The sequence below is a fragment of the Brevibacterium otitidis genome, assembly GCF_042429315.1.
In the GTDB taxonomy this organism is placed as follows: domain Bacteria; phylum Actinomycetota; class Actinomycetes; order Actinomycetales; family Brevibacteriaceae; genus Brevibacterium; species Brevibacterium otitidis.
This window is the reverse complement of record NZ_JBHMAU010000052.1, coordinates 1-87,315: the sequence shown is the minus strand read 5'-3', so window position 1 is coordinate 87,315 and position 87,315 is coordinate 1. Positions and strand designations below refer to the sequence as shown.

Below are 87,315 nucleotides of genomic sequence, written 5' to 3'. Positions count from 1 at the left end.
TTGTCAGCAGGCCGCGCGGGGCGGCGACCTGCGTGTTCTGCTCGAGGAACGTCACGACCGGGCAGGCAGACTCGCGGCAGATCCAGCGGTGCTTGCGCCATCGCAAGCAGGCAGGCCGTCCAGCGGATGGGGCGTCGACCAGGGTCACAGTGACGCGCCCGTGGCCGGTCGGGATGACACCGCATCCGGGGCAACCGGTCAGCGGGTCGCAGGCCTCGATGTCGAGGACGACGGCGGTGTGTGACCTCGGCGTGGATGAGATGGAAGTCAGGCAATCCGAGCAGGACGTCACACCTGGCACAGCGATCCAGAGCAACAGCGCAGGGACACATAGAATTAGGCATTGTCGAGGTCCTTGGAGTAAGCAGAGGTAAGAGTCCGCTCATCATCGAGGACCTCGACGTCTATCTCCAACACCCTTGCCCGATCGGCGTGCCCACACTCAACTCTGAAGAGCCCGTAAAACCGGGCGCGGTACGACCGTGAGTCGTACAGGGGCGGGGTTTCACCAACACGATCGTCCGGCGCATCCGCAGCGAAACGTAGCCGCGAATCACCCGGCAGAAACGATTCTGAATGGGGAATGGTTCCAGAAGCCGTTCTTGAGTACCACGTTGACCTCATTAAACGACTCATCCACACGAAAGAGCTCAGGCTCACACCCCAATACCGGACCGCGAGAGAAGTAGCGGATACCTGCACCAATTCGCAGGGCATGGACGTCAACAGAAACTACAGTCGGTTCAGTGAAACTTGCTGGAAACTGCCTGTCATTCACACACACTACCGGGGAGGCAAACATTCGGATGAACCACCCATTCATCCAGTGCGTCTTCACATACACACGTATTCGATTCACCCTCGCACCTCTTCCATATTAGACAGCGAGTTGGAGCTTCGCTCATCAAACCAATTCCAAAAGGCGATATCGTAGAGCTTCAATGTAGGTCCTGTTGCCGCCAGCACAGCGCCGATCATCACAAAAGCAAACGACCACAACCCAATCATGGCGATAAACATTCCATGGAGAAGGACAGCCAACCAGAACGCAGCCGGCCGCCACCGGGCGGAGCCGAGCAAGAGCAACGCTATCGCAACCTCGATAACTATAGCCCCCCACGTCATCAAAAGAGAAAACACAGGAATATTTACTAGCCAATCAAAGATTAGGCCGAACGGCCCCGATGTACCAAACATGGGATCCAACGTGATGAAATATACGGCAGTCCCATCCTTCCACTCGGGCACCGACGTCTTCGATATAGCAGCATTCAAATACACCCAGATTAGCTGAAAGCGCAGCAGGTGACTCGCAGCCCATGTCACCGGAAGCAACGGAGACCCACTGGAAGTTGTGGCATGCCAATGATTCAAACGACCATCAGACAACAGGACTACGGCGAGGATGACAACAACAATTTGAGACACTGCCTCGCCACCGTCAGGCAAACTAGTTGCAGGAGATATCGATAGCGTTACCCATGCATGGAGAATTCCCGTATACCTCGGAAAGAATCCACTCAATACGATAACCAAGCCTACTATCATCACCACAGAGGGAAATACTAGGCCCACTGAATCGTACATCATGCAATAGGCGCCTACTCTGCCCACTCCATTACAAGATGGACCAAAGGACCCGCCGTCCGTCGGCACAAAGAGTGCGTGCCAGTCTGTGAATAATAGGACAGACAACTGCCCGGAAGCGATCAGTGTTCGGGCTAGCGCGATCTTTCGAGAGCCGGCAGGAGTCGCAGATATCGCCCTGTCTGTATAAGAAAGTACTGACGTAATACTATTCAACACTTCACACTCAGCTTCACAACGTGCAGCGGTGTATGACTTTCAGGGGTAAGATCCCGGTAGGACCAAGCCGTTGGTGCCGCCTGGACCACTATCACCTCACCCCATAGAGTCTTTATTGGTGCCCGATTATCTACCTTGTGCACCTTCTTCTTATTTGACTCCATTGTTTTAATACATGTTTCGAGCTCGTCACCGGTCTCGCATTGATGCCAATCTTCATCCGTAAGGCGCAGGAGCATATTTGGCCCTTCAGGACCCTGGGCCCTCTGCGTACGACTGAGCCCAAAAAGATTGTCGCTACGCCCTTGAGGAGTAATCATAAGCGATTTTAGACTTGTCGAATCGTAGAAGAATAGATCTGGCTCGGAAGGCGGTTTGGTAAAGAACGCCCAACCCTGCGGAGCGAGATCAACACTGAGAGCGCGGAGCGGATTTACTTTACCACGGTCAGAAACAACATTGCTCGGCAGTGAGTAAAAGATTGACGCCAGGAACACTAGTGTTCCCACCATCAATACTCCCATACCTACGATCGCTCTTCCGTACATAATTCGAAGTTTCGCCTCATGCAGCCAAAGCACGCGTCAAATTCGCGATCAGCTCAGTTTTCACAAGTTCGCCATCCGCCGCGTCCGGAGCCATCAGGTAAGACACGGCAGACGGAACCACAGCGAGTGCGACGACTGCCATAGTTGCAACAGCAGCATTTGCATACACGGCTACATTCACGAAGGCCGCACCATAGGCGATTACACAGACCTTTGCACCTGCCCCACATCCGTCCTGAGCTTCAGCCGACAGAGCAGTCACACCGTACTCAGCCTCAAGCATTTCAAAATACGTATCAGTGAGAGTCACTAAGGCCTCTTCAACCTTCAGTGGATCACCCGAGGTCAGCGGATCGAGAACCTCTGACTTGAAATCTTTATGGTAGTCAAGGTACTTTCCGATGACCTCGTCGAGAAGCTCCTTGTTCGTCTCCGGTCGCTCTTCCGAGAAGTTCAATCGTTCGAGCAAATCTGGATTCTCCTCCGCCACGCGGCCCGTGCCATCGAAGAGCAACTGCAAAATCTCTTCATCCGTATATTGGCTTTGAAGACGGGACGTCGACGCTTCCTCCTCAAGAGATTTTTCGCTCGGCGCTGCTTCAGCAATGCTGGAGCCACCGGCTAGAAACGTCACCGCGAGCATTAACGATACGACCGACCTTGCCTGTGCCTTCATAACATTTCCTCTTCGATTTTTCATAATTGTGGTTCGGGCCGTGTGCAACTACGCCCTGCCTTCAACATTGACACATCCCAACCAGGTCCACCATTGGCCTTTCGTAGAGCTTCTACGACTTTCGTCTCCCCATGTCGAGTATGTCGATGACAGCCAGCTCAACGACCGCTCCCGAGGCGGTGGCTGGGCTCCAGCCACCGCCTCGGGAGCGGGTGCGCGGCACCGGCACAGGTGCCGGAGTCGATCAGGAGGGCCCGATCAGGTGGTCACGGCGCCGACCGAGGCCGACTGCACGAGCTTGGCGTACTTGCCGAGCACGCCGTGCAGGCGCGGATTCTCCGGCATCTGCCATTTCTCGCGGCGGCGGGCCATCTCGTCCTCGTCGACGTGGAGGTCGATGCTGCGGGCGGCGATGTCGACGGTGATCCTGTCGCCGTCTTCGACGAAGGCGATCGGCCCGCCGTCGACAGCCTCGGGCGCGACGTGGCCGATGCACAGGCCGGTCGAGCCGCCGGAGAACCGGCCGTCGGTGATGAGCAGAACGTCCTTGCCGATGCCAGCACCCTTGATCGCGCCGGTGATGGCGAGCATCTCGCGCATACCCGGCCCGCCTTTGGGGCCTTCGTAGCGGATGATGACGACGTCGCCCTTCTTCAGCTCGCCGTTCAGCACCGCGTCCATGGCCGGCTGTTCGCGGTCGAAGACGCGGGCGGTGCCTTCGAAGACGTCGGCGTCGAAGCCGGCGGACTTCACGACCGCCCGCTCTGGTGCCAGCGATCCTTTGAGCACGGTGAGCCCGCCGGTGGCGTGGATCGGGTTGTTCAGCGCGCGCAGGATCTTGCCGTCAGGATCCGGCGGGTTGATCTTCGCGAGGTTCTCGGCGACCGTCTTGCCGGTGACGGTCATGCAGTCACCGTAGAGCAGTCCGGCGTCGAGCAGGGCCTTCATGATGACCGGCACGCCGCCGATCTTGAACACGTCGTTCATGACGTATTCGCCGAAGGGCTTGACGTTGCCCAGGTGCGGGACCTTGTCGCCGATCCGGTTGAAGTCGTCGAGGCTCAGGTCGACCTTCGCCTCATGGGCGATGGCCATGAGGTGCAGTACGGCGTTGGTCGAACCGCCGAAGGCCATCGTGACGGCGATCGCGTTGAGCAGCGATTCGCGGGTGATGATGTCGCGGGTGGTGATGCCCTGCCGCAGCAGGTTGACCACCGCGGACCCGGATTCGCGGGCGAAGAGGGTGCGGTTGCGGTGGATGGCCGGCGGGGCGGCCGAGCCGGGCAGGGACATGCCCATCGCCTCGGCCGCGGAGGCCATCGTGTTGGCGGTGTACATGCCGCCGCAGGCACCCTCACCAGGGCAGACGGCGCGTTCGATGGCGTCGACATCGGCTTCGGTCATCTTCCCGGCACGGCAGGCTCCGACGGCTTCGAAGGCGTCGATGAGGGTGACTTCGCGTTCGGTGCCGTCGGACAGCTTCGCGGTGCCGGGCATGATCGAGCCGTTGTAGAGGAACACGCTCGACAGGCCCAGGCGGGCGGCGCCCATGAGCATGCCGGGGATCGACTTGTCGCAGCCGGCCAGCAGCACCGAGCCATCGAGGCGCTCGGCGGACATGACGGTCTCTACCGAGTCGGTGATGACCTCACGGGAGACGAGCGAGTAGTGCATGCCCTCATGGCCCATCGAGATGCCGTCGGAGACAGAGATGGTGCCGAACTCCAGCGGGTAGCCGCCGGCGTTGTGCACGCCTTCCTTGGCGAAGCCGGCGAGCTTCTCCAGCGTCAGGTTGCACGGGGTGATCTCGTTCCATGACGAGGCCACGCCGATCTGCGGCTTCGCCCAGTCGTCATCGCCCATGCCGACCGCCCGCAGCATGCCGCGGGCGGCGGCGCGCTCGAGGCCGTCGGTGACGTCGCGGGAGCGGGGCTTGATGTCAACGCCATCGGCGACGCCGCCGACGGTGCTGCCGGCTGCGCCGCCGGACTGCGGGTTCTCCACTGCTGATTCCTCGTTCACTGTGCTCATGAGGGCAGTGTAGGTCGCCGCCTCGATTCCGCCACCGGGCGCCCCACATGACGGACACACCGGCTGGAATCCTGCGGGAAACGGGCCCGAGGCGCCGGTCGCCGCAGGCTTTGGGCAAGACTTCCGTGCCCATTTGCCCAGGACACATCCGTGCCCGAGGCGGGGCCCGCCTCGGGCACGGAGCGTTAGCTAGGCAGACGCGCAGGTCAGCTCACGATGTTGAGCGGCTTCTGCCCGTCGTTGATGCGGCGGACCTGCTCGGTGAGCATCTGCACGATGCGCGGTTCGAAGGCGGTCGTGTCTCCGCCGATGTGCGGGGTCAGCAGCGTGTTCGGGGTGCCCCACAGCGGGTGGTTCTCCGGCAGCGGCTCCGGGTCGACGACGTCGAGGGCGGCCTGCAGGCGCCCGGAGCGCAGCTCCTCGACGAGCGCATCGGTGTCGACGACCGGGCCGCGGGCGACGTTGACGACAAGTGCGTTGTCCGGCAGCTGGGCGAGGAACTCCTTGTCGACCAGGTGGTGGGTGGCATCGGTCAGCGGGGTGATGAGGATGACGACCTCGGCGTGCGGCAGCAGCTTCGGCAGATCCTCCGGCCCGTGGACGGTGCCGCGGTCATCTTCGCGTGCGCGGGAGGCGACACGGGTGAGTTCGACGTCGAAGGGCTCCAGTCGGGCGGCGATCGCATCGCCGATCTCCCCGACGCCGACGACGAGCACCCGGCGGTCCTGCAGGGAGCGGCGCCGCCGGTGGTTCCAGTTGCGCGAGACCATATCGCGCGCAGCCGCGTCGATGCCGCGCAGCTTCGCGAGCACTAAGGCGACGGCGAGTTCGGCGGTGCCGCCGGTGTGCACGCCCGAGGCGGTGGCGACGGTGTATCCCTCGTCGAGAAGGTGGGCGACGGGGTCGTAGCCGGTGGTCTGCAGCAGCACTGTCTTGAGGTTCTCCAGCTGCGGGATCAGTTCGATCGTCGGGCCGAAGTCGGTGTAGGGCAGGATGAGGACGTCGACGTCGTCCGGGCTGGTCTTGTCGGACTTCTCCTCAGCGGAGTACACAACGAGGTCGACGTTGGCGCGCTGGTGGGCCGGGATCCGGGCGATGACCCGGTCGCGCAACTCGGAGTCGGGAAAGGCGATCGTGCGGATGCTCTGGGCGCTCATGGCGTCTTGCGTGCTCATACGCCCATTGTGTCATTCTTCCCCGCCCGGCTGACAGGGGTGCGCGGCTCAGCTGCGGAGCAGTTCGGCGAACGGCGTCACGGCGTTCGGGTCGAGTGCGTCGACCGGACCGCGGCGCACCGCCGGCGTGGCGACCTGCGCGGCGAACTGCGGCCGGTCACCGGCCTGCTGTCGGTCACCGGCGTGCTGCTGTGCCTCCGTCTCCCCGGGGGCGAGCTCGAGTTCCGGCAGACCGGGCCCGGCTGCTTCCTCCCCTGCTGCCATCTCCAGGGATTCCTCCCCTGCCGCCGCTGGGCGCAGCGCGCGCACGAGGTCTGCCAGTTCGGCTCCGGCTGCCGTGATCCGCTCGGCGAGGCCGCCGCGCTCTCCCATGCCCGAGGTGTCCGCACCCCAGTCGTCGGTGGCGGCGAAGACCGCGGTCGGGACGATGATCGCCTTGAGGTAGCTCAGCAGCGGACGCAGGCTCGTCTCCGCGGCCAGCGAATGCCGGGCGGTGCCGCCGGTCGAGCCGATGAGCACCGGGGCGCCGGCGAGCGCGGCATCGTCGATGAGCTGGAAGAACAGCGTCTGCAGCCCCACCGGATGGCTCTTGTAGATCGGGGCGACGGTGATGAGCGCATCGGCGCGCTGCACGGCGGCGAAGGCGTCGTCGAGGGCCGGCGAGGGCAGCCCGAAGACGGTCATCGTGACCATCTCCTTGGCCAGGGTGCGCAGATTGATCTCGGTGACCGTCACCTCGGGCGCGGTGGTCTCCAGCGCCGAGGCGGTGGCGGCGGCGAGCCGGGCGGCCAGCCGCGAGGTCGTCGAGTCCTCGCTCAGGCCGGTGGCGACAGTGACGATCTCAAACATCGGTGTCCTCCTCTGCGGTGGTGTTCTGCCGGCCGCCGGGCACCGGGTCCTTGCCGGCGCGGTGGCGTGCGACGAGCCAGTCGTGGGTCGGTGAGTCGGGCACATCGGCCGGGCGGGCGGCGTCCATCTCGCGGCGGATGACCGGGGCGACCTCGGTGCCGAGGATCTCGACCTGGCGCAGCGCGACGTCGTGGGGCAGGCCGGCGTGGTCGACGAGGAAGACCAGCCGCTGGAAGTCCCCGGCCCATTCGCGCATGCCGAGGTAGCGTTCGATGATCTGCTGCGGGGAGCCGACGGTCAGCGGCGTCTGGGCGGTGAAGTCTTCCAGGGACGGGCCGTGGCCGTAGACCGGGGCGTTGTCGAAGTACGGGCGGAAGAACTTCACGGCGTCCTGCGATTTCTCATCCATGAACACCTGTCCGCCGAGGCCCACGAAGGCCTGGTCGGCGCGGCCGTGGCCGTAGTGGGCGTAGCGCTGCCGGTAGAGGTTGACCATCCGGGCGGTGTGGCCGGGATTCCAGAAGATGTTGTTGTGGAAGAAGCCGTCGCCGTAGTAGGCGGCCTGTTCGGCGATCTCCGGGGACCGGATCGAGCCGTGCCACACGAACGGCGGCACGTCGTCGAGCGGGAACGGTGTGACGGTGTAGCCCTCCAGCGGGCTGCGGAACTTGCCCTGCCATGAGATGTTCTTCTCCCGCCACAGCCGGTGGAGCAGGTTGTAGTTCTCTACCGCCAGCTGGATGCCCTGCCGGATGTCCTTGCCGAACCACGGGTAGACCTGGCCGGTGTTGCCGCGGCCCATCATGAGACTCAGCCGCCCATCAGAGAGGTGCTGGGCCATCGCATAGTCCTCAGCCATGTTGACCGGGTCGTTGGTGGTGATGAGCGAGGTCGCCGTCGACAGCCGCAGCGTGGTCGTGCGCGCGGCGATGTGGGACAGCAGGACCGGCGGGGTGCCCGGCGCGACGAAGGGCGGATTGTGGTGCTCGCCGATCGCAAAGGTGTCGAGCCCGACCTGCTCGGCGGTGGTCGCCAGTTCGATCATGTTCATGATCCGCTGGTGTTCGCTCGGCGCCCGGCCGGTGTGCGGGTCGGGTGTGACGTCGCCGATCGAGAAGATGCCGATTTCCACGGTGCTCACCCGTCCCTAGTGGTTTAAATTTCAATTACAACCATCGTAACACCGTGCCCGAGGCGGATATTCCATGCTGCGGCACCCCGCCTCGCGCATGGTGCGGCATCCGCCTCGGCGGCCGGTTCAGGTCGGTGCGATCCGGCGCACGCGGGCGGCGACGGCGTGCGGCTGGTCGATCATGACGAAGTGGCCGGAGCCGGTGATGACGGAGAAGTCGATGTCGATCTCCTGTGAGATCGTGCGGGCTTCGGCCAGCACCGCGTCGATCCACGTCTGCTCGTCCCACAGCCCCAGCCGCCAGGTGCGCAGCCGCTCACCGGCACCGGGCGCCTGGCTCGGCCAGAAGGAGGCGGCAGGATAGACACCGGCCCGCAGGCCCGGGTGCAGCGGTGCGGTTGGGCGCAGTGCGGCGAGCGCATCGGCGAGGTGTTCGAAGTCGAGCAGTTCGCGCACGGTGGCTGCGAGCACGCTGTGGGCGCGGAACTCCGCTGCCGTGCCGGGGAAGCGGCGCCAGATCTCAGCGCGGCCGCGCACCCCGACCCACATCGCGAAGGACCCGAGGACATGCCAGGCGGCGATGATCGAACGTGACCGGATGACCGGGGCGAGCAGTGCCGAGCGCCGGGCGGAGCTGCGGCGCTGCTCGCTGCCGGCTTCGGACAGGGTCGAGCCGTCGAGCAGCACGATGGCGTCGACGACGTCCGGCGCCAGCCGGGCGGCGGCCTCGCACACGTAGGCGCCCATCGAATGGCCGATGAGGGTGAGCCCGGCGGGGGCGCCGGGAGGCTGGGTGCGCTGCGCCCATCGGGCGACGGCCAGGGCGCGCCGGGCTTCTTCGTGCAGTTCGGCACGGCGTGCGCGGAGGCGATCCTCCGGGGCGTAGCCGGGCCGGTCGTAGACGATGACACGGTGGTCGCTGGCGAGATCGGCAGCCAGCAGCAGCCAATCGGTCAGGGTCGAGGCGACACCGGAGACGCACACCACGAGCGGCCCGGCACCGACGTCGAGCAGCCGAGAGGGCCGGCCGAGGATCGGCACATGCCGCAGCTGCCGACGCCACGTCACGACAGGACTGCCGGTTCGGGCTGGCCGGCGGAAGCTGCACGGTCTGCATCAGCCGCACTGCGCCTGCGCTCGATCTGCAGTCGATGCTCTCCAGTATGCGGGGTGATGGTGAAGACGACGAGCCACAGGCTCACCATCGCCAGCGAGATCCGCTGGACGATGCCCAGGGCCAGCGGTTCGCCGGCGACGCCGTTGAAGGCGCTGAGTGCCAGGCTCAGCAGCACGCCTGCGGCCAGGCTCACGGCAATGGCGCGCCTGCGCCAGATGATGATCGAGGCGATGACGGCTGCGGCGATGCCGATGCCCACGAGGCTGCTGGTCACCGAATGCAGCTGGTGTGCCAGCCCGACGGTGCTGTTCTTCTCAGCCGCAGCGCATGCCACATCGAGGCTGGGGGTGCATTCCATCGGCAGCATCGCATCGCCGATCGTCGCCGCTCCGGCGAGCATGAGCCCACCGGACAGCGTCAGCCGCACCCACCTCGGGCCCGGTGCCGCGACGAGGACTGCGATGGCGACCATGAACTCCCCGGCGATCGCGTCCCCGGTGCGCATGAGGCCGGCCCCGGGCCGGCCGTCGGCGGCGTACTCGGAGACGAAGGCGGTGATGATGCTGAGCTCCGGGTCGATGCGCGGCAGGATCACCCAGGTCGAATACGCAATCGCGCACAGGACGGCGAGTGTGATCACCACGGAATGGGCAGGTGTCACCCGGTCTTGTGCGCTCATGGTCGTGAGTGTAGTCCGGCGTTCCTGTGAGCCGGCTCAGGCCATCGGGCGTGAGCCGGCCGACAGGTGACGTGCAGTCAGCCGTCGAGGTGACGGTCGGGCCTGCCGAGGTGACGGCCAGGGCTGCCCGTCAGATCCACAGGGCGGGGTCTTCGAGCTTCCACTCGTTGGCCTGCCGGCCGCTGCCGGGCTGGCGGATCGTGGCGGGGATGCCGACGGCTGTCGAGCCCTCCGGGACGTCCTTGACGACGACGGCGTTCGCCCCGACCGAGGAGCCGGAGCCGACGGTGACTGGGCCGATGATCTTCGCGCCCGCGCCGATCATGACGTTGTCGCCGATGGTCGGGTGCCGCTTGACCTGCTCCATCGTCGCCCCGCCGAGGGTGACCTGGTGATAGAGCATCACGTCGTCGCCGATCTCGGCGGTCTCGCCGATGACGACGCCGTTGGCGTGGTCGATGAAGAAGCGCCGGCCGATCGTGGCTCCGGGGTGGATCTCCACGCCGGTGAGCGTGCGCACCGCCTGGGACAGCAAACGCGCCGGGACCTTGCCGGCTTCGTGCTGCCACAGCTTGTGGATGCCGCGATGTGCCCAGATGGCGTGCAGACCCGGGTAGCTGATGAGCGTGACGAGGTCGTTGCGGGCAGCCGGGTCGCGGCGCTTGGCGGTGTCGAGATCCTCGCGCAGGGCCTGGCGGAATGCCGGCCGGGCGGCATAGGCGGCTCCGAGCGCGGCGGCCGAGGCGGCCGCCGCGCCGAGAGCGAGTCTTCGCAGTGCTGACATGTGCCGATCAGTCCATGTAGTCCGCGTAGAGCGGGGTCGACAGGTAGCGCTCACCGAAGCTGGGGATGATGACGACGATGCGCTTGCCGGCGAACTCCGGACGCGCGCCGAGCTTTTCCGCGGCAGCGACTGCAGCGCCGGAGGAGATGCCGACGAGGATGCCCTCCTCGCGGGCGACCTGGCGGGCCTTCTCCATCGCCTCGTCATCGCCGATGGCGAAGACCTCGTCGTAGATCTCGGTGTCGAGCACGGTGGGCACGAAGTTCGCGCCGATGCCCTGGATCTTGTGCGGTCCGGCGGTGCCTTCGCTCAGCAGCGGCGAAGCGGCCGGCTCGACGGCGGCGATCGTGACGTCCGGGTTGTGCTTGCGCAGCACCTCACCCACACCGGTGATAGTGCCGCCGGTGCCGATGCCGGCGACGAAGGCATCGACCTGACCATCGGTGTCGGCGAGGATCTCCTCGGCGGTGGTCTCGCGGTGGATCTGCGGATTGGCCGGATTGTCGAACTGGCGGGCCAGCACGGTGTTGTCCTGCTTGCCGATCTCCTCAGCCTTGGCGACCGCGCCCTTCATGCCCTCCTCCTTCGGGGTGAGGACGAGTTCGGCGCCGAAAGCGCGCAGCAGCGCGCGGCGTTCCTTCGACATCGATTCGGGCATCGTGAGGATGACCTTGTACCCGCGGGCTGCGCCGACCATGGCCAGCGCGATGCCGGTGTTGCCGCTGGTGCCTTCGACGATCGTGCCACCGGGGCGCAGCTCGCCGGACTTCTCAGCCGCATCGATCATCGCGACGCCGATGCGGTCCTTGACCGAGTTCGCCGGATTGTAGAACTCGAGCTTTCCAACGATTTCCGCGCCGCTGCGCTCGCTGGCCTTGTTGAGTCGTACGAGCGGTGTCCGTCCGACCAGCTCAGAAATATTGGAATAGATGTTCACGGGCGTGTCCTTTCGATTCGCACGTCTGGGCTGAGCCGTGGCTCGACTCAGCAGAGAGGGTTACGTCGACAGCGAAGAGCAGGACAGCTGCAAGCGCTGAGCTCTTCGCTCACACACCAGCCAATGGCTTCAGCTGCTGATTTGACTGCGGGAGGCAGTATCTACTGCTCTCAACCGCATGTGCCTCCAGCTTATTCCGGCGGGCTGTCAAGAGGTAATCGGGGCCGCGGCCCGGCAGCCGATCTGCCGGACATCGAACGCCCTGTCCTGAACAGCGGCTGGGGTCAGCCGATAGACTTCAGCCCATGACCATTCATCCCATCGTCGTCTACGGTGAGCCGGTGCTGCACCGGAAGGCAGAGAAAGTCGAAGCCTTCGACGCTGAGCTGGCCGAGCTCATCGAGGACATGTTCGAGACCCTGGCCGCGTCCAACGGTGTGGGCCTGGCGGCACCGCAGATCGGCGTCGGCAAGCAGATCTTCGTTTACGAAGCCGACGATGAGGTCGCAGGCGTGCGCCGCCGCGGTGTCTTCGTCAACCCGATCCTCGTCGCCTCGAAGATCCCGCAGGGTCGCCCGAGCATCGAAGACGAGTCTGAGGGCTGCCTGTCGGTGCCGGCGCTCGACTTCCCGCTCAAGCGCGCGAACAAAGTCACCGTCAACGGCGTCGACGGCACCGGCGCATCGGTCTCCTTGACGGTGGAGGGCTGGTTCGCCCGCATCATGCAGCACGAATTCGACCATCTCCAGGGCACGCTGTACGTCGACCGGCTCGATGCGAAGTGGTCGAAGAAGTGGAAGCGCGCGCAGCGTGAGTTCGGCTACAACGAACCGGGCCTGTCCTGGCTGCCCGGCACCGATGAGGACCCCTTCGGGCACTGAACTGAACCGGTTTCAGACCGGCACCGATTGATGCGCAGATCTGCAGCTGCGGTGAGCTGAGGCGAAGGAATGCCATGGTGCGCGTCGGTGCTCTCGACCCGGGCCTCGTTCCGCGAGAGAGTAGTGCTATGACGTCTCCTGACCTGCGCTGCAACATGGGCGAAACAGCTAGCCGAAGCTGCACAGCCGTGAAGTGCATGTCGTTGGCTCGAGGCGCATAGTGGAAACCGAAGCGCAGCTTCACATCCGGCGCGTCACGGCGAACTATCGCGCCGTCGTGGTTGTGGCATCTCTGGTGGACTTCGTGTTCGGCGCCACGTTCGTCTACCACATGACGGAGATCGGTGTGCAGCCGGCTGCGGTCGGTGCGCTTCTCGCGGTCGCAGGGATCGTGAGCTTTGCGCTCGAGATTCCAACGGGGATCATCGCCGACCGGATCGGCAACAAGCGCATCCTGGTCGTCGGGCTGACAATGTGGGCCGCAGGTCAGGCTCTCTTCGGCCTGTCGACGACCGTTCTCGCCGTTGCCGCCGGTCTTCTGCTCCTCAATGTCGCGCAGGCATTCTACTCAGGAGCCCCGGTGGCTTACACGGTCAACGCCCTCAACCGGATGGTTGCTGGTGAGCGAGTCGCCCGCGTATCCGCATCGGGAGTCTCGTGGAGATGGGTCGGCGCCGCGGCAGGCGGAGCAACGGTGTTCGTGCTTGGGGACCTTGTCGGGACGGGTCTTACTCTCACAATCTCTGGGGTGGCACTGCTGATCGCGGCAGGCTGGGTGGTGTTCGCATGGCCGCCGGAAACTCTCGACAGATCCGGCGGTCTGTCCGTGCATATCCGCTCAGCCTGGGCAGCGGGGTTTGCCTTCGTCGTTGCCCGCAGGTCCTGGACGCTCGTTGCGGCGCTGTGCGCTCTGGCTTTCGGCCAAGGCGTTCTGGTCTTGGTGTGGCAGCCGAAAACCCTCGAAGTCGGGGCGCTCTCGGCTTCGACACTCGGGCTCGTACTGGTTGTCCTCACCGCTGCGGCCGCTACAGGTTCGTATCTAGCCTCCCGCCTTGTGGATACAACAAAACACTGGGCACTCATCGCATCACTGGGTGTGATGGCTGCAGGTCTAGGCATCGCATCCGTGGATGCTGCCGTTTCGTTTGCTGGGCTGCTGCTGGCTGAGGTCGGACTCGGCGCATCTGGCGCGCTGCTGGCAGCAATGCAGCAGAAGATGTTCTCCGACGCACTGCGCAACACTCTGACCTCGACAGTTGCGGCCATCTTCACGGTTATAGTCGGCGCCGGCCAGTTAGTCGGTGGTGCTGTATGGGGGTCGCAGGGCTTGGCAGCTTCGCTTCTTGTGGGCGCTGGCGTGGTCGGAGTGATCGCGGGGGCTGTTGCCGCCAAGGAAGCTCTCGGGCTGGGCGCACCGCCTCGCCGCGAAGGCGAGCCGGACGCACATGAGGCCGGCTGACTGAGTGCGCACAGACGAACGGTGGTATCACAAGCCTGGCAGGCCGTGGCTGATCACGCGCTCCACTGCCGTGCGCACGATGGTGGACGGTCAGCAGCCGATTTGCGTTTCGTGTCGAATCGAGACATCTCGATTCCTCACGAAAAGCACGGCGTCGGGCCTGAATGTGTGCGTTTCGTGCAGAATCGACGCTCGTCGACTCGACACGAACAGCACAATTGCTGATCAGGACAGGTGGCGCTGCTCGCGGTTCTGACCGAGCTTCTCCCCTGCTCGGTTCAGGCCGAACTGCTCGTCGACCTGCTTCTGCGCACGGGCGATCTTCGAATCCAGCTCATCGAGATCGTCGAATCCCTCGGCGGTGACGGTGAGCTCGCGCAGCAGCTCGTTGATCGACTCGGCATGCGCCTCGGCTTCGATGTTGAGCTCCTGCAGCCGCCAGTCGGCGTTCTCGTCGTCAGCGGTACGCGAGATGACATCGAGCACCCGGCTGCCGATCTCCCGGGAGCGCTCGGTCTGGTCGAGCATGAGCAGCTGCTGGTCGAGCTTGCGCAGCCGCTCATAGTAGGCGTTGAGCGCCAGCACCCGGTCGACCATCGAGGAGAAGGCCCGCGTCAGGTGCCGCAGGTAGGTGGCCAGCTGCTTGTCCGTTGACAGGTCGGCCGGGGTGCCGCCGCCGGCGATGACATTGTTCTGCCGCATGTGCTCCAGCTCAGTGCGGAGCTCGACGAGTTCGACGAGCCGCCGTCCGATCGAGGCCACCGCATGGTCGAGGTCGACGCGGGAGACGTGGTCCTGCATGATCGGGTGGGTCCAGGCGCGCGTGCGGGCGATCTTCTGCGCTGTGGCGACGGTCAGGTGAAACAGCCGCTGCTCATCGGTGTCCTGGCCCTTCGTCAGTCCCGGCATCCAGCCCAGGCGCTCAGGAGTGATCCACTCGGCAGCACTGGCGGATTCCTTGGCGCTGCGGTCGAGCCGACGCGGGTCCTTGCGGTACTTCCAGCCGGTGTAGCCGGCACCGGCAGCCGAGATCATGCCGATGATGCCAGTGGTGATGACGCCGCCTTCAGGCACGGAGTCGAAGACGCTGATGAGCACAGTCGGCAGTGCGGCGATTCCCGTCGCGATCACGCCGGCCGTGGTGGCGGCTGCGAACTTCACCCGCGAGCCGATGAGGTTGCGTGACATCCCGGCGGTGACGAGCTGGGAGCCCGGCTCGGTGGCATCGACGCGGTAGCTGCGTGCGCGCCAGACCTTGCGGACGTCTTCGGAAACGGAATCAGGCACGAGGATCCGGTAGGTCGGCAGCGTTCCAGCACAGCTGCGCTCCCACAGGGACTTCCACGAGATCGTGGCCATCTGCACTCCTCCGGTGAGCAGGCGGGCGAGGTTGCCGTCAGTGTACGCCGCCGGCCTGAGGCTTCACTGAACGCAGACGGCTGCAGCACACATGCGCCCGCAGCGAACCGAAGTCCGCTGCGGGCGCATGAGCCGCATCAGCCTGAGGGCTGGGCGGGTCAGCTGTTGATCTTTGCCATGATCATCTCGCGGGCCTTGCCGGCATCGGCCTGACCGCGGGTGGCCTTCATGATCGGGCCCATGAGAGCGCCGATCGCCTGCATCTTGCCGCCCTTGATCTTCTCGACGACATCGGGGTTCGCAGCGATCGCCTCATCGACGGCGGCTTCGAGCGCGCCGTCGTCCTGGACGATCTCCAGTCCTTCGGCCTCCATCACCTCGGTCGGGCTGCCCTTGCCGTCGATGACACCGGCAAGGACCTTGCGAGCGAGCTTGTCATTGAGCTTGCCGGCCTTCACCAGGCCCGCCAGCTCGGCGACATGGGCCGGGGTGACGAGCGTCGTGACTTCGGCGTCCTCCTGCTTGGCCGTCCGGGCGATCTCACCGGTCCACCACTTGCGGGCGGCAGCCGGCTCAGCACCGGCAGCGACCGTCTGTTCGATGACGTCGAGCAGACCGGCGTTGATGACATCGCGCATCTCGAGTTCGGAGAAGCCCCACGCATCGAGCAGGCGGCGGCGCTTGGCCGCCGGCAGCTCCGGCAGGTCGGCGCGCAGCTGCTCGACCCACTCGCGGGCCGGCTCGACCGGCACGAGGTCCGGCTCCGGGAAGTAGCGGTAGTCATCCGAGTCGGACTTCACGCGGCCCGAGGACGTCTCGCCGGTCTCCTCATGGAAGTGGCGGGTCTCCTGCAGCACCTGGTCACCGGCTTCGAGCACAGTGGCCTGGCGGGCGATCTCGTAGCGGACGGCACGCTCGATCGAACGGAAGGAGTTGACGTTCTTCGTCTCCGTCCGGGTGCCCAGCGGCGCCTCGGGCGATTCGCGCAGCGAGACGTTGATATCGGCACGCACATTGCCCTGCTCCATCCGCGCCTCGGACACCCCGAGGGCGCGGAAGATGTCACGCAGGGTGCGCACATAGGCGGCTGCCACCTCGGGCGCGCGCTCCCCGGTTCCCGTGATGGGACGGGTGACGATCTCCACGAGCGGCACGCCGGCGCGGTTGTAGTCGACCAGCGAGTACTCCGCGCCGTGGATGCGGCCGGAACCGCCGACGTGGGTGTTCTTGCCGGCGTCCTCCTCCATGTGAGCGCGCTCGATGTCGACGGTGATGATCTCGCCGTCTTCGAGCTCGACCTCCAGCGAGCCGTCATAGGCGATCGGCTCATCGTACTGGGAGGTCTGGAAGTTCTTCGCCAGATCCGGATAGAAGTAGTTCTTCCGGGCGAACCGGCAGGACTCGGCGATATCGCAGCCGAGCGCCAGACCGATCTTGATCGCATACTCGACCGCAGTCTCGTTCACCACCGGCAGCGCGCCGGGCAGGCCGAGCGAGACCGGGGTGACGTTCTCGTTCGCGCCGACGCCAAAGCTGTTGGGCGCCGCATCGAACATCTTCGTCGCGGTGCCGAGCTCGACGTGCACCTCGATGCCGAGCACCGGGTCGTACTTCCTGATCGCGTCTTCGTACTTCATCTCACGTCCTCACAGTTCCGGCGCGGCGGCGAGCACGCCAGCCCCGCGAGTCTCGTTGACGGCAGCCTCGATGCCGGCGCCGACCTCATACAGGCGGGCGTCCTCACGGGCCGGGGCGAGCAGCTGGAAGCCCACCGGCAGACCGTCGGCCACACCGGCCGGCACGCTCATCCCCGGCACGCCGGCGAGATTGGCCGGGATGGTCGCGACATCGCCGAGGTACAGCGACATCGGATCCATCTCCTTGGCCGCACCGAGCGCGAAGGCCGTCGTCGGCGCAGTCGGCGAGACGAGCACATCGGCAGCGTCGAAGGCCCTGGCGAAGTCGCGCTGCACGAGCGTGCGGACCTTCTGCGCCGAACCGTAGTAGGCGTCGTAGTAGCCGGCCGAGAGCGCATAGGTGCCGAGGATGATGCGGCGCTTGACCTCCGCGCCGAATCCGGCGGCACGGGTGGCGGCCATAACGGTCTCTGCGGTGACCGGGCCCTCCTCGGGCTCGACCCGCAGACCGAAGCGCATGCCGTCGTAGCGGGCGAGGTTCGAAGACACCTCCGAGGGCATGATGAGGTAGTAGGCCTCAACAGCGTAGGCGAAGCTCGGGCAGTCGATGTCGACGATCTCAGCACCTGCGGCCTCGGCGATCGCGAGCGCCTCGTCGAAGGCGGCCTGCACGCCGGGCTCCACACCGTCACCGGTGAGCTGGCGGATGACGCCCAGCCGCTTACCGGCCAGGCTGCCGGAAGCAGCCCCGGCCTCGGCGGCGGCGAGGAAGCCGGGCGCCTGGTCGCGCAGGGACGTCGAGTCGTGCGGATCGTGGCCGGCGAGCACCTCGTGCAGGGCGGCGGCATCGGCGACGGTGCGGCCCATCGGGCCGACCTGGTCGAGGCTGGAGGCCATCGCGATGACCCCGTAGCGGGAGACCGAGCCGTAGGTCGGCTTGACGCCGACGGTGCCGGTGAAGGCGGCCGGCTGGCGCACGGAGCCGCCGGTGTCGGTGCCGACGGACAGGGGCGCCTGGTAGGCGGCCAGCGCTGCTGCGGCACCGCCGGAGGATCCGCCGGGGACCTTCGCGCTGTTCCACGGGTTGGCCGTCGGGCCGAAGGCGGAGTTCTCGGTGGTGGCACCCATGGCGAACTCGTCGAGGTTCGTCTTGCCCAGCAGCGGCATGCCCGCCTCCTGGGTGCGGCGGTAGACGGTGCCGGAGTACGGCGGCACCCAGCCTTCGAGCATCTTCGAGGCAGCGGTCGTCTGCACACCTTCGGTGACGATGAGGTCCTTGTGCGCCACCGGCACACCGGCGAGCGCGTGCAGCTGCTCACCGGCGGCCCGGCGCCGGTCGGCGTCGGCGGCGGTGGCCATGGCGGCATCGGCGGTGACGGTGATGAACGCGCCGATCTGCTCCTCGACGGCGCTGATTCGGTCGAGGTGGGCCTGGGTGACCTCCGCCGAGGTGTAATCGCCGGCCTGCATGCCGGCAGCGAGTTCGAGTGCGCTCAGGCGCGTGAGATCAGTGAGATCGGCCATGCTCACTCCTCCCCGAGGATCTGCGGGACGAGGAACTTGCCGTCTTCGCTGGCCGGCGCGCCGGAGAGCGCCTCATCGACGGTGAGCGTCTCGCCGACGGTGTCCGGGCGCATGACGTTGCTCAGCGGAATCGGGTGGCTCGTGGCCGGCACCTCGTCGGTGGCGACCTCCTGGACGGCGGCCACGCTGGAGAGAATGGCGTTGAGATCGCCGGTGAGCGCGGCCTGCTCCTCATCTGTCAGGGCGATCCGGGCGAGGTCGGCCAGCTGGCTGACCTCAGCGGCGGTGATCGCGGATGTCTGCGACATCGTCACCCCTTCTGTGTCTTCGTTCGTGTCACAGATGAGTCTAACCGCCGGCTGGGCCTCAGGCGTCCTCGCGAATGTAGCCGGAGACTTCGGTGAAGAACCGGGCGGCCGCCTCGGGGGTGGCGTGGCCGTTGGCGACAGCCCGCCGCAGGTCGGCAGCGAGGCCCTCCACCCGCTCAGTCGCGCTCTCCTTGGTCGCCGCGCCCGAGGCGGGGGTGTCCTCGTCATCATCGTCGTCCCGGCGGGTGGGCCGGGTCGCCGCGCCCGAGGCGGTGGGCAGGTAGGCGGCCTCCGGGGCGGCGGTGGGTCCCGCCTCGGCGACGGCGTCCCGCCGGGTGTCGCTGGTGTCGTCGCTGTCAGCGGCGGCTTCCTCGACAGCGATGGCAGGGGTATCGGGAAGTGCCTGCGTGTCGATCAGCCGGGTGACGTGGCCGGAGCCGAAGACGGTGCCGGAGACGAGTGCCGAGCCGATGACGAGGCGTGCGAGAATCCACATGCGAGCAGTCTGGCACCTGCAGTTGGTGGCCCGCTTCGCCCCGGCTGAGTCTTCGCTGAACCGGTGGCAGGGCGGCCCGTTCGTGGTCCGGGGGTGCGTCAGGGCTCGGGCGTCAGGAACCGGCGGTGCCGAAGTCGGTGGCACCGCCGGCGAACTCGTCGGCACCAGCGCTGCCATCGAAGTCCTCGATACCGGCGCCCAACCCCTCATCCACGCCCCCGCTGGCGAGCAGTGAGGCAGTCAGGCGCTCCTCATCCCCGCGCAGCTCGGCGACTGCCGCCAGCAGCGAGGCATCATCGGCGTCCCGCCCATCGAGGGCAGCGAGGACGACGGAGCGGCGCACAGCTTCCTTGACGAAGGAGGCGGTGACTCCGGCGGTGCGCTCGGCGGCCTCATCGAGGGCGGCCGGGCTGAAGCTCAGCTGCTGGGAGTACAGCTCGAACAGCGCACGGCGGGCCGACGTGTCCGGGCGCGGGATCTCGACAGCCAGGTCGATGCGGCCCGGCCGCTGCACGAGCGCCTCCTCGAGCGCCTCGGCGCGGTTGGTCGTGAGGACGAAGGCGACATCAGCATCACCGGCCAGCCCGTCGAGCGCGTCGAGGACTTCGAAGAGCAGCGGCCGGGTGCCTTCGGAGAAGTCGCGGGACTCGGCGACGAGATCGCAGTCCTCCAGCACCACGATCGCCGGCTGCAGGGCGCGGGCGGTCTCGGCGGCGAGGCTGATCGCCTCCAGGCTCTCCCCGGAGAGCATGATGACGGTGGTGCCGACGCTCAGCCCTATGAGGTGGCGGACGGTGTGGGTCTTGCCGGTGCCGGGCGGGCCGTAGAGTAGGATGCCGCGCTTGAGGTGCTGCCCGGCAGCCTGCAGCCGCTCGGCCATCTCGGAGATGCCGAGCACGTGGCGGCGGATCCGCTCCAGCGAATCGGCCGGCAGGATCACCTGGTCGGCGGCAATCTGCGGGCGAGGATGGAACTGCACCGCCTGGGCCGCCTCGCCGAAGGCTCCTCCCCCGAAGGTCACAACCTGCCCGCGCAGGGCCGAGCGGGCATTCATCGCCTCGGCGATCTCGGTGAGCACCGCCTCGGCGGCGGCATCACCACCGGCGAGGATCGAGACATAGGAGACAGGCTCGCCGAACTCGCCGGTGCGGGCCTGCAGGAGTGCCATCGGCTGACCGTCGCGGACGAAGAGGGACACCGCCTCCGCGGCGACCCGGCGGCGCGCCTTGGGATCGGTGGGCACCGACTCGTACTGCACGGCGCCCGGAGCGAAGCCCTCGTAGCGGTTGGCGATGAGCTCGGTGAAGTCGTAGGAGGCCTCTGAGGTGTTGATGCCGTGGATAGTGCGGTCGTCGCCGAGCACCGCCTCGATGGCGATGTCGAGGTCAGCGTAGCGCCAGATGGGGAACCGCTTGGCGACTGCTTCGAACTGCTCGGCCGGGCCGCCGAGATGGTCGCTCAGCAGCGTACGGAAGCTCGGGGCCGCAGGGTCGCCGGCGGTGCTGCACTCGGCCATGGCGTCGACGAATGCGGTGAACCGGGAGGCGAAGTCGCGCAGCTCCTCGGGCGTGAAGTTCGGGGTCGAGTCTGGGGTGGCCGGCGAGCTGGGCTGGGTGCGAGGCAAGTCGTTCATGGCGGCAGTGTAGACCGGTTGACCGGGAGCTCTTCCCAGGCAGGGACAGGCGGACGAGCAAGTGCGGCTAGCCTGGTGACAGCCGCGGGAGCCGCCGCGGAAACAGCCCCGGCGGAAAAGAGTGTTCAAACTTCGATGGTGAATTGGCCTTTCACCATCGAAGTTTGAACACTCTTTTTGGTCAGTGGGCCATCGAGCCAGCAGGACCTCAGCCGGTCACCGCATCGGGCCCGTTGGCCAGCAGCTTCTCGAATGCCTCTTCGTCGAGCACCGGCACACCGAGATCCTCAGCCTTCGTCAGCTTCGAGCCGGCATTCTCCCCGGCGATGACGTAGTCGGTCTTCTTCGACACTGAGCCGGAGGCCTTGCCGCCGGCGGCGATGATCGTCTCCTTGATGGAGTCGCGGGTGTAGTTCGCCAGCGTACCGGTGGCCACGATCGTGAGCCCAGCCAGGGTCTGTGGACGGCCGGAGTCCTCCGGTGCCTCGTCCTCCATCCTGACTCCGGCAGCTGCCCACTGGTCGGCGATCGCGGCATGCCAGTCGACGGTGAACCAGTCGTGCAGGGATTCGGCGATGACCGGCCCGACCCCGTCGATCTCGGAGAGCTCCTCGACCGAGGCGGCACGGATCGCCTCCATCGAGCGGAAGTATCCGGCAAGCGCCCGCGCGGAGACCGGTCCGACGTGACGGATCGACAGTGCCACGAGCACTCGCCACAGCGGTCGATCCTTGGCGCCGGCGATCTGTTCGAGCATGCGTTCGGTGTTGGCCCGCGGCTTGGAGCCGTCTTTGGTGTAGAAGTACGGCACGAGCTCGCGTTCGCCTTCGGCTGCGTCCTTGCCGCGCTTGTCCTGCCAGACCTTGACGCCGGCAAGATCCTCTGCCTGCAGGTCGAACAGTCCGGCCTCATTGGCCAGTGGCGGCTCACCTTCTGGTGGACGGGTGAGCGCAATGGCGGCCTCCTCACCCAGCGCCTCGATGTCGAGGGCCGCGCGGGAGGCGAGATACTCGACGCGGTTGGCGACCTGAGCCGGGCAGGTGCGGCTGTTGGGACAGCGTAGGTCCTTATCGCCTTCCTTCTGCTCATACAGCTCCGTGCCGCAGTCCGGGCAGTGGGTCGGCATGACGAACTCCCGCTCCGAGCCGTCGCGGGCGGCAGCCACCGGCCCGAGGATCTCGGGGATGACATCGCCGGCCTTGCGCAGCACGACGGTGTCGCCGATGAGCACGCCCTTGCGCTTGACTTCGTGGGCGTTGTGCAGGGTCGCCTTCTCCACCGTCGAACCGGCCACCAGCACCGGCTCCATCACGGCATAAGGGGTGACCCTGCCGGTGCGGCCGACGTTGACGCGGATGTCGAGCAGCGTTGTCGTCACCTCCTCGGGCGGGTACTTGAACGCCATCGCCCAGCGCGGGGCACGGGAGGTGAAGCCGAGCTCAGCCTGCTCGTCGAACTCATCGACCTTGACGACGATGCCGTCGATCTCGTGCAGCACATCGTGGCGGTGCTCGCCGTAGTAGTCGATGTAGTCGTGCACCTCGTCCATCGACGTCACGACGCGGAAGTACTCGCTGGTCGGCAGACCCCAGGCTTTGAGCTGGGCGTAGACCTCCGACTGGCTCGGCGCCTCCGCGCCCTCACCGCCCTCTTCCGGCTGCCAGGCGGCGATGCCGTGGACGAGCATGTGCAACGGGCGCTGCGCGGTGATCTGCGGGTTCTTCTGCCGCAGTGAGCCGGCTGCGGAGTTGCGCGGATTGGCAAACGGGTTCTTGCCGGATTCGACCAGGGATTCGTTGAGCTTGCGGAACGCCTCCACAGGGATGAACACCTCGCCGCGGATGTCGACCCGGGCCGGGTGGCCGGAGCCTGACAGCTGGGCGGGAATGTCGCCGATCGTGCGCACATTGGCGGTGATGTCCTCACCGGTATGGCCGTCGCCGCGGGTGGCTGCCCGTGTCAGCCTGCCGTGCTCATAGGTGAGGTTGACTGCCAGGCCGTCGATCTTGAGTTCACACAGGTAGCGGCTGGGCGCACGGCCCAGGCCGCGGTTGACACGGGCCGCCCAGTCATCGAGCTCCTCGCGGGAGAAGGCGTTGTCGAGGCTGTACATGCGCTCGGTGTGGACGACCTCGGCGAACAGCTCCGAGTCGACCCCGCCGCCGACGCGCTGGGTCGGCGAATCGGGATCCCGGAGTTCGGGGAAGCGGCCTTCGATGTCTTCGAGTTCGCGCATGAGCGCGTCGAACTCCGCATCAGAGACCGTCGGGGCGTCTTTGACGTAGTAGCGTTCACGATGCTCATCGATCTCCAGGGCCAGCTCTTTGGCGCGCGCCCGCGCAGAGTCGAACTCCCGGCCGTGTGCGGCCGCCTGGGCGATATCGGCTGAGTCGGGGCTGCCGACGATCGCATCGTCAGAGTCGGCAGACGCAGCGGTGTCAGCCGCGGTGGTGTCGGCAGAGACGGTGGTGTCGGTTCCTGAGATCATGAGCTCATTATCCCACCGTTGTCCGGGCAGAGCCGCCGAGGCGGAACGCGGCTCGAGTGTGAGACGCTCCATGCCACGACGCGGGAGGCAGAGCCGCACGATGTGGCATCTGCCACATGGAGGCAGGTCGGGCAACTCAGAAGCCCGCCAGTGCGTCACTCAGCCATTCATTTGCACCAATGATGAGTTGTTCATAAGGTAAGCCTTACCTACGATTCAGGAGTCATGTCCCGTGCAGCCAGCACCACCCGGCTGCGTCGCGAAGGAGTACTCGTGAAGCTTGCATCAATCCCTACCGCTGTTGTCGCCGCGGCCTGCGCCGGCATCCTCGCACTCTCCGGGTGCGCGACGGACTCCGGCTCTGCTTCCGGTGGGGACGGCCCGCTGTCGATCTTCGCGACGACCGGTTACCTTGGCGACGCCGCTCAGCGCATCGCACCCGACGCCGAGGTGGAGGTCCTCGTCAAGGCCGGCGGCGACCCGCACACCTACCAGCCCTCGACCCAGGATCTGGAGAAGATGAAGAAGGCCGACGTCGTGCTGTGGAACGGCCTGCACCTCGAAGCGCATATGATCGATCAGCTCTCCGGGCTCGGCGACAAGCAGCTGAGCGTCGGCGACGCTGTCAGCCAGAACAAGCTGCTGCCGTGGCCGGAGAAGGACGAGGACGGCAACGCACTGCACGATCCCCACATCTGGAACGATCCGGAGCTCTGGGGCGAAGCCGTCACTGCTGCAGCTGAGAAGATCGGTGAGATCGATTCGGAGAATGCGGCTGACTACCGCGCCAATGCCGAGGACTACACTAAGGCCATCACGGAAGCGACCGAAGGCGGCAAGGAGAAGCTCGCAGCGATCCCTGCGGAGAAGCGGATTCTCGTCACCGGCCACGACGCCTTCAACTACTTCGGCCGCACGTTCGACCTCGAGATCCATGCCACCGACTTCGTCTCCTCCGAAGCGGAGAAGTCCGCAGCCGAGATCAACGAGCTCGCCGATCTCATTGCGAAGAAGAAGGTGCCGACGATCTTCGTCGACAATCTGCAGAACCCGCAGGCCATCACCGCCCTGCAGGAAGCCGTCGACTCCAAGGGGTGGAAGACGGCAGTCTCCGACGAGGAGCTCTTCGCCGACACCCTCGGCGACTCCGCACCGACCGACACCTACCTCGGTGCCTTCGAGCACAATGTCGATGCCATCGCCGCCGGTCTGAACAAGTAGTCACCACCGGCACCCACCGGGCACCCGGGCGCATGTCGGCCAGCGGCTCCTGCCGACATGCGCCTGAGCCATCTCTCAGAGATCCTCTTCCCCGCCACCGCAGCTCCTTCCCCGCCACCGCAGCTCCTTCCCTTCCGAGCAGCACCACCGCTTATGTGCAACTCAGCACCACTCCACTCCAGCTCAGCACCCCACTTCGCAGAAAGGCAGCAGTCGAGAAAGGCAACCACATGACTCCAGCCATCAGCATCCGCGACCTCACCGTCGCCTACGGTGAGCGTCCCGTCTTCTCCGGTCTCAGCGCCGATATCGCGCCCGGCCGCATCACCGGACTCGTCGGGCCCAACGGCTGCGGCAAATCCACCCTCCTCGGCGCCGTGCTCGGCAGCGTGCCCGCCCGTTCGGGCAGCGTGACGATCGCCCATGACGCTGCCGCGATCGGCTACATGCCCCAGACCGCCGGCGTGGACTGGGACTTCCCCATCACCGTCGCCGACACCGTCCTCATGGGCACCTATGGGTCGCTCGGCTGGTTCGCCCGGCCGCGCGCTGCGCACCGGCAGCGGGCAGCCGCTGCGATGGAGGAGGTCGGAATCAGCGAGCTGGCCCGTCAGCCCATCGGCGAACTCTCAGGCGGACAGCGCAAGCGCACCTTCCTCGCCCGGCTGCTGGCCCAGGACTCCGATCTGCTCATCATGGACGAGCCCTTCGCCGGCGTCGACACCCGGTCTGAGGCCGCGATCCGTCAAGTGCTCACCCGCCGGCACGCGGCCGGGGCCACGATCGTCCTCGTCCACCACGACCTCGGCGCCGTCTCCGAACTGTGCCATGAGGCGATCGTGCTCGGTGGCGGGCAGGCTGTCGCCGGGCCCGTCGACGAGGTGCTCACCGCCTCCGTCATCGACCGCGCCTACGGTCTGGGCCGCACTCACGAGGTGCTTCAGTGACGCTGTGGAGCCTGCTTGCTGAGCATTCCTACCGGATGGTGCTCGCCGGCACCGGGATCATCGGTCTGGGCGCCGGAGCGCTCGGAGCCTTCACCTACCTGCGCCGGCAATCGCTGCTGGCCGACGTCGTCTCGCACTCCTCGCTGTTGGGCATCGTCGGCGGATTCGCGCTCGCGGTCACCGTCTTCGGCATCGACGGCCGCTCACTGCCGGTGCTCATCCTCGGCGCCGGGCTCGTCGGTCTCGGATCCTCACTGCTGGCCAATGCGATCGCGCGGCGCAGCAGGGTCGGCATCGATGCCGCCATGGCGATCATCCTCGCGCTGTGCTTCGGTGCCGGGATGGTATTCCTCAGACTCATCCAGAAGTCATCCCTGCCGGGCAAGGGCGGGCTGGGCGACTACCTCTTCGGCAGCGCCGCCACCATCACGCGCGCCGATCTCATCACGACTGCCGTGTTCTCCGGTGGGGCGATCATCGTCATGCTGCTGCTGTGGAAGCCGTTCGTGGCCGTGACCTTCGATGCGGCGTTCGCCCGGCAGCTGGGCTACCGGGTCGGCCTTGTCGACGCGGTCATGTTCGCCACGATGGTCATCGCGATCGTCGTCGGCATCAAGGCTGTCGGGGTCATCCTCATGGTCGCCTTCGCCATCGCCCCGCCTGCTGCTGCCCGCCAGTGGACCCAGCGGGTCGGACCGATGGTCGGCCTGTCTGCAACCTTCGGCGCGCTCGGAGCGATGACCGGCACGTGGATCTCAGTGTCGATCGGCTCGGTTCCCACCGGCCCGGTCATCGTCCTCGTGCTCACCTGTCTCGTGCTCGTCTCGCTGCTCTTCGCTCCCCGCCGCTCGCTGGCAGCCCGGTCGCTGCGCGCCCGCCGCGGCCGCGCAGCTCTGCTGGCGGCGCCTGCCACCGCACCCAAGGAGGCCAGCCGCCCATGAGCCTCATCCTCTCTGTCACGCTGCTGACTGCGGCGACCGCGGTGGCCTGTGCGGTGCCCGGCATCTTCGTCGTCATCCGCCGCCAGTCGATGGTCACCGATGCGATCTCGCATTCGGTGCTGCCGGGCATCGTCGTCATGGCGATGCTCACCGGCTCGATCACCAGCCCGTGGCTCGTCGTCGGTGCCGCCGCCTCGGGAGTGGTCGTCGTCGGGCTCATCGAGCTTCTGCGCCACACCCGGCTGCTGGCCGGCGATGCCCCGATCGGCCTTGTGTTCCCGGCGATGTTCGCCATCGGCGTGCTCCTCATCACCGCGAACTACTCCGGCGTGCACTTCCACGTCGAGACCGTGCTTGTCGGCGACCTCAATCTCGTGGCGATGGATGAGATCATCGCCGGCGGCTACAGCTTCGGTCCGCGCTGGCTGTGGGTCATGCTCGGTGTCGGAGCGCTGTCGAGCCTCGTGCTGTGGCTGCTGCGCAAAGAGCTGCTGCTGGCCAGCTTCGACCGCGCCTTCGCCGCGCAGTCCGGCTTCCGGCCGTGGATCGTCGACAGCGTCTTCGTCGTCATCCTCGCGCTCACCGTCACCGCTGCCTTCAACGCCGCCGGAGCGATCCTCGTCGTCGCCTTCCTCGTCGTCCCGGCAGCCACGGCACGGCTGCTGACCGGACGCCTGCGCGCGCTCATCCCGCTGACGCTCATCATCGCCGTCATCTGCTCACTGGCCGGAGTGCTCACGGCCTATGTCACCGATTCTGCGACGGCGGCCGCGACTGCCACCTTCTACGGGGTTGTGTTCCTCTTCGCGTTCATCGTCCTCGATGTCTTCCCCGGTAGGTCGAGGATCGCCGGCTGGGCTCGGCTGCTGGTTCGCTCCAGCAGCCGGGTCCGTGCTGGGCTCAGGCCAGGCCCGCGCACTCCTGCGCCAGCTGCTGCACCGCAGTCAGCCAGCTGCGCGGATGAGCCGACTGCCCCGCAGCAGCCGCCTGCGCCTGCTGACGCGTCAACGGCACCGGCGGCCCGGCGACGAATCCGAGGTCGGCAAGTGCTGCATCCGGCAGACCGAGAGTCTCTGCGACGCCCATAAGCCGGCGCAGCGCGGTCGTGACGTTGAGCCCCGCACCCGAGGTGTCCCCGACTCCCAGCGTCAGCGCCGGAACCGTGTGGCCGGGCTCGGCTCGCCGGTGGGCGTCCCACCAGGTGAAGGCCTGTTCGAAGAGTCGTGCGTCTGTGCGGGCATCGACGTCGATGCCGATGCCGCTGATGCCGGCACCGGTGAGCACCTCGGTGAGGCTGCGGGCCTGCCCGTGGCTGTGCCAGGTCAGCGGTCGGATCCCGGGCAGGAAGACCAGCGTGTGCCCTGCGGCGGAGGCGATGGCCTCGCGGATATCTCGCCAGGCGGTGACCGCCTCTGTCTCGGGCAGCGCCGGCAGGCGTGTACGGCCTGCAGTGGTGGCCAGCTGCCCGGACAGTGCGGCAGCGGCATGCGGCTCATCGAACTGCACGATCACCTGCGCCTCGGGCATGAGGCGGTGCAGGTGCGTGACGTGCTCGCTGAGCCCATGAGCGTAGCCGGCCATGACGTCGCGGCGCGCACCGAGATCGGCCAGCGTCGATTCGCCGCGGGGTTCGAGCAGCAGCGCGGCCAGGCTCACCGGCCCGGGCAGGCTGAGCTTGACCGGACCGGCGAACTCAGCGAACACCTCGGCGGCGGCATCGGCATCCTCCCCGAGCCGGGAGGCCGCCCGGCGGGCGTCGCGGCCGGGCAGGTGGGTCAGCCGCCAGCCTGCGGCAGTGGCTTCGACGGTCAGGTCCGCGCACAGGGCGGCCGCCCGGGCGACGCCCTCACTGCCGGGCCCGGTGGTGACCGCCGGCAGGAACGGAACCGCCGCATCGGCGAGCATCCCGGCAGAGACCCGGGCGGCCTCGCGGACATCGGACTCGGCGCGGGCCTCACCGTCAGCGGGCCGTCCGGCGCTAGTCCAGGCGGCGGTGCTGATCGGCCAGCCGCCGCGCCCGGAGGCGAAGACGCGCTCGCTCACCGGCCGCGCCCCTTCATCCGGGCAGCCGGCAGGCCCGGAGTCGCAAATCCCATGACGCGCCCGTAGAACGACAGCTCCTGTTCGAGCGAATCGGTGACATGGGCCGGCTGAACGAAGCCGTGGGCCTCCCCGCGGTAGAACGTCGCATGATAGGGCAGATCGCGGGCTTCGAGGGCGTCGATGAGCAGCCGGGCCTGGCTCGGCGGGACGATCGGATCCTCGTCGCCCTGGAAGATCGCCACCGGCACGGCGAGCTCATCAAGCAGGTTGACCGGGGCGAGCGCAGCATAACGTTCGGCCTCTTCCGGATAGACGCCGACGAGCCCGTCGAGATAGCGGGATTCGAAGTCGTGGGTCTCCTCAGCCAGGACGCGCAGATCGCCGACACCGTAGTAGCTTGCTCCGGCAGCGAACACCGAGGTGCTCGTCAGGGCGCGCAGCACCGTCCAACCGCCGGCCGAGCCGCCGGAGATCGCCAGGCGCTTGGGATCGGCCAGCCCGGCGTCGACCAGACCGGTGACCGCGGTGACGGTGTCGGCGACGTCGACGATGCCCCACTGGCCCTTGAGCGCATCCCGGTAGGCACGCCCGTAGCCGGTGGAGCCGCGGTAGTTGACGTCGATGACGCCGATCCCCCGCGAGGTGAAGAAGGCGTGGTGGGCCGACACCATCGGCACGGACTGGCCGGTCGGCCCGCCGTGGACGAAGGCGATGTACGGCGGCTTCTCCCCCTCGGGCCCGCGGTATTCGGGGTGGCTAGGCGGGTAGATGATCGCGTGAACGCCGTCGAACTCGCGCACCTCGGCGCGCGGATAATAGGCCGCGCGCGTGCGGTCCGGGGCGGCGGCGGACAGGGCGACCGGTTCGAGCTCGCCGGTGGCCAGCGTGTAGGTGTAGAGCCCGCGGATCCGCTCGGAGGACCCGCCGATGATGAGCGCGCTGCCGTCCCGGTAGTCCTGCAGGCTGATATCGCTCAGCGGGCAGCCGAGCTCCTGGTGTTCCCCCGAGCGCGGGTTGTCCCAGATGAGCCGGCTGGTGCCGAGCCGGGCCGCCGCCAGCAGCCGCGTGCCGCCGTCGACGGGCAGATAGTGCTTCTCCCCCAGCATCCACAGCGGCCCGCCGATCTCGCCTTCGACGGTGAGCAGCGGGTCCTCTTCGGCGGGCATGACGCCCTTCTCGCCGCGGGCCTGGGCGCGGAAGGCCGGCACATCGAGGCCGGTGAGCTGCCAGCGACCGGAGGCATCGGCGGTCACGGCGAGGGTGGTGCGGGAGAGCCACTCCGGCTGCAGCACCGAGACGTCGGGCCGGTGGTAGATCGTCTCGACCGGCCCTGCCGGGGCGCCGGTCTGCGCGTCGAGCGGCTGCAGGTGCACGGCGGTCTCGTCCCACGGCATGTGCGGGTGGTCCCAGCCGATGAAGGACAGCAGCGTGCCGCACGGGCTGATCCGCGGCCACGCGAGGAACCGCGGCCCGCTGGCCAGCCGGTGCGCCCCGGAGCTGTCGAGCGCCACAATGCTGCGGGTGATCGGCTGCTCCGACGCCCGCTGGCTGGCCGCCGTTCCCGAGGCGGTGGCCGCGTTCTCGTGGACCTCCTCGACGGCGAGGATCCGCCCGCCGGAGAAGGTGAGATCGCCGTAGCGCACCGCCAGTCCGGTGGCTGGTGTCAGCGGCTGGGGCACAGCGGTCGGGGCCGGTGCGGAACCGTCGAGCACCGCGGAGATGTCGAGCCGGTAGATGCGCTGGTCATCGGCGTTGACGAAGAACAGCATCCCGGTGTGCGGGTCGACTGCCCAGGCGCAGCCGCCGTACTCATGCACCCGGGAGCGGGCGCTGAAGCTCGGCGGCAGCAGCTGGATCCCATCTCCCAGATGACCGGAGAGATTGGCGACGATGCCGATGCGTCCGGCCTCACCGCTGACACGGGCCGAGCAGACGACGGCACGGCCGATGAAACGGGCGTGATAGACCGGCTCGGATCCGGCAGCGACGTCAGCGGCAGTGATGGGAGACGGCCAGGAACCGTAGGGCGCGGTGGTCATGAGCACAGACTACCGAAACCGCCCCCGGCCTTTCACCGCTGGCCAGCCGGCATCCCACGACCAGCCCAGCCACCACCTCGGGCGCGGCACGCAGCCGACCCAGCCACCACCTCGGGCGCGGTTCAGGCGTCCTGCAGCGCGGCGCTGCGGGCAGTGCGGTCGATCGTCGACTGGCCGAGCACGCGGGTGCCGCGGTAGACGACCATCGTCTGGCCGGCGGCGACACCGGACAGCGGTTCGGCGACGGCGACGTGCATGACCTGGCCGCGCGGGCGCGGGGCCGGCAAACTCTCCTCATGGACCGGCACGCTCTCGTCGATCTCGCCGAGCCATACGCGGGCGGGCACCGGATCAGCGTGGGCCCGGATCTGGATCTCACAGTCGATCGCGGTCTCTTCGCTCGCACCGATATCAGCCGGCGGCCGCCCGCACCACGTGGTGCGGATGCCGTCGAGCCGGTCGACGCGCAGCGCCTGCTTGGGCCCGACGGTCACGGAGTTCTCCGCGACATCGATACCCACGACATAGCGCGGCTTGCCGTCGGCGGCTGGCTTCTCGATGCCGAGCCCCTTGCGCTGGCCGATCGTGTACGTCATCGCACCGTCGTGCTCGCCGAGCACCGCTCCGGATTCGTCCTTGATGAGGCCCGGGCGCATGGGAATCTTGTCGGCCAGCCAGGCCTTCGTGTTGCCGTCCGGGATGAAGCAGATGTCATAGGAGTCCGGCTTGTTCGCCACCGGGAAGCCGCGCTCGGCAGCCTCGGCCCGCACCTCGGCCTTCGAAGCGGAAGCGCCGATGGGGAAATAACAGTGCTCCAGCTGCTCGCTGGTGAGCACACCGAGCACATAGGACTGATCCTTGTTGAGGTCGAGCCCGCGATGCAGCTCCGGCGAACCATCGGCAGCGCGGATCACCTCGGCGTAGTGGCCGGTGGCCACGGTGTCGAAGCCCAGCGCCAGCGCCCGGTCGAGCAGGGCGGCGAACTTGATGCGCTCATTGCAGCGCATGCACGGATTCGGGGTGCGCCCGGCGGAGTACTCGGCGATGAAGTCATCGACGATGTCCTCCTTGAACCGCTCAGAGAAGTCCCACACGTAGAAGGGGATGCCGAGCATGCCGGCGACCCGGTGGGCGTCGCGGGAGTCCTCGATCGTGCAGCAGCCGCGCGAACCGGTGCGCAGCGTCCCGGGCATCCGCGACAGCGCCAGATGCACGCCGACCACCTCGTGACCGGCGTCGACCGCGCGCGCCGCCGCGACGGCAGAATCGACGCCGCCGGACATCGCAGCCAGGATCCTCATGACTGCCCTCCTGCCGGTTCGGCGGCTGCCGCTCCCGAGGCGGAGGTCGCCGCTCCCGAGGCGGAGGTCGCCGTTCCCGAGGTGGAAGCCGCCTGCCATGACAGGGCGGCGGAGACCATGCCGGCCCAGCCGGCACGTTCGACGATGCCCGGCAGCACCTGAAGGAGGGCATCGACATCGGCTTCGGTGGTCTCCGGGCCGAGGGTGAAGCGCTGGACGGACCGGGCGGTGTCCTCATCGGCCCCGCAGGCCATGAGCACATGCGAGGGCCGGGAGACACCGGCCTGGCAGGCCGAGCCGGTGCTGGTGGAGAAGCCGGCGGCATCGAGCAGGAACAGCAGCGAGTCGCCTTCGCAGCCGGGGAAGACCATATGGACGTTGTTCGGCAGCCGCTCCTCACCGCGGCGGCCCGACAGCCGGGCGGCGGGGATGCGCTCTTCGATGCCGGCGATGAGCCGGTCGCGCAGGCGTGCGGTCTCACCGGAATCCTGCTGCCGGCAGGCCAGTGCGGCAGCAGCGGCGAAGGCGGTGGCACCGGCGACGTCGAGGGTGCCGGAGCGGACCTTGCGCTCCTGCCCACCGCCGTGCAGCACCGGCACCGGGGTGACCGCGCGGTCGAGTACGAGCGCGCCGATGCCCACCGGGCCGCCGAGCTTGTGGGCGGTGACGCTCATCGCGGCGACCCCGAGTTCGGCGAAGTTCACCGGCACATGGCCGAAGGCCTGCACCGCATCGGTGTGCACCGGGATGCCGAGCGGCTTCGCGAGCCTGACGAGTTCGGCGATCGGCTGGAGGGTGCCGATCTCGTTGTTGGCCAGCATCACCGAGATGACAGCGGTGCGCTCCGGCGCAGCGGCGATCTCCGCCTCGGCGGCGGCCAGGTCGAGGCGACCGGTGGAGTCGACCGGCAGGATCACGAGTTCGGCACCACAGGATTCGAGCCATTCGGCGGTGTCGAGGATCGCATGGTGCTCGATGCTGGAGACGAGCACGCGCGGGCGGGTGAACGGCCCGGCGGTCGCGCCGTCGTTGCGAGCCCAGAACAGGCCCTTGAGCGCAAGGTTGTCGGCCTCGGTGCCGCCGGAGGTGAAGATCACCTCGGAGGGGGTGGAGGCGCCCAGGCAGTCGGCCAGGGTTTCGCGGGCGGCTTCGATGCGCATGCGGGCAGCCTGACCGTCCGCGTGGAGCGAGGAGGGATTGCCGACGCGGTGGAGTTCTTCCGTGAAAGCCGTCAGCACCTCGACGGGCATGGGCGAGGTGGCGGCATGATCGAGATAGACGCGCACCGACCCCATTCTACGCGGGGCCTGCGCCAAGGTCTAAAATATTGGGCGTGCTCACCGTACTGACCTACACCCTCTTCATCGCCTCGGGCGTCCTGTGCCTGTGGGCGCTCGTGCAGACGATCCGCAACCGACCGGCCACCATCGCGATGCTCGCAGGCGCCGGAGTGGTGCTGCTGCTGCTGCTCGTCCAGCTCGTCGTGTCGATCGTCATGTGGGGACAGTCCGACGACACCGATGGGGTGCTGTTCTTCGGATATCTGCTCACCGCGATCGTGCTGGTGCCGCTGGCCGGGGTGTGGGCGTTCGCCGAGCTCTCCCGCTGGGGTCCGGGCGTGCTGGCCGCCGCTGCTGCGACCGTGGGGATCATGATCGAGAGGATGGACCAGATTTGGCTGTGAGTTATTCGGCGATGCACTCCGGTCCCGGCCGGGGACTGACGGCGGTGTACGGGATCTTCGCCATGGCGGCCACCGCGCGCGCCGGCGTTCAGCTCATCCGCGACTATCAGGAGGCGCCGCTGGCCTATTCACTGTCAGCGCTGGCCGCTGTCGTCTACATCGTCGCCACGGTCTGCCTCGTCATCGGCAGCCGCACCTCACACCGGATCGCAGTGGCGGCTACGAGCTTCGAGCTCATCGGCGTGCTTGTCGTCGGATTCCTCAGCCTCACCCACCCGGAGCTGTTCCAGAAGCCGAGTGTGTGGTCGCTGTTCGGCATCGGCTACGGCTTCGTTCCGCTTGCGCTGCCGATTGTCGGGCTCCTGTGGCTGCGGCGGGTCGGCAAGCGGGTCGCTGCCGAACAGGGGTGACGGGGGTGGCTGTGTTGCCGGGGCTGGCGGCGTTGCGGGGCCTGACAGGCTGGCGGGGCTGCCGGGTGACCGGGCTGCCGGGTGGCGGGGTTGGCCGTCGTCGGGTTCTGCGGCGAGCCTCTGCCACGTCGAGACTCGCCACATCGGGCCTCAACCGCATTGAGCTCGTCGATTCAGCACTCAACGCCTATGTTTCGGCCGGATCATAGTCGTTCAGTGCTGAATTGACGGCCGTCGATTCAGCTCTCAACGCCTATCCCGCGCTCAACGCTGAATCAGGCCACTCCGCCGGGCTGTCCTTATGGAAAACCGCAGCCCGCCAACTCGCAACCCGCCGACACCGGCGCCAACCGACCCCGGCTGCCGGTACCAGCCCAGGAGCAAGCCAACCCGCAGCACGCCGAGCCCGGCCCCACCTCAGTCGGATGTCTCGGCTGACAGCAGGAACCAATCGGAGCCGACAATGAGGTTCGTCTGGTCTGAGCCGAGCAGCATATAGGGGATCGAGGCGTTGATGCGCAGCTTCTTGCCCTTCAGGTCACTCGTCATGACGGCCTTGAGCTCATCGCCGACGTCGATCGACCCACCGGACTTCACCTGCAGCTCGATCGTGCAGCGGACCTCCCCGAAGGACACATCTCCGGTCTCGGTCGTCAGCCCGTAGGAGCCCAGCGGCACACTCGCCTCGTCGTACGGCCCGCAGCTGACGTTGATGCCTTCGAATGCGTCGTCATTGCCGGCCATCTCGTCGACATAGTCGCGGAAGTTGCTGAACGCATCAGAGGCGTAGTCGATGTTCTGGTCGCCGTCCTGCTCCTCGCCGGTCTCCATGTACTTCTGCAGCGCCTCATTGGCACTCACACCCAGCTCGGTGAAGCCATCGCCGGACTGCTTGACCGCCCCCGTCCCGTCGGCCACGAGCGTCGGGACGTTCTCCTGCGGGACGAACAGGCTCTGGGTGACCTGCCAGTCGGCGCCGGCTGATTCGCGGGTGACGAGCATCGCCTGCACGGTCTCGTCATTGTCGGCCGGCTTGCCGAAGGCGATGAACCACATCGGGTACTGCCCGAAGCTCGGCCCACCGGCGACGACCTGCTCGAAGTTCACCGCCGACAGCTCCGTGTCATTGGCCTCGGCGACAAGGATCTCAGCACGCGTGCGATCGAGCAGCGGCGGCGCCTGAATGCTGTCGAGCGACTCCTCATCGCCTTTGAGACTCGCGTCGAGTCGCTCAGTGTAGGTGGTGAGGAACTCGCCGGACTCCCCCGGACGCAGCGCCGGCCGTTCCATCGGCGTGAGCTCCGGGGTCGACGGCTTGGCGATCGGCAGCGGAGAGCAGCCGCTGAGCAGGCCGAGCGCCGCGATCGAGCCGAGCGCCGCCAGCCGCGTGCTGCGCTGCGTCGCGCGGTGCCGGCTGTGTTTCGATGCAGTGCCCTTCTTCGATGCCTTGCCGCTCGCGGAGCCGATGAGTCCCGCCGCCGAGGCGGTGGCACGGCCAGCCTTCGCCCTCGCCTTCCCGGCGAGCTCCTTGGCGCGCGTGCCGAGCCCGGACATGCCCGACCCACCACTGCCGGACCCACCACTGCCAGACCCGCCACGGCCTGATCCACCACCGGACCCGCCACGGCGGCTGGACCAGCTGCTCCCGCGGCCGGCCCCGCGCTGCCGGCGGCGCCTGCGGCCCGGGCGGGCGTCGAACCAGCGCAGCACGAAGAATGCGGCCGTGCCGAAGGCGAGCACCGCCGCCGCCAGCCCCAGCAGGCTGGTGGGGAACACGCCGCCGGTGTCCATCGACAGCGACACGGTGACGTTGTCAAGATTGCCCTCCGGTTCGGCGGGAGCGACGACGATGAGGTCGCCGGTGTCATCGTCGAGGTCGAAGGTGTGCGAGAGCTCGGTGCCGGTCTGCGAGTCGGTCCACCAGTCACGGCTGGCGGCATCGTTAAGCGGCAGCGGCTCGCCGGAGACGAACCGGCTGCTCAGCGGCTGCGGCATATCGACCTCGGTGACTTCCTCGTGGGCGATGCCGGTGAGGTAGCTGTTGACGTCGACGCCGCTGGCGGTGCCCATGAACAGATCCTGCTCCCCGCTGACGTGCAGCGTCGCCTCGGTGTTCTCAAACGGCACGAGCTGCGGGTTGAGCACGTAGGCATAGGCGCCATCGTGCACCTGCGTGGGCGCAGCGTCGACGATGTCGTCGGCACCGACGACCGAGATCGCTGAGAGCGCCAGGCCGGCGAAGACGAGGCCGACGATGGCGGAGAGGCCAGCGAGGATGACGCGAACCACGCGGTTGAGCGGTCCTTTCTCGTGCAGGGGCAGATGGGCAGCGGATCGGCGCCTGCCCGGCAGAGCTCAGTCTGCCGAGCAGAGCGGATCAGATCAGAACAGGGCGCGCATGAGGCGAGCGCGGGCCTTCGTCACCCGCGGGTCCTCAGCCCCGACGACATCGAAGAGCTCGACGAGCCGGGTGCGCACGCGCTCCTTCTCATCACCGGCGAGGCCGGGCAGGATCGTGAGCAGCCGGTTGAAGGCATCGTCGACATGCCCGCCGGCAGTGTCGAGGTCGGCGCATGCGAGGGCGGCGTCGACATCGGTGGAGTTCGCAGCCGCAGCGGCGCGCACCGCCTCGGGATCGGCATCCTTGACGCGCTTGAGCAGGCCCACGCGGGCCAGACCGAGGCGGGCCTCCGCATCGGCGGGAGCCTCAGCCAGGGCGCTGCGGTAGATCTCCTCGGCTCCATCGAGGTCGTCGCGCTCCAGGGCGGCCAGCGCCTCGGGGTGGGCCGGTTCAGCTGCGGCCGGCGCCTGCTCACCGGCGGCGACGGCGGTCTTGGTGACACCGTTCTGCGCGGCTGCGGCGACGAGCTGTTCGAAGACCTGGCGGACCTGCGGCTCCGGCTGCGCGCCCTGGAAGAGCGGCACCGGCTGGCCCTTGAGGATCGCGACGACGGTCGGGATCGACTGGACCTGGAAGATCTGCTGCAGGCGCGGGTTCTTGTCGACGTCGACCTTGGCGAGCACGACCTTGCCGGCGAAATCGGCGACGACCTTGTCGAGCACCGGGGAGAGCTGCTTGCACGGCCCGCACCAGTCGGCCCACAGGTCGACGACGACCGGCACGCTCATCGACAGTTCGACGACGTCGTTGAAGGTTTCCTCGGTGACGTCGAAGACGAGCGCCGGAACGTTGACCGTATCGGCACCGGCAGCCGGCGCACCCCCGGCCGAGGCGCCACCAGCCTTGGCGCCGCCGGCCTGGGCTGCGTGGGCTCCGGCCTGGCTGCGGCTGCGGACGGCGGAGAGGTCGAGGCCCTGGCCGCCCGCGGGGCTGCCGGCGGAGTCAGGGGCGGGGTGTCCTGGATATTCGGTCATGCTGTGTTCCTTTCGCATGGATGCTGCGGAGGCTGGCGGACTCGTGAGGCTGGCTGGTCCGGCGACTCCCGGCTTCCGAGCGCCGGGCCGGCACGGCGTCCCAGCGCCGCGCAGACCCTGACCGCTGCCGAAACCGCCGACACCAACTCAGATCAGTTTGGCGCCGGTGAGCGCTTCGGTGAAGCCGACGAGGGTGATCTCACCGTCCTCGCCGGGCGGGACGACGAAGGTGACCATGTACTGGAACTCCGTCTCCAGCTTCTTCTGCGTGGTCTTCTCCCCGGTGATCTTCGACTGCGTCTTCGGCAGCGTCAGCCGGCCGACGCGGTCTTCCTGCTTGTCCGGGCTGATCGTCGTGGTGCCGCGGATCGACCCGGTCACCAGCGCTCCCCCATCGGCGGTGCGCTGGGCGACGACCTCGGCGCCTTCGGTGTCATAGGCGAACTCGGCCTTCGCTTTGCCCTCGGACAGGGAGTCCTTCTGCTTCTTCTGCGCCTCGGCGATGTGCTTGCGCAGCGCGTCCTCGGTGAAGGTCTTCGCATCCTCGGAGTCCTCACCCTTGCCCAGCACATCGGCGTACTTCTTCAGCGTATCGGCAGGCGTCAGGCGCAGCCCCTCGGCATCGGATCCGAGCAGCTCAGCACCCTGCCGGGCGTCGGCCACCTCGGGGATCTCAGCGCCGCCGAGGATCGAGGTCTGCGCCCACAGCTTGTAGTTCTCCCGCGGATCGGCCTGGGAGAGCACGAGCAGCTGCAGGCTGCCGTCCTCGCTGCTCTTCGTCACGAGCTCGGTCACGCGCGGCCACTGATCCGTCGCCGAGGTGAAGTTCAGCGCGATCTCGTCAGCCGCCACAGCTGGGGGCAGCTTGGCGTCCTCGGCCTTGTCCTTGACCTTGTAGGCGGCTTCGCGCTGGGCGAGGAACGGCCCGTCGGCACGCCCCTTGAGCGCCTCGGCGTCGAGCCCTTCATCAGCACCGGCGACGGTCTCGGCGATCTGGCCGAGGATCCGCTCCGCCTGCGCGTCATCGACCACGGCCGGCGCGGTCTCCGGCGGGTCCGACGGCTGCGCCTTCGGCACTTCCTCCTGACCGCAGCCGGCGAGCGCGATGACCGGGACGACGGCGAACGCCGCACCCGTCTGGGCGAGCTTCTTCCGGCGCTCCTGCCGGGCCTGCCGGCGCTGGGCTTCGCGCATGGCGCGCTTGCGGCTGTACCAGCCGCTGAGGATGCCGAGACCGATGAGAATCACTCCGATGATCATGAACGGGATCGCCCACGAGGTCGTGGTGTCATTGGGCCAGGCGAGCGAGACCTTCGAGGCGGCCGGGGCCTCGCCGTCGGTGCCGATGATGAAGCTCGTGCGCCCGGCCTCGTCATCCCATTCGAGCTGCGCCGGGGACTCCGCGGTGGTCTCCGCGTTCCACAGATCGGCACCGGCCACCGGCGGGGTGGTGTCCTCCTCGCCGTCGACCTTGTCGGCGGTCAGGCCGCCTTCGCCGTCGATGCCGGTGATGACGGTGTGGGTGCTGGTGCCGACCCACGCATCGACGTTCTCCTTGCTCGCCTGCGCGATCGTGATCTCACCCTCGCCTTCGACCGTCAGCTTCGCCGGGGTCTCATAGAGGTTGAGCACCCCGGGCTCGACGACGATGACGGAACCGGGCTCGTCGAAGTCCGCGGAGCTGATGATCTCGGCGTCCGGTGCCCACACCGTCTTCTGCAGAATCCCGATTCCGCCGACGATGAGGCCGGCCACCACCAGCAGCCCGGCAAAGAAATAGCGCATGGAGTCCCTTCGTTCAACGCCTCTGACGCGCCTGCGCACGCGTGATACAAGTGTAATTGACCCGCCGTGCGCGCCCGGGAGCACCCGGCACCACGGAGGACAGCCGACCAGGCTAGTGAACCAGCCTGAGTGTTCTCTCAGTCCGCCGGCTGCCTGGCCCCGCGCCCGAGGCGACGGTTCCGTTCCCGAGGTGGGGGGGGTTCCGTTCCCGAGGTGGCGCTCCCCCTCCCGAGGCGGGGGTTCCGTTCCCGAGGTGGTCGGGCGGCATGTCCTAGGATTGGCGTGTGGCTACTGACAAGATTGTATGGATCGACTGTGAGATGACCGGCCTGCAGGTCGGCACCGACGAACTCGTCGAGATCGCGTGCATCGTCACCGATTTCGACCTCAAGCCCGTCGATGAGGGCATTGACATCATCATCCGGCCGACTGATGCCGCACGCGCGCAGATGGGTGAGTTCGTCACCAAGATGCACACCGACTCCGGGCTCATCGAGGAGCTCGACTCCGGCACCGATGCCGCCACCGCCGAACGCCAGGTCATCGACTACATCCGCAAGCATGTGCCCTCGTCGGTGCGTGCTCCGCTGGCCGGCAACTCCGTCAGCACCGACAAGCAGTTCCTGCAGGCGCAGATGCCCGAGCTCGTCGAGGTGCTGCACTACCGCATCATCGACGTCTCCTCCATCAAGGAGCTGACCAAGCGCTGGTATCCGCGCGCCTACTACTGCGCGCCGGCCAAGACCGGCGGTCACCGGGCGCTCGGCGACATCCAGGATTCGATCCGTGAGCTGCAGTACTACCGCAAGATCATCTTCCGGCCTGACGAGCCCACCACCAATGACGCGACCACTGCCGCGAAATCCGTGAGCGGATCCTCCGCAGAAGACGAGGACTGACGCGTCGAGCAGCCCTGCGGCGTGATCTCTCAGCCGCGCTGGGCGACCTCCCTCAGCTGCGCTGGGCGAACGGGGCCGAGGCGGCGAAGGCCCGGGCCGGGAACACGCCGGCTTTCAGCACCGGGCGGGCCAGCTGCTGCGCCAGTTCGGCCAGCCGGACCTGCTCCGGCTCTTCAAGCACCGACCAGGATCGGGCGACCGAGTGATCAGTGGCGTCCTCGATCGCCGCCCGCAGCGCGATCGCCTCATCGGCGAGCTGGAGTCGGCCATCGGAATCATCACCCGCACCACTGCCGGACCCAGGAGCGGCCTCGCCACTGCCAGCCCCAGGAGCGTCCTCGATGCGGCGGGCGAGCAGCCCGCGGTCGATGAGCTGCTCGACGCATGCACCCCACCGCTCGGCCGGCCAGCCGCGGGACTTGAGCGTGGCACGCTGGGTGAACGTCGTGCCGGTGGCGGTGTGCAGGATGACCGATTCGAGTCCGGTCAGGTCGTGGCCGATGAGTGCTGCGATATGCCCGTCGCCGCGGAACTCGCGCAGCAGCGTCGCCGCTGCCCACAGTCGCACGAACGGGGCGAGCGGTCCCTCACTGCCGCTCACCGCTTCGGTCAGCGCCTCCGCATGGGCGGCGAACAGCGGCCTGCCGTCCGGCGGCATCGCCGCGAGCACCGGCTCCAGGAGAGCCACCGCCTCGGCTGCGGCAGCGGCCAGGGCAGCGGTCTCGACGCCGTCGGCGGCGAAGATCTCAGCCACCATCGCCTCGACCCCTCGCAGGCGGGCGGCGAGCACCGCCTCGGGCGCGGCCGTTTCCCAGCAGGCGGGGACGAACTCGCTGATAAAGTCAACGTTGAAACTGTAGAACGTCGCAGCGACGACGGAAGCCGGAACCCGGCCGAGCGCAGCCGCGCGGGAGGCGAGATACCCACCTGAGGGGTGCTCCAATCCCACCTCGGCGAGTGCACGGGACACCGCTGGTGAGAAGTAGCTGGCGGAATGCAGGGTGTCGAGGCGCTTCGTCGTCGCGCGGGTGCGTTCACTGTGCTGCACGTCATACATGGGGCCAGCATAGACGAAGCGCGGATCTCAGCAGCGGGGCTGAGCGCCGATGAGACAGAAGGAGGGTGTTGGCACGATGCGGATTGAGGAGCTGCGCGCCAGTTACGAACAGTCGCTGCAGGAGGCCGTCGACCGAAACGACGTCTACTCCATGACCCACACCCTCGATGACATGACCGTCAGCGATGTCACCGCGGTCATCGAGCGGATGAGCCCGCGCGATCGGGCGGTCGTCTACCGGCTGCTGGCCAAGGATCGGGCTGCGCAGGTCTTCGACGCCCTCGATGCGGAGCTGCGCGGTGAGCTCGTCATCGGGCTGACGGACAAGGAGGTCTCCGCCGTCCTCGACGAGCTCGACCCCGATGATGCCGTCGAGCTGCTCGATGAGCTGCCGGCCGGAGTTGCGTCGAAGATGCTGCGCACCCTCGATCGGTCGCAGCGGGAGCTGACGAACATTGTGCTCGGCTACCCGCGCGGTTCGGTCGGCCGCCGCATGAGCCCGCAGCTGCTGCATGTGCAGGAGAAGGCGACCGCCGCCGAGGTGATGGAGCATGTGCGTGAGCGCTCGCAGGACTCCGAGACCCTCTACACAATCCCGGTGGTCACCGCCGACCGGATCGTCACCGGGGTCGTGAGCCTGCGCGATGTCATCGAAGCGGAGCCGGACACGCTCGTGCGCGACTTCATGGTCAAGCCTGAGATGGTCCACGCCCGCACCCCAATCGAGACCGCTGCCCGCCGATGTGCGGAGGCGAAGGTGCTGGCGATGCCGGTGGTCGACTCCGAGCAGCGGCTGGTGGGCATCTTCACCATCGACGATGCGCTCACGGTGCTCGAGGACGAGGAGTCCGAGGACCTGGCGCGCATGTCCGGTTCGGAGCCGCTGCGCCGGCCGTACATGTCGACCTCGGTCATCACACTCATGCGCTCGCGCATCATCTGGCTGCTCGTGCTCGCCATCGGAGCGACGCTGACGGTGCAGGTGCTGGAGGTCTTCGAGGCCACACTGAGCCAGATGCTCGTGCTCTCGGTGTTCGTCCCGCTGCTCATCGGCACCGGTGGCAACACCGGAAATCAGGCGGCAACGACGGTCACGCGTGCTCTGGCGCTGGGCGATGTGTCCCCGCGGGACTCGTTCAAGGTCATCGGCCGGGAGTTCCTCGTCGGTCTCATGCTCGGGCTCTCGCTCGGCACGCTCGGGTTCCTGCTCACAACTGCGGTGTACGACTTCCACATCGGACTCGTCATCGGGCTCACCCTCGTCTGCGTGTGCACAATGGCCGCCACCGTCGGCGGAGTCATGCCGATGGCAGCGCAGGCGCTGCGTGCTGACCCGGCAGTGTTCTCCAACCCGTTCATCACAACCTTCGTCGACGCCTCCGGTCTGCTCATCTACTTCGGCATCGCCAAGCTGCTTCTCGGGATCTGAGGGGCCGGACGCAGCAAAGAAGGCTGTCTTCATCTGACGGGGCACAGAAATGAAACAAGCGCCCGACAGTCCTGATACATAAGTTTCGGGTGATGACCGCCGACTGCCGCATACTCATGCCTAAAGGTCGGACTTCTCACTCTGACTCAGCGGTTCATGGAATATAACGAAGCAATAACGCAGACTCACCAGGCGAGAGTGCTGATACGCTGAAAACACCCCTCACCCAAGAAAGGAATAGCATGTGTTCCGCGAATCGCATCCCCCTCGGCCTCACCATCAGCGCCACACTGACTGCCCTAGCAGTCTCAGTGAGCGCCGTAACGACCACGTCCTTTGCACACGCATCGGAGCACACATTCTCGTCAGTTACCGAAGTGCAAGAGTTTCAAGAAGACTCCGACCAGTATAAATTCTGCCTCTTTCCATCCGAGGACGGGGACATCGAGATTCGAATCGAAACTCACAAGGGCTCCGATTTGACACTGAACAAGAACGGAACACTGACAATCACCGGGCCGAGCGGTGATTCAGGTATTGAAATACCCAGCATGACCGAGGTAACTGGCAGATATCCGGACGCAAAGGTTGGACAATGGGAGGTCGACGGCAACAGCGCCGTCATTCAGATCACCTCACCTCCGGACGCCAAGAAGGACTTCCGCGAGGGAATTGCTTGCGGCGCGCACGCCAATGCTGACAATGCATCGGGGTCGAGCACCGCCAAGCAGTCGTATTCTGCCTGAATGCTAGAGCACGGAATTAAGGGAGCTGTAGCTGGAGCGATTGCCGGTTGCGCAGCAGGGGCATTTGCTGCTGGGGCAGGATGCGTTGCTGCCATCCTTCCGGGAATGAGCGCCGGCTACATCAGTAGTGCAGTAGTTGCACTGTGGGATTGCCGTGACAAACTCTGAGATCACGCTCGAGCTCAAGGAGACCCAATGGAAACCGCACCCTTTCATGCAACCAAGGTTCACGCTATCGCGTGTCTATCATTCGCGACGCTTAACCTTTGCTTCGCGATACTCTATAATGCGATTGGCCTTGCAATAGCCTGCGCAGTCGTTCTCGCAATATTATGGGCAGAGAAGACAATACAGCTATCTGACTCCATCCGTGCAGCTCGGCATGAATCACATACATCAACCCTTTTCCGCATCGCCGCTTACACCGGCGTCGGGACTTTGGTTATCAATGTTCTTCTAGCGACCCGCACTGCATTTAATAAGGATCTGCTGAGTGGGGGAAGTGGCGTTTCAGGCCTCATTCTTACTGCCATCTCGCTCGCCGCATACATTCCGCTCTTTGTTCGATTGCGAACATTGGCATCGCAGTAGACGATCACCATGTGATGCTCAGGCATCACAACGAGTCCGGGTTGTGTTGCCTGAGCATCACGCTCATCTCCCAAGCCGCCACCTGTCCTTTCACCCCTCCCCGACAATGCGATTGCGGTGGTACTGATGCGCAGCGGCCGCGATGAGCAGGCCGGATCCGCACCAGATCGCTGCCGCCGGCCCGACCGGGGCGGCGACGACACCAGCGATGAGCGGCATCGCCACCTGTCCGATCCGGTTGCCCATAAGCCGGACTGCCAGCGCCGAACCGCGCCATGCCGCCGGCACCGATGAGGTGATGAGTGCCATCGTGAGCGGCTGACCCAAACCGAGGAAGAATCCGCTGATGAGCATGAGCAGTGCGGCCAGCCACATCCAGTCGAGCACGATCGGCGGGAAGACGAGTGAGATCCCGGCGCCGAGCACGCTGACGAAGACGAGCAGCGACCGGTCGAATCGATGGGAGAAGTACGGCAGGAACACACGCGAGACGATCGAGGAGACGCCGCGGACAGCCAGCAGCACGCCAATCCAGGCCGGGGCGACGCCATGCTCCTCACCGACGAGCGGGAGGAAGGCGACGAGGATGTCGAGGACGGCCAGCAGCGCCAGTGACGACAGCATCGCAGCGCGGATGTCTCCATTGGCGAGGATCGAGCGAATCCGTGCCTTCTCAGGTGCTGGCGGATCGGGCTCCGAGGCCGGCGCGTCCGCCTCGGGTGCGGCACCCGGCTCCCCCGCCTCGGGTGCGGCCGGCGCCTCGGTCCCGGCCCCCGCCTCGGATTCGGCCGGATCCTGCTGACGGGGCTGGAAGGCCCGGGAGCTGAAGAGCATGAGCGGCACAGCACCGGCGGTGATGATGGCACCGAGCCACAGCGCCAGCGACACCTCACCGGAGCGGGAGGCAGCCTGGCTGCCGAGCAGCAGGGTGACGCCGAGCGGGCCGATCATCTGCCCGGCGGAGTAGGCGGCGGTGAACCAGCCGAAGCCGAAGTCGAGCTGATCGGCTCGGGCATAGCGGGCGATCGCCGACTGCCCGGCGATCGTGAAGACGAGGTGGCCGATGCCCAGGATCGCGTTCGCCACCGCCACCAGCACGAGCGACTGGCCGAGGGCGAGCAGCACCCCGCCGGCCACCAGGATGAGCGCACCGGCGAGCACCATGAGCCGCAGTCGGGATGTGCGGTCGGACAGCCGGCCGAGCGCGAGTGCCGCCACCAGCGGGACGAGGGCGTAGATCGCGGTGACGAGACCGACCGCGGTGGCTCCGGCACCGAGGTCGATGAGCTTGTACGTCGTCACCGGCCGCAGCAGGTACACGCCGGTCTGGGTGCAGACCGCTGCGGCAACGAGCAGCCACAGCCACATCTGCGATGACTGCTGTGCCCTGTTCATCTGCCTGTCTGCCTGCGCCTTCCGGTCTGTGCTGATGCACGCTGGGTCTGTGCTGATGCACGCTGTGCTGTCATCGTATACCCGGCCGCCGCCTCGGGCCCGGGGCGTTCATCCTGCTCAGCGGGCCCTGTTGTGCGAGCTGAGATGATCCTCGACACCGTCTGAGCGGATGCATAGAATTTAGCGACCACCGCCCGATGCGCAGACGATGCCGCATCGCCGACGCCGCCGTCTTCGAAAGGACACAGCCCTCGTGGGAAGTCCACCGACCTCAAGCAGCACGCAGCCGCACCGCTCCGCTTCACCCGGCAGACCGTCTGCAGGCAAGAAGATCGCCCTGGCGATCTATGCGGTCGTCGCCATCATCTCGATCGGCGCAGCGACGATCTTCTCCTTCACCTCCGCCAGCCAGGCCGGTGATCTGCGGGCCAGGCTGACGATGATCGCTCCGGCCGGAGCCGGAGGCGGCTGGGACTCCTTCGTCCGCGAACAGCAGCAGGCGATGCGTCTGGCCGGGGTGTCGCGCAATGCGCAGGTCGTCAACATCCCTGGCGCCGGCGGCACAATCGGCCTCGGCCGGTTCTCCACCATGCACGGTGAGGCGTCGACGATCATCGCCACCGGTTCGGCGATGGTCGGCGGCATCGAGCTCAACAACTCGCCGGTCGGCTTCGACGACGTCACCCTGCTGGCTCGGATGGCCGAGGACTATGACGTCGTCATCGCCCCGGTCGACGCCCCCTATGATGATGTGCCCGGCCTGCTGGAAGCGTGGCAGGAGGATCCGGGCGGATTCCGCTGGACCGGCGGCTCGGCCGGTTCGATGGACCACCAGGTCGTCGCCCGGCTCGCCCAGGAGGCCGGCATCGAGGGCACCGACATCACCTACATCCCCAAGTCCGGCGGCGGTGAGGCGATCCAGACGCTGCTGTCGGGCACCACCGACGTCGCCGCCACCGGCTACAACGAGGTCTCCGACCAGATCGAGGCCGGCCGCGTCAAGGCCCTCGGCCTGACCTCGCCGGAACCGCTCAACGGCGTCGACATCGAGCCGATGTCCGAGCAGGGCGTCGACATCGTCATGGGCAACTGGCGCGGCATGCTCGGCGCCCCCGGCATCACCGACGAGGAGAAGGCCGAGCTCATCGCCATGCTCGAAGAGACCCGCGACAGCGCCGAATGGCAGGACGCCCTCAAGCGCAACAGCTGGGTCGACGCCTGGATGACCGGTGAGGAGTTCGAAGACTTCCTCGTCGAGGACCAGAAGAACACTGCCGAACTGCTTGAGGTGTTGGGACTGTGAACGATATGACTACGGACAACAGCACAACAGCACCAGAGTCCGCCGACGCCCAGACCTCCTGGTGGACGGGCCGCTCCGGGCTCGTGCTCGCGCTCATCATGGCAGCTTTCGGCACCTACATGCTCTACACGGTGCTGACGATGCAGGTCGCAGAGGACGCCGATAAGCCCGGCCCGCAGTTCGTCCCCGCCGTCATCGCGACCGCCAGCTATGTGCTGGCCGCGCTGCTGGCGGTGGCCTATATCCGCAAGCCCGAACCTCCGGTCGAAGCCGGCGGCGCGGTCTCCGGCGGCTGCACAGCCGACTCCGATGACCTCACCGCCGGCCAGGGCGAGCACCGCACCTTCAGCGACTACACCTCCCTGGCCTGGGCGATCGGCGGGTTCGCAGCCTTCGTGTTCCTGCTCGAACCGCTCGGCTGGCTGCTCTCGGCAGCCGGCCTGTACTGGTGCATCACCCGCGCGATGGGTTCGACGAAGCCGCTCTTCGACGCCACCGTCGCGCTGACGGTATCTGCGATGATCTACCTGGCCCTGGGCGTCTCACTCGGACTCAACCTGCCCTCGGGCATCCTCGGAGGTCTGTGATGCTTGACAGTCTCATGTCCCTCTTCGGCGGTTTCGGCGAAGCATTCACCCCGATGAACCTGCTGTGGGTCTTCGTCGGCGCCCTGCTCGGCACCGCCGTCGGCGTGCTGCCGGGGCTCGGCTCCTCGATGGCGGTGGCGCTGCTGCTGCCGATGACCTTCGCCCTCGACCCGGCCGGCGCGCTCATCCTCATGTCGGGCGTGTACTTCGGCGGACTGTTCGGCGATTCGACGATGGGCATCCTGGCGGGCACTCCCGGCCAGCCCTCGGCGATCGCCACCTCGATCGAAGGCCATCGCATGGCCAAGGCCGGGCGCGCCCCGCAGGCGCTGGCCGCTGCGGCGATCGGCGCGTTCTTCGGCGGCATCGTCTCCAGCGTCGTCGTCGTGTTCTTCGCCCCGGCGCTGGCGGACTTCGCGACGAACTTCGGCCCAGCCGAGTACACCGCGCTCGCGCTCTTCGCCTTCGTCGCCACCTCCTCGGTCGTGGCCGACTCGGTGCTCAAGGGCCTCTCCGCCCTCGTCATCGGGGTGGGCATCTCGCTGGTCGGCATCGATTCGGTCTCCGGCACTGAGCGCGGCACCTTCGGGCTGCCGGGCCTGTTCGACGGCATCTCGCTGGTGACCGTGACCGTCGCGATCCTCGCCCTCGGTGAGGTGTTCCACATCGCCTCCCGGATCCGGCGCACCGAGCATCTGACGCAGCGCCCGTCGTCCGGCCGGCCGTACCTGACGCGGGCGGAGTTCCGCGAATCGGTGCCGGCATGGCTGCGCGGCACCGCGATCGGCCTGCCCTTCGGCGTCATCCCGGTCGGCGGCGCGGACGTGCCGACCTTCCTGTCCTACGGCCTGGAGAAGCGGCTGGACAGGAACCGCAAGGACCCGCAGTTCGGCAAGGGCGCCATCCGCGGCATCGCCGGACCCGAGGCGGCCGGCAACGCGACGACGGCGATGGCCATCGGTGCGCTGCTGGCTCTGGGCCTGCCGATCTCGGCGACCGCGGCGATCATGCTCGCCGCTCTGCGCCAGTTCGGTCTGCAGCCCGGTCCGCTGCTCTTCGACCGCTCCCCGGAGCTCGTGTGGGCGCTGCTGGCCTCGTTCTTCATCGCGATGGTCGTGCTGCTCATCCTCAACCTGCCGCTCGCGCCGCTGTGGGCCAGCCTCATGAAGATCCCGGCCCCGCACCTCTACGCCGGCATCGCCGTGTTCTGCGGTCTGGGCATCTACGCGACCTCCTCGTCGACGTTCGACCTGGCGCTGCTCCTGCTCATCGCGATCCTCGGTCTCGTGCTGCGCCGCTACGGAGTGCCGCTGGCCCCGCTCATGATCGGCATGGTGCTCGGCCCGCTGGCGGAGACGAACTTCCGCGATGCGCTGCTGAGCTCCGGCGGCAGCTACGGCACCTTCTTCACCTCACCGCTGTCGATCGTGCTCTACCTCGTGCTCGCCGCAGCCATCGCCTACACCGCGATCGGCCGGCTGCGCGGGCGCCGCGTCGGGGATGTCGGTTCGGCTTCTGCCTCTGCCGACGCCGAGGCGGAGCACGCCGAGGAGCAGCACACCTCCTGACCGCACCCGGGCCTGCTCAGCCGTTGTGTGTGGGCTGAGCGGGGCTGTCCGGCCCCGGCTCGGTGCCATCCGGCCCCGGCGCTTGGGTGGTGCTGTCTGCCGTCGGCGCAGGAGTGCCGGAGGTGCCGACCGCGCCGCTGCTGGCGTGGGCGGTGCGGTTGGCAGCGTCGAAGACCGCGCGGACATAGGCATCGGATGGGTTGTAGGCGAGGATCGCCTGCGTCCAGCCCTCCGGGGTGGCGAGATTGCGGTTGCCGGAACACAGGTACTTCGCCGCCGAGGCGGTGGCGTCGTCGATGTTCTGGGCGTCCGCGGTGCCGTCGCCGTTGCCGTCGATGCCGAAGGCCTGCCACGTTGCCGGCAGGAACTGCATCGGCCCGACCGCCCGGTCGAACTCGCGATCCTGGTCGAGCCTGCCGCCGTCGGTGTCGGTGATGCGGGCAACACCGCGGCCGTTGAGCTGCGGGCCGATGATCGGCTGGGCGGCAGTTCCTGCGGCTGTCACCGAGGTGCCGCCGAGGGTGCCGTGGGCGGACTCGACGAACCCGATGCCGGCCAGGGTGTTCCAGCGCAGCCCGCACTGCGGGAACTGGCGGGCCGCCCAGATCTCGGCGGCGACATAGCTCTGCAGCACCCGGGCGGGGATGCCGGTGCGTTTAGACTGGTCGGTGATCCACTGGGAGGACACCTGGGTGCGCTGCAGCTGCGCGGTGTCTGCTCCCCCACCGGCGTCCGGGCCAGCCGGTGCCTCCTGGGCTGGGGTGGGCACCGCCTCGGCGGTGGGGCGCGGGTCGTGCGGTGACTGGGCGGTCGCCCGCTGGTGGGCGCCGACAAGGTCGCTGACGAACAGCATCGTGAGCACGGCCAGGCTCAGCCCGAAGGCGATGAGCCCGATGGCGCGCAGACGGGTCGGCTTCATGTGGACCTCCCGAGGTTGAGGCTGCGCACGAGCAGCAGGGTTCCCCAGCCGGCGGCGGTGAGCGCGACGCCCATGCCCAGGCCTGCCAGCAGCCACATCCAGGCTGCCGGCCCGGCAACGGCTGGTGGGGGTGCCGCCTCGGGGCCGGGCTGCTGTGGGGGCAGGTCCGGTTGGGCGAGGGTCGAGGCCATCGACACGTCGGTGCAGGTGCCGACCAGGGCGGCGAGTGCGGTGTTGGTCGCCAGCGGGGAGGCGATCTCGCCGACGGAGAAGTGCAGCGGGACGACGATCTCTTGGGTCGACGTGCTGCTGTTGCCGGTGCGGATCACGGTGTTGACGGTGTAGGTGCCCGGCTGGGTGAAGGCGAAGCGGGGGAACTCGGTGCCGCCGGCCGGCACGCTCATCGCCGACCCGGCGGCGGCCAGCAGGGAGGTGTCGCCGAACTCGTCGGTGCCGATGAGGGCGACGTCGCCAGGCCCTGCCACGGTGTCGATGCCGACCTCGACGCTGCCGCGCAGCTGCCCGCCGACCGCGGCGATGCCGATGGCCGGTGCGCTCATACCGTCCTGGGAGCTGGCCCACAGCTCGTCGCCGGGTTCTGCAACCTCACCGAGTCCGTCGCCGCCGACGGTGAGAGTGGCGGTGGCTGGCAGCACGTAGTCGACATCGGCGAGTTTGCGGGTGATCGGGGTGTGGGTGCGCAGGTCGGTGAGTTCGGCGCGCGGGCCGGTGAAGTCGTGGGTGATGGCCAGCTGGGTGAGACCGGAGCGGACCTGGACGCGCTGGTCGGCGGCTGCCGGGGTGCACATGAGCCCGAAGGCCGGCACCACCGGAGTGGAGATGCTCTGCACGAGCGGCAGGCCGGGCACCGGAGCAGAGGCGACCATATCGGAGCCGAACACGGCCCCCTGGCCGGCCAGCGTGCGCCGCTCCTCCGGGCTCAGTCCGCCCTCGGGATCGGAGTCGCGGCTGTCTTTGTCGTCGCTGCCGGTGTCCTCGCCGGTGTCGCCGTCTGTGCCCCCGTCGTCACCGGTGCCGGGGTCATCGGGCTCGCCGGAGTCGTCGGGATCCTCGGACTCGTCGTCGTCGGGGGCGGCGTCGGGGTCGCGCGGATCCGGGCAGGCGCGGGCGTCATCACCGCGCATCCCGTAGTGCAGCGTGGTGGCCGCGACCGGCTTCTTCTTCCCTGCCGGGGCGATGTCGATGCCCAGGCAGTGCGGTCCGGTGGTGGGGAACGCGGCGTCGAACACGAGCCGGGTCGGGTCGGTCATGCGCATCGTCACGGTCTTCGCACGTCCTGGATGATGCTGGGTGCCGCGCGGATCGGCCGGGTTCGTCAGCTGCACCTTCGCGGCACTGCGGATGCGCACCTCGACCCAGTCGCGGGGCCCAGGTGTGCTCTCGTCGTCCGTGCCCGAGGCGGTGGTGCCGGTGAGCTGGTCGATGTCGACGGTGATGTCCTCGGCGATCGTGCCGTCCTCGTGCTTCTTGAGCTTCCGGTCGAGGTCGCTGGCCTTCGCCCATTCCCGGCCGGCGCGGGTGAAGGCACCGTCTGGGGTGATGCGCACGGTACCCTCACCTGGACCGGCCTTCGCCTTCGTTTCCTTCACCGGCTGCGGTGTGATGTGCGGCAGTTCGGCGTAGTCGGGGCAGGCCTCGGCATCGTCAGTGTGCTCTCGCGCGGTGGTGACGACGGTGTCGATGGTGCGGCGCTGGGTCTTCTCACCCTTCTTCACGACAGCCGAGACGCGCACGCCCAAGCAGGTGCCGGGTTTCAGGCCGGTGACCGGCAGGTGCCCGGTGGTCTGCGGGCGCATCTGCACTGCCGCCGGCAGATCACGTCCGGCGAGTTCCGCCTCGGGCGCGGTCGAACGGTCGATGAGCACGGTCACCGGGCCGAGAGCACGAGCGAAGGAACGCGTGTCGACGTGCAGGCGCCCGGCACTCTCGCCAGTGGCCTTCAGCGACACGGGAGCGTCGGCACTGTCGGTGCCCGGCGCCTCGGCTGCGGTCACCGGCATCCAGCCGAACGCGACGTGCGCGGCGGCCAGCAGCGCGATGACGAGCATCGCGGCCGCCTGGCGCAGGCTCTTATGCATGCGCGACCTCCCGCTGGCGGCTGCGCATGAGCAGTCCGTGGCGCGGGGCGAAGATCCACAGCACGAGGAACACTGCCGTCAGCACGAGGACGATGGTGCCGCCGACGGGCAGGTCGAATCCCCACGACAGATACAGGCCGGCGAACGCGCCGAGCGCACCGATGACAGGGGCGAGGATCATCATCGTCACGAGCTTGTCGGTCAGCAGTCGGGCCGCAGCAGCCGGGGTGATGAGCAGGGCGAGGACGAGGATGTTGCCGATGGTCTGCACGGACACGACGATCGCCAGCGTGACGAGCACATAGAGGACGATATCGAGCCAGAACACCGGCAGCCCCATGGCGCGGGCGAAGTCGCGGTCGAGGCTGACGGCGACGAGCTCTTTGTGCAGCACCATGAGGAGGGTGATGATGAGCACGCCGGTGATGGCGACGGTGTAGACGTCGCGGGTGGGGATGCCGGTGATCGAACCGAAGAGGAAGTCTGTCAGGGAGCCGGCATAGCCGGGTGCCCGGGAGATGATGACGATGCCGGCGGCGAAGGCGGCGACGAAGAACACGCCGATGATGCTGTCCTCCTTCAGCCGGCGGTTCTGGGAGAAGATCGCCACGAGGATCGCAGTGCACACGCCGGCCACCGCCCCGCCGAGGACCAGCGAGCCCTGCAGCACGAAGGCGATCGCCAGACCGGGGAACACCGAGTGGGCCACAGCGTCGCCGATGAAGGACATGCCGCGCAGCACGACGTAGGTGCCGACGACACCGCAGATGATCGCGGCCATGACGGCCATGAGCAGCGCCTTCGGCAGGAAGGCGAGCATCGGGTTGCTCAGGTCGGCGAGGAAGTCGAAGAAGCTCATGCGCTCAGTCCGATGCTGGTGAGAAGCGGCGAGGTCGCCGAGACGCTGAAGGTGTCCATCCACACCTCCGGATCGCGGACCTCATCGGGGGTGCCGTGCAGGCGGATGGTGCCGCGCAGCAGCGCGATCTGCGTGCACGTCACCATCGCCGCTGGCAGGTCGTGGGTGGACATGATGACGGTGCGGCCCGCTGCTGCCAGCCGGCCGAAGAGTCCGGTGAGCAGCTCGGCGGTCGGCATATCGACGCCGGTGAATGGCTCGTCGAGAAGCAGCAGCTGGGAGTCCATCGCCAGGGCGCGGGCGACGAGCACCCGCTGCCGCTGCCCGCCGGAGAGCTCGGCGACCGGGCGCCGGCGCACATGGTCGAGCTCCACCTGGGCGAGTGCGGTGTTGACGGCTTGGTAGTCAGCGACCTGGGGCCGGCGCAGCCAGCCCAGACGCGAGGACCGGCCGGTGAGCACGACGTCCTCAACAGAGATCGGGAAGTCCCAAGTGAACTCGTGGCGCTGAGGCACGTAGCCGATCCGCCCGCGCAGCGCCGCAGCCGGCCGGCCCGACACCCGGATGTCGCCGCGGTGCGGGATGAGCCCGAGGATCGCGCGCAGCAGCGTCGTCTTCCCCGCCCCGTTGGGCCCGAGCAGCCCGAGGAACTGACCGGCGGCAACACTGAGGTCGAGGCCGGTGAGCACCGGCCGGCCGCCGAGGTCGACGGTGAGCCCAGAGACCTCCAGCGCCGCGCCCGAGGCGGGGCTCGCCTCTACCGTTTCCGAGGCGGAGGCCGGGCGGGTGCTGTTCGCCTGCCTCACTGCCCCATCCCCTGGCCGGAGTGCTCGGCTGCTGCGGCACGCTTCTTCGCGCGTGCGGAGCCGATGACGGCGATGGCGACCACGACGATGAGCACGGCACCGACACCCAGCAGCACGAACATGAGCGGATCGGCCGCCCCGCCGGCCCCCGCCTCGGCGTCGGCATCGGCCTCATCCGCACCGGCAGCGTCGCCTGCGCCGCCCGCCTGATCACCGGTGTACTCGGCGCTCATCGCCTCATCGGTGCTGGCTGCATCGCCGACGGCCAAGCGCAGCACCTGCCGGGAGGAGACCTCGTTGCCGGCGGCGTCGGTGAAGGACACGCCGATGTCGAGGAGGTACACGCCGGGTGCGGTGAAGACCCAGTTGGCGTGGGTGTGGGTGTTGTTCTCGACGAAGATCTTCTGATCGGCACCCTTGCGCGAATCCCACAGCTGCTCGGGCTCGCCGAAGCTGCCGTTCTGCAGGTACAGCACCATGTCACCGGGCCCCTGCATGCCGTGGTACTCGAGGTTCATGCCGCGCTGGGCGGTCTGGGTGAAGGCCGGATCCTGGGTGTTCCAGCCGGCCCAGATGAGTCCGGGCTTCTCGACCTGCGGGATGAGCCAGACGTCTGCGCCGGGTTCGGCGCCGATGAAGGCGTACTGCTCGTCATCGGGCATCGGCATCTTCGCGCCCTCGTCGTTGACTTTGAGCACGGTCCTGTCGAGGCTGCGCCACACCGGCGGGGCCTCGGTGTCATCGCGCATGACGAGCTGGAACTCATCGCCGACAAGCTTGGGCCCGATGTCGATGTGGCCGGAATCGAGTACCGCTTCATCATCGACGAGCTCCTCGTCATCGGTGACGGTCTGCTCGAGGTTCGGATCCTCGGCCGGCTGGGCGAGCGCCGGCGCGGCGGCCGGGCCGAGGATGAGGGCGGCCGCCAGGCAGGCGGAGCTGAGGGCGGAGCGGATGGTCATGACAGACACCTCTTGAGTGATCGGGCGTTGAAGCGCATGAGCTCTTCATAGGACGTGACGGTGGCATCGAAGGCATCGGAGTAGATCGGGCAGACCTCGATGCCGGTGACGGCGGCGAGTTCGCGCAGGGTCTGTGCGCGGGCAGCCAGCTGCGGTTCGAGGAACACGGCAGGCACCTGGAGGTTGCGCACCGTGTCGGTGAGCCGCACCATGTCGGTGATCGACGGCTCCGTCGACGGATTCGGGGTGACGAAGCCGGCGACCGAGATGTCGTAATCCTTGGCCAGATAGGCGAAGGCGTCGTGGGTGGTCACCAGGTGGCGGCGGGACTCCGGGATCTCGGCGATCGTCTGCCGCACCTCGGCATCGAGCGCATCGAGCCGGTCGATGTAGGCCTCAGCGGCGGCGTGGTACTCGTCCGTGTGCTCGGGGTCGGCTGCGATGAAGGTGTCGCGGATGAGTTTGGCGTAGGCGATCGAGTTCGTCACCGAATGCCACAGATGCGGGTCGATCTCACCGTGGACGTGCTTGCCGAGCACCGCCTGCGGCAGCAGATACACCGAGGAGCCCTTGGGCCCGAGGAACCCCGCACCCGAGGGGATCTCCTGCCAGGCCCTGTTCGTCACCTCGATGACAGCCTCCGCGGCAGGCAGGTGCCGCTGCTCGACCGTCCCGGAGCTCGTGTCGTCGTAGACGATCTCCATCGCCTGCTCATCGAGGTTCATCGCAATATCGGCATGCCCGCCGTCCAGCCGCTCACGGCCGGTAAGCTCCGGGATCTGAGCGGGATCCTGGCCGACGACGAAGGTGAACGTCGCCTCTCCGACCCGCACCTCGGGCGCCTCGGCCTCAGGGCGCACACTGCCGGCGAAGGTCGCGGTGTAGACCCCGGGTGCGGAGAACGCCCAGCTCAGATGCGTGTGCGCATTGGCCGGCAGCACCGCTTCGTCCTCACTCGGGTCGACGCCGTCGCTGGAGTCGAAGTACATCGACGTCTGGCCCAGCCCCTCGGTGAGGAACCCGTGCATCGTGCCCGGCCCGGAGAATCCGGTCAGCCGCAGATGCATGTCACTCGTCCGGTCGGCGCCGAACCGGCTGCCGTCGCCGTGCACGCGCAGACCCAGCCAGATGGTGTCGAGTGAGACGTCCTCGACGAGCGGGATCACCTCGGCGGCGTACTTCACCGCCCCTTCGGCCAGCGCCACGTTCGCCGCCTGCGGGCTGATGTTGGAGTCCAGGGTCTTGATGAGCTTGTGCTCTTCGAGCAGCACATAGTTGGAGAACGCGACATCGGCGTAGACGATGTTGCGCACATCGCGCAGCGTCGGCTCATAGGAGTGCGGGTCCGCCCCCGGCGGCACGAGGCTGGCGACCTGCACATGCTCTCCCCCGACCTGGGCGGCGATATCGGCGATGACGTTCGTCGTCGCCACCACCTGCAGCCTGCCGTCCTCCGGGTGCGCGCTCAGCAGCGGCTTCGCCGCGCACCCGGAGAGGGCCAGTGTCAGGGTCGTGCACAGTGCGGCCAGCCGGCGCATGCGCCTCAGCTGTCTTCCTTCCGGCGGGCGGACAGCAGCACCACACCCAGGGTAATGAGCACCGCGCCGCCGGCGACGTAGTAGCCGATCGCGTCGGCACCGGTGCGCGGCAGGTTGGAGCAGTCGACGTAGCGGATCTTGGCACCGGCTGGGACCGGGTTGCCGTCCTTGTCCTTCATCGTCCCGGAGCCAGCCGCACCCGAGGTACTGGAACCGGCCGGTGCACCCGACGGGTCAGCGGAGGCGCTCGGATCGGCTCCCGGCTGGCCGGCGTCTCCGGGCTGTCCGGGGGCACCGGGCTGCCCCGGCTGACCGGCCTGGCCCGGCTGACCGGCCTGGCCCGGCTGTGCACCGGCGGCCTGCGCCACAGCACCGCCGGCGTGGGCGTCTCCGCCTGCGTTGGCGTCACCGCCGACGGTGAAGTGCAGGGTGCCCGAGGCGCTCAGCTGCTCACCGGCAGCGGTCGTGACGGTGAAGGTGATGTCAGCGGTGTACTGACCGGCTGCGGTGAACACCCAGTAGCCGTGCTCGTGGGTGCGCATCGGGATGTCGTAGGAGTCCCCGGGATTCTGGAACACGTGCTTGACGTCGCTGCCGCCGAAGCCGCCGCCGCCGACGAACACATTCATCTTGCCGGGCCCGTTGAGGGCGTCGAGGCGCATGTTGACAGCGGAGGCGTTGTTGACGAGCTCGGGATCCTGGGTGTTCCAGCCCAGCCACGGCACACCCGTCTGCTGCACCTGGCTGATCATCCACACCTCCTCGCCGGGCTTGCCGACGAAGTCGAAGCCCTTCTCCGGCAGCGGCTGCTTGGCCGCATCGCCGATGAGGAACTCGACGTCTGCTGGATCCCGCCAGGTCGGCGGTGCCTCGCGGTCGTCCTTGAGCTGTGCCTTGACGGAGTTGCCGCGCATCCGCGGGCCGAAGTCGAAGTGCCCATCGGAGACCTGCACGCGCTCACCGGCGGGCGCTTCGTCGTCTTCGGTGCCCTGACCGTCGGCACTGCCGCCGGCGCCTCCTCCGGCTCCGCCGGCACCGGAGGCCCCGGTTCCGCCGTGTCCGTTCGGTGCGGAGTCAGGGGTGCAGACAGCGTAGGTCTTGCCACCGGATCCGCCCGCTCCCGAGGTGCCGCTTCCGTTGGCACCGGAGCCGGAGCTGCCAGCGCCGCCGCCTCCACCGGCGCCTCCGGTGCTGTTCGAACCGGGCTCCTTGGTCTCCGAGCCCTCGCCCTTATCGGGTGAGGCGGTCTCCTCCGGGTTCTTGGTTTCGCCCGGAGCCTCTGTCTCGTCCTTACCGGGCTTGTCACCGCCGGGCGTGTCATCACCCGAGCCGCCCTCATCGGAGCCGGCGGATCCGCTGACCTTGATGACGAACTCGTTCGAGGCTGCGATTCCCCCGCCGTCGACCTGGTAGATCGCACGCACCCGCATGCCGTCGTGCTTCTCGGTGATCTCACGGATCGTATAGGTGTTGTCGGCGTTGTTGCCCTGCCGGTTCCAGTGCTTCGCACCGGCTGCGGCGGTCTCCCAGTACAGGACGCCGATGCGGTCGCTGTCCTGCAGCACGGCTGAGAAGTTCGCCGGATCGCCGACGCGGTATTGGGTGCGGTCACCCTTGATGCTCACCCGCGGCAGATCGCTGTCCTCGGGAGGAGTCTGGCTGGGATCGTCCGTCGGCTCACCGGTGGGATCCTCGGTCGGGTCCTCAGTCGGCGGGTTGTCAATGGCGGTCAGCTCGTCGGCGTACTTCTCGTAGTCACCGACGACGAAGTAGTAGTCCTGCCCGGCGCTCGTCGGCTGTCCGCCCTTCGGGGTGGCAGTCGCGGTGAAGTGCAGCTTGTAGATGCCCGGGTGGGTGAACGACCAGTTCGAGTGCACGTGGGCGTTAGCGCTCTGCTGGTAGGTGCGGTGCGCATCGTCGTTGAGCGACAGGATCCGGTTGACACCGCCGAAGGTGCCGAACTGGAACAGCTCGACGTTGGCGCCCTCGGGCACGCTCGACTTGGCCCGGTCGATCGACATGGTGATCGGACCGTCGATGTCAGCTTCCCTGATGTCCTGGGTGTTCCAGCCGGCCCAGATGCCCTTGTGGTTCTGCTGCTGCGGAACCACCCAGGCCTCCTTGCCGGCGGCTCCGGTGAACTCCCACTTCGGGTCGCCCGGCAGGGTCATCTTCAGTGCGTCATTGACGTTGAAGAACAGCGAGCTCGCCGCCTGCCGGGTGTGCGGGCGGTACTTGCCCCCTTCCGGTGCCCAGTCGACGAGGCTGTACATGTGCATCTGACCACCGGTCAGGCACATCGCCACTGAATCGGAATGCTCGGTCGTCACGACATTGCGCTTACCGACCTGGGGGACGTCGTCCCACAGCTCAGTCCTGTCATCACCGCAGCTGCTGCCGGCAGCGGCGGGGGCGACGGCGATGTCACCGGGAGCCGGAGCGGCGAACGCTGAGGAGGAGAAGGGCGCGGCGATGAGTGCTGCTGAGGTGGCTGCTGCGACGAGGAACCGCCGGATGGAGGGCATAGCCAGAACCACTTTCGTTTATATGAATGCTGAATCAATAAGTCGGGTTGTCGTGCACAGCGTACGTCCAGAAATCCGTGGAGTCATATGTACGTACGTTCACGTAATGATGTGCCTATACACCAATGTGAAGCCGATTCTGCGCGAACTCAGCACCCGCGCGGAAAGATCGATGAATGCGGAGCGCACCAGGCGCACCGAGGCCGTGGTAGCGTCGGCAACTATAACGATCATCACGCTCCTGCAGGACGTCTGAGACGACCGTGCGCTGACAGTTCCGTGTCGAGCACCGTCGCTCCACGGCAGCCTCAGTGAACCCGCCTGATCATCACTGTCATCACCTTTCGAAAGGCCCTGTCATGCCTGCCTGCACCGTTGCAGAGGTCGCCCGCCCCGCCTCACCCGATCACCCGGATTGGCTCGACCACCGCCGACTCGTCCACCTCAGCAACGCCGAGACCATCGGCTCCGATGAATGGGACACCGACCCGGCCGAGGACTACCGCTCCGAGGCTGCTAATACGAACCTGCACGTCCGCCGCTGGCTGGCTCGTAGCGGCGATGCCACCCTCGGCCATGCCCGGCTGGGACTGCAGCTGCGCGACACCGATGCTGCCGCCGAGCTCACTGTCTTCGTCCACCCCGACCACCGCGGTCAGGGCATCGGCCGTCAGCTCGCCGAGGCGGCCCTGGCTGCTGCCCGCGGCGCCGGCGCCCGGCTTGTGCACAGCTACGTCTCGACCCCGGTCATCACCGAGCCGAGTGCGGTCACGCTGCTGCGCTCCCCCACCGGGCACGGAGTCGTGCCCGCAGACCATCCCGGTGTCCGCCTCGCGCGCGGCCTGGGCATGACGCTCGGCCAGATCGAGCGGGTCTCCCGGTATGAGCTCACCGGCAGCACCACGCCGCTCGAGCGTGCTCATGCCGACGCCGAGGCGCATGCCGGGTCCGATTATCGGGTGCACCTGTGGGAGGGCGGAGTTCCCGAGAACCGCCTAGAGGCGATGACGGCCCTCGTCAGCCGCATGTCGATCGACATTCCACACGGCGGCCTCGACATCGTCGCCGAGAACTGGGATGCCGCGCGGATCCGCGACGCCTACGCCGAATACGCCGTGACCCACCGTGTGTTCCTCGCCGTTGCCGAGCACCTGCCCACCGGCGACCTTGTCGCCTACAACGAACTCGCCAGCCCGGCAGCCTCACCGGCCAACGCGGTCGAACAGTGGGACACGCTCGTCGCCGGCCCACACCGCGGCCACCGCCTCGGGAAGCTCGTCAAGGCGGCGAACCTGCTGCGCCTGCGCGTCGAGGTGCCCGAGGCGCCCTACGTGATGACGTGGAACGCCGCGGAGAACACGCCGATGCTGCGGGTGAACGAGGAGCTCGGCTTCACCGGGTTCCTCGCTGAGGCGATCTTCGAGCTCAGGCTCTGATCGCCAGCCGGCTAGCGATTCTTCTGCTTCGCCTGGGCCTGCTCCTCCCAGAACTCCGGGCGGGTCGCCTCGTCGGCGCCGTCCCAGGCTTCGATGCCGCGCTGGTCGTCGAGCTGCTCGCGGTTGAAGACAGGTTCGCGGTTCTCCTTGCGCTGGCGCAGGTAGTCCTTGAGCAGCCAGACGGCCTTGCGGCCGAGCAGGATGACGGCCACGAGGTTCGTCAGCGCCATGATCGTCATGAACAGGTTCGCCGCCTCCCACACGACCGGCAAGGCGAGCACGGCGCCGACGAACACCGCGATGAGCACAATCGCGCGGTAAACGCTGAGCACCCAGCGGCGATCGGTGAGGAACTGGATGTTCGTCTCGCCGTAGTAGTAGTTGCCCAGGATCGAGGAGAAGGCGAAGAGGAAGATCGCGATGGTCAGGAAGTGCACGGCCCACTGGCCGAGCTGGTCCGACAGTGCGGTCTGGGTCAACGAGGCACCGGCAGCGGTGCCGTATTCGGGGTTGGACAGCAGCACGATGAACGCGGTGATCGTACACACGATCATCGTGTCGAAGTACACACCGAGGCTCTGTACGAGTCCCTGCTTGACCGGGTGCGACACCGAGGAGGTCGCTGCGGCGTTCGGGACTGAGCCCATGCCGGCCTCGTTGGAGAAGAGGCCGCGCTGGATGCCGGTCATGATGACGAGGCCGACCCCGGCGCCCATGACCGGGCGCAGGCCGAAGGCGTTGAAGACGATGAGCTCGAACATGCGCGGGACTGCGTCGAGGTTCATGAACACGACGATGATGCCGAGGATGAGGTAGAGCACGGCCATGACCGGGACGATGATCGACGAGAGCATCGAGATCCGGTGGACACCGCCGAGGATGATGACGCCGACGAGGAGTGCGAGCGCGATGCCGATGACGATCGCCATCATCTCGCGGCCGGCCTCACCCTGGGCGCCGAAGGAGGTGCTGGTGGCATCGACGATCGAGTTCGACTGCACGGAGTTGAACACAAGCCCGTAGGTGATGGCGATGATGACGGCGAAGAACGCGCCCATCCACGGCTTCCTGAGGCCGAGCTTCATGTAGTAGGCAGGACCGCCGCGGTAGGCGGCCTGGTCCTTGACCTTGTACAGCTGGCTCAGCGTGGATTCGGTGAACGCGGTCGCCGAGCCGATGAGAGCCAGCAGCCACATCCAGAACACCGCACCGGGTCCGCCGACGGAGATCGCCAGGGCGATGCCGGCGATGTTGCCGGTGCCCACACGGGAGGCTGCGGAGACGCAGAAGGCGCGGAACGAGGAGATCTGCTTCTCCCCTGCCGAGTCGCGCCCGGCCGATTCGCCGATGACCCGGAACATCTCCGGCAGCAGCCGCAGCTGCACGATTCCGGTGCGGATCGACAGGTACAGTCCGGCGGCACCGAGAACCGCGATGAGGACATAGGTCAGTGGGGTGTTGATCGTCGTGATGACGTCGATGATCGGTGAATCGTCACTCATAGCAAGCCTCCTTGATGTATCTCCTGAGTGTCTCATGTGTTGACACTGGCAGAGCGGGTGAGATTCACCACGAGGGAGGATTCGGTGCGAGAAGCACAGCGCCGGCATGCCCGCACAGACTTTCTGCCGTCTGACGATCCGGCCATCCTCCGGTTCACTGCCGCAGATCCGGAGGTGGGCAAGCGAAAACCCCGCCTGCCCACTATCGACGTGGGCGAGCGGGGTTTCGGTGTGGGGTGGCTAACGGGGCTTGAACCCGCGACCCCCGCGACCACAACGCGGTGCTCTACCAGCTGAGCTATAGCCACCATCACTGCTTTCAGACAGCATCGACTATCTTAAGACGTCCCCAAGCGAAGAGCAAACCGCCGACTGACCGGGCAGACAACGATCACATCGCTGCCAGATAACTATTAGGACTCGGTGGGCATTTTCGGCCGATCGTGTCCCTACACTGGGAGCGACCCTTCCCCTCTCCATTCTTCGAGGTTCCTGTTCATGCCCACAGCGTACGTGCGCGTCGCCGCTGATCGGACCGTGCATGTCACGGCCGCCGGCACGCCATCGCAGCACCCTGATGTCGGGTCTGCGATCGCGCACCTGACGGCTCTGGCGCGCGAGCAGCACACCGACATCACCGTCGAGCTCGACGATCACGGCGCCCAGCGCTCGCTGCACATCGATTCGGACGGGCGCCTGCGCTCGGCTCCCGAACCCGGCACCGCACCTGCTTCCAACACCCCGCGCTCCAGCAGCGGGCCCACCTCCGGCGCCGCCCCGGCAGCCGGTCACCGTACCGGCGGGCAGCCGGGTCCCGCTCCCGAGGCGGGCAGCGGCTATCCGGTCCGCGACCGGTTCTCCGGTCCCGCCGCACCGACCGGACCGCACACCGGCTCCCTGCCGGAGCAGAAGGACCCGGCCAGCGGAGCCGGCAGGCAGCTGGACGGCACACCTCGGCGCCGGCCCAGGCGGCTGCGCAGCCGCCTGCAGATGCGGGGCCTGACCGTGCCGACGATCGTGCTGGCGGTGCTGCTCATCATCGCGCTGGCGGCCTATTTCATGCCGCGCATCATCGGCACCCCCGAAAGCCAGGCGCCGGAGAGCATCCCGGCGGCCAACGGCGCCGCCACCCAGCAGTCCCTGTCGATCGCCACCGGCGGCTCGCCGGTGCCCGAGTTCGAGAACGCCCCGGCGTGGGAGTCGGAGATCCCCGCCGACGCCTCGGTCACGGCCACCTCGCGCGGCGTGGTCGTCGTCACCCAGGACCGGCTGCAGATCCTCGACCCGTCGACCGGCAAGCAGCGCTTCGAGACCGAGGTCCCGGAGCCGCCGAGCTTCGCCGTCGACACCGTCATCGGCGGCCGGCCGGCGCTCGTGTGGCGCATCGACGACAGCGCCTTCGCACTCATCGACGGTGAGGACGATGCGGTGAAGTACCGCCTGCCGGAGGGCGCGCGGATCTCCTCGGCCGGCACGAATGTGCTCATCAAGAGCGGCGATGAGCTCTTGACCTTCGCCCCCACCGGGCTCACCCATCTGCCGACTCCGGCCGCCGGTTCGACCCCGATGGCCCTCGACGGCACAGATCTCATCAGCGCGGAGTTCTCCGGGCCGCTGACCGTCACCGACATCGACACCGGTGAGGAGCGCAGCGTCGAACTCGAAGCCCCGACCGATGATCTGCAGATCATCCGCTGGGTCACTGCCGGCCACGGCAAAGTCGTGACCCTGTGGGGTCAGCCGGGAGCGAGCACGAACTCCGGGCACCGCATCCAGCTCGTCGTGCATTCGCTGGCCGACGGCACGATCGCCTCGACGGTGTCGACGACGACGGACACGGTCGGCGAGGCCGATTGGGTGCGCGGGCAGGGCTATGAGCTCGCCGTCATCGGCCCGTACCTGTTCTCGATGGACGATGGGCTGCTGCAGCGCGACGGCTCGGAATCGAATGCCCGGTTCTCCGAACCGCGCGGGCAGGTGACGCCGGCGGTCATCGACAACACGCCGGTGCTCGTGAACGGGGACACGGCCTGGCAGGTGCGCACGAATCTGCTGGGCGTCACCGATGAGGGCTTCGCCATCACTCGGGAGGGAACTGACCGTGTGGTCGGGTATCGTAGTGACTCGTAATGACAGGTCCGCAGCCAGCCTGCTGCGGGAACAGCCCCACGGCCCGGAGACCGGCTCTCGCCTGGCGCGTCTCGCTTTGTCGAGGCCTGCCGCCGACCGCTACCATACTTCAGGCCGGCCCCGCCTCCTGGCACCATTCGAAGCGGTCGGCACCCATCGTTGCAGAGGAACCGCTTAGAACAGATGCACAGTCGAGGATCGGAACGCCACACCTCACCAGTACGGGTACTTGCCGGTGCTGCGGTGGGTGGTGCCCTCCTCGTGCCGCTCAGCGCCACCGTGCCTGCCGCATCTGCTCCCGCCGCCGAGGCGGTGGCCGGCTCTTCCGCCGGACCCACCGGCGCCGATGCCGCGGCGAGTGAGACGCCGACCTTCAGCGATCCTCCCGAGGTGCCGTCGCCGGATCCGACGAACTTGCAGCTGCCGACTTCGACTGACACTCCGGGCGAGGATGACGGCACGCTCATCAAGGGCGTCGGCCGGTACGACGCGAAGGCCGGCACCGTCCAGTTCGTCCGCGCTGATGATCGCACGCCGCTGACGAATGAGCTCATCCTCGGCACCTTCGACTGCAATATCGAGGGGCTGAGCGCCTGCGCGGTCGACGGCAACGGCTTCCTCATCGTGGCAGGCTCCTCTCTCCCGCAGCCTGCCGCAGCAGGGAAACCGCCCGGACCCGGCGAGCAGATCACCTTCAGGACCGATCCGAAGATCACGTTCGACCTCGGCCCCGATGGTGCGCTGAGCGTCACTTCACCGCAGGTCCCATCCGATTCCCTGGGCGACCCCGGCCCGTCCCCGACACCGTCGAGCAGCCCGTCAGCGAGTCCGTCCCCGTCTCAGGAGCCGTCCAGCGGCCCGCCGTCTCAGGAGCCGACGAGCGGCCCGCCGTCGCAGGAGCCGAGCCAGGAGCCGACGCAGCGCCCGGGCCCCAAGCCGACCGACAAAGCCCCGGATGATGACGACAAAGGCGGCTCAGGTTCCCGCGATGACGATTCGGATCGCAAGGACGAGTCCAGAGAGAGCCGGCCGCCGAACAGCCTTGACGACCCGAACAACGGCAATGGCCAGCAGTCCGACAGGCTGCCTGATCAGGCTGGTGATGACTGGGCGCCCACCGGCGATGGTGACGACAGCCGCACGCACAACTATGCTGACCCGGTCCCCCAGGCGCCCGGTTCCGGCGCCGCCGATGGGGAGGACACCATCAGCGCTGACCATCCCGGCGATGGTGCCACCAGCCGGGCTAACTCGACCGCGCCCGGTCAGGCGGATAGAGAGGCGGCTGATCTGGCCAGCGCTGCCGGCCCTGCTTGGGCGATCGGCGGCCTCGTCGGCATCGCAGCGATCGCGGCTGGACTCGTCTTCTTCGTTCTCGGCGGCAACCGTCGCCGCCATTGACGAGAGCCGCCGGCACTGGGCCGACGGCTCTCTCGTGACTCCGGCCTCGCCGGGCCGTGCGCGTCAGTTGACCGAAGAGGTGATGACGAACTGTGAGTCGTCGTAGGGCAGGTACGTGACGCCGACGTGCTTGCCGACCGTCATCTGGCTCATGGTCGTCGGCAGCAGGTAGCCGTGCTTCTCACGCTCGATGAAGCTGCCCGGAGCATCCTGGCGGGCGAAGCTCACGCCGATCATGACGCCGTTGTGTCCGTGGCGGATCTCGCCGGTGGGCTTGAGGGTGGTGACAACGCCCTGGACCGTGGTGCCCTGCTGGAAGATGCTCTCGTCACGGGGGTCAGCCACGCCCATCGCCACGCGCTGCTGCTGCAGCAGAGCATTGGCCTCTGCCATCTTGCTCTCGGGCACCATCGACAGCTCTTCGCGCTTCTTGGGGCGGTAGGCGACCGGCAGCACAGTGCCTTCGCTCATCATCGCGATCTCGTGTTCGTAGACGGGGCGCTTGAGCACGCCGGAGAACTCTTCGTAGTTCTGTCCGCGCACCGCCATGTGGATCTTGTAGACGCGCACGTCGTTGATGAGTGTGCCGGTGGGCTCGACGCCGGTGATCTGCCCGATTCCCAGCTGTGCGTCCGGACCGAGCTTCTCCTCGACGCCGAAGGCGGACATGAGATGCTTCCGCATGCGCAACAGGGAGAAGAGGGTCGGCACGACGACGATGACGGCCACGAAAGCGACGATGAGCCACACCGGAGGTCCATCGGTTGCGATCTTCTCAATGAAGGACATGGCGAGTGAAACCTTGGCGGCTGCAAGCGCCGGAGTAAGAAGTGCGTTCATGCTTCGGAAGTTATTCACATCTCATGAACTCCCTATGAAAGTTCAGTGACGCACCGCATGCCTGTGGGTGAAGCTATACCCCCGGCGGCATACTTTGCGCGGCGGGGAAAAAGACGCCCCAGTTGCCCAGGCGAACCAGGCGGTGAGGACCGGGCACGCGATCGGCATGCCGCGTGAGCAGCGCACCGTGTGGGGTTGTCAGCCGTCGCTGTCCATCAGATCCAGGTGCAGGCCTGCTTTGCGGTGCATCTCAATGAACGGCGGCAGGTGCACTTCGACGAGCCACGGCACGTAGTCGTCACCGTCGGCGGCCATCTCTTCGCTCAGTTGCTTCGCGGTGTCCACCGCACGCTGGTACAGCTCTGGATCCTCGACGAGAATGCCGTCCATGACCATCCACGCATACGGCGCCATATACGTCAGGGCCGGCTCCTGATTGAACATGTACATCGGAAATCCCCGTGTTGATGGCGCGCCTCGTACCCATCGCGGCACCGTAAACACGAGCCAGCGCCTCGAACACTTCGCCAGTATCGTTTGCGGTCAGCAGGGCCTGATTATATCGGGGGTTCTCGCCTCTCAGCGTGAAACCCGGCAGCTGCCTGCCACCATCGACCTGGCTGCGCACATCCACCATAGGGCGCAGCGGGCTGCGATCTCCGTGGGTTCGCGATCGCGCGTGAGCTGAACACTTCGGTGGCGTACCTGATCGGGGAAACAGAAGACCGCCGCCCAGCAGTGCTGAACGGCGGCTCTTCGGGAGTCGTACACCCCCCGGGACTCGAACCCGGAACCCACTGTTTAAGAGTCGTTGACGCGCCAGCCGCGACCGTGACTGAGCTGCCGAAGCCTGACCGACCAGCACTGGATAGGGCGATGCCGGCGACCGTGATCGAGCTGCCGAAGCGCCCGCGCCCGGCACGACAGGAAGGCACAGCATGAGCATCGACGCACACGATGTCGAGATCACCCGCACGGTCATCGCCGACTACGACACGGCGCGTCTCCAGGTGCTGAGCGACCAGTACGCCCACCTGATTGCCGAGGCAGTCGCCGCCGGCCAGGATCCCAAGCCGTGGCATGTCGCCGATTACCGCGCGTTCACCACCGAGCTCACACACCGCTTCAGCTGACCGCAGAGCTACCGGCAGGTCACCACTCCATATCAGAAGGGTCTCAAAATGGTCTCCCCTAACGTGATCCACCTCACTTCATATAGGCATAGAAGCATGCCTGCTCTTCCCACACCACCGCCCTGGCAGACACCACTGACCGACTTCACCACCTGGATGCGCGCCGGCCACTACCCGGCCAGCACCCAATACCTCCGCCTCTACCACCTGAGGCGCTTCGCCACCAGCACCGAGCTAGCGCCTTGGGACGTCACCACGGCCGACCTCCTCGAATGGCTCTCAGCCCACGACTGGAAAGCCAGCACCAAGAACTCCAACCGCGCCACACTGCGCAGCTTCTACGGCTGGGCCTTCGCCGCCGGCCTCATCGACCACGACCCAGCAGCCCTGCTGCCCAAAATCACCGCCGCGGCCGGCCTACCCAGACCCTGCCCCGAACCGATCATCGCCCAAGCCCTCGCGACTGCCGGCGAGCGCGAGCGGCTCATGATTCGCCTCGGAGCTGAAGCGGGGCTGCGCTCATGCGAGATCTGTCGTGTGCACTTGCGCGATCTTGTCGGCGAGCGCGGCGACCGGGCGATCATCGTGCACGGTAAGGGCGCGAAAGAACGCACTGTGCCGCTGGCTGACGGACTGTACCTTGATCTCGAAGCCCGCGCCCGGCACAACGGCGGGTTCGTCTTCGGCGGCCAGATCGGTGGGCACCTGTCGAACAAGCGCGTGATCGAGCTGCTCGCCGACGCGCTGCCCGGCGCCTGGACTGGTCACACGCTGCGGCACCGGTTCGCCACAGTCACGCTGCGCGCGACCAAGGACTTGCGTGTCGTCCAGGAGCTGCTCGGCCACGCCTCCGTTGCGACCACCCAGGTCTACACCGCCGTCGACACCGACTCCAAGCGCGCCGCGGTCCGTGCAGCATCTATCGGCTGGGCGGAGCCTGACGATACTCTGAGAAGAGCATCCTGACCCACCTGAGAGGACACGCCATGCGACGCGCTCTAGCCCCGATCCTGGCCACTACCGCCCTACTCGTGCTCGCCGGCTGCAGCACTCAGCCCGGCGGCTCCTCAGCCTCCGAGCCCACACACGAACAGGAGACGAGCGCAGTAGTTACGCCCGCGCCCGCAGTGACGCCGGCGGGGCCGGTCAGGGTGAAAGTTGGCGAGACCGTCGATGACACGGACGGCGGGACATTGACCGCCCATGAGTACCGTGTCGTGACCGACCTCGCAGACCACACCGTCGGCGCGATCGACATCGAGGTGTGCGTCACGGGCAACCCTCCTGCTGCCGCGCAGGACGTGACACCGTATGTATCGACCGAGTATTGGAGCGTGATCGACGCGTCCAACCGGCACTATGGCGATCCATCGACAACGTGGCGGCACGATGAGATTTCACCCATTCTCGACTACGAAACTGATGCGAGCTGGGGTGAGTGCGTGCGCGGCTGGGCGCTAACCGAGGCGGACGCAGACGCCGATGTGAAGGAAATCCGGTACATGCGCCCGGAGTACATTCCCGAAGAGGATGAATATGGCCAGGTCGACGAGAGCCTGATCCGGCCCGCCGTCGACGTCCGCTGGGAGCTGTAGGGATCCCCTACCGGCGCCGCCTCCTCCACAACCCTCACCCCTGTGGACGGCCCCTCCAACCGTTGTCGGTGTCCGAACACCGCAGTTAAAGTGCCAGGCACCGACCACTACAGAAAGGACCACGTCATGCCCGAGATCCCCGAACACTGCCCCCGGTGCGGCGGCAACATCCGGCCACGGCCACCACTCGAAGCCTCCCTAGCGACTGAGGGCCGAAAGGTCTTCCGCTGCGCCCGCGGCTGCCGCGAATGGAGCAGTTGAACACACGAAAAGCGCCCCCGCACCAGTCATGGTGCGGGGGCGCTTCTGCGGGCCTGTTCACGCGAACTCTAGTTTCGAAGATGATTCACTTGTGCCCTGTGATGCTGAACTGAGGAGAAACGCCCGCGAGGGTCTCTCCCCCAGCCTCTTCAACATTTCTATCTGACTCTGCTTTACGTGGTAGTTCTTCGTCAGTTCGGTCGGTACGGCCGTGTCGAGGTCGAGGAGCTCGACACCCACCACCATTTTCATATCGTCTAGGTCAACAAGCACTGAGTCTGAGACCTCGCAGGTCTCGGCCACCTTGTTATCACTCAGCCGAAGGTACGCCGCTTCAGCTACGAGGTCGATCTCTAGCACTGGAGAAGCAGTCATCACTCTCACCCCTTCCTAGCAGTAGACTTGATTGTATACCTGTCAGGTCCAGCTTCATGAGTAGGGCACCACACTCTGATCGTCCTCCCACCAACATCCGCACCTTCGAAGCACACGCTATCGCGCCTAGTCGGGTAGGAGATGCGAGGATGCCGAAGCGCGTGGATCACGTCGTCCTCGGATATCCCACGGCTAGTCATCCGCTCGCGCGCATGTTTCGTGATTCTGATATCCACAGTGTCACTCTGCTTGCTTTGAGGCGTCCTTCACCTCGTATGCGAGGTAACGCTGGTGCTCGCCGTTAACGAATATCTCAACCTGAACGAGTCCTTCATATGCGACTGGAACGCCGGCTGCGAGAGTAAACAGGATCCCAACCTTGCCATCGTATGGCAGGGACTCCGGAGATCTATGGACTACACCACTGACAGTGGCTTCAAAGTTACTTTCTTCCGCGGCAAACCGTACCTTGAGCTCAGGTGCTTCTTCGTCTTCGCGGACTCGTAGACGCCCGGCAACAGCGAAACTAATCTCGACTGGAAGCTGTGGCACGAAAACATGTGTGAAACTCGCTCCGACAGCCGTCAAACGGCCTTCTGAAATGGTCGCGTAGTCAGCCAGAAATGCATAGTCAAGTTCAGCCATATCCTCAGCATATCGAAGAACGAGTGCTGCACCGCACGCCATCGCCAGCCGCCCGACCAAGCCGCCTCACACGGAGAACACAAAAAGCGCCCCCGCACCGTTACGGTGCGGGGGCGCTCAACCGTTCCCGGATCAGACTGTCTCCTGGTCTGCGGACCGTATCGTAACGTCCCCGGTGTCGTCGACTGTGAGCCGGCCAGTTGAGAACGACTCATTCATCACATCAGGATTCGCCTCGGCGATCTCATCGACTCTCTCCGACAGATCCCGCTCTATCGCCGAGCGAACCTGGCGGCGGGCCAACAGCTTATGCAGCCGCTCGATCTCCGCGGCGAGTTCTTCGTCAGTCATCTCATCCATGTCAGTGCTCCGGCTCGTAGTCAACGTCGTCGCTGTCGGCACCCGCCCAGTCGCCTGGGATCTGTGAAGGGTCGACACGGACCATCTCAGCTGGTGCAGCACCGAGGCTGATCTTCCTCAGTGCCGCCTCGACGCCGGGGATCGCCATGATGCGGGCGATGACCGGCGGCAGGGCGATCCAGACGGCTGGGATGACGATGCCGAGCTCACCGAGAGCACCAGCAAGCTCGTCCATCGCACCAGGCACGAGCAGGAAGATCAGCCCGAGAGCCGCGAGCGCGCCGAGGATGGACTGGACGAGGGTGCGGGCGGTGGCGCGCCACGGATGCTCAGTCTGCGAAGCCGCAGCGTTAGGAGTGGTGATGATCTTCATGGCAGGGCCTTTCACTCGTAGAAGCTGCCGGACGAGGCGCGGACGACAGTCACCGGCTTCGAGCTGTGGTTCGTGATCTCCAGCTGGTAGTCGACCGCCTGCACGACCTTGCCGCCGCGCTTCTCGCCAGGCTGGGTGCCGCCGAACTGCTCGATTTGGCCGAGGTGCACGGATGACCAGCCGTTGGCCCCGGCCGGGAAGGACACCTCTTCGAACGGGCGGGTGATTTCGTGGCCGCCGTCGCGGAAGTAGTAGCAGATGACAATCGCGGCTTTGATGTCGGCGCCGGCGGGAACGGATCGGATTGATGCGTCTGCCTGCAGCATGAACTTCTGGCCGCGGCGGCGGGGGCGGGCGATGTAGAGCGCGCCGTTGCTGGTCTTGGTCTTGGGGTGGAGTGCGACGCGGGGGTTGGAGTGCGGGGCGATGTGCTGGTCGCCGACGCGAGTGCGGCGTTCGTATCCTGACATGCCGAAGAATCCTTTCTCTGGTGCCGGTGTTGACGGCTTGGATGGCTTAGACGGGTGCTTCCGGGCCGCGGCGACGGCCTTGCGGAAGCTGTTCATGTTGAAGCTTGGATCGTTCTTCCGGCCAGGCGGTGACGCGGACTCCTTGTGGCCGAGAATCTGTACTCCCGGGAACTCGTTGGCGAGCGCGGCGACGAGTCGGACGTAGGCGTCATACTGTGCTTTCGGCCAGGACTCCATCGCCCCCTCGGCCTCGATGCCGATGGCGTGCGGATTCGTCATCGAGACAGCACGGGAGCGGCCGGCGTGGTTCGCGACGCCCGCAGCGATGAGGTAGACGCGCCCGGACCGGCCGAGGCCTATCTGTGCGAGCGGTCCGGGGATGCCGGGTCGGCCGTCACGGACGACACCCATCGTCGGATAGTCCGTCGAGCGTTTGAATGAGCGTGGTGTCGCGGTGTGGTGGCAGGTGATCGTGCGGATGGTGCCCATCTCGCGACGCCCTCGGGTTTTCCATCCGGCGACTTCGGTGTAGGGCAGCCCGGACGCTTTGACTGCTCTGAGCAGTCTGGACGCGTTCTTATATGCCATTGTTAACTCCTTGGATGACGAAACCCCGCACTAGGCGGGGGTTGGGTAGTTGGGAGCGGTCAGTCGGCAGGGACTGGAGCCTCGGGAGTTACACGGCACGGCCCAGGCACTGCCTCTGTCGCACCGTCGCTGTAGGTGACCTTCCAAGCACCGTCGCTACCGCAGGCGATAGAGGCGATGCCGCGGCCGCTCTCACCAGCGGCACCACGGTCACCACGCGGGCCGGGAGGTCCGGCAGGGCCGGGGTCACCCTTCGGGCCAGGCGGTCCAACGGCACCGTCCTTGCCGTCTGCGCCTGCAGCACCGGCACGACCGGCAGGGCCGGGCGCGTTCGAGTCCTTACCGGCCGGGCCAGGCGCGCCCGCCGGGCCAGGAACGCCCTGGATGCCACGTCCGGCGGGCCCGGTCGGGCCGGGTGGGCCGGGTGGGCCTGCTGGTCCGACCCGGCCTATCGTGTTGGGGTCGGTGGCTTGCTGTTTGACGGCATCGGCCTGGTAGCAGATTGACCTGCCGTCGATCTTCACGTCGCCCTGACGGCAGGCTTGCTGCACCTCATCGGCGAGGGTTTCTGCGTTTGACCGAGCATCATCGGCGTCTTGTTTCGCCTGCTGCTCTGACACCCACATGAGCGCCAGACCGGCCGCGATCGCGAGGATGCAGATGAAGAGCACCCAGCGTGGCGGGAACTCGGCACGTCGGCGTCTAGGGGTAGTCATAGATCTTCACCTCTGAGACGCGCATAGAGGGTGTCGTTCTCCGCCTCGACGCGGGCGAGCTCGGCTCTGAGTGCCGTGACCTCGACGCGTAACCGCTCGTTGTCTGCCCGCAGCTCGTCACGCAGTTCCCGCTCGCTCTTGCGGAAATAGACGAACATCCCAGCGAGGCCGCCGATACCGAATGTGGGTCCTGCAAGGTCTTTGAGCATCTGCATGAGATTATCCACACGCGTGTCTCACCTCCGGCCTGCCGCGTTCCCCGTCGAATGTGTGGATGACCCGGTCAGGCATGACCGCCTCCTAGAGTGGTCATGTGAGCGGAATCCTGATGTTGTCGAGCGACACCCACCGTGTGCCAGGGTTCGGCGTGTGGACGACCAGGTTGTCACGCACTGAGCTGCCCATAGCGGTGGTGAGCAAGGCGTTACGGCCAGCGTTGGCACCGATCGAGATGTTCACGTCCGGGAGATTGACACCAGCTATCCACCCGATTCTGGATGAACTTCCTGTCGAGAAGTCGCCGTTTTTGCGGCGGACAAGGCCCCGCATTTCGATGTAGCCGCGGCTGATCCGGTACTGCACGGGGACTGCCGCAGTGTAGTCATTCGTGAGCGCGATCGGCTTCCACGGCGGACTCGTGACGTTGTCCCAGCGCTGCGGACGGCCGTCAGGATTGTCACCGTCAGCCTGATAGATCGCCCCTGCCTCGTGACCGTAGGTGATGATGCATGTCGTTCCCCACAGCACAGACTGAGGTGACGGCAGCTGCTCAGCGGTATCGACCGTCAGCTGCGGCGCGGCCTTCGGCCGCACCTGGATCGGCTTCACATCCGAGAGCAGCTGAGAAGGCTCACACGGCACGATCCACAGCACGATATGCCGGCGACCGCCCGACGTCGGCGGCACACCCACATAGGTCTGCACACTGATCGGACCCTCAGGCCGTGAGTGTCCAAGCGGATCGTAGGTCAGGCACACGTGGTAACGCGTCGACGTCGCCGGCATCGGCAGTGAGATCGTCACGTCCTGCAGGAGCCGGTAGAAGAACCCTGCGATCGCGGCCTTCCCATCGCCGGTGGTCTTCGACACGGTCAGCTGCGCGGTGCGCGTCGCATCATCGAGCTGCCGCAGCCAGAACGGCTGCCCTCCCTCGTCTGCAATACCCGACGGCGTCGCGATCATCATCTGCATGAACTCGTCATCGCTGATGTCCTGCCCGACGATCGGGAACGAATACTGAGCCGCTGGCCGCTGACGCGGCTGCGGAGTGATCAGCGCCTCATGCGCATCCAACCGCGCATCCTGCACCAGGTCATAAGCGCTCGGATCTGCCATCTTGATCTCCTTCGTCTCACACTGCCGCGATCCGCCGCAGCTGCTTCGTCAGCTTCGTAGTCCGCTTCACCCAACCCGGGGCATCCAACTCCTCGGCGACCGGGCCGACCTGCAGCTTCACCTCGACGCCGCCAGTCGACCAGTCGATCTGCCCAGACTGGACTACGTCGACGATCTCGACACCTGACCGGAGGGACACGGTGACCGTGTCACCGACGGTGAAATCTCGGAGGAAGCGCCGGGCCTGCGTGTCCGTGACCTCCAGGCTGATCGCAGCCTGCTCCTGCCCTTCAGCGAGCGTCTCCTCACCGGCCTTGACCAGCTCGGCGAGCTCATCGGTGTCACGACGGTCCTGGAACTGCAGCGCAGACACCCCCCACTCGGAAGCGTTGCCCGAGACCAGCCGGAGCGTGCGCTGCGCACCCTGGCCTTGCCCAGCAACCAGAACATCCGTCACGGTCGGCGCCTTCCGCTCCAGCTTCCACCCCGTCAGCCCACCCGAGGCCTCAGAGAACCGCACCCTCCGCGACCGATCAGCCACCGGCCTGATCTCGACGCGGACCTGCCCGTCCTCCAACCACGACACGACCCCCAGCTCGGCGCCGAGGATCGACCGCAGCTCCTCAATCAGGGGCTGAAACCTCGACGCCACCCGCACCTGCCGTCCGACACCCGGCAACCCGGCGAGCGCGATGGGTCGTCGTCGAGTGTGGTGGGCGGTGGGTCCGAGGTGCGTGGTGATGAGCTGAGCGGCGATGGTGTCGGCGCGACCGCTCGCAGTCCAGCTGGCGGCGTCGGATTGCTGGTCGGCTGGCCGGGCAGGATTTGGCAGGGTGATGGTGTCTGCCAGCCATGCGAGGTGGGAGCGGCCGGAGATCGTAGTGGTGGAAACGCCGGCTTTGGATTCGGTGGTGATCTGGTCGGGCTGTCCGGAAATGATCTGTTCGCCGGTGTCGGTGTGGAGGGTGATGTGCCAGCCGGGCTCGAAGCGCCGCCAGATGCGGGTGTCAGGCACGTCGATCGTGAATGTGGCTACACCGTTATTGCGGAGGATCACGGTGCCGGAGGCGGTGACGATGCGGCCGCGGCGGCGCAGCTGCCGGTCGTAGAGCGTCGCAGTGAACACCCGAGCTCCTTCCTCGTCAGTGGCCGGCGTGGTAGGGCGGCCGGTACTTCAGGTGGATCGCCGACTGCGGAGTCGCTGCGACCATGGAGAGCTTCAGGCGGTGCGTGCCGGGAGCGAGGTGGAGGACGGAGGGCTCACCGTCGACGCGGTCCCAGAGGTCACCGGATGCGTCGAAGACGTCGTAGTGGTGCTCACGTGAGTCGATGGTGATCGGCTCACGGATCTCACCTGCGATGGAAATGTGCTCGCTGCCGCGGCTGATCTGCACGTCACGGCCGGGACCGACGATTGTCGCGATCGCCTGCACAGGCTCGTCTGCGTCGATGGTGATGACATGTTCGCCGGCGACCGTGGAGGATGAGAGGCGGATCGGGAAGAACGGCAGCGCGCCAGTGGTAGCGACGGCACGCTCGATCGATACAGACCCCGGCCCAGAAACCCACTCGTAGGACCGGCCGGTGCCGGTGGAATCTCCGTCGAAGAACGGTCCGGCCTCCGGGCCCGGTTCGATGAGCACCTCGTCAAGCCACATCGACTCCCCGGGCGGGACATCGCGCAGCTGCCCACCGACGGATCGCAACAGCTGGAGTTGGAACGCGGTCGGCGAGTCGGCGAGTCCGGCCGTGGTGTGGGTGATGCGTCGCCAGTCGGCGCCTACACGATGTGTCGAGGATTCACCGACCGGCTTCCAGTAGGTGTCGAGCTGCCAGCAGGAAACTCGCACGTGAGTCACAGCATCGGTAGCGGCGACCTGAGCGGCCATCGTGACCGTGAAGAACCTCGGCATTGCAGCTGCAGGCTGCGCACTTAGCGGCGAGTTGCCGTCACGAACACCACCCGAGAGGTCAGACCCCTCTGTGGAAAGGTGCGGACTCGTAGCTGGAGTCAGGACATGCGGGGTACCGGTGCCCTCGCCTGCAGTGACACGAAGCGACCGGGAGCCGGATGCCTTCATGCTGACGTCAAAGGCGATGGACTGCGCGTCAGCACCGGTGAATGAGCCGTAGCGCGGTGAGGCGTACTCGCCGCCGGGATTGAGCGCGAGATTGTGCCGTACCGCGTCTTGGGTGAGGCCGGTGATGAAAGGTTTCCGTTGCCCGGTCACCGCGAACTTGTGCTCGACCGCGCCGCCGTAGAACAGCGGGTCCGCGGCCTCGAACTCGATGACCATCGGCTGTGATGTGGTCCGGCGCGCCCAGCTGAAGTCACCCTCCAGACCCGACTTATAGTCGGCGACGATAGACCGGGACCCGGTGACCTCGGAGTAGATCTCGATCTCCGTCGGCCCTGACGTGACAAGAGCTTCTACCCGCCTGCGAAGTGCCTCCAGCTCACCGTAATCGCCAGTATGCACGTCGAGCGGGAACAGCAGAGGCCGGCGCTCCCACCGCTTATGCTGCACCACCGACCCACCGCCGGGCAGATCAAGATGCGAAAGCTCCCGCGGCGGCAGCCCCGTACCCGTCATACCGGGCTTGAGCGTGAACGCGTCCCCCACACCATCGAACGTGATCCTGTCGCCGTTCGCGCCGTGAAGCGTGATGATCGGTCGCCTGTAGACCATGTTCACACTCCCTCCGGGTGCAGTGCCCGCCGCTTCTGCTCGTGCATATCCAGCCGGCGCAGAGCATCATCCATATCCATCGCGTAAAGCACATCGATCTTCGTACCGATCCGCGTGCCAGCCTGATCGTTTCCGAGCTTCGCCCACTGGTCTGGTGTTAACACCGGCTCTGGCTTGCCGGTGGCGTTAAGGACCGTGGTCAGTCCCGGTGGCAGCCAGCCGCCAGAGTCGTAGAGCGTCGGTGTGACTGGGCCGCCGTCGCGGTAGTGGCGGTGACGCTTCCAGTAGTTCATCGCGGGGACGAGGCCACCGAAGCGGTCCTGCGTGTAGCGGACGATCGCGTCGAGCTGCTTGTCGATCGGGTGCTTCGACATCGGCGCGGAGCCGAGATAGTGGCGGGCGTTGGCGTTGATGAACTGGCCGAGACCCGATGCGGTGGAACGCGGGTTCTTCGCCCGCGGGTTCCAAGACGATTCCTTCGTGACGATGAAGTCGAGAGCCTTCCAGCGGGCACCATTGAGCGGCCAGCCCTTCAACCCCGCCCACGCGAGGCCCTGACCGCGGGCAACGCCGCTGCCGACGAAGTTTCCGACCGTGTCGATCGTGTCCTCGACAAAATCAGCGACCTTGAACGCGTTGTCCTTGATCCACTGGATCGGCGCCTCGATCATCTTCTTCGCACCGGCACCGATGAGCTTCCCGAATGGGGAGCCACCGACGCCCTTGGCGACCTTGTCGAACAGCTTCTTGAAAGGATTCAGGAACGACCCGATGTCGACTCCGCCACCACCAGAGGCAGCGCCAGAGAAGTCTCCGATGTCTGCACCTTTCGAATTGTCGATATGCATGTGATTGAAATGGCCTTTTGCCCGCCAGATCACTCGAATTCCGGGGAATAGGCGTTTGAATTCGGCGACATGCTTGTCAAAGAATGCCTTCTCAATCGCATTCTCGCCACCCGGACCATAGTTCAAGTCGACGGCGCGGTCCTGGTAGTGCAGCGAGTTCTTCGAGTGCCCGGACCGCACCGCGCCTCCGAACGCTGGATGCCGGGAACCGCGGGCGCCCTTGCGCACCCACCAGTTCGCGGCGTCGATGAGCGTGCCGCCCTTGGCGAGTGCCGGCAGGAACGGCTGCGCGCCATTGTGAAGGGCGAGCGCGCCGCGGCGGGCGAGATTGCGCAGGTGATAGACGGCGTCATGCCCTCCGGCTCCGCGCACTTCTCGGGCTGTCCAGACGTGCTCGTTGTGCGAGAGCATCGCCGGGATGGAGTCGGATGTCTCGCTGCCAGGGCCAAGCACTCGTCCGCCTGCACGGAATCCCTTCGGGAGCTTGAACGGGTCGACCTTGTCGACTCCGAACTTTTCAGCGATTTTGTTGAAGCCGCCGATGATGCCCTTGTTGATGATCGTGTCGACGACGAAGCGGACTGGTTTCTTTGCGACGTCCCGGATACCCTCCCATGCCTTGCTGATCGCGTCCCTGCCTGCGCGGAAAGCGTCTGGGACGGTGTTTTTGATCGCGTTTGCCAGCGGCGAGAAGACCTTGTCACGGATGAAGTTCCAGGCGGTGGAGATCGCGTTCTTGATGCCGTTCCAGACCGGTGTGATGACGCTATCGCGCAGCCAGGTGAAGACCGGGCCGAGGGTGGCGCGGAGGAAGGACACGACAGCGTTGAAGACGATCTTCGCGCCAGTCCACCAGATGCGTATCGCGTTGCCGATCCAGGAGAACACCGGGTTGATGACGAAGTTGTACAGCCAGGTAAACACCGGAGCAAGAACGGTGCGAACGAAGGCGTTGACGGCGGCGAAGATCACCTTGATGATGCCCCAGGCGAGCTGGATCGCGACCCGGATGCCCTCCCATGCGAACGCCGCCACTGTGGCGAGGAACTGGAAGGCCGGGGCGAGGATGTTGCGGACGACCCACATGACGGCGTTGAACACGCCCTTGATGACAGCCCACCAGATGCCGATGTACATCTGCATTCCGGTAAAGACGGGCTTGACGATGTTCTCATAGAGCCAGGAGAAGATCCCGCCGATCACCGAGGTCGCCTGCGACAGCGCCGGCCCCACGCTGGTCTGGAACCATCCGATCACCGCGGCCACGGCGGTCTTGATGCCGTCCCATGCCGGTTTGATCGCATTGTTCCACAGCCACAGCGCACCGGCAGCGATGCCGTCCCACACCTGCTTGAGCACAGGCCACACCGTCGTCTGGAACCAGTCGACCACCGCGCCGACCGCGGTCTTGATCCCAGCCCAGGCGGCATCGACCATGTCACGGAACCAACCGACCTTCTTATAGGCGAGCACGAAGATCGCGATAAGGGCTGCGATTGCGATGATGACCAGCCCGATTGGGTTGGCGGCGAGCGCGGCATTGAGTCCGGCTTGGGCTGCGGCGAGGCCGTTGGTGACGGCGATCCGGATGGAATTGAGGAGGACCTCGCGGGAGGCCCACAGGTAGGACACCCAGGACAATGCGTTGTGGATCGCGAGTCCGGCGTTCCAGAGGAGGTAGGCGGCGGCGACGACACCGATGATGGTGCCGAGGGTCTTGAGGAGGCCGATGTGCTGTCCGAGCCAGCCGATGGTGCCGATGATCGCGTTGGCCATGCCGATGAAGACCGCAGTGACGACGGGCATGGCTTTGGCGAGCAGCGCGCCGAAGGCGTCGGCGAGTGGGCCGATCGCCTCTCCGAGCTGGTCGAGGACGGGCATGAGGGCGTTCATGCCGTCGCGGGCGGCGTTGAAGATCGGTTCGAGGATGCGAGCGCCGATCCGGCCGAGGGCAGCCATGGTGTTCTTCCACGCGCCCTGGAATGTTTCACCGGACTTGAGGGCGGCACCGCCCATGCCGGCTTCCATCGCTGCGGCGAAGGTCGCGAAGTCGACCTCGCCCTTGGAGACCATCTTGCGGACCTCGTCGGTGGTGACGCCGAGATGGTCCGAGAGGAGCTGCAGGGCCGGGATGCCGCGCTCGGAGAGCTGGTTGAGCTCATCGCCCTGCAGCTTGCCGGTGGCTGCGACCTTGCCGAAGATCGCGCCCATCTCGTCCATGCCGATGCCGGCGATCGTGGCCGAGTCGGCGACGGTCTTGAGTGTCTTCTCCAGCTCTTGGCCGGGCTTGATCCCGGAGGCGACGAGACCGGCGGCGACCGTGGCTGCCTCGTCCAAACCGAATGCGGTGCCCTTAACCGAGTTCAGGCTGTTGTTCATGATCTGCTCGACGGTCTTGGCGTCGTGGCCGAGACCTTCGAGCTTCTTCTGGGCGTTCTCGATAGCAGTCAGCCTGCCGAAGCCCTTGGCGAGCGCGATGCCGAAGCCGGAGGCGATCGCACCGCCGGCGGCGACGACACCGGAGATCGCGAGGCCTTTGAACCCTGCCGTGAGGAGTCCCCCGGAGCGGCGGCCCTGCTCCCGGAAGTCGCCTTCGGTGCCGCGCAGCGCGGACTTCGTTGCCTTGTGCAGGCCCTTGAACGAAGGAACGATCTGGACTGCTGCTGTTGCGATAGGACCTGCCACGATCGCCCCTCCCTCTATTCGGTTTCGTATTCCCAGGGGACAAGCCTGCGCAGCAGTCCCCGGTTCTTCTCGATCGACCTGCGTTGCCGTTCCGCCTCGATCGCAGTCGGCGGTGACGGGATCCGGGTCGGTTTGCGGCTCTTCTTGCCCTGGGTGGCGACTCCGGTCTGGATCGCTACCAGTTCTTCGAGGACAGCGTGCAGCTTCGTGAGCACCACGAAGCTAGCGGTCATGTCTCGGACCTCGGGAACCCACTGCGTTGACTGCTGCCTGCCGGCCTGCCTGTCGGCTTCCTCCTGGTCTACGACCCGGGCAGCGACCTCAGGGTCGCTGAGGATTGCCTGCCGATACCGGGACGCCGGTGACAGGCCCTGCATCAGGTCATCGATGCGAGCGAGCTGGCGGGACCGCCAGAGCTGGTGCAGATCGAGACCGTAGACCTCCTGGAAGTCCGCGCGCAGGGCCTGCCGATACCGGCTGACCTGGTCGACTACTCGGTAAACCCCTCCGGGCTGCCGAACAGCTCCTGCATCACCGGCCCGATAGCGTCGCCGATTGCCTTGAGCTGCCAGATCGTCGGTGAGAGGTCTTTAAAACGGGCGAAGTCGTTCTTCGGCAGCAGCAGCCGGACCATCGCCCACAAGTCACCACGGTTCATGTCCCGATAGGCTTTCATCACGTCATCGGGCATCAGGTCGGCGATGTCGATCGTCTCGAACCGCTCCCCCTTGAACGCGAACAGGTAGGGGCGAGCTTCAGCGCCGAGCTCGATGCTCGAAAGGTTGATATCGATTGGCCGGCTGTCGGCGACCTTCTTCTTCTCTGCCATGTCAGGTGCTCCTTAGTGTTACTTCTTGTCGGACTTCTTCTCAGCAGACGCCGGCGCGGACCGGGTCGGCTTCACGCGGGTGTATCCGCGCGCTTCGAGGTTGTACGCCTCGCGCGGCACCGTCGTGGTGACGGTGTGATCGCCCTTGCTCAGCGTGATCTGCTCAGCCATCACTTCTCCTTCAGAGGTGCTGTCAGGTGAGAATCGGACGGGTAGGCCCGTGGGGCCGCGGCACCTGACACTCGCGACCCCACGGGGATCTGTCAGCCGCCGATCTCGAAGCCCATCGCCTTCGCATACTTCTTCGCGCCCGGCCCGGCGATGATGTTGCGGATGCTGTAGCCCAGCTCCGGATCCGTGAATGCCGTCATGGTCATGCCGTACTTGAGTGCGTCCGACGACGACCAGGACTGCGACTCGACCTCGGTGACCTGCACGCGAGGCATCTCCTTGATCATGAAGATCTCGTCCTCACCGACACCGTCCGACCCAATCAGGCACAGACGGGCATACGGTCGGGCAGCGTTCTCCGGTTCGGAAAAGACGATCGTGCCGGCGACAGTGGCCTTGACCCCGGAGAGGTCGAGGCCGTGGTACTGCTCCAGCACGACCCGGTTCGTCTCGAGAGCGGTGAACGAGACGGTGCGGGTGGTCTTGACGATGTCGATGCGCACCGGGGACGAGTAGCCGTGGCCCTCAACCTCCTCAGTGTCCTGATCAGAGCCGAACTCGTAGCCCGAGTCCTTCTCGACGATGCCGAGCCCGGCGAACTCTGTCGGCAGCTCCTGCAGTGCGCCGTTCTCATCGACCCACGCATCGGGCATCGACGTGGAGTAGGGAGCCAGCACAGCCGCACCATCGAGGACCTTGCGGATGAGCGACTGGTTGTGCGTGGCGGTCTTGATTTCCTGCATGGTGGCCATGTGACCCTCCTGAATGACGAAGGCACCCCGAGTCTCGGGGTGCCAATGGTTTGTTCTTCTCAGACAGCTCGCGTATCGACGTCCAGCGTCGCGTTGAGCATCACGACGTCCGGATTGGCATACGGCACCTGCTTGAGTGCGATGTCGACACGGACATCGTCGAGCAGCCCCGCCGCGGTGCCGTGCGGCTGACTGGTCAGGTGAGCGATCACAGTGCGGGCGAGCGTGCGGGCATCACCCAGATCGGCGGCGTAGAACTCGAACGCCGCCTTGTGCGTCGCCAGATAACCGTCGTCCTTCTGGGAGACGGTGACAAGGATCGCCGGCAGGTCATCCTCGAAGCCAGGTTCGAGATGGGCATACACGTGCTCGGAGCCGGTCAGGCCGGTCACGATCTCTTCGAGCGCTGCCTGCACGTCAGGATGGATCATGAGAGCCTCACCCCATCGAGCGCGCCCAACGCCCGGTAGAGGGTGCGGTTCTTGCCGCCGAACACCCGTTCGAGCTCGTGATCGTTGATTACCAGCGCGCCAGCACGGCGCCTCGTCTCCCGCGCCTTCGCCATCTCGACCATCCGCGGCTCCGACCGGAACGCCGCCTGGTAGCCGCGGCGGTCAGACGCTGCGCGGATCCGCGGTGGCGGCATCGCCCGAGCAGACTGCTCTACCCGGCGAGCCGCCTCCATGCAGATGCTCGCGACGCCCGCGGACTGCGCCAGCGACGCCATTCCAGCCTTATTCTCCCGGTACTCCATTGCCCTATCCCCTGAACTTCTTCAAACGGATGACGGTGCCTTCCAGACGGCCGGTGTACGGCGACAGCCACTGCTGCGGCTCGCCATCGACCACCCAGGTGCCAGCGACCGGGGCTGGTGTGACGATGTGATCGAGATCGGTGACATCAAGGTCGATGCGGTGCGAGTACAGCACCGCCCGGGTCTCGGTCGACTCACGCTGCTCGCTGTCCTCAACGGACTCTCCCGGCGCGTAGAACGCCCGGAAGCGCAACGGCGACGACGGGGCGGCCAGGTTGCCGTGCCGGTCACGATTACGGCCGCGGACACGCTCGACAATGACCCTCACAGCCGGTCATCCCCACCAGGAGCCAACCGACCCGGCCCATTGACCCACGCGCCAGCCAACGGGTTCTCCGTCCTTGGTTCAGGACCCGGCGTGACCGTGAACGCCCGCTGGCCAGCACGCCGCCCCAGCAACCTGCGCCGGTCATCATCCGTTAAGGCGAGCGCGCCGGGTTCGTCGCCGCCGTAGGTGCGGGAGATGTTGAACGGGCCGGTTGCCTCTGCCTGGGTGCGGATGCCGTCGGGGTTGCGGAGGTGGCGGTGGATGACGAGGACGGTGGTCAGCGTGATGCGTCGGGGGGTGATCTGTCCTGACTCGACCCGCTCGGCGAGGTCAGGGAACTCGGAGAGGATGAGGTCCTCGACGTCGGCGATGAGCTCGGCGAGCAGGTCGTCGGCGGCGGGTATCTCGTCACCGATCCAGCGGGCGGTGACCTCGTCCGGGGTGGTCCATGGCTGGGCGCCCAGGCTAGTCATCGTCGCCTGGCTTCGGGACGCGGCGGCGAGCGCCGGATGGTTTGCGGGTGGTCTTAGTGGTGCGCTTGGACGGCGGCTGGGTGTCAGGTGTGGTTTCCTGCTCGTCGGGCGCGGTGTCGAGGTGTTCCCAGCCGAGGGCGCGCATGGCGGCGATCCCGCTGGCCGGGACGTCGAGGACGTCCCGGCCGTTGGGGCCGATCATTCGCTGTGCCATCGGTCAGCCGCCTGTTCCGTCACCGGCAGCGGCTTCCGGGGTGAGGACGCCGGCCGGGAAGGCCTTCTGGCCGGAGACCCGGGCCAGAGGCTGGGCGATCTGGAAGCCGACCCGGAACACGACGCGCAGCGCCTTCGAGTCCTGCTGCATGAGGTTGAAGACGACCTTGCCGGTGGCGTCGGTGATCACACCTTCGCGGAAGAGGTCGAAGGTGATGTCCTGTCGGACACCGACGACGACCTTGCTCCAGTCGGCAGCGATGAGCTCGGCGGCCTCGGCGCTCCAGGCGCCGTTGGTGACCTCGTTGAGCGGGTAGCCGTAGAGGCCAGACGGTGCGCCGGCGGCCAGGGACGGCGTGTAGATCGGCTGACCGTTGGCGTCGCGGAGGCCGACGAGCTTCCACTGCAGTCCCGGTCGGGATGCGAAGCCGTTGACGGCTACGCCTGCGATGGAGACCTTCTCGGCCAGTGCTGCGACGTCGGCGCCGAAGTCGTCGTGTGTTCCGACTGCCAGGGTGTTGCCGGCGGCGATTGCGCCGGGCACGAGGGCGGTCGGCCACGAGTCGGGCTTGTCGGTGCCAAACAGGGCGGCCTGGTCGACCTTCTGGCCGATCGCCTCAACGAGCAGCGGCTTGATCTCGTCCCACAGCGGGATGTCCGAGTCGTCGATGAGCGCATCGGGAATCGGGACGATCACGGCGAGTTCCTCGGCGGTGATCGTGACATTCTCCCAGGCGGCCTTGGTGGTCTGCTTGAGGCCGGTCTCACCGTCGACCCAGTAGGCCTCCGGCAGGGTGGAGAGCACCGGCTGCTTGGCCTTCTTCTTCGACAGCGGCACCTTGCGGCCGCGTTCGAGGATGACGGACTTGCCCGGTGCCTCCTGGATGATTTCCTTGGTGGTCTGCTCGGGCACCATGGCGTCGGTGACAGCCGCGGTGCCGATGATGTTGTCGTATGCCATGTTGGCTCCTCATTTACTTTCGCTGCAGTTGGTCCCGGAGCCAGTCTCCGGAACCGGTGGGCTTGCTCTCACGGCCCAGGCGCGGGTCGGGAGAGGTCGATGGGACACGGCTGGCTTTCAGCCGGGCGGCGAGCTTCTCTGCCTTCGCGTTGATCTCGTCAGGGCTACCGCCGCCGATGAGCTCAAAGTCATCAGCGGACAGGCCATGATCGAGTGCGGCCTTGGCGAGGGCGGCTTGGGTGATCGCTGAGTCCCGTTCCTTCTGCAGGGCGGCGAGCGCGTCGTCGGCCTTCTGCTGTTCGGTCTTCTGCGATTCCTGCCACTTGTCGAACTGCTTGGCCTTGTCGGCATTAGCCTTCGACTGTGCCTCGTGCTTGCGGGCCATGGCCTTCCACTTCTCCACCTCCGAAGCAAGGTCTGGCTGCTCGTCACCGGTCTGGTCACGGCCCCTGTCGGTCCCATGCTCAGCCCGGCCTGCAGGCTCCTTGCCCTCGGTGGCGTCCGTGGTGTCGGTTGTCGTGTCGGTCATCGTGGTCCTTCCCATGTCGGGGTATGCAAAACCCCCCTGCCATGTCGGCAAGGGGGTTGATGAAAACTCTGTGCGGCGCGGGGTCAGGCCGTCTCGGAAGCGGTGGGGCGTGCGATGTGCTCTTCGAACCGGCGACGGAATGTCCTCAGATCCGCGAGCTCTTCAGGATCGTCAGCGAGCAACTGCTCGACCTCGCCAGATACCTCAAGGGTCCTACGCGCCAGACCTTCCGGCACCTGCACGTCAAGATCGACAACGGCCGCCAGAGGAATTGTGAAAGCGAGCGCAGGATCCTGTCCGACGAAGAAGCGCGACTGCCCGATAGGCGCGCCTGTGGCCTCTTCGATGAGGTCGAAGAGGTCAAGCGTCACCTGCTGGAAATCGCGCACTGCCATGTTCCGATTCTACTCCGAGTGCCGAACGCGCGGGATTGCTGTCGGCAGCGGTGTGGCGCGCTGGCTTTTCGGGCGAACTGTCAATGCACCATCGCCTGCGACGGGGTAAAACGATCTAATCCGCCAGCTTCCATCACCAGCACGTCCTACTATCGCCTCCACAGTCAGGCCTCCTTCCACTTCCCTCCGGAAGAAGAATGCTCCCCCGACATCTCCGAAGATCGAGGTCGGGTCTCTCATGACCGCCCCGAGGTGCCGGCTGAAGTCCTCGCGCGTATATCCAGCCGGGAAGATCGTCTTCGGCACGTTGAGCCAGTCAGAGTCTTGCGCCCAGTGTGCAGCGTGGTCGACAAGATGCCCACCGCGGCCGCCGCCGATCGTCGAAATGTGCTTCCACAGCCGCGATCGCGACAAAGGTATGTCATCGAATGTGAACGGCACTTCCTGCCCATCGACAGTGAGACGGTATCGGCCCTTCGAATCCCGGCCCGGGCGCGGCCTGTCTCCCAGCCCACCGTCCTGCACGAAGTTAAAGAACTGCTGGAGGCCCTCCGGGGACGGATTCCCGCTGTCGTCCGGATAGTAGAAGTCGTAGTACGCCTTCCGCGCCGCCTGCACCAGCGGTGGGAGCTCCTCCCCCGGATACTGCGGCTCCGAACTGCACTTGCACCGGTCGTGGTACCGCTTATGCGGACCACCGACGGTGTCCTTCGTGTAGACATGCCCGCGCGTCGCGAGCATCATGCACCAGCCGCACGCGCCGGCCTCTGGCACTCGGCGATAGAGCGGCCGGCGTGGATCTCGTCGGACGTTCTCCATCACGGTCGTGCCCTCGGTCTGGCGCATCAGGCGGGTCATCGCCGCGCGCACACGATCGACAGCGCGGGCGTAGTCCTCCCCGGTGTACTGTTCACCGTTGATCGGCCGGAGCGCCCACCGCAAGCTCCCGGCGATCTGCTGCTCGTTCGGGTCCCACACGGGCTCCGGTGTGAACAGATCGTTCAGGCTCGCGTTCGTGCGGGCAAGCGCATAGAACTCAGCAGTCAGCTCCGCGGTGACTGTTCCGTGGGCCTTGACGACCTCGGGGATCGCCGTGAGGATGAGGTCTTTGGTCTCCTTGCCAGGTGCACCGTGGGCGGTGGCCATGATGCGGTCGAGTGTAGAGATGAGGTGCCCGTCGAGAGTGTCGCGGGCCGACCGCCACTGCGCACGTTGGCTTGCGGTGAGCACAGACTCACTGGTCCTGTGCGTCGGGCAACTCTGGAGCGCTGCGGGCCGTTACGCCTTCCTGCGTGGCGTGGCCGCGCCTGGCGGCGATCTCCATAGCTGCCTCGTCTGGCTTCTGGGCAAGCAGCGCCGCGGCGAGACTGGACGCATTTCCCTTCTCACGATCACGCTTGAGCCGCTCCAGGTCGGTCGGGTCGAAGCCGAGCCGTTCGAGCGCGACATCCGAGCTGGCCATCCACGGGAACGACGAGACCAGCTTCGTGGTCGCGTCAGCGGTCGCGGCGTCGGTCGGGGTGGCTGGGTTGGCCCACTTGGTGCGCAGCCCGTCGAGCTCGGCGGGCACATGGCCGTCACGCAGCAGCAAAGCGTCCTTGATCGCGCCGGCCCACTCCGGACCGAAGTTCGAGCAGCGGCGAGCCGCCCTCTTGACGTGGCGAGCCTCGAATGCGCGGATGGCGTCAGCCGATGGCGGGTTCTCGGTGACGAACCCGAAGTAAGTCGGCGGGATCGCTGCTGAGGAGGCGACCATGATCGAGAGCATCTTGATGATCTCGATGTACGGTGCCGGCGAGGCGGGGTCGAACTGTCCGACTTTCGGGTCCTTGGCCTCGTCGTCGTCCTCATCACGCGACAGCGCGAGGAACCGTCCCATGTAGGTCTGCCAAGGTGTTGCTCTCGACCCGTCTGGACGTTCGAATGCCTCCTGCTTCGCGCCCATGATCCAGCGCTGCGGGGCGGAGTAGAACTCGCGG

83 protein-coding genes, 1 tRNA gene and 1 pseudogene are annotated in these 87,315 nt (G+C 66.7%); 21 read left to right on the top strand and 64 right to left on the bottom strand.

Going from position 1 to position 87,315, the window contains the following annotated elements:
- The 12 genes and pseudogenes from ACFFN1_RS08330 to cysK all read right to left on the bottom strand — a co-directional run.
- Positions 1-148 (bottom strand): annotated as a pseudogene (locus tag ACFFN1_RS08330) (ISL3 family transposase); the annotation flags it as partial.
- 707 nt (positions 149-855) lie between these two features.
- On the bottom strand, positions 856-1,806 hold the full coding sequence (locus tag ACFFN1_RS08325) for a sporulation-delaying protein SdpB family protein (protein WP_376840218.1): 951 nt from the start codon (positions 1,804-1,806) through the stop codon (positions 856-858).
- Positions 1,800-2,318 carry an SdpA family antimicrobial peptide system protein gene (locus ACFFN1_RS08320; protein WP_376840222.1) on the bottom strand — a complete coding sequence of 173 codons (519 nt, stop codon included), beginning with the start codon at positions 2,316-2,318 and terminating at the stop codon, positions 1,800-1,802. The genes ACFFN1_RS08325 and ACFFN1_RS08320 overlap by 7 nt, the downstream gene beginning before the upstream one ends.
- Positions 2,319-2,370: 52 nt before the next feature.
- On the bottom strand, positions 2,371-3,030 hold the full coding sequence (locus ACFFN1_RS08315; protein ID WP_376840217.1) for a sporulation delaying protein family toxin: 660 nt from the start codon (positions 3,028-3,030) through the stop codon (positions 2,371-2,373).
- A gap of 258 nt (positions 3,031-3,288) precedes the next feature.
- Positions 3,289-5,061, bottom strand: a complete 1,773-nt coding sequence (ilvD, locus tag ACFFN1_RS08310; protein WP_376840216.1) for a dihydroxy-acid dehydratase — start codon at positions 5,059-5,061, stop codon at positions 3,289-3,291.
- Between the two features lie 206 nt (positions 5,062-5,267).
- Positions 5,268-6,236: a 2-hydroxyacid dehydrogenase gene (locus tag ACFFN1_RS08305; protein WP_376840215.1), complete on the bottom strand. Its 969-nt coding sequence runs from the start codon at positions 6,234-6,236 to the stop codon at positions 5,268-5,270.
- Between the two features lie 48 nt (positions 6,237-6,284).
- Positions 6,285-7,085, bottom strand: a complete 801-nt coding sequence (locus ACFFN1_RS08300) for a CE1759 family FMN reductase (RefSeq protein ID WP_376840214.1) — start codon at positions 7,083-7,085, stop codon at positions 6,285-6,287.
- The gene (locus ACFFN1_RS08295; RefSeq protein ID WP_376840221.1) at positions 7,078-8,217 is read right to left on the bottom strand and encodes a CE1758 family FMN-dependent luciferase-like monooxygenase; all 1,140 of its coding nucleotides are present in this window, start codon (positions 8,215-8,217) and stop codon (positions 7,078-7,080) included. Before ACFFN1_RS08295 ends, ACFFN1_RS08300 begins: the two co-directional genes overlap by 8 nt.
- 126 nt (positions 8,218-8,343) lie before the next feature.
- Positions 8,344-9,285 carry an alpha/beta fold hydrolase gene (locus tag ACFFN1_RS08290; protein WP_376840213.1) on the bottom strand — a complete coding sequence of 314 codons (942 nt, stop codon included), beginning with the start codon at positions 9,283-9,285 and terminating at the stop codon, positions 8,344-8,346.
- On the bottom strand, positions 9,282-10,013 hold the full coding sequence (locus ACFFN1_RS08285) for a DUF998 domain-containing protein (protein ID WP_376840212.1): 732 nt from the start codon (positions 10,011-10,013) through the stop codon (positions 9,282-9,284). Before ACFFN1_RS08285 ends, ACFFN1_RS08290 begins: the two co-directional genes overlap by 4 nt.
- 130 nt (positions 10,014-10,143) lie before the next feature.
- Complete coding sequence (gene epsC, locus ACFFN1_RS08280; RefSeq protein ID WP_376840211.1) at positions 10,144-10,797, bottom strand: serine O-acetyltransferase EpsC; 654 nt, start codon at positions 10,795-10,797, stop codon at positions 10,144-10,146.
- A gap of 7 nt (positions 10,798-10,804) precedes the next feature.
- Positions 10,805-11,734, bottom strand: coding sequence for a cysteine synthase A (gene cysK, locus ACFFN1_RS08275; RefSeq protein WP_376840210.1), 930 nt, complete (start codon positions 11,732-11,734; stop codon positions 10,805-10,807).
- A gap of 305 nt (positions 11,735-12,039) precedes the next feature.
- Between cysK and def the strand changes: the two genes are divergently transcribed.
- Positions 12,040-12,615: a peptide deformylase gene (gene def / locus ACFFN1_RS08270; RefSeq protein WP_376840209.1), complete on the top strand. Its 576-nt coding sequence runs from the start codon at positions 12,040-12,042 to the stop codon at positions 12,613-12,615.
- 220 nt (positions 12,616-12,835) lie between these two features.
- Positions 12,836-14,074 carry an MFS transporter gene (locus ACFFN1_RS08265; RefSeq protein ID WP_376840208.1) on the top strand — a complete coding sequence of 413 codons (1,239 nt, stop codon included), beginning with the start codon at positions 12,836-12,838 and terminating at the stop codon, positions 14,072-14,074.
- A 225-nt stretch (positions 14,075-14,299) separates the two neighbouring features.
- Here the strand turns inward: ACFFN1_RS08265 and ACFFN1_RS08260 are convergent, their stop codons facing one another.
- From ACFFN1_RS08260 to ligA, 7 genes are all read right to left on the bottom strand, one after another.
- Positions 14,300-15,433: a hypothetical protein gene (locus ACFFN1_RS08260; RefSeq protein ID WP_376840207.1), complete on the bottom strand. Its 1,134-nt coding sequence runs from the start codon at positions 15,431-15,433 to the stop codon at positions 14,300-14,302.
- Between the two features lie 158 nt (positions 15,434-15,591).
- The gene (gatB, locus tag ACFFN1_RS08255) at positions 15,592-17,070 is read right to left on the bottom strand and encodes an Asp-tRNA(Asn)/Glu-tRNA(Gln) amidotransferase subunit GatB (RefSeq protein WP_376840206.1); all 1,479 of its coding nucleotides are present in this window, start codon (positions 17,068-17,070) and stop codon (positions 15,592-15,594) included.
- A gap of 9 nt (positions 17,071-17,079) precedes the next feature.
- Positions 17,080-18,594, bottom strand: a complete 1,515-nt coding sequence (gene gatA / locus ACFFN1_RS08250) for an Asp-tRNA(Asn)/Glu-tRNA(Gln) amidotransferase subunit GatA (protein WP_376840205.1) — start codon at positions 18,592-18,594, stop codon at positions 17,080-17,082.
- A 2-nt stretch (positions 18,595-18,596) separates the two neighbouring features.
- The gene (gene gatC / locus ACFFN1_RS08245; protein WP_376840204.1) at positions 18,597-18,902 is read right to left on the bottom strand and encodes an Asp-tRNA(Asn)/Glu-tRNA(Gln) amidotransferase subunit GatC; all 306 of its coding nucleotides are present in this window, start codon (positions 18,900-18,902) and stop codon (positions 18,597-18,599) included.
- Positions 18,903-18,960: 58 nt separating this feature from the next.
- Positions 18,961-19,398, bottom strand: a complete 438-nt coding sequence (locus ACFFN1_RS08240; protein ID WP_376840203.1) for a hypothetical protein — start codon at positions 19,396-19,398, stop codon at positions 18,961-18,963.
- Between the two features lie 112 nt (positions 19,399-19,510).
- The gene (locus ACFFN1_RS08235) at positions 19,511-21,031 is read right to left on the bottom strand and encodes an AAA family ATPase (protein WP_376840202.1); all 1,521 of its coding nucleotides are present in this window, start codon (positions 21,029-21,031) and stop codon (positions 19,511-19,513) included.
- A 208-nt stretch (positions 21,032-21,239) separates the two neighbouring features.
- Entirely contained in the window at positions 21,240-23,519 is a 2,280-nt protein-coding gene (ligA, locus tag ACFFN1_RS08230) for an NAD-dependent DNA ligase LigA (protein ID WP_376840201.1), read from the bottom strand.
- A gap of 273 nt (positions 23,520-23,792) precedes the next feature.
- Here ligA and ACFFN1_RS08225 point away from each other — a divergent pair, with 273 nt between their 5' ends.
- From ACFFN1_RS08225 to ACFFN1_RS08210, 4 genes are all read left to right on the top strand, one after another.
- Entirely contained in the window at positions 23,793-24,740 is a 948-nt protein-coding gene (locus tag ACFFN1_RS08225; protein WP_376840200.1) for a metal ABC transporter substrate-binding protein, read from the top strand.
- Between the two features lie 230 nt (positions 24,741-24,970).
- Positions 24,971-25,687 carry a metal ABC transporter ATP-binding protein gene (locus ACFFN1_RS08220; RefSeq protein ID WP_376840199.1) on the top strand — a complete coding sequence of 239 codons (717 nt, stop codon included), beginning with the start codon at positions 24,971-24,973 and terminating at the stop codon, positions 25,685-25,687.
- Entirely contained in the window at positions 25,684-26,628 is a 945-nt protein-coding gene (locus ACFFN1_RS08215) for a metal ABC transporter permease (protein WP_376840198.1), read from the top strand. Before ACFFN1_RS08220 ends, ACFFN1_RS08215 begins: the two co-directional genes overlap by 4 nt.
- Positions 26,625-27,716, top strand: coding sequence for a metal ABC transporter permease (locus tag ACFFN1_RS08210; protein WP_376840197.1), 1,092 nt, complete (start codon positions 26,625-26,627; stop codon positions 27,714-27,716). The genes ACFFN1_RS08215 and ACFFN1_RS08210 overlap by 4 nt, the downstream gene beginning before the upstream one ends.
- A 951-nt stretch (positions 27,717-28,667) precedes the next feature.
- Here the strand turns inward: ACFFN1_RS08210 and ACFFN1_RS08205 are convergent.
- The 3 genes from ACFFN1_RS08205 to ACFFN1_RS08195 all read right to left on the bottom strand — a co-directional run bounded on the left by ACFFN1_RS08205 (position 28,668) and on the right by ACFFN1_RS08195 (position 33,297).
- Complete coding sequence (locus tag ACFFN1_RS08205; protein WP_376840196.1) at positions 28,668-30,710, bottom strand: alpha/beta hydrolase family protein; 2,043 nt, start codon at positions 30,708-30,710, stop codon at positions 28,668-28,670.
- A gap of 122 nt (positions 30,711-30,832) precedes the next feature.
- Complete coding sequence (gene mnmA / locus ACFFN1_RS08200; RefSeq protein ID WP_376840195.1) at positions 30,833-32,011, bottom strand: tRNA 2-thiouridine(34) synthase MnmA; 1,179 nt, start codon at positions 32,009-32,011, stop codon at positions 30,833-30,835.
- Positions 32,008-33,297 carry a cysteine desulfurase family protein gene (locus ACFFN1_RS08195; RefSeq protein WP_376840194.1) on the bottom strand — a complete coding sequence of 430 codons (1,290 nt, stop codon included), beginning with the start codon at positions 33,295-33,297 and terminating at the stop codon, positions 32,008-32,010. Before ACFFN1_RS08195 ends, mnmA begins: the two co-directional genes overlap by 4 nt.
- Positions 33,298-33,344: 47 nt before the next feature.
- Here ACFFN1_RS08195 and ACFFN1_RS08190 point away from each other — a divergent pair, with 47 nt between their 5' ends.
- Positions 33,345-33,695, top strand: coding sequence for a hypothetical protein (locus tag ACFFN1_RS08190; protein ID WP_376840193.1), 351 nt, complete (start codon positions 33,345-33,347; stop codon positions 33,693-33,695).
- 11 nt (positions 33,696-33,706) lie between these two features.
- Positions 33,707-34,105: a hypothetical protein gene (locus ACFFN1_RS08185; protein WP_376840220.1), complete on the top strand. Its 399-nt coding sequence runs from the start codon at positions 33,707-33,709 to the stop codon at positions 34,103-34,105.
- 417 nt (positions 34,106-34,522) lie between these two features.
- On the opposite strand, the gene ACFFN1_RS08180 is transcribed toward ACFFN1_RS08185, so the two are convergent.
- The 3 genes from ACFFN1_RS08180 to ACFFN1_RS08170 all read right to left on the bottom strand — a co-directional run bounded on the left by ACFFN1_RS08180 (position 34,523) and on the right by ACFFN1_RS08170 (position 39,265).
- Positions 34,523-36,394 carry a DUF8094 domain-containing protein gene (locus tag ACFFN1_RS08180; protein ID WP_376840192.1) on the bottom strand — a complete coding sequence of 624 codons (1,872 nt, stop codon included), beginning with the start codon at positions 36,392-36,394 and terminating at the stop codon, positions 34,523-34,525.
- 93 nt (positions 36,395-36,487) lie between these two features.
- Entirely contained in the window at positions 36,488-37,480 is a 993-nt protein-coding gene (locus ACFFN1_RS08175; RefSeq protein ID WP_376840191.1) for a tetratricopeptide repeat protein, read from the bottom strand.
- Between the two features lie 147 nt (positions 37,481-37,627).
- Positions 37,628-39,265, bottom strand: coding sequence for a DUF8094 domain-containing protein (locus tag ACFFN1_RS08170; protein WP_376840190.1), 1,638 nt, complete (start codon positions 39,263-39,265; stop codon positions 37,628-37,630).
- A 320-nt stretch (positions 39,266-39,585) separates the two neighbouring features.
- Between ACFFN1_RS08170 and orn the strand changes: the two genes are divergently transcribed.
- Positions 39,586-40,164: an oligoribonuclease gene (gene orn / locus ACFFN1_RS08165; protein WP_376840219.1), complete on the top strand. Its 579-nt coding sequence runs from the start codon at positions 39,586-39,588 to the stop codon at positions 40,162-40,164.
- Between the two features lie 52 nt (positions 40,165-40,216).
- Here orn and ACFFN1_RS08160 read toward each other — a convergent pair whose 3' ends face one another.
- Positions 40,217-41,221, bottom strand: coding sequence for an SCO6745 family protein (locus ACFFN1_RS08160; protein ID WP_376840189.1), 1,005 nt, complete (start codon positions 41,219-41,221; stop codon positions 40,217-40,219).
- 49 nt (positions 41,222-41,270) lie between these two features.
- Here ACFFN1_RS08160 and mgtE point away from each other — a divergent pair, with 49 nt between their 5' ends.
- From mgtE to ACFFN1_RS08145, 3 genes are all read left to right on the top strand, one after another.
- Complete coding sequence (gene mgtE, locus ACFFN1_RS08155; protein ID WP_376840188.1) at positions 41,271-42,650, top strand: magnesium transporter; 1,380 nt, start codon at positions 41,271-41,273, stop codon at positions 42,648-42,650.
- A 311-nt stretch (positions 42,651-42,961) separates the two neighbouring features.
- Positions 42,962-43,396 (top strand): hypothetical protein, encoded by a 435-nt coding sequence (locus tag ACFFN1_RS08150; RefSeq protein ID WP_376840187.1) that lies wholly within the window; start codon positions 42,962-42,964, stop codon positions 43,394-43,396.
- A gap of 195 nt (positions 43,397-43,591) precedes the next feature.
- Positions 43,592-43,987 carry a hypothetical protein gene (locus ACFFN1_RS08145; RefSeq protein WP_376840186.1) on the top strand — a complete coding sequence of 132 codons (396 nt, stop codon included), beginning with the start codon at positions 43,592-43,594 and terminating at the stop codon, positions 43,985-43,987.
- A 90-nt stretch (positions 43,988-44,077) separates the two neighbouring features.
- Here the strand turns inward: ACFFN1_RS08145 and ACFFN1_RS08140 are convergent, their stop codons facing one another.
- Positions 44,078-45,382 (bottom strand): MFS transporter, encoded by a 1,305-nt coding sequence (locus tag ACFFN1_RS08140; RefSeq protein ID WP_376840185.1) that lies wholly within the window; start codon positions 45,380-45,382, stop codon positions 44,078-44,080.
- 253 nt (positions 45,383-45,635) lie between these two features.
- Here ACFFN1_RS08140 and ACFFN1_RS08135 point away from each other — a divergent pair, with 253 nt between their 5' ends.
- The 3 genes from ACFFN1_RS08135 to ACFFN1_RS08125 are packed head-to-tail and all read left to right on the top strand — an operon-like array spanning position 45,636 to position 48,840.
- Positions 45,636-46,685 carry a Bug family tripartite tricarboxylate transporter substrate binding protein gene (locus tag ACFFN1_RS08135; RefSeq protein ID WP_376840184.1) on the top strand — a complete coding sequence of 350 codons (1,050 nt, stop codon included), beginning with the start codon at positions 45,636-45,638 and terminating at the stop codon, positions 46,683-46,685.
- A 5-nt stretch (positions 46,686-46,690) separates the two neighbouring features.
- Entirely contained in the window at positions 46,691-47,272 is a 582-nt protein-coding gene (locus ACFFN1_RS08130; RefSeq protein ID WP_376840183.1) for a tripartite tricarboxylate transporter TctB family protein, read from the top strand.
- Positions 47,272-48,840, top strand: coding sequence for a tripartite tricarboxylate transporter permease (locus ACFFN1_RS08125; protein WP_376840182.1), 1,569 nt, complete (start codon positions 47,272-47,274; stop codon positions 48,838-48,840). Before ACFFN1_RS08130 ends, ACFFN1_RS08125 begins: the two co-directional genes overlap by 1 nt.
- Before the next feature lie 16 nt (positions 48,841-48,856).
- On the opposite strand, the gene ACFFN1_RS08120 is transcribed toward ACFFN1_RS08125, so the two are convergent.
- Genes ACFFN1_RS08120 through ACFFN1_RS08090 form a run of 7 tightly spaced genes read right to left on the bottom strand, consistent with a single transcriptional unit; the run spans position 48,857 to position 58,548 of the window.
- On the bottom strand, positions 48,857-49,759 hold the full coding sequence (locus ACFFN1_RS08120; protein WP_376840181.1) for a lytic transglycosylase domain-containing protein: 903 nt from the start codon (positions 49,757-49,759) through the stop codon (positions 48,857-48,859).
- Positions 49,756-51,858 (bottom strand): hypothetical protein, encoded by a 2,103-nt coding sequence (locus tag ACFFN1_RS08115; protein ID WP_376840180.1) that lies wholly within the window; start codon positions 51,856-51,858, stop codon positions 49,756-49,758. Before ACFFN1_RS08115 ends, ACFFN1_RS08120 begins: the two co-directional genes overlap by 4 nt.
- Positions 51,851-52,717 carry an anchored repeat-type ABC transporter permease subunit gene (locus ACFFN1_RS08110; RefSeq protein ID WP_376840179.1) on the bottom strand — a complete coding sequence of 289 codons (867 nt, stop codon included), beginning with the start codon at positions 52,715-52,717 and terminating at the stop codon, positions 51,851-51,853. The genes ACFFN1_RS08115 and ACFFN1_RS08110 overlap by 8 nt, the downstream gene beginning before the upstream one ends.
- A complete protein-coding gene (locus ACFFN1_RS08105; protein WP_376840178.1) occupies positions 52,714-53,523 on the bottom strand; it encodes an anchored repeat-type ABC transporter ATP-binding subunit in 810 nt (269 codons plus the stop codon). Before ACFFN1_RS08105 ends, ACFFN1_RS08110 begins: the two co-directional genes overlap by 4 nt.
- Positions 53,520-54,485, bottom strand: a complete 966-nt coding sequence (locus ACFFN1_RS08100; protein ID WP_376840177.1) for a choice-of-anchor M domain-containing protein — start codon at positions 54,483-54,485, stop codon at positions 53,520-53,522. Before ACFFN1_RS08100 ends, ACFFN1_RS08105 begins: the two co-directional genes overlap by 4 nt.
- Positions 54,482-56,023 carry an anchored repeat ABC transporter, substrate-binding protein gene (locus ACFFN1_RS08095; RefSeq protein WP_376840176.1) on the bottom strand — a complete coding sequence of 514 codons (1,542 nt, stop codon included), beginning with the start codon at positions 56,021-56,023 and terminating at the stop codon, positions 54,482-54,484. Before ACFFN1_RS08095 ends, ACFFN1_RS08100 begins: the two co-directional genes overlap by 4 nt.
- A 5-nt stretch (positions 56,024-56,028) precedes the next feature.
- Positions 56,029-58,548, bottom strand: a complete 2,520-nt coding sequence (locus tag ACFFN1_RS08090) for a choice-of-anchor M domain-containing protein (RefSeq protein WP_376840175.1) — start codon at positions 58,546-58,548, stop codon at positions 56,029-56,031.
- Positions 58,549-58,907: 359 nt separating this feature from the next.
- Between ACFFN1_RS08090 and ACFFN1_RS08085 the strand changes: the two genes are divergently transcribed.
- Entirely contained in the window at positions 58,908-59,984 is a 1,077-nt protein-coding gene (locus ACFFN1_RS08085) for a GNAT family N-acetyltransferase (protein WP_376840174.1), read from the top strand.
- An 11-nt stretch (positions 59,985-59,995) separates the two neighbouring features.
- On the opposite strand, the gene ACFFN1_RS08080 is transcribed toward ACFFN1_RS08085, so the two are convergent.
- Together ACFFN1_RS08080 and ACFFN1_RS08075 are read right to left on the bottom strand one after the other, a co-directional pair.
- Positions 59,996-61,486, bottom strand: coding sequence for an alanine/glycine:cation symporter family protein (locus ACFFN1_RS08080; protein WP_376840173.1), 1,491 nt, complete (start codon positions 61,484-61,486; stop codon positions 59,996-59,998).
- A gap of 232 nt (positions 61,487-61,718) precedes the next feature.
- Positions 61,719-61,794 (bottom strand) — tRNA-His (locus tag ACFFN1_RS08075).
- A gap of 190 nt (positions 61,795-61,984) precedes the next feature.
- Between ACFFN1_RS08075 and ACFFN1_RS08070 the strand changes: the two genes are divergently transcribed.
- Complete coding sequence (locus tag ACFFN1_RS08070; protein ID WP_376840172.1) at positions 61,985-63,616, top strand: hypothetical protein; 1,632 nt, start codon at positions 61,985-61,987, stop codon at positions 63,614-63,616.
- A gap of 243 nt (positions 63,617-63,859) precedes the next feature.
- Positions 63,860-65,017: a hypothetical protein gene (locus tag ACFFN1_RS08065; protein WP_376840171.1), complete on the top strand. Its 1,158-nt coding sequence runs from the start codon at positions 63,860-63,862 to the stop codon at positions 65,015-65,017.
- Positions 65,018-65,080: 63 nt separating this feature from the next.
- Here the strand turns inward: ACFFN1_RS08065 and ACFFN1_RS08060 are convergent, their stop codons facing one another.
- Both ACFFN1_RS08060 and ACFFN1_RS08055 read right to left on the bottom strand, forming a co-directional pair.
- The gene (locus ACFFN1_RS08060; protein ID WP_376840170.1) at positions 65,081-65,857 is read right to left on the bottom strand and encodes a hypothetical protein; all 777 of its coding nucleotides are present in this window, start codon (positions 65,855-65,857) and stop codon (positions 65,081-65,083) included.
- Between the two features lie 198 nt (positions 65,858-66,055).
- Positions 66,056-66,307, bottom strand: a complete 252-nt coding sequence (locus tag ACFFN1_RS08055; RefSeq protein ID WP_376840169.1) for a hypothetical protein — start codon at positions 66,305-66,307, stop codon at positions 66,056-66,058.
- A 488-nt stretch (positions 66,308-66,795) separates the two neighbouring features.
- Here ACFFN1_RS08055 and ACFFN1_RS08050 point away from each other — a divergent pair, with 488 nt between their 5' ends.
- The 3 genes from ACFFN1_RS08050 to ACFFN1_RS08040 all read left to right on the top strand — a co-directional run bounded on the left by ACFFN1_RS08050 (position 66,796) and on the right by ACFFN1_RS08040 (position 68,585).
- Complete coding sequence (locus tag ACFFN1_RS08050; protein WP_376840168.1) at positions 66,796-66,990, top strand: hypothetical protein; 195 nt, start codon at positions 66,796-66,798, stop codon at positions 66,988-66,990.
- Positions 66,991-67,086: 96 nt separating this feature from the next.
- Positions 67,087-67,956, top strand: a complete 870-nt coding sequence (locus ACFFN1_RS08045) for a tyrosine-type recombinase/integrase (RefSeq protein ID WP_376840167.1) — start codon at positions 67,087-67,089, stop codon at positions 67,954-67,956.
- Between the two features lie 251 nt (positions 67,957-68,207).
- Positions 68,208-68,585, top strand: coding sequence for a hypothetical protein (locus tag ACFFN1_RS08040; protein WP_376840166.1), 378 nt, complete (start codon positions 68,208-68,210; stop codon positions 68,583-68,585).
- 318 nt (positions 68,586-68,903) lie between these two features.
- Here the strand turns inward: ACFFN1_RS08040 and ACFFN1_RS08035 are convergent, their stop codons facing one another.
- The 26 genes from ACFFN1_RS08035 to ACFFN1_RS07910 all read right to left on the bottom strand — a co-directional run.
- Complete coding sequence (locus tag ACFFN1_RS08035) at positions 68,904-69,221, bottom strand: DUF2283 domain-containing protein (RefSeq protein ID WP_376840165.1); 318 nt, start codon at positions 69,219-69,221, stop codon at positions 68,904-68,906.
- Positions 69,222-69,226: 5 nt separating this feature from the next.
- Positions 69,227-69,457: a DUF4258 domain-containing protein gene (locus ACFFN1_RS08030; RefSeq protein ID WP_376840164.1), complete on the bottom strand. Its 231-nt coding sequence runs from the start codon at positions 69,455-69,457 to the stop codon at positions 69,227-69,229.
- Positions 69,458-69,461: 4 nt separating this feature from the next.
- Positions 69,462-69,866 carry a DUF6941 family protein gene (locus ACFFN1_RS08025; RefSeq protein WP_376840163.1) on the bottom strand — a complete coding sequence of 135 codons (405 nt, stop codon included), beginning with the start codon at positions 69,864-69,866 and terminating at the stop codon, positions 69,462-69,464.
- A 132-nt stretch (positions 69,867-69,998) separates the two neighbouring features.
- Complete coding sequence (locus ACFFN1_RS08020; protein ID WP_376840162.1) at positions 69,999-70,226, bottom strand: hypothetical protein; 228 nt, start codon at positions 70,224-70,226, stop codon at positions 69,999-70,001.
- Position 70,227: 1 nt separating this feature from the next.
- Entirely contained in the window at positions 70,228-70,599 is a 372-nt protein-coding gene (locus ACFFN1_RS08015) for a hypothetical protein (protein ID WP_376840161.1), read from the bottom strand.
- An 11-nt stretch (positions 70,600-70,610) separates the two neighbouring features.
- Positions 70,611-71,657 (bottom strand): peptidoglycan recognition protein family protein, encoded by a 1,047-nt coding sequence (locus ACFFN1_RS08010; RefSeq protein ID WP_376840160.1) that lies wholly within the window; start codon positions 71,655-71,657, stop codon positions 70,611-70,613.
- A gap of 59 nt (positions 71,658-71,716) precedes the next feature.
- Complete coding sequence (locus tag ACFFN1_RS08005; protein ID WP_376840159.1) at positions 71,717-72,373, bottom strand: hypothetical protein; 657 nt, start codon at positions 72,371-72,373, stop codon at positions 71,717-71,719.
- A complete protein-coding gene (locus ACFFN1_RS08000; RefSeq protein ID WP_376840158.1) occupies positions 72,370-72,588 on the bottom strand; it encodes a hypothetical protein in 219 nt (72 codons plus the stop codon). The genes ACFFN1_RS08005 and ACFFN1_RS08000 overlap by 4 nt, the downstream gene beginning before the upstream one ends.
- Positions 72,589-72,682: 94 nt before the next feature.
- Positions 72,683-73,708: a hypothetical protein gene (locus ACFFN1_RS07995; RefSeq protein ID WP_376840157.1), complete on the bottom strand. Its 1,026-nt coding sequence runs from the start codon at positions 73,706-73,708 to the stop codon at positions 72,683-72,685.
- Between the two features lie 16 nt (positions 73,709-73,724).
- On the bottom strand, positions 73,725-74,834 hold the full coding sequence (locus tag ACFFN1_RS07990; RefSeq protein ID WP_376840156.1) for a Gp37-like protein: 1,110 nt from the start codon (positions 74,832-74,834) through the stop codon (positions 73,725-73,727).
- A gap of 16 nt (positions 74,835-74,850) precedes the next feature.
- Positions 74,851-76,398, bottom strand: a complete 1,548-nt coding sequence (locus ACFFN1_RS07985) for a hypothetical protein (RefSeq protein ID WP_376840155.1) — start codon at positions 76,396-76,398, stop codon at positions 74,851-74,853.
- 2 nt (positions 76,399-76,400) lie between these two features.
- Entirely contained in the window at positions 76,401-79,931 is a 3,531-nt protein-coding gene (locus ACFFN1_RS07980; protein WP_376840154.1) for an aggregation-promoting factor C-terminal-like domain-containing protein, read from the bottom strand.
- A gap of 14 nt (positions 79,932-79,945) precedes the next feature.
- Positions 79,946-80,164, bottom strand: a complete 219-nt coding sequence (locus tag ACFFN1_RS07975; protein ID WP_376840153.1) for a hypothetical protein — start codon at positions 80,162-80,164, stop codon at positions 79,946-79,948.
- A gap of 257 nt (positions 80,165-80,421) precedes the next feature.
- A complete protein-coding gene (locus ACFFN1_RS07970) occupies positions 80,422-80,760 on the bottom strand; it encodes a hypothetical protein (RefSeq protein ID WP_376840152.1) in 339 nt (112 codons plus the stop codon).
- 18 nt (positions 80,761-80,778) lie between these two features.
- Entirely contained in the window at positions 80,779-80,931 is a 153-nt protein-coding gene (locus ACFFN1_RS07965; protein ID WP_376840151.1) for a hypothetical protein, read from the bottom strand.
- A 92-nt stretch (positions 80,932-81,023) separates the two neighbouring features.
- Positions 81,024-81,683, bottom strand: coding sequence for a phage tail tube protein (locus ACFFN1_RS07960; RefSeq protein WP_376840150.1), 660 nt, complete (start codon positions 81,681-81,683; stop codon positions 81,024-81,026).
- A gap of 59 nt (positions 81,684-81,742) precedes the next feature.
- Entirely contained in the window at positions 81,743-82,114 is a 372-nt protein-coding gene (locus ACFFN1_RS07955) for a hypothetical protein (protein WP_376840149.1), read from the bottom strand.
- The gene (locus ACFFN1_RS07950; protein ID WP_376840148.1) at positions 82,111-82,329 is read right to left on the bottom strand and encodes a hypothetical protein; all 219 of its coding nucleotides are present in this window, start codon (positions 82,327-82,329) and stop codon (positions 82,111-82,113) included. Before ACFFN1_RS07950 ends, ACFFN1_RS07955 begins: the two co-directional genes overlap by 4 nt.
- A 112-nt stretch (positions 82,330-82,441) precedes the next feature.
- Positions 82,442-82,765, bottom strand: coding sequence for a hypothetical protein (locus ACFFN1_RS07945; protein ID WP_376840147.1), 324 nt, complete (start codon positions 82,763-82,765; stop codon positions 82,442-82,444).
- Positions 82,762-83,238, bottom strand: a complete 477-nt coding sequence (locus ACFFN1_RS07940) for a hypothetical protein (protein WP_376840146.1) — start codon at positions 83,236-83,238, stop codon at positions 82,762-82,764. The genes ACFFN1_RS07945 and ACFFN1_RS07940 overlap by 4 nt, the downstream gene beginning before the upstream one ends.
- Complete coding sequence (locus ACFFN1_RS07935; RefSeq protein ID WP_376840145.1) at positions 83,231-83,452, bottom strand: hypothetical protein; 222 nt, start codon at positions 83,450-83,452, stop codon at positions 83,231-83,233. Before ACFFN1_RS07935 ends, ACFFN1_RS07940 begins: the two co-directional genes overlap by 8 nt.
- 3 nt (positions 83,453-83,455) lie before the next feature.
- The gene (locus ACFFN1_RS07930) at positions 83,456-84,412 is read right to left on the bottom strand and encodes a phage major capsid protein (RefSeq protein WP_376840144.1); all 957 of its coding nucleotides are present in this window, start codon (positions 84,410-84,412) and stop codon (positions 83,456-83,458) included.
- Between the two features lie 13 nt (positions 84,413-84,425).
- Positions 84,426-84,941 (bottom strand): hypothetical protein, encoded by a 516-nt coding sequence (locus ACFFN1_RS07925; RefSeq protein ID WP_376840143.1) that lies wholly within the window; start codon positions 84,939-84,941, stop codon positions 84,426-84,428.
- An 83-nt stretch (positions 84,942-85,024) separates the two neighbouring features.
- Positions 85,025-85,336: a hypothetical protein gene (locus ACFFN1_RS07920; protein ID WP_376840142.1), complete on the bottom strand. Its 312-nt coding sequence runs from the start codon at positions 85,334-85,336 to the stop codon at positions 85,025-85,027.
- A 9-nt stretch (positions 85,337-85,345) separates the two neighbouring features.
- The gene (locus ACFFN1_RS07915; protein WP_376840141.1) at positions 85,346-86,566 is read right to left on the bottom strand and encodes a VG15 protein; all 1,221 of its coding nucleotides are present in this window, start codon (positions 86,564-86,566) and stop codon (positions 85,346-85,348) included.
- A gap of 4 nt (positions 86,567-86,570) precedes the next feature.
- A partial coding sequence (locus tag ACFFN1_RS07910) for a hypothetical protein (RefSeq protein ID WP_376840140.1) occupies positions 86,571-87,315 on the bottom strand: 745 nt, incomplete at its 5' end.

Bases quoted from the DNA above. Each gene is read 5' to 3' on its own strand.
- ACFFN1_RS08305 (WP_376840215.1), bottom strand. From the start codon at position 6,236: ATGAGCACGCAAGACGCCATGAGCGCCCAGAGCATCCGCACGATCGCC.
- ACFFN1_RS07960 (WP_376840150.1), bottom strand. From the start codon at position 81,683: ATGGCCACCATGCAGGAAATCAAGACCGCCACGCACAACCAGTCGCTC.
- ACFFN1_RS08285 (WP_376840212.1), bottom strand. From the start codon at position 10,013: ATGAGCGCACAAGACCGGGTGACACCTGCCCATTCCGTGGTGATCACA.
- ACFFN1_RS08320 (WP_376840222.1), bottom strand. From the start codon at position 2,318: ATGGTGGGAACACTAGTGTTCCTGGCGTCAATCTTTTACTCACTGCCG.
- ACFFN1_RS08220 (WP_376840199.1), top strand. From the start codon at position 24,971: ATGACTCCAGCCATCAGCATCCGCGACCTCACCGTCGCCTACGGTGAG.
- ilvD (WP_376840216.1), bottom strand. From the start codon at position 5,061: ATGAGCACAGTGAACGAGGAATCAGCAGTGGAGAACCCGCAGTCCGGC.
- ACFFN1_RS08210 (WP_376840197.1), top strand. From the start codon at position 26,625: ATGAGCCTCATCCTCTCTGTCACGCTGCTGACTGCGGCGACCGCGGTG.
- ACFFN1_RS08240 (WP_376840203.1), bottom strand. From the start codon at position 19,398: ATGTGGATTCTCGCACGCCTCGTCATCGGCTCGGCACTCGTCTCCGGC.
- ACFFN1_RS07965 (WP_376840151.1), bottom strand. From the start codon at position 80,931: ATGGCTGAGCAGATCACGCTGAGCAAGGGCGATCACACCGTCACCACG.
- orn (WP_376840219.1), top strand. From the start codon at position 39,586: ATGACCGGCCTGCAGGTCGGCACCGACGAACTCGTCGAGATCGCGTGC.
- ACFFN1_RS07985 (WP_376840155.1), bottom strand. From the start codon at position 76,398: ATGGTCTACAGGCGACCGATCATCACGCTTCACGGCGCGAACGGCGAC.
- ACFFN1_RS08035 (WP_376840165.1), bottom strand. From the start codon at position 69,221: ATGACTGCTTCTCCAGTGCTAGAGATCGACCTCGTAGCTGAAGCGGCG.
- ACFFN1_RS08055 (WP_376840169.1), bottom strand. From the start codon at position 66,307: ATGTACATGTTCAATCAGGAGCCGGCCCTGACGTATATGGCGCCGTAT.
- ACFFN1_RS08120 (WP_376840181.1), bottom strand. From the start codon at position 49,759: ATGAAGCCGACCCGTCTGCGCGCCATCGGGCTCATCGCCTTCGGGCTG.
- ACFFN1_RS07955 (WP_376840149.1), bottom strand. From the start codon at position 82,114: ATGATCCATCCTGACGTGCAGGCAGCGCTCGAAGAGATCGTGACCGGC.
- mnmA (WP_376840195.1), bottom strand. From the start codon at position 32,011: ATGAGGATCCTGGCTGCGATGTCCGGCGGCGTCGATTCTGCCGTCGCG.
- ACFFN1_RS08315 (WP_376840217.1), bottom strand. From the start codon at position 3,030: ATGAAGGCACAGGCAAGGTCGGTCGTATCGTTAATGCTCGCGGTGACG.
- ACFFN1_RS08095 (WP_376840176.1), bottom strand. From the start codon at position 56,023: ATGCGCCGGCTGGCCGCACTGTGCACGACCCTGACACTGGCCCTCTCC.
- ligA (WP_376840201.1), bottom strand. From the start codon at position 23,519: ATGATCTCAGGAACCGACACCACCGTCTCTGCCGACACCACCGCGGCT.
- ACFFN1_RS08070 (WP_376840172.1), top strand. From the start codon at position 61,985: ATGCCCACAGCGTACGTGCGCGTCGCCGCTGATCGGACCGTGCATGTC.
- ACFFN1_RS08025 (WP_376840163.1), bottom strand. From the start codon at position 69,866: ATGGCTGAACTTGACTATGCATTTCTGGCTGACTACGCGACCATTTCA.
- ACFFN1_RS08080 (WP_376840173.1), bottom strand. From the start codon at position 61,486: ATGAGTGACGATTCACCGATCATCGACGTCATCACGACGATCAACACC.
- ACFFN1_RS08300 (WP_376840214.1), bottom strand. From the start codon at position 7,085: ATGTTTGAGATCGTCACTGTCGCCACCGGCCTGAGCGAGGACTCGACG.
- ACFFN1_RS08010 (WP_376840160.1), bottom strand. From the start codon at position 71,657: ATGGCATATAAGAACGCGTCCAGACTGCTCAGAGCAGTCAAAGCGTCC.
- ACFFN1_RS08020 (WP_376840162.1), bottom strand. From the start codon at position 70,226: ATGGATGAGATGACTGACGAAGAACTCGCCGCGGAGATCGAGCGGCTG.
- ACFFN1_RS08175 (WP_376840191.1), bottom strand. From the start codon at position 37,480: ATGACCGAATATCCAGGACACCCCGCCCCTGACTCCGCCGGCAGCCCC.
- ACFFN1_RS07975 (WP_376840153.1), bottom strand. From the start codon at position 80,164: ATGACCGCTAGCTTCGTGGTGCTCACGAAGCTGCACGCTGTCCTCGAA.
- ACFFN1_RS08005 (WP_376840159.1), bottom strand. From the start codon at position 72,373: ATGACTACCCCTAGACGCCGACGTGCCGAGTTCCCGCCACGCTGGGTG.
- ACFFN1_RS08110 (WP_376840179.1), bottom strand. From the start codon at position 52,717: ATGAGCTTCTTCGACTTCCTCGCCGACCTGAGCAACCCGATGCTCGCC.
- ACFFN1_RS07925 (WP_376840143.1), bottom strand. From the start codon at position 84,941: ATGACCGACACGACAACCGACACCACGGACGCCACCGAGGGCAAGGAG.
- ACFFN1_RS08050 (WP_376840168.1), top strand. From the start codon at position 66,796: ATGAGCATCGACGCACACGATGTCGAGATCACCCGCACGGTCATCGCC.
- ACFFN1_RS08260 (WP_376840207.1), bottom strand. From the start codon at position 15,433: ATGGCCACGATCTCGTGGAAGTCCCTGTGGGAGCGCAGCTGTGCTGGA.
- ACFFN1_RS08085 (WP_376840174.1), top strand. From the start codon at position 58,908: ATGCCTGCCTGCACCGTTGCAGAGGTCGCCCGCCCCGCCTCACCCGAT.
- def (WP_376840209.1), top strand. From the start codon at position 12,040: ATGACCATTCATCCCATCGTCGTCTACGGTGAGCCGGTGCTGCACCGG.
- ACFFN1_RS07940 (WP_376840146.1), bottom strand. From the start codon at position 83,238: ATGACTAGCCTGGGCGCCCAGCCATGGACCACCCCGGACGAGGTCACC.
- ACFFN1_RS07950 (WP_376840148.1), bottom strand. From the start codon at position 82,329: ATGCCGCCACCGCGGATCCGCGCAGCGTCTGACCGCCGCGGCTACCAG.
- ACFFN1_RS08125 (WP_376840182.1), top strand. From the start codon at position 47,272: ATGCTTGACAGTCTCATGTCCCTCTTCGGCGGTTTCGGCGAAGCATTC.
- mgtE (WP_376840188.1), top strand. From the start codon at position 41,271: ATGAGACAGAAGGAGGGTGTTGGCACGATGCGGATTGAGGAGCTGCGC.
- ACFFN1_RS07970 (WP_376840152.1), bottom strand. From the start codon at position 80,760: ATGGCAGAGAAGAAGAAGGTCGCCGACAGCCGGCCAATCGATATCAAC.
- ACFFN1_RS08045 (WP_376840167.1), top strand. From the start codon at position 67,087: ATGCCTGCTCTTCCCACACCACCGCCCTGGCAGACACCACTGACCGAC.
- ACFFN1_RS08060 (WP_376840170.1), bottom strand. From the start codon at position 65,857: ATGAACGCACTTCTTACTCCGGCGCTTGCAGCCGCCAAGGTTTCACTC.
- ACFFN1_RS07920 (WP_376840142.1), bottom strand. From the start codon at position 85,336: ATGGCAGTGCGCGATTTCCAGCAGGTGACGCTTGACCTCTTCGACCTC.
- ACFFN1_RS08145 (WP_376840186.1), top strand. From the start codon at position 43,592: ATGGAAACCGCACCCTTTCATGCAACCAAGGTTCACGCTATCGCGTGT.
- ACFFN1_RS08185 (WP_376840220.1), top strand. From the start codon at position 33,707: ATGCACTCCGGTCCCGGCCGGGGACTGACGGCGGTGTACGGGATCTTC.
- ACFFN1_RS08115 (WP_376840180.1), bottom strand. From the start codon at position 51,858: ATGCATAAGAGCCTGCGCCAGGCGGCCGCGATGCTCGTCATCGCGCTG.
- ACFFN1_RS08160 (WP_376840189.1), bottom strand. From the start codon at position 41,221: ATGTATGACGTGCAGCACAGTGAACGCACCCGCGCGACGACGAAGCGC.
- ACFFN1_RS08130 (WP_376840183.1), top strand. From the start codon at position 46,691: ATGACTACGGACAACAGCACAACAGCACCAGAGTCCGCCGACGCCCAG.
- ACFFN1_RS08140 (WP_376840185.1), bottom strand. From the start codon at position 45,382: ATGAACAGGGCACAGCAGTCATCGCAGATGTGGCTGTGGCTGCTCGTT.
- gatC (WP_376840204.1), bottom strand. From the start codon at position 18,902: ATGTCGCAGACATCCGCGATCACCGCCGCTGAGGTCAGCCAGCTGGCC.
- ACFFN1_RS08100 (WP_376840177.1), bottom strand. From the start codon at position 54,485: ATGACCATCCGCTCCGCCCTCAGCTCCGCCTGCCTGGCGGCCGCCCTC.
- ACFFN1_RS08015 (WP_376840161.1), bottom strand. From the start codon at position 70,599: ATGAAGATCATCACCACTCCTAACGCTGCGGCTTCGCAGACTGAGCAT.
- ACFFN1_RS07930 (WP_376840144.1), bottom strand. From the start codon at position 84,412: ATGGCATACGACAACATCATCGGCACCGCGGCTGTCACCGACGCCATG.
- ACFFN1_RS08090 (WP_376840175.1), bottom strand. From the start codon at position 58,548: ATGCCCTCCATCCGGCGGTTCCTCGTCGCAGCAGCCACCTCAGCAGCA.
- ACFFN1_RS08205 (WP_376840196.1), bottom strand. From the start codon at position 30,710: ATGACCACCGCGCCCTACGGTTCCTGGCCGTCTCCCATCACTGCCGCT.
- epsC (WP_376840211.1), bottom strand. From the start codon at position 10,797: ATGTCAGCACTGCGAAGACTCGCTCTCGGCGCGGCGGCCGCCTCGGCC.
- gatA (WP_376840205.1), bottom strand. From the start codon at position 18,594: ATGGCCGATCTCACTGATCTCACGCGCCTGAGCGCACTCGAACTCGCT.
- ACFFN1_RS08235 (WP_376840202.1), bottom strand. From the start codon at position 21,031: ATGAACGACTTGCCTCGCACCCAGCCCAGCTCGCCGGCCACCCCAGAC.
- ACFFN1_RS07995 (WP_376840157.1), bottom strand. From the start codon at position 73,708: ATGGCAGATCCGAGCGCTTATGACCTGGTGCAGGATGCGCGGTTGGAT.
- gatB (WP_376840206.1), bottom strand. From the start codon at position 17,070: ATGAAGTACGAAGACGCGATCAGGAAGTACGACCCGGTGCTCGGCATC.
- ACFFN1_RS08000 (WP_376840158.1), bottom strand. From the start codon at position 72,588: ATGCAGATGCTCAAAGACCTTGCAGGACCCACATTCGGTATCGGCGGC.
- ACFFN1_RS08170 (WP_376840190.1), bottom strand. From the start codon at position 39,265: ATGCGCTATTTCTTTGCCGGGCTGCTGGTGGTGGCCGGCCTCATCGTC.
- ACFFN1_RS07935 (WP_376840145.1), bottom strand. From the start codon at position 83,452: ATGGCACAGCGAATGATCGGCCCCAACGGCCGGGACGTCCTCGACGTC.